We start from the raw sequence: 115,343 nt of genomic DNA, 5'->3' as shown, positions 1-115,343 counted from the left end.
ATGGTCGACCTCGCCATCGTCGGCACCGACCGCGTCGCCGCCAATGGCGATGTCTGCAACAAGATCGGCACATATTTGAAGGCGCTTGCCGCGCACGACAACGGCGTGCCGTTCTATGTCGCATTGCCGTCGCCGACGATCGATTTCGCCGTTGATGACGGCATCCGCGACATTCCGATCGAGCAGCGCAGCGGCACGGAGGTGACCGACATGACCGGCCGCACCGCCGACGGCCGGCTGGAGACGGTGCGCATCGTGCCGGAGGGCTCGCCGGTCGCGAATTACGCGTTCGACGTGACGCCGGCGCGGTTGGTCACTGGTCTCATCACGGAGCGCGGTGTGCTGAAGCCGGATAGAGCATCGCTGGCGGCCGCCTTTCCGGAGCGGATCGCCGCCGCGGCGGAGTAGTCAGTCTGCCAGGCGAGATGGCTCTACGCCGTCATTGCGAGCGCAGCGAAGCAATCCAGAATCCCTGCGCGGAAAGACTCTGGATTGCTTCGTCGCTTCGCTCCTCGCAATGACAGGCTAGACTAGCGCAGCTTCAGCCCCGTCGCCGCCTCGAGCTCGGCGATGGCCTGGGCCCCGCTGGCTACCTTGATCGTCGTCATGCCCATCTCGCGCGCGGGTTTTAGATTGACGCCGAGATCGTCGAGATAGACGCAATTCTTCGGATCGACCCTCAGCGTCTCGACCATCATCCTGTAGATGCGCGGGTCGGGCTTGCGCAGGCCGATCTTGGCGGATTCGATGACGTGGTCGAACAGAACCATCACCTCGGCGATGTAGAGTGAGCGCCCGGTCATGCTGCCGATCGCGTTGGCAGGCAGATTGTTGGTGATACAGCCGGTCTTGAATTGCGCCTTGATGCGCTTGAGAGCTTCGACCATCTCGGGACGCAGATCGCCCTGAAGCAGCGGCAGCACGTCGCGGCCGCGCACCTCCGCGCCGAGCGCGCGCGATTCTTCCGCGAAGAGCTTGTCGAAGGTGTCGATGTCGACCTCGGCTCGCTCGAACTTGGCCCAGGCGTTTTCCAGATGATTGGCGGCGTTGGTGCGCCGGATGATGTCGACGGGCAGACCGCGCTCGGTCTCGTACCGCGCGAACGCCTCGAACGGCGAGCTCGTCAGCACGCCGCCAAAATCAAAGATCACAGCCTCGATCGTCAAGATCCCGCCCTCGTCAATTCCTTCCCAAGAGCGCTAGCATGCGCTATCGGCAAGGGCCAGTCCGAAGCAATCCCGCCGTCACCGATGCTGACGCCAAAGCGTGTTCCCATGAAGAAGCTTGCAACCCTCATCGCAGCCGCGCTGCTGCTCGCTACGCCCGCACACGCCATCGTCGGCGGCGGCACGCCGCAGGCCGATGGTGTCGCGCGCGCGGTCGTCACCATCGTCGGCTCGCGTGGCAATTTCTGCACCGGCAGCCTGATCGCTCCGAAGGTCGTGCTGACGGTTGCCCACTGTGTGCAGCCCGGCGCGGACTACAAGATCGTCGATCGCGGCGCTGACGGTGCGCCGCAATTGCTGAATGTGCGTACCGTCGCGATCCATCCGAACTTCAACATGCAGGCAATGCAGGCGCATCGCGCCACCGCGGACGTGGCATTGTTGCAACTGGAAATTCCACTCAAGGGAAAATCGACGGTGTCGGTCGGTGCGCCGACCATTCCAATCCAGGTTGGCAGCCGCTTCGTCATCGCCGGTATCGGCGTCACCGTCCGTGGCGACGGCAAGAGCGGCGGCGCGACGCGCGTTGCCGGGCTCGTGGCCACGGGCCAGCCCGGCACGTTCCAGATCCGGCTGGTCGATCCCGTAACCAACGGTGTTCGCGACGGAATTGGCGCCTGCACCGGCGATTCCGGCGGTCCGGTGTTCGAGGACAAGCCGAACGGTCCGGTGCTTGTCGGCGTCATCAGCTGGTCCACGGGACCGAACGGCGCCGCCGGCTGCGGCGGATTGACCGGCGTCACGCCGCTCACCCTCTATCGCGACTGGATTTTGCAGACCGCGCGGAGCTGGGGTGCGGCGTTATAGTTTGACCGCGAATTGATCTGTGTCATTTTGAAGTGGAAGCGCGATGGGCGACCATGCCCGTCGCGGAGGAAACGCGCCGTCCGGTCAAGGGCGGCCACAAAAACAAGCAAGGCACAGAAGCAACAATGAATGTCGCTGTCCGCAGTCACGCCACAACCAAGCAGGCCTCTGAACATTTCGACGTGCTGATCGTCGGTGCCGGCATCTCCGGCATCGGCAGCGCCTATCACATCGAAAAGCAGCTTCCCGGCACGAGCTACGTCATCCTGGAAACGCAGGCGACGTTCGGCGGCACCTGGAGCACGCATCGCTATCCCGGCATTCGCTCGGACAGCGATCTCCATACCTTCGGTTATAGCTTCAAGCCCTGGGTCGGCCCGCCGATCGCGACCGCCGAGGAAATCCTCACCTACATGAACGAGGTGATCGAAGACAACGATATCGCCCCGCACATCCGCTACAAGCACCAGATCAATTCCGCGAGCTGGTCGAGCGAGCAAAATCTCTGGACCATCGAGGCGACGACGACCGACACCGGCGAGGCGAAAACGTTCACCGCCAACTTCCTCTGGATGTGCCAGGGCTATTATCGCCATTCCGAAGGCTACACGCCGGAATGGAAGGGCATGGACCGCTTCAAGGGCCGCATCGTCCATCCGCAGAGCTGGCCCGACGATATCGACCTCGCGAACAAGAAGGTCGTCGTGATCGGCTCGGGCGCGACCGCGGCGACGCTGGTGCCGAACATCGCCGACGCCTGCGCGCATGTCACCATGCTGCAGCGCTCGCCGACCTATTTCCGGCTCGGCCGCAACGCCATCGAGATCGCCGAGGAGCTGCGCCGGCTTCAGGTCGACGAGGAATGGATCCACGAGATCGTCCGCCGCAAAATATTGTTCGAGCAGGATGCTTTCACAAAGCTCTGCATTGCCAAGCCGGAGCAGGTGAAGAAGGATCTGATCGACCAGATCCGCGCGGTTCTCGGGCCGGACTACGACGTCGAAACGCATTTCACGCCGACCTACCGGCCGTGGCGGCAGCGTATCGCCTTTGTGCCCGATGCCGATCTGTTCAAGGGCATCGCCAGCGGCAAGGCCTCCGTCGTCACCGACGAGATCGAATGTTTCGTCGAGAACGGCATCCAGCTCAAGTCCGGCAAGCTGCTGGAAGCCGACGTCGTCGTCACCGCAACCGGCTTCAATCTTGCGGCGCTCGGTGACATCGCCTTCGAGATCGACGGCAAGCCGCTCGCCTTCGGCGACACCGTGACCTATCGCGGCATGATGTTCACGGGCGTGCCGAACATGGTCTGGGTGTTCGGCTATTTCCGTGCGAGCTGGACGCTGCGCGTCGACGTCGTCGCCGATTTCGTCTGCCGGCTGCTCGGCCACATGAAGGCCAAGGGCACGAAGAAGGTCGAAGTCAGGCTGCGCGCTGAAGACCACAACATGCCGATCCTGCCCTGGATCGATCCGGAAAACTTCAACCCCGGCTACATCATGCGCAACATGGACCTGCTCCCCAAGCGCGGCGACAAGCCGGAATGGCAGCACAGCCAGGATTACTGGATCGAGAAGGACGAGATCCCGAAGACGGATCTGGATGACGGGGCGTTTGTTTACGGGTGAGTGATTGTTCGTGTGAGGGGCGGTAGCGATTGCCACGCACACGGCTGTCGTCCCGGGGCGCGAAGCGAGCCCGGGACCCATACTCCCAGGCAGTGGTTCTAGGGCGAACCGCTCACTCCGAGTCTTCGCCAAACTTCTCCCTGTGGTTATGGGTCCCGGGCTCGCTTCGCGCCCCGGGACGACACTGTTGGTCGGGCGAACTGCGTCTCAACTCATTTGCAGTGCTGCTACGAATTCCTTCTCGTCGCATTCGTTGCAATCGCGGCCGCAGCCGTCCTATTCTCCACGCCGAGCTTCGCGTAGATCTGCTCCAGGTGCTTGTCGACGGTGCGCGGGCTCAAGCCCAGGATCTGCGCGATGTCGCGGTTGGTCTTGCCCTTGCTGAGCCAGGCCAGCACTTCGCCCTCGCGGGTGGTGAGGCCGAGCTCGCTGGTGAATTCGGGTGGCAGCGCAGTGCCGGACTCCTTGGACAGCCGCAGCAGGAACTCGTTCGGCGCGGTTTCGCCCATGTAGTAGAGCCGCAGTTGCGGATTATCGGGCAGGGGAGCCGCCTGCGACTTCGAGCTGCCCTTGTCCTTCGCCTGCTCCAGCCATTGCAGGAGTGATGGCGGCAGGACGAAGTCGTCGGCCTGCGCGCCATGATGATCGGCCAGCAGTTTTTGCGCCTGCGGGGTGGCCCAGAGCACGTGGCCCTGGCGGTTGACCGCGAACAGGAAGCGGCCGGAGACGTCGAGCGCGGCGCGCGCGCTCTGGGTCAAGCGGGCGTTGCCGAGATGGACACGGATGCGCGCCAGCATCTCCTCGATCACAATCGGTTTTGTCACGTAGTCGACACCGCCGGCCTCCAGCCCGCGCACGATGTGCTCGGTCTCCGCAAGGCCCGTCATGAAGATCACGGGCACGTTGGCAACGCCCGCATCGCGCTTGAGCCGGCGGCAGGTCTCGAATCCGTCCATGCCGGGCATCACGGCGTCCAGCAGCACGATGTCGGGGGTGATCTGGTCGACGATGCGCATCGCGGCCGCGCCGTCGAGCGCCACCATCACCGTCATCCCGGCGCCGTCGAGCGCGTCGGTCAGGAGCCGCAGCGTCTCCGGGGAGTCATCGACAACGAGCGCGACATCGCGCTTCCTCGACTCAATGCTCATGCGCATGCAACGTCTTCAATGTGGCCATGTACCGGTCGAGATCGAAGCGGTCGACCAGCGACCGCATTTCCGCGACGAAGTCGGCATGCTCGGGGTGCTCGCTGCCGATCTCGTCCAGCTTTAACTGGATGCCCTTGACGTAGCCGATCTGGCCCAGCCCCATCAGCGCCTCGATGTGCCGCACCGGTGGCCTTGATCCGCTCTCGAGCCGCCAGAACGGCACCGCGATCTGGTCCGAGCCGTACTGCCATTCGATCTTCAGGAGCTGGCGGATCGTCTCCAGCAGCCGCGGGATGTCGATCGGCTTCATCAGATAGCCGTCGTGGAAGGGCTGTGCCAGCGGCGTGCCGTGAGCCTCCAGCGCGCTCGCCGACACCATCAGGATGCGCGCCTGGTGATGGCCGCTCGTGCGCAAGGCCTCCGCGACGGCCCAACCGTCCATGGCGGGCATCGAGATGTCGAGCAGGAACAGGTCGGGCCGGCAATGCTGCGCCAGCGCGAGGCATCCTGGCCCATCGGGTGCGCTGAGCAGGATGAAGCCGAGCGGCGCCAGCACCTCGCGCAGGAGGTCGCGATGCACGGGGTCGTCGTCGGTGATGAGAATGGTCTTGCGTGCGCCCCGATAGCCGGAGACCGGCGCCTCCACCGGCGCGATGCGCAGCGGATTGGCGACTTCCGACAGCAGGAGCTTGACCTTGAAGGTGCTCCCGGCGCCAACCGTGCTCAAGACCTTGATGTCGCCGCCCATGACGCCGGCGAGCAGCCGGCTGATGGTCAGGCCCAGTCCGGTGCCGGTCTGCGGCTGCGAGACGCCGAGCGCGCCGCGCTCGAAGGGCGCAAAGATGCGTTCGAGATCGTCGCCCTGGATGCCGGGGCCGGTGTCGATCACTTCGAACTCGGCAACGGGGCTGCGATAGTGCACGACGAACTGCACGCTGCCGGTCTGGGTGAACTTGATCGCGTTGGAGAGCAGATTGATCAGCACCTGGCGCAGCCGCTTCTCGTCGGCGTAGACCACGACCGGCAAATGCGCGGGCCGCCTGAACACGAAGTCGATGCCCTTGGCGGCCGCCTGGAGACGGAACATGCCGACGAGCTGGTCGAGGAAATCGCTCAGCCGCACCTCGTCGCGCGACAGATACAGCCGCCCCGCCTCGATCTTGGAGATATCCAGGATGCCGTCGATCAGGCCGGAGAGGTGATCGGCGCTGCGACGGACGACGCGGACCTGGTCGCGCGGCTTGGTGTTGAGCGTTGCGTCCTGCTCGAGGAGCTGGGCATAGCCGCTGATCGCGTTCAGCGGCGAGCGCAGCTCATGGCTCAGGCCCACCACGTAGCGGCTCTTGGCGAGGTTGGCGGATTCGGCGACCTCCTTGGCGCGCTGAAGCTCGGCGTCGGTGCGCTTGTGCGCGTCGATCTCCTGGATCAGCAGCGTCGTCTGCCGCCGTGTCTCGGCCTCGGCGGCGCGGCGGCTCTGCTGCGCCAGCACGAACAGCCAGGCCACCACGCCGATGATGATGCTGAGCGAGAAGAACACCTTCCAGAGCACGTTCGAGACGAGCAAATTCTCGCCGGGCACGCTCGCCGAGGTCTGAAGATAGATCAGTCCCAGCACCAGCGCGACGAGGCCGGCGGAGACCACGAACACGCCGATATAGTGGCCGAACTGCGAGTTGATCCGCCGGTAGATCGGTTCGGGAAGAATCCTGCCGAGCGCTTCGGCGAACTGCACCTGCGCCCGCGCATGCGGCTTGCAGAGGTCGTGGCAGCGTGCATCGAGCGAGCAGCACAGCGAGCAGATCGGGCCGGCGTAAGCGGGGCAGGACGTCATGTCCTCCGGCTCGAAACTGTGCTCGCAGATACAGCACTGGATCGACTCGATGTTGGCCCAGCTCCTCTTCGGCTTGCGCGCGATGTAGTACTTTCCGTCGGTGAGCCAGGCGATGACCGGCGCGGTGACGAAGGCGACCGTCAGCGCGACGAAGGCTGCGAGCGACTTCATGGTCGGGCCGAACAGGCCGTAGAACGCCGCGATCGAGACGATGGTCGCGATCGTCATGGCGCCGACACCGACCGGATTGATGTCGTAGAGATGGGCGCGCTTGAACTCCATCTGCGGCGGACGCAAGCCGAGTGGCTTGTTGACGACGAGATCGGCGACGAGCGCGCCGACCCAGGCGATCGCGACGTTGGAATAGAGCGCCAGCGTCTGCTCCAGCGCCTTGTAGACGCCGATCTCCATCAACAGCAGCGCCACCATCACGTTGAACACCAGCCAGACCACCCGGCCGGGATGGCTGTGCGTCAGACGCGAGAAGAAGTTCGACCAGGCGATCGAGCCGGCATAGGCGTTGGTGACGTTGATCTTGAGCTGCGACAGGATCACGAACGTTCCGGTGAGCGCCAGCGCCAGATCCGGCTGCGACAGCACGTAGCGAAACGCTTCGAGATACATATGCGCGGGCTCGGCCGCCAGCTCGCCCGAGAGGCCGTGGCTCAGCGCAAAGAAGGCGAGAAAGGAGCCCAGCAACAATTTCAGTGCGCCGAAGATGATCCAGCCCGGGCCCGCGATCAGCAGCGCGATCCACCACGACGTTCGCGACGTGCGGCGGTCGCGCGGCAAAAACCTGAGGAAGTCGACCTGCTCGCCGATCTGCGCCACCAGCGAGAACACCACGGAGGATGCGACACCGAACAGCAGCAGATCGAAATGCCCGCTCGGGTCGCCATGCTCGCCGGCGAACTTGCGCCACTCCGTGAACGAGTAGGGGTTGGCCCAGGCGATCGCGGCAAAGGGCAGGATGTGCAGGATGATCCAGATCGGCTGCGTCCAGAGCTGGAAGCGGCTGATCAGCGTGATGCCGTAGGTCACGAGCGGAATGATCGCCACTGCGCTGATGAGGTAGCCGATCGGGCGTGGAATGCCGAAGCACATCTCCAGCGCCGTTGCCAGGATCACCGCCTCGATGGCGAAGAAGATGAAGGTGAAGGAGGCGTAGATCAGCGAGGTGACGGTCGAGCCGATATAGCCGAAGCCGGCGCCGCGGGTGAGGAGGTCAATGTCGATGCCGCATTTGGCTGCGTAATAGGCAATCGGCACGCCGCAGAAGAAGATGATGATGGAGACGACGAGGATCGCGGCGCTGGCGTTGGTGACGCCGTAGTTCAGCGTGATGGTGCCGCCGATCGCTTCCAGCGCCAGGAAGGAGATGGCGCCGAGTGCAGTGTTGGCGACACGGGCGGCAGACCAGCGGCGTGCGCTCTTGGCGGTGAAGCGCAGCGCGTAGTCTTCCAGCGTCTGGTTGGCGACCCACTGGTTGTACTGGCGCCTGACGCGGTCTATTCGCTGCCGCCCTGCCACTCGTTACCCCACTCCCGATACGTCCAGAGCCCTCGCAAATTCCGTACCAGAAGCCTACGTCGGTATTTTGCGGTGCAGTATACGCGATCTTGCGTATGCTTGCGCTGCACAAATTCGAGCCATCCTCACGGCACCAATCGCGTGTCCTCGAACAAAAGTGGGGTGCTCATGTCAGACGAAGCAAACAAGGGTCTGTTGTCGCCGCTCCGGCGTAAACTATTGATGGGAATGGCCGCCCTACCTGCCATCACGATGCTGCCGCGGGCGTCCTTTGCGCAGGCCCCCGCGACCTCGGCGGTCAACACCACGGGCCTGGCGGTCACTGACACCGAGGTCACGGTCGGCATCCTGCACTCGGCGACCGGCACCATGGCCATCTCCGAGACCGGCTCGATCGAGGCCGAAAAGCTCGCCATCGAGCAGATCAACGCCATGGGCGGCGTGCTCGGGCGCAAGATCAAGTTCATCCAGGAAGACGGCGCCAGCGACTGGCCGACCTTTGCGGAAAAGGCCAAGAAGCTGCTCGTCAACGACAAGGTCGCGGCGATCATGGGCTGCTGGACCTCCGCATCCCGCAAGGCCGTGCTGCCGGTTATGGAGCAGTACAACGGCATGCTCTACTACCCGACCTTCTACGAAGGCCTCGAGCAGTCCAAGAACGTGATCTACACCGGCCAGGAAGCGACCCAGCAGATTCTCGCCGGCCTGAACTGGATCGCCAAGGAAAAGGGCGCCAAGTCGTTCTTCTTCATCGGCTCCGACTACATCTGGCCGCGCACCTCGAACAAGATCGCGCGCAAGCACGTCGAGAACGTGCTGAAGGGCAAGGTTGTCGGCGAAGAGTACTATCCGCTCGGCAACACCCAGTTCAATTCGGTCATCAACAAGATCAAGCTGACCAAGCCCGACGTGATCTTCACCGACGTCGTCGGCGGCTCGAACGTCGCGTTCTACAAGCAGCTCAAGGCCGCCGGCATCGACCTTTCCAAGCAGGCGCTGCTGACGATCTCGGTGACCGAGGACGAAATCGACGGCATCGGCGGCGAGAACATCGCGGGCGCCTATGCCTGCATGAAGTACTTCCAGTCGCTCGATAATCCCAACAACAAGACGTTCGTGCCCGCGTTCAAGAAGATGTGGGGCGAGAAGACCGTGATCGGAGACGTCACCCAGGCTGCCTATCTCGGCCCGTGGCTGTGGAAGTTGACGGTGGAGAAGGCGGGCTCCTTCGACGTCGACAAGATCGCGGCGGCCTCGCCCGGCGTCGAGTTCAAGGGTGCGCCAGAAGGCTATGTGCGCATCCACGAAAACCATCACCTCTGGTCGAAGACCCGGGTGGGGCGCGCCAAGCTCGATGGTCAGTTCGAGCTGATCTACGAGACCGCCGATCTCGTCGAGCCGGAYCCGTTCCCCAAGGGTTACCAGTAAGTCGCGACGTCGCTCGCGCCTTTCCGCAACACCAAGCCTCTCCCTGGCGTGGACAGCAAATCCACGCCCAAGACCCCCGCGTCGCGAACCTGCTCGCGACGCGGGACCTTATCCCTGACGGAGGACATCGATGTTCGGCGACTATTCGCTTGGTGATCTTGGCTCCATCTTCGTCATGCAGGGGTTTGCAGGACTGATCCTGTTCTCAGTCTACGTCCTGATGGCGCTTGGGCTTGCGATCATCTTCGGCCAGATGGGCGTCATCAACATGGCCCATGGCGAGTTCATGATCCTCGGGGCCTACGTCACTTGGATGACCTCGAATTTCTTCCAGGCCTATTTGCCGAGCCTGTTCAGCGGCTACTTCTTCCTGGCGATGATCCTGGCCTTCGTCGCATCCGGCGCGCTGGGAATGCTGGTGGAGTGGGTGCTGATACGGCATCTCTACAAGCGCCCGCTCGATACGCTGCTTGCGACCTGGGGCCTCAGCCTGATGCTGCAGCAGGCCTATCGTTCCGTGTTCGGCGCGCGCGAGGTCGGCGTCGAGCTGCCGCAATGGATGCTCGGCTCGCTGCACGTCACCGACAGCATCGAGGTGCCGATCAACGGCGTCTTCGTGATGTGCCTCACTTTGCTGATCACCATCGGCGTCGCCTATGTCATGTACAAGTCGCGCTGGGGCCGCCAGGTCCGCGCCGTCGTGCAGAACCGCATCATGGCCGGAGCCGTCGGCATCAACACCGAAAAGGTCGATCGCTACACCTTTGGTCTCGGTTGCGGCATCGCCGGTGTCGCCGGCAGCGCCTTTACGATGATTGGCTCCACCGGGCCAACCTCCGGACAGCTCTACATCGTCGATACGTTCCTGGTGGTCGTGTTCGGCGGCGCCGCCAGTTTGATCGGCACCATCGCCTCGGCCTTCTCGATCTCGCAGACGCAATCGACCCTCGAGTTCTTCATGTCGGGCTCGATGGCGAAAGTGCTGACGCTGCTCGCGGTTGTCGGAATCCTGATGCTGCGGCCGCAAGGGCTGTTCGCCCTCAAGGTCCGCAAGTGAGAAACTGGGGCTGATGCAATGACCGACAATCGTTTCTTCAATCGATCGGAGTTCATCGGAATTCTGGTGCTCGCGGTCTTCCTGGTGGTGGTCCTGCCGCTCACGCTCGACGTCTTCAGGCTCAATCTGGTCGCGAAATACCTGACCTATGCCTTCGTCGCGCTGGGGCTGGTGATCTGCTGGGGCTATGGCGGCATTCTCAGCCTCGGTCAGGGCGTATTCTTCGGGCTCGGCGGCTACTGCATGGCGATGTTCCTCAAGCTCGAGGCGTCGAGCGTGGAGAACACCAAGATCCAGTCGACGCCCGGCATTCCCGATTTCATGGACTGGAATCAGATCACCGCGCTGCCGCTGTTCTGGAAGCCATTCAGCAGCCTCACCTTCACGATCGCCGCCATCATTCTGGTGCCTGGCATCTTCGCTCTCATCATCGGCACCGCGATGTTCAAGCGCCGGGTCGGCGGCACCTACTTCGCCATCATCACCCAGGCAGTCGCGGCCATCCTCACGATCCTGATCGTGGGACAGCAGGGCTACACCGGCGGCATCAACGGCATGACCGACCTGCGGACGCTCAAAGGCTGGGACATCCGGCCCGACCACGCCAAGATCGTGCTGTACTTCTTCGAAGTGGGGCTGCTGTTCGTCTGCATCATGATCGCGCAGTTCGTCCGGCACTCCAAGCTCGGGCGTATCCTGGTCGCGATGCGGGAGAAGGAGGACCGGGTCCGCTTCTCCGGCTACAGCGTCGCGAATTTCAAGATCTTCGCCTTCTGCATCGCCGCCGTGTTCGCCGCGATCGGCGGCGCCATGTTCGCGCTCAATGTCGGCTTCATGTCGCCGTCCTTCGTCGGCATCGTGCCGTCGATCGAAATGGTGATCTACACGGCGGTCGGCGGCCGGCTCTCGATCCTCGGCGCGGTCTACGGCACGCTGCTGGTCAACTTCGCCAAGACCAGCCTGTCGGAAACGTTCCCCGAATTGTGGCTGTTTGGCCTCGGCGGATTGTTCATCGCCGTGGTGCTGGCCTTCCCGAACGGTCTCGCCGGGATCTGGGGCGACTACGTGCAACCGCGCATCGATCGCCTGATCTCGTCGCGCAAACCGAAACCTGACGGCTGGACCGACAGCTCGGTCGCCGACGGCGCCCCGGCGGAGTGAGGAGATCATCATGCTCGTAGGTCACCACGATGCCGATGCCACGCTGGCAGTGAGGAGATAGATCATGCTCGTCGGTCATCAGCCCAAGGAATTCCTGCTCGCGGTCGAGGCGCTGACCGTGTCGTTCGACGGGTTCAAGGCGGTCAACGATCTCTCGTTCTACGTCGACGAGAACGAGATCCGCGTCATCATCGGTCCCAACGGCGCCGGCAAGACCACCGTGCTCGACCTGATCTGCGGCAAGACCAAAGCAACGTCGGGCTCGATTCAGTTCCGTGGCAAAGAGCTGACGCGGATGAAGGAAAACGAGATCGTCAAGACGGGCGTCGGCCGCAAATTCCAGAACCCGTCGATCTACGACGATCTCACGGTGTTCGAGAATCTGGAGATCTCCTATCCGCGCGGACGCTCGGTGTTCGGCGCGCTGACCTTCACCCGCGACGCCGCCGTGCGCGACCGGGTGCACGAAGTCGCCGAAATGATCTTCCTGAAGGACCGGCTCAACGTGAACGCCGATCTGCTCAGCCACGGCCAGAAGCAATGGCTCGAGATCGGCATGCTGCTGATCCAGGATCCAGATTTGCTGATGCTCGACGAGCCCGTCGCCGGCATGAGCGTGTCCGAGCGCGCCAAGACCGCCGAGCTGCTCAACCGCATCATCAAGAACCGCTCGGTGCTGGTGATCGAGCACGACATGAAATTCGTCGAGGACATCGCGCACAAGGTCACCGTGCTTCACCAGGGCCAGATCCTCTCGGAAGGCACCATGGAGAAGGTGAAGAACGACCCCAAGGTCGTCGAAGTCTATCTGGGCCATTAAGGAGACGCGACGATGCTGGCAATTTCCGATCTTCACGTCGCCTACGGCCAGAGCGAGGTGCTGCACGGGCTCAACGTCAAGGTCGCGCCCAACGAGATCGTTGCGATCATGGGCCGCAACGGCATGGGCAAGACCACGCTGATGAAGTCGCTGATGGGCATCCTCCCCGCCAAAAGCGGCTCGGTGACGATGGACGGCGCCGAGCTCGGCAGTCTGCCGAGCTACGAGCGCGTCGCCAAGGGCCTCGCCTATGTGCCGCAGGGCCGCATGATCTTCTCGACCATGACCGTGAAGGAGAATATCGAGACCGGCCTCGTCGTCTCCGGCGGGACCGAGGTGCCGGCCGACATCTACGAATTGTTTCCGGTGCTGCTGGAAATGAAGGGCCGCCGCGGCGGCAATCTCTCCGGCGGCCAGCAGCAACAGCTCGCGATTGCGCGTGCGCTCGCGACCAAGCCGAAAGTGTTGCTGCTGGACGAACCGACCGAAGGCATCCAGCCGTCGATCATCAAGGAGATGGCGCGCACCTTGAAGCGCATCCGCGACGAAAAGGGGCTCTCGATCGTGGTGTCGGAGCAGGTCCTGAGCTTCGCGCTCGATATCGCCGACCGCGTGCTGGTGATCGAGAACGGCGAGATCGTGCGCGACGATCCGCGCGACGCCGTCGATGCCGCGCAGGTCTCGAAATATCTGTCCGTCTAACCAACCGCAGTAAAAGGGGAGCTTCTCGATGCCAGAGACACTGATCAAGGTCGATCTCACCAAATCGGCCTACGATAATGACATGGTGCACAACCGCTGGCACCCCGACATCCCGATCGTGGCCTGGGTCAACCCCGGCGACGACTTCATCATCGAGACCTATGACTGGACCGGCGGCTTCATCAAGAACAACGATTCCGCCGACGACGTGCGCGACATCGATCTGTCGATCGTGCACTTCCTGTCCGGCCCGATCGGCGTCAAGGGCGCCGAGCCCGGCGACCTCCTCGTCGTCGACCTGCTCGATGTCGGCCCGATGAAGGAGAGCCTGTGGGGCTTCAACGGCTTCTTCTCCAAGCAGAACGGCGGCGGCTTCCTCACCGATCACTTCCCGCTGGCGCAGAAGTCGATCTGGGACATCAAGGGTCTCTACACCTCGTCGCGTCACGTTCCCGGCGTGAATTTCGCCGGTCTGATCCATCCCGGCCTGATCGGCTGTCTGCCCGATCCGAAGATGCTGGACATGTGGAACAAGCGCGAGGCCGAGCTGATCTCGACCAACCCGACCCGCGTGCCCGGCCTCGCCAATCCGCCATTCGCGCCGACCGCCCATGGCGGCCGCGCCAAGGGTGACGTCAAGGACAAGATCGGCGCGGAAGGCGCGCGCACGGTTCCGCCGCGCGAGCATGGCGGCAATTGCGACATCAAGGATCTCTCGCGCGGCTCGAAGATCTACTTCCCGGTCTACGTGCCCGGCGCCGGTCTCTCGATGGGCGATCTGCATTTCAGCCAGGGCGACGGCGAGATCACCTTCTGCGGTGCCATCGAGATGGCCGGCTGGCTGCATCTGAAGGTCGAGGTGATCAAGGACGGCATGGCGAAGTACGGCATCAAGAACCCGATCTTCAAGCCGTCGCCGATCACGCCGAACTACAAGGACTATCTGATCTTCGAGGGCATCTCGGTCGACGAGGCCGGCAAGCAGCACTATCTCGACGTCCACATTGCCTATCGCCAGGCCTGCCTCAACGCGATCGAGTATCTGAAGAAGTTCGGCTACTCCGGCGCCCAGGCTTATTCGATCCTCGGCACCGCGCCGTGCCAAGGCCACATCTCCGGCGTGGTCGACGTTCCCAATGCCTGCGCCACGCTATGGCTGCCGACCGAAATCTTCGACTTCGACGTGATGCCGTCGGCGGCAGGACCGATCAAGCACATCACCGGCGATATCCAGATGCCGATCTCGCCGGACAAATAGTCTCCCTGCGCGACGGGATGCGGGACGGCGCGACTTTGCCGCCCCGCATCCGCCGCGGGAATTCTCTCACAGGCAACAGCGTAGGGATGGTGCGATGCCGGTCTATGAATATCTCTGTGACGATTGCGGTCCGTTCAAGGACCTGCGCCCGATGGCGGAATGCGACGATCCGCAAAGCTGTCCGCACTGCGAGACCATGGCGCCGCGGGTGATCCTGACCGCGCCGAATTTCTTCTGCATGCCGGCGGAGAAGCGCAAGGCGCACGCCGTCAACGAGCGCAGCACGCATGCGCCGCAGACGCTCGCGCAATACAAGGCCTCGCACGGTCCCGGCTGCGGCTGCTGTTCGTCGGGCAAGACCGTGAAGGACAAGAGCTCGACCGACAAGAAAAAGCCCGCGCGGCTGATGACCAAGACCAGGAGCGGCGCCAAGGGCTTTCCGACCGCGCGCCCCTGGATGATCAGCCACTAACTCGGTCGCTCGATCGACGGCAACCTCAAACAAATAAAAGACAGGAGCGCTCAAAATGCTTCACGGCGACATTTCCAGCAGCAACGACACCGTCGGCGTCGCGGTGGTCAACTACAAGATGCCCCGCCTGCACACCAAGGCCGAGGTGCTCGACAACGCCCGCAAGATCGCCGACATGCTGGTGGGCATGAAGGCGGGCCTGCCCGGCATGGATCTCGTGATCTTCCCGGAATACTCGACCCAGGGCATCATGTACGACTCCAAGGAGATGTACGAGACGGCCTCGGCGGTGCCGGGTGAGGAGACCGCGATCTTCGCGGAGGCTTGCCGTAAGGCGAAGGTCTGGGGCGTGTTCTCGCTGACCGGCGAGCGCCACGAGGAGCATCCGCACAAGGCGCCCTACAACACCCTGATCCTGATGAACGACAAGGGTGAGATCGTCCAGAAGTACCGCAAGATCATGCCATGGGTGCCGATCGAGGGCTGGTATCCCGGCAATTGCACCTATGTCTCCGACGGCCCGAAAGGAATGAAGGTCAGCCTGATCATCTGCGACGACGGCAACTTTCCGGAGATCTGGCGCGACTGCGCCATGAAGGGCGCCGAGTTGATCGTGCGTTGCCAGGGCTACATGTATCCGGCCAAGGAGCAGCAGGTCATGATCTCCAAGGCGATGGCGTGGGCCAACAACGTCTATGTTGCCGTCGCCAACGCCGCCGGCTTCGACGGCGTCTATTCCTACTTCGGTCACTCCGCGATCATCGGCTTCGACGGCCGCACGCTCGGCGAGTGCGGCGAGGAGGACTACGGCATCCAGTATGCCCAGCTGTCGAAACATCTGATCCGCGATGCGCGCCGCAACGGCCAGTCGCAGAACCATCTCTACAAGCTGGTCCACCGCGGCTACACCGGCATGATCAATTCCGGCGAAAGCCCGCGCGGCGTCGCGGCCTGCCCCTATGATTTCTACAAGAACTGGATCGCCGACCCGGAAGGGACGCGGGACATGGTCGAGGCGATGACCCGCTCGACGCCGGGGACGGAGGAATGTCCGATCGACGGCATCCCGAATGGGTCGGCGGCGAGCAATTACTGAGCTATTGCGGACGGCGCGCTTGCCATTCATGCGAATGCACCGAGGAATGGGGGCACGGGGCGCGGCCCTGGATGATCAGCCAAGATGTGAACAGCTGTACATGGAACGGACATTCTGACGCATGGGCGCATGCGCGGGGTAGGAATTGAGCCCGGCAAAACCGTGGCTCGGTTGCAACATGAGTTGTTGAATCTGCCCAAGTTGCGGTCCCGTTGGCTGATTCTCGAGGAACCGTAGTTCTACCGGCCAGCCTCATGGCCTAAGTTCCTCGCGGCGCCGCTGGGGAGCGCCGCGGGTGAGGGGAAGAGCGTGGGGGCTTGGTTGCCATCGAGCGGGCGGGGTTGCTCGCGTCGTGCCACCGCTGTTCGCGCGGCATTCTGGATCGGCCTCGCCTTGAGCGCGGCGGCGGCGGCGAGCCCCGCAGCAGCGCAGCAAATCTTCAACGGGTCGCAGACCACGCCGAACGGCGCCGTCAACGGCGGAGGCGGCGTCTGGGACACCACCACCACGAATTGGACGGACGTCTTCGGTTCGACCAGCACTGCTTACGATCCCTCGTCAGTCGGCACGGTGTTCGGCTACTCGGGAGTCTCGACGCCGGCAAGCGGTGGCACGGTGACGGTTACGCCAGGCGGCGTGCAGCTCACCAGCCTCGTGGGCTTCGACCTCACCGGCGACGGTTCTGTCTACACCATTCAGGGCGGCGATCTCAGGCTAGCCTCCGGGGGGACGACGTTCTTCACCAACGATGTCACCGGCACGACAGACCCATCGGCCGTGATCGCCTCGCGCATCACCGGCAGTGGTGGCATCTCCGTGCAGGGACCCGGCATCCTGGCGCTGCTCGGCGCCAACACCTATACCGGCGACACTTTCATCTGTTCGTGCGCAGCGCTGCAACTCGGTGACGCCACCCACACCGCGAGCATCATTGGCGCCGTCAACAACGAGGGCCTCTTCAATATCGTCAATGCCGATACGTCGGGAATTACATCGCTCCTGAACGCTGTCTCCGGCACGACGATGTTCCTCAACGCGACCTCCGCCAGCTCTATGGTGATCACCAATAACGGCCAGCTGTACTTCGGTGATCCGCTCGGGGGCGGCACCGACACCGCCACGGCCGGCCGGGCGACCATCATCAATGACGGCGGCTTGACCGGCTTCTTTGGCCGGACCAATGCGGGCACGGCCAACATCACCAACCAGAATGGCGGCGGCACCGCATTCCTCGATCAATCCTCGGCGGGCTCCGCGACCATCGTGAACAAGGATTTCAGCGGGACCGTGTTTGGTACGCTGTCCGGGTCCGATACTGCGACCGCCGGCAATGCAACCATTATCAACGAGGCCGATGGCCTGACCAATTTCGGTGCGTTCACGACGGCCGGCAACGCCACGATCATCACCAAGGACGGTGGCAAGACCGAGTTCTTCGATAATTCCACCGGCGGCAATGCGCGCTTCATCACCACCGGCACAGGCGTCGTCGATTTCGGGATCAGCCTCGGCCCGAACGGCGACGGCCGCATCACGGCCGGTTCGATCGAAGGCAATGGCACCTACTATATCGGTGGCGGCAACACGCTCGTCGTCGGCAGCAATAACCGCTCCGCGCTGGTCGATGGCGTCATCGGCGACTACGATCCCTGCGGGTGTGGTTTCATCGGCTCCGGCTCGCTGGAAAAGGTCGGCAGCGGAACGCTGATCCTCTCCGGCACAAACACTTACACCGGTACGACGACGGTGAATGGCGGCATCCTGCGGGTTGATGGCGACATCTCGCAATCTAGCCTGACCACCGTGAACGCGGGTGGTGCGTTGTTCGGCGCCGGCATCGTCGGCAACACGTTTATCGCCAACGGCGGTATCTACGCGCCCGGCGACGGCGGCCCGGGCTCAAGCATGCAGGTCCAGGGTGATCTCACCTTGCAGCCCGGCTCGGTCTATGTTGTGCAGGCCGGTAGTGGATTCAGCACGAGCCATGCGCTCGTCAGCGGCAACGTCACGCTGGACGGGACCGTGGGTGTCGCGCTGTTTCCCGGCAGCAAGATAATGCAGCACTACTCGATCATGCAGTTTTTCGGCAGCGCCACCGGTAATTTCGCCGGCGTTGCCGCGCCGGGTGGCCTAGTCGGCACCACGACGGTCGGGTCAAACGAAGTGTTCCTCGATTTCACGCTGAACTATGGCGCGAAATACGCGCTCAACATCAACCAGCAGAACGTCGCCACGACGCTTCAGAATTTCTTCAACGCCAATGGCTTCCTTCAAGCCGAATTCGCGGGCCTCGGCCCCAACGGCCTGACCCAGGCCTCCGGCGAACCGGCAACGGGTTCGCAGCAGACGACCTTCAATGCGATGAACCTGTTCCTTGGCCTCTTGACCGATGTGTTCGGCTCGGGACGCAGCGGCACATCAGGTGCGACGCCCTATGCTGACGAGCCAAGCGCGAATGCCTATGCGGCGACCGGCAAGGGCGGGCGTGACAAGAACGCGCGTGACGCCTTCGCCTCGATCTACCGCAAGGCACCGGCCGCAACCTTCGAGCAGCGCTGGGATGTGTGGGCGGCCGGCTATGGTGGCTCGCAGACCACCGACGGCAATGTCGCGCTCGGTTCGAACACCACCACCAGCAGCGTCTATGGCACCGCCGTCGGCCTCGACTATCGCTTCTCGCCATCGACGATCGCCGGCTTTGCGCTCGCCGGCGGTGGGACCGGCTTCAACGTCAACGGGCTCGGCTGGGGCCGCTCCGACCTGTTCCAGGCCGGCGCCTTCGTTCGTCACACGGCAGGACCTGCCTACATCACCGCTGCGCTGGCCTATGGCTGGCAGGACGTCACGACCAACCGCATCGTCACGGCCGCCGGCGTCGATCAGCTGCGGGCGCAGTTCAACGCTAATGCGCTCTCGGGCCGTGTCGAGGGCGGTTACCGCTACGCTACGCAGTGGATCGGCCTCACGCCCTATGCGGCGGCCCAGGCCACCATGTTCAGCCTTCCGAACTATTCGGAGTTCGCGGTGGTCGGCAACAGCACCTTCGCACTCAACTATGCCGCCAAGGACGTCACCAGCACCCGCACCGAGCTCGGCCTGCGCGCCGACAAATCATTCGCCGCGGCCGGTGGCCTGATGACCCTGCGCGGCCGCGTCGCCTGGGCGCATGATTACAATCCGGATCGCAGCGTCGGCGCGGTATTCCAGACCCTGCCGGGATCGGCCTTCGTTGTGAACGGTGCAGCGCTGGCGCGCGATTCCGCGCTGACCACGGCGGCGGTGCAGATGAACTGGATGAACGGCTGGTCTGCGTCGGCGACCTTCGAGGGCGAGTTCTCGAACGTCACCCGCTCTTACGCCGGCAAGGGCGTCGTGCGCTACGCGTGGTAGAGCGTTGCCACCCTCCCCTGGAGGGGGAGGGTCGATCGCGCGAAGCGCGAGCGGGGTGGGGTGATCTCTCCACTCGGGCACTGCATGCTGGGAAGCACTTTCACCCCACCTCGGATCGCATTTCGCTTTGCTGCATGCGATCCGATCCTCCCCCTCCAGGGGAGGATAAGAAGACATCACTGCTTCTTCTGCGGAGGCTTGCGCGGCGGGCGCGGGGCGGCGGCAGGCGTGGGCGTGCCAGCCATCTTGTTGGCGGCGTCGCTGACGTCGAGCAGCGAGCGGCGGATGTCCTCGACGTAAGCAGCCGACTTCTTCTTCATGGCGTCGGCGAGCTCGTGCAGTCCCCTGATCTTCTCGAACAGCTCGTCCGCCTTGCCGTCGGCGAAGCCGGGGACCACGCCTTCGATCTTGGTGACCGCCTTGTCGAAGCCCGCGAAGGCGCTGTCGACCTTGGCCATGACGGAGTCGATTTCGCCGCCCTTGCTTCTGAGATCGGCGGTGTAGTTCTCGAACGTGCGCAGGCCGTCCTTGATCGCAGGGGCATTGCTGACGATCGTGCGATCGACGCTGTGCAGGGTGTCGACGATGGATTCGGCGTCGCTGAGATCGGCGATCAGCATGGGGACGCCGTCCGTATCCAGCGGCACCGGCGGCGCGGAGGGCGCGCCGCCGATCAACGAGATCGCGGCGACGCCGGTGAGACCCTGGAACTCGATGCCCGCAACCGTGTCCTTGCGGATCGGCGCGGTGTTGTCGAGCATCACCAGCGCCACGATCTTGCGCGGATTATCCAGCTTGATCGACAGGATCTGGCCCGCGGGAACACCGTCGAAATTGACCGGCCCGCCGCGGCGCAGTCCGCTGGCGGAGCCGCCCTCGAACACCACGCGTAACTGGCTCCGGCTCTGGGCGGTGCGCCATTTCTGCACGCCGAGCACGGCGCCGAACGCCACGGCGATGACCGCCAGCGTCGCCGTTCCGATTACGAGGTTGCTCGCGCGTGCCATGCAGGGGCGATTTTACGGCCAAAGCGGGATGGTTGGAAGGACGATGCTGCGGCCGCAATACTAGAGCGGGCGGGTTAACGACTTGTCCGCCGTAGCTCGAAGAGCGAAGGCGGAAGCGTAACCCGCCAATCCGCCTTACGCGACATCAATGCCCGGCCGCGCGTTTTGCAGCAGCATTATTCAATACGATCAGCGCGTCGACGGCGACGCCCGTTTTGGTGTTGATCAGGAACGGGTTGACGTCGATCGAGGCGATCCGGTCGCCGGCATCTGCGATCAAATTGGACAGGCCGACCAGCGCTTTCACCGCGGAGGCCTCGTGCAAGGCCGGCTTGCCGCGATAGCCGCGCATCTTGATGCCGGCCTTGGTGCGGCCGATCAGGAGCCGGGCCTCGGCCTCGTCGAGCGGTGCGCCGGCCAGTGCGACGTCCTTCATCAGCTCGATGTCGATGCCGCCGGTGCCGAACAGCACGACCGGACCCATCTCGGCATCGAGCGACGCGCCGACCACGAGCTCGAGATCGGCCTTGACCTGCTGCGCGATCAGGATGCCGTCGAGCTTCGGCTTGCCCTTCAGCTTCGCCACCCGCGCGGTGATGTCGGCGAATGCCTTCTTCACCTCCGCTGCGCTGGCGAGGTTCAGCACCACGCCGCCGATGTCGGATTTGTGCAGGATCTCGGCGCTGACGACTTTTGCAACGACCGGGAAACCGATCTGCTTCGCGATCTTCGCGGCGTCCGTCGCCGTCTGTGCGATCGCCTCCTTCGAGGTCGGGATGCCATAGGCCTTCAGCAGCTTCTTCGAGGCGACCTCGTCGAGCGCGGCACCGCTCGCCGATTTCAGCGCCTTCTCCAGCACGGCGCGGGCGGCAGGCTTCGAGCTCGAGGCGATGTCGGGCACTGCCTTGCGCAGCTTCGCATAGTCGAGCAGCGACTTGATCGCGGTCACCGCGCGGTCCATGCCCTGCATGACCGCGAGATGCGGCAGCGATTTGCGCAAGCCTTTGGTGAATTCGGTGAAGCCGACCGACATCGCGCTGATGTAGATCACCGGCTTGCCGGCCCGGCTCGCCATCCCATCGACGATGCGCAGATTGCGCTCGCGCAACTCGTGCGGCGCCTTGGGCAGTTCGGCATCGATGATGACGATGTCGATATCGGGGTCGTCGATCATCAGCTCGATCGACTTCATGTAGACGGAGGGATCGACCACCGCGGCAAAGCCGGCATCGAGCGGATTGCCCACGATCGAGCCCGGCCCAAGCATCTTCGCCAGTTCGGAGCCGACGTGCGGGCTCAGCGGCGCAAAGTTCAGGCCTTCGGCATAGAAGGCGTCAAGCAGCATGCCACGCTTGCCGCCTGATAGTGTGACCGCGGCGAGCCGGTCGCCCTTGGGCACGGCCGCGTGAACGAAGCATTCGGTGGTCTCGATCAGCTCGTCGAGTCCGCCAACCCGGATCACGCCTTCACGGGTCGCGATGGCGTCGAACGTCTCGATTGAGCCCGCGAGCGCACCGGTATGCGCCATCGCCGCCGCGCGGCCGCCCTCGGACGAACCGAGCTTGAGCGCGATCACCGGCTTGCTTGCGGCGCGCGCGGCCTTGCAGGCGTCGCGAAACGCCTTCGTGTTGCGCACGCCTTCGAGGTAGACCACGATCACCTTGATGCTCGGATCCTCGGCGAAATAGCGCATCAGGTCCGGCGTCTCGAGCCCGGCCTCGTTGCCGGTCGTCACCATGTAGCCGACCCCGACGCCGCGATCGTCCAGCGCCTGCCGGATCGCCATCACGATGGCGCCGGATTGCCCGGCGATCGCCACCGCACCCTGTTCCATGGTGACGACGCGGTCGTCGATATTGGTGAAGAGCTTTTCGCCCGCGCTCAGATTGCCGAGGCAGTTCGGGCCGGTGACGGCGAGCCCCGTTTCGCGTATCGCGGCTTGCAATTCGGCAGCGAGCTTCTGGCTCTCCTCATCCTGCAACTCGCTGAAGCCTGAGGTGACGATGGTGGCCGAGCGCGCGCCGGCCGCGGCGGCGTCGCGGATCACCTGCACGGCAAAGCGCGCGGGCACCAGCACCAGCACGTGATCGGGCTTTTCCGGGAGGCTCGCGAAATCCTTGTAGCAGGGCACGCCCCAGACGGTGTCGCGCTTGGCGTTGACCGGATAGAGCCCGCCCTCGTAGCCGTACTTGACGAGGTTGTTCCAGATGCGCTCGGCATAATTGCCGGGCTTGTCGGTCGCGCCCACCAGCACGATGTTGTGCGGGTGCAGCATGGCGTGGATGCCCTTGACGACATCGCTGGCATCGGGCGCTGGAGACCATGGACGCGGAGAAACAGACGCAGCAGGTACCTGGGCTTCCATGGCGCTTTACCTCTTGTTCTTGTTGCAGCGCCCTGTCTTGCGCCGGCGTCTGGTGGGGCTGATCGTGATGGCTCCATGCCGCGTGGCGGAATGGTGCGTGCTTCGCGATAAGGCTAGCATCACCAGACTTTTGGCGAAAGTGCGAACGATCGGACGACGTGCCACGACTGCGTGACGCGCATTCTTTCAAATGGTGATCACGCCTCTGCTATCGTTCAGTAACGCAGCAGGCGCAGCTTGTAGGCGTAGTGATAGGCCAATTGCTTCGCGAGATAGGAAGCGATGGCGCGCCGGATCTGCATCTGCGTCGGATCGAAGCCGAGAACGCGGCGCCGCAGGATGCCCATCTCCCTGACGCCGAGCGCGTAGGTCGAAGCCGTCTTCTGTGCATCGTGGATGCGGAAGCAGGCGAGAAATCGCGGCAGGCGCACGAATTTGAATTCCGCGGCTTGCGCCCGCAGGATGAAATCCCAATCCATCGCGTAGTGGAGGCTCTCGTCGATGGGCCCGATCCTGTCCCACACGCGCTTGCGCCAGAACATCGTCTCCTGCGGGATGTAGTCGGCATATTGCAAAGCCTTGCCGTCATGCGGCGGCAGCACAGCGCGTCCAACCTCGAGCCCCTCGCGGTCGACGAAGACGCGATGGCCGTAGACGACGTCGACATCGGGATGCGCCATGAAGTAGTCGGCGACATAGGCGAGCGCTCCGGGCAGCAGCATGTCATCGCTGTTGAGATAGGCCATGATCTCGCAATCGGCACCGGCGAAGCCGAGATTGATGGCGTTCGACTGCCCCTTGTCCGGCTCGCTCGCCCAGCTGATGCTCTCACCTCGGCTCTTCAGGAGATCGATCGTGCCGTCGATCGAGGCGCCGTCCTGCACGTGATAAGTCAGCTTCGGATAGTTCTGACTGACGATGCTCTCGATCGTGGCGCCGAGATATTGCGCGTGATTGTAGCTCGGCGTGACCATCGTGATCCGCGGCGCATTCGCCGGGATCGCGGGCGCAGGCGGGAAGGCAGTCAGGTTGAGCAGGCGCGGCGGATATTGCTCGAAGGTCCACATCGGCGGGCGTCGCCAGAGGCTCCGCAGCGAGGATCGTCTCTGTCCGGCAGCAATGAGGTCCTGATTCCGTTCAAGGAGCGCGACACGATTTTCGAGTTGCTCCAGCCGCCGTTCGAGGCGCTGCCTGAACTCGTCGTCCATTACAGGTTGTCCTGAAAATTACAGCGTCAAAAGATCAATCGGCTGTTCTTACAGGTCTATAGGAGACGACGCCAGTTCAGCGGCCCGATCAAGCGCGGTTCCCCGGCTGTTCGGCGCGGTCTCTATCGATCCCGGATGGCCGATTGCGAACCGCTATTCACCTGTTTCGATCAAGGTGGCATGCAGGACGTAGCGCTCGGGCCCGGGCGTGACGGCGTCGAAGGGCCAGCAGGTCGTGAGCACCAGTTCGACATCTTGCGCCGCGGGATCGATGCCGGACTCATCGAAGCGAACCACAGCGGAGGAATCCGCCCGATAGCGAAAGTGCTTTCCGTCACGGCGTGTGACATCGATTACGTCACCAATGGCGACATTCCGCAGGAAGCGGAAATGTGTATCGCGGTGCGCAGCATATACGGCAATGCCGCGCTCGCCGGCATCAGCCGTTTGGTGGATATGGCCGGGTCCGAAAGCGAGGGCCTGGCCGCTGGTGCTTTCCAGCACGATCGCGCTGGCCCCGATCCGCTTCACCTCGATCCGCGCGACCGGCCAGGTGTCGGCCCATGACCATGGCTTGACCACGCCGCCGGTCGTAACGCTCCTGTCGAACGCGCGCTCCAGCAGCACCTGGGCGAGCCAGGCCTTGGCATGAATGTAGGCGCCGTCGCCGAACAGGATGAGGCCGACAAGTGCAACAGCGAGGGGGGAGATGAGACGGGGCATAATGGTCCTTCCCCCGTCATTGCGAGCGAAGCGAAGCAATCCAGATTGTCTCCGTGGCGGCAGTCTGGATTGCTTCGTCGCTTCGCTCCTCGCAATGACGGCTGATAAAAAGGCGCGCGCGGCCGTTGGTATGGGACGGGCAGCCGCGCGCGCTAACAGAGGAGTTCGGGGGGCTCCTCTCTCAAACGGCGTCAGTGAGCAAGGGCTGACGCCGGTTGAACACGTACAGGATCAGGGCGAGCACGATCAGGATGAAACCTGCGATCATCTTGAGCTCGGCTGAGGTCGCGGTCTTCGGTAGGCGGATCGCATCCGGCGCGGCGGGCGTCGGCCGCCTCGTCGTCGGCTGGTTGCGCGCATCCGCATGGCGTTCGCGCAATTGTGTGGGCGTCAGATGCGATCGCTCGCCAAAGACCTTCTCGAAATCCCAGCCGGCCGGCAGGTTGAGCGGCAGCTCGCTGAGCTTGAGCGGCGCGCCCTCGGGGCGGCTCGGCGTCTTGTCGACCGCGACGAGGCTGGTGAGCCGCGTGACGATCTGGTGGTCGAGCGCCAGCGCGAGGATCGCCTTGTCGGAGTCGTCGGGCGTCATCTCGCGCATCGTACGCGCAACTTCGGCGTCGCCGATCTTGCGCTTGGCCCAGAGTTTTGACAGGCCCTTGCCTTCGGCGGCGTTTTGCAGCGGCAGCGTCACCGACCACGGGCGGTCGCCGACGCGTCCCTTGATCTCGAGCGAGCCGGCGAGCTTGTCGAGCTTCGCCGCCAGCACCAGCGGCTCGTCGCGATAGACGTCGGGAATGATCGCAGGCGTCACGTCCGCCTTGGCGTCGGAGAACTTTACGCTGAGGCCGGTCACGGCCGGGTTTTCCAGCTTGGCGAACAGGCCGCGCATGCGCTCCTCGACCTGCTCGACGGAGCCGATATGGGTGAAGGCGCCGCGGCCGAGCTCGGCGGCGCGCGTCATCAGATAGGTATTGGGTGCGGATCCGATGCCGACCATGAACACGCGCGAGCGGCCCCGCATCGCGGTGATCGTTTCGAACAATTGCTGCTCGTTGCCGATCGCGCCGTCGGTCAGGAACACCACCTGGCGGACCATGCTGGTGTCGCCAGCCTTGTCGGTCAGCGCCGCGCGCATCGCCGGCACCATCTCGGTGCCGCCGCGGGCCTGCAAGGCACTGACGAACGAAGTGGCTTCACCGACATGCGTGGCGTCGGCCGGCACGGAGGCCGGGAACAGCACGTCCATGGTGTCGTCGAAGCGGATGACGTTGAAGCGGTCGCTGGGTTGAAGGCGAGAGAGCGCGTAAGTCAGGCTGGCCTTGGCCTGAACGATCGACGTCCCGCCCATCGAGCCGGAATTGTCGATCACGAACACGACCTCGCGCGGCAGCGGCTTTTGCGTCGCCTGCTCGGCACTGGGCGGGGTGACGAAGGCGAGCAAATAGTCGGCATCGCCGACACGCTCGCGGAACAGGCCAACCGACGGAGCCTTCTCCGCGGCCGGCTTCCAGGTCAGCTCGAAATCGCGGTCGGCGGCCACCGCGCCCTCAGCGAGCGTGACGATTCGCGTCGCATTGTCCGGGCTCTCGACCTTGACGTTATGGTGGTGACTCCTGACCTCGCCGAGCGCGAAGCCTGCCTTCAGGCGCACCGTGATGCTGGTCGGATTGACCGGCGCGTTCCTGGCGGGATCCAGCACCGGCGGCGAGATGCGGTCGCGGTCCGGCACCGGCTCCGAATTGGTCGCGCCCCAGCCCGAGCCATCCTGGCGGAAGTCGACGCTCTGCACGATCGGCGCCGGATTGTAGCGCGGCCCGACCACCAGCGGCAGCCGCAGCGAATATTCATTGCCGGATTGATGCACCGGCTCCTGATATTCGATCTGCACCAGCACGGTTTCGCCGGGACCGATATTGGCGACCGAATTGGTGAAGATGTTCGGCCGCTCCTGCTCCGTGAGCGCGGCCTTCTGGCCGGCACGGCGCGCCTGCTCGTAGATTACGCGTGCCTGCTGCCGCTCCTTGATGTCGCCGATGATGACGCGGTCCCCGACCACCATCTTCAGCGTGTCGACGGCGCCACCAGCGGGAAGCGGATAAACGTAGGTCGCCTCGACCCAGTCCTTGGTCGGATTGCGGAAGGCCTGGGTGACGCGGGCGCGCAGCGTCGGGCCTGATACCGTGATGTCGACGTCGATGCCGAGGCGGATCGCCTCCGTGTAGGCGCCGTCCTCCTTCAGGAGAAGGGTGCCGGATTTGGCATCGCCGGGCTGGAGCAGGCTGGCCTGCTCCGTCGTCGCCGACCATCCGGGCTCAAGACTCACGAGCAGGGCCACGAAGGCGACCAGCATCACCGCGATGCCCTGCACCAGAAGAAACAATCCGAGCTTGATCAGCCGCCCCAACATGGGGTGCTCGTCGTTGTCGGCTGTGTCGTAGCTATCCATTTCGCCTGCTCCCGAAGGGTGTTCGCTGGCTCGGAGCATCCGTCGGGAGCGCCTGAATGCGCGAGCAGAATGATCGGCAATGTTCCGCCGCGGCCGGCCCGGGCGGGCCGCGGCCGGGATCGCCATGTACGGTTTTGTGCTGGTTTGTCCGCCCTGCTAGACTGGCGTCCGTGGAGCAGGGTTGACGATGCAGATGCAGGATAAAGTCACCGACAGGCAGCTTTCGGACGAGCAGAGCCGCGAGATCGCGGAGACAATTCGGGAGGAGCTCGCCCGGCGCCGGATTTCCCGGCAGGCGTTGGCCGAGCAGGCCAAGCTCAGCCTGTCGACGCTGGAGAAGGTGCTCGGTGGCCGGCGGCCGTTCACGCTGGCAACGACCGTGCGGCTGGAGCAGGCGCTGGGCGTCTCCTTGCGTAAAAGCGCGGCCGTGGTGTCGCCTCCAGCCGCAAATGATGTCGCGCCCGACAGCCTCGGCTCTTATGCGCATCGCGCGGTGACCTGGCTCGAGGACGTCTACATCACGCTGCGGCCGTCCTTCGGCGACAAGGATGCGATCTTCGCCTATCGCACCGAGATCGTCTGGGAGCCGAAGGTGTCCTCACTGGTGTTCCGCGAGGGCGAGCGGACCGATGCCGCCTATGAGCACACGGGCGAGGTTGCGGTGCCGCATCAGTCCGGCTTCATCTATCTCGTCATCATCAAGCACGGCCAGCACCGCGTGATCACGGTGTCGCGGCCGACGGTTGCCGGCGAGATGTATGGCATCATCTCGACGCTCCGCGCCGGACCCGGCTCGCAACTGACGCCGATCGCAGCGCCGATCGCCTATGTGCCGCTCCGCAATGTCGCGAAGCCGTCCCTGGGACGGGTCGGCCCCGACGATGCCAACCACGCATTGTATGGAAAGCATCTGCGCCGCACGGTGGAGGAATCGTTCGCGTTGTTTCTGTCGGTATAGTCCGCGAGAAAGAGTCCGGAATGGCGTCGCGTGCGTCTATAAGGGAACATGCAGGACGTGCCCGCACCATACGGCGGTGAATCTCCGCTGTTCTCCATCATCATCCCGCTGGAACATCACCGCGGGCAGTGGGAGCTGTCCTGGCTCGGCTGGACGTCGCAGACCGCCGACAAATCGCTTTACGAAATCATCCTGGTGGTGCCGCCTGATTTCGAGGCACTCGACGAGCTGAAGGCGCTGGCCGGCGGCAAAGCGCGCCTCGAATTCACCAATTCGGACCATGACATCGGGCTCTGCGCCTACGGCGCCGCCAAGGCCCGCGGCAAATATCTGTTCTTTACGGAGTCGCATTGCCGGCCCGAGCCTGACGTGATGGAGGCCTGCATCCGTGCGATCGACGCGCGTCCCGACTGGGCCGGGTTCTCCTGCCAATCGGTGCCGATCTGCCATAACCGGCTGTCCGTGGCGGAGGCCGCCATGTACCAGGCCGACATCGAGTTCGGCATGAAGCAGCATCCCTGGCGCAAGGTGCTGGACCAGTGCTTCGTGACGCGGCGCGACGTCTATTGGGAATGCGGCGGCCTGCGCGAGGAGCTCGGCCATTTCGCCGAATGGGTGCTCGCCGCCGCGTATCACGCGAGGGGCCATACGATCGGCTATCTCGAGGAGGCGCGCTTCCATCACTACTATATCGGCGAAATCGGCGAGCTGAAGACATTCACGCTCGATTTCGTGCAGGGCGAGATCCGCTATCTCAGCGAAGCGCGCAACGATCCCGGCAGCGAGCTGCTCGAAACTCCGGTCGAGTGGAGCAGCCGCGGCGATTTCAACGTCGCGCTGGCGCGTAGCGCCCTTGATGCACGGATGCGCGCCGGCCGTGTGACCGGCGAAGGCTTGCAGGCGATCGGGCGTTGGGGCGCGATCGCACTGGCCGGCGACCGCCTTGCGCTTGGTCTTGCACGTTTGTCGGCAGGCTATGCGCGCTGCAGCCTGACCCTGCTCACGATGGGCGGCTCTCGCGGCAGCATCGCGCGCTGGCTGAAGCGTTATATCGCCGCGCTGATCCACTATCAGCGCCTCCATTGTATCCGTGGCATTCGGGGGAGCCTTGGCGGAGCTGCGCAGAGTCTCGGCGATCAGATGGTCGCACAGGCCGGCTTCCATGCCTGGGAGGCCTGGCAGGGCCGCAGCTTCCGCTGGAGCGAGCCGGAAGCCGCCTTGCGGATCGAGGCGCCGCCTGGACGCGCCATCATTCGCATTGCGTCGCCGGAGATTCGCGGGCCGCTTGATCGGATCGGCGTGCAGTTCTATCTCGACGGCGTGCGCGTTGCGGATGCCGCGACCGCGATCGACGCGGGTGCCTTCGTTCTTCAGCTCGATCTGCCGCCATCGGGCGGGGCGATCCTGGCATGGGCATGTCCGCGTTTTGCGGCCATCGATGACCCGCGCCGGCTCGGCCTGCCGGTCGCGGGGATCGACGTCAGTGCAAGCGAAGACGTCAGCTGCACGTCTCCGCCCGTTGCTGCGATGCGTGGCTAGCCGCCCGTTTCGGCGCTGATGATGTCGCCGAACAGCTCCCACTGGCCCTTCTTGAACCGCCACATCTTGAGCTGCTCGATCGGCGCGAAGTCCGTGGCCGAGGTGTTGATCTTGATGCCGGGGATCAGCGTATCAGGGACGAAGTCCTTCAGGCTCGCGGCCTGCTTCATCACGTTCTCACGGGTCAGATTGTCACCCGACTGCTTCAGCACCTGCACCATCGTCTGGGCTGCGGCATAGGCGTACACCAGATTGGCGTCGGAGATGTTGGCGCCGGGCATGTACTTGTCGATGAAGGTCATGAACTTCTTCATGCCCTCGTCGTCCTTCCACTGCGGATCCGACGCATCCTTCAGATAACCGGCCGACAGCACGCCCTCGGATGCCTCGAGGCCGGCCGGCTTCATCACCGCGCCGATCGAGACCGAGACGTCGGTCATCAGGTGCATCGGCTTCCACTCCAGCTCCGCGATCTTCTTGATGGCCTGGGCCGCGAATTTCGGGGTCGCGATGTTCACGAAGACATCGGCGCCGGTGCCCTTGAGCTTGACGATATGGGCATCGATCGAAGGCTCCGACGTCTCGTAGCTCTCCTCCGCCACGATCAGCTTCGACGCCTTTTCGCCGAACACGTCCTTGATGCCGGCGAGGTAGTCTTTGCCGAAATCGTCGTTGGCATAGAAGATCGCAACCTTCGCGTCCGGCTTCTCCTTCAGAATGTATTTTGCGAAGATCTGTGCCTCGACCCGGTAGCTGGGCTGGAAGCCCATGGTCCAGGGAAAGTTCTTCGGGTCGTTCCACTTGCTGGCGCCGGTGGCGAGGAAGAGCTGCGGCACCTTCTTGGAATTGTGATACTTCTGCACGGCGGTCTGGGTCGGCGTGCCCAGCGCGTTGAAGACCAGGAAGACCTCGTCGCTCTCGATCAGCTTGCGGATCTGCTCCACGGTCTTCGGCGGCGAGTAGCCGTCGTCATAGGAGATCCAGTTGATCTTGCGGCCGTTGATGCCGCCCTGGTCGTTGATCATCTTGAAATAGGCTTCCTCGGTCTTGCCGATGATGCCGTAGGCGGACGCGGGACCGGAATAGGCCTCGACATTGCCGATCTTGATCTCGGTGTCGGTGACGCCGGTGTCGTACGCCTTCTGCGCATACGCGGACGGGGTCGCAAGCAGCGTCAACGCCGTTGCTGCGGCAAGCAGGGGGAGTTTCTTGTTCATGAAAATTCCTTGGGGTTTTCTTTGCGGTTTCTTCTGGGTTGGAGCAGGCACGTCAGAAACGAAGAAGCGCCCGCAAGGGGCGCTTTGATCAGGTGTTGGCGACTTTCTTGTCGACTTCGGACGCCACCGAAAATTCTTTCCGCAAGGTCGGCTTGTGGATCTTGCCGGTGGCGTTGCGCGGCAGCGCATCGACGAAGCGCACCTGTCGCGGGCATTTGAAGCGCGCGAGATTGGCCGCGCAGTGCGCAAAGACATCAGCCTCGGTCAGCCGCTGACCGGGCTTGGCTGCGACGATGGCGAGCCCTACTTCGCCCCATTGCGGATCGGGAATGCCGATCACGGCGGCTTCCGCGATCGCGGTGAGCTGATGCAGGACGTTCTCGACTTCGGCCGGATAGACGTTCTCGCCGCCCGAGATGTACATGTCCTTCCAGCGGTCGACGATATAGTAGAAGCCTTCCTCGTCGACGCGCGTCGCATCGCCCGTGTGCAGCCAGCCGTCGGTGAAGGATGTCTTGTTCGCCTCCGGCCGGTTCCAATAGCCCGGCGTGATGTTCGGGCCCTTGACCCAGAGCTCGCCGAGTTCGCCGACATCGGCATCGCTGCCGTCGGGACGCACGATCCGCACCTCGGTGTGCAGCACCGGCTTGCCGGCCGAACCCGCCTTGCGTGCCGCATCCTCGCGATCCAGCACCAGCACGGCCGGCGAGGTCTCGGTCATGCCGTAGCCCTGCTGCAGCGCGACGCCGCGCGCCTCCCACACCTTGAGCAGCGGCACCGGCATCGGCGCGCCGCCGACACCGCAGACGATCAACCGGGTCAGGTCGGTGGTCGCAAAGGCCGGATGCTGAGCCATGAACTGGTAGATCGCGGGCACGCCGAAGAACACGTTGATGCCCTGCGCGGGATCGTTGATCAGGCCGAGCGCCGTGCCGGGATCGAAGGCGCGCATGATCATCACGGTGCCGCCGGCATGCAGCACCGGGTTGGTGTAGCAATTGAGCCCGCCGGTGTGGAACAGCGGCAGCACGGTCAGCAGCACCGAGGCCGGCCCGATGCAGGCGGGGCCGCCGAGATTGACGCAATTCCAGAAGGTCATGCCATGGGTGATGGTCGCGCCCTTGGGATGGCCCGTGGTGCCCGACGTGTACATGATGGTCGAGACGTCATCGAGCGTGACCTCCTCGGCGCGGGCGAGCGGCTTGGCGGACGCGATGCCGGTCTCGTAAGCGCCGCCGGGGCCGAGCAGCAGGCTGGTCGCGACGTTGCAGAGCTTTGCGACGGCGAGCGCGGTCTCGGCGAGATCAGTGTCGTGAATCATCACCTTCGGCGCGCAATCGCCGGTGATGAACTGGAGCTCGGGAACGGTGAGGCGGGTGTTCAGCGGCACGAAGACCGCGCCGAGCCGTCCGCAGGCGAACTGCACCTCCAGCGTATCGGTCGTGTTCAGCGCCAGCACGGCGACGCGGTCGCCGCGCGACACCTTGAGCGCGTCACGGAGAAATCCGGCGAGGCGCGAGACGCGGGCATCGAGCTGCGAATAGGTGAAGCGGCGCTCGCTCGCGAGGTCGATGACCGCGACCTTGTCAGGCGTGCGGCGGCCGTGATGGACGATCCAGTCGTAATAACGAACGGCCAAAAATCCCTCCCTCGGCGGTCTTGTGCCGCCTGCGTCCCTATTTGCCGGGCACCATGCCCGGCGTGGCCCTGGGGCCAGCCGGAGTTTGTGCGCACGTCTTTTTTTGCCCCGGAGTTGGCCTGCGGGGGGTGAAAATCGTCTTGCGTTGAGTTGCTAGGCGATGGGCTGCCGTGGAGGGGTTCCCCCGGTCAGCCACTCTGCGCAAGTGAACGGCAGATGTTCCGGCCATGGTGGCCAACACGAATCCGCCAGCAGGGCGAGACCACGATGAAGAGCCCGTTCTATACCACCGAGCATGACGCCTTCCGCGAGGTGATGCGCCGCTTTGTCGAGAAGGAGATCACGCCCTTTGCCCATGAATGGGACGAGGCCGGCGAATTTCCCCGCGTGCTCTATCGCAAGGCGGCCGAGATTGGCCTGTTGGGGCTCGGATTCCCCGAGGAATATGGCGGGATCGCCGCCGACCAGTTCATGAAGATCGTGGCGAGCCAGGAATTGGCGCGCGCCGGCGCCGGCGGGGTTAGCGCCAGCCTGATGAGCCATACCATCGGCTCGCCGCCGATCGCGCGGGCGGCACGTCCGGAAGTAAAGGCGCGCGTGCTGCCGCAAGTGCTGTCGGGCGAGAAGATCTCCGCGTTGGCGATCACCGAGCCGGGCGGCGGCTCTGATGTCGCGAACCTCCGCACCAGGGCGCGGCGCGATGGCGATCACTACGTCGTGACCGGCGAGAAGACCTTCATCACCTCGGGCGTGCGCGCCGATTATCTGACCGTTGCGGTGCGTACAGGCGGCGAGGGCGCCGGTGGCGTCAGCCTGCTCCTGATCGAGGGTGACACGCCCGGCCTGTCGCGCACAAAACTGAAGAAGATGGGCTGGTGGGCCTCCGACACCGCGACGCTGCATTTCGAGGACTGCCGCGTGCCGGCCGAAAATCTGATCGGCGAGGAAGGCCAGGGCTTCAAGATCATCATGCGGAATTTCAACAGCGAGCGCATGGGCATGGCGGCCGGCTGCACCGCCTTCGCGCGGGTCTGCCTCGACGAGGCGATCGCCTATGCCAAGGAGCGCAAGACTTTTGGCAAGCCGCTCGCCCAGCACCAGGTCATCCGTCACAAGATCGTCGACATGGCGCAGAAGGTCGCGGCATCCCAGTCGATGCTGGAATTACTGGCCTGGCGGCTGGAGCAGGGCGAGAGCCCGGTCGCCGAGATCTGCATGATGAAGAACCAGGCCACGCAGACCATGGCGTTCTGCGCCTCGGAAGCCGTGCAGATCTTCGGCGGCGCCGGCTTCATGCGCGGCATCAAGGCCGAGCGCATCTACCGGGAGGTCAAGGTCAACGCCATCGGCGGCGGCACTGAGGAGATCATGAAGGATCTGGCGTCGCGGCAGATGGGATTATAACCGCTTTCTCCGTCATGCCCGGGCTCGTCCCGGGCATCCACGTTCTTGCTGCCGGGTGACGAAGACGTGGATGGCCGGGACAAGCCCGGCCATGACGAGCACATTAGAGATACCGAGAGCTGAGCTGACAAAAATGCTATTCACCGCCGACCACGACGACATCCGTCGTTCCCTGCAAAAGTTCATCGCGGGCGAGATCAACCCTCACGTCGATGAGTGGGAGAAGGCCGACATCTTCCCGGCGCATGAGCTGTTCAAGAAGATGGGCAGCCTCGGTTTCCTCGGCTTGAACAAGCCGGTCGCGTTCGGCGGCTCGGGCCTCGATTATTCCTATGTGCTGATGATGGCGGAGGAGCTTGGCGCCATCACCTGCGGCGGCGTGCCGATGGCGATCGGGGTGCAGACCGACATGGCAACGCCGGCGCTGGCGCGGTTTGGCTCGGACGAGGTGCGGCGCGAATTCCTCAGCCCCTCGATATCAGGCGATTACGTCGCCTGCATCGGCGTTTCCGAGCCCGGCGCGGGTTCGGACGTTGCCTCGATCAAGACCAATGCGCGCTCTGACGGCGATGACTACGTCATCGATGGCGGCAAGATGTGGATCACCAACGGCACCCAGGCCGACTGGATCTGCCTGCTCGCCAACACTGGCGATGGGCCGGTTCACCGCAACAAGTCGCTGATCTGCGTGCCCATGAAGAGCAAGGGCGTCACGGTGGCGCGAAAGCTCGACAAGATGGGCATGCGCTCGTCAGACACCGCGCAGATCTTCTTCGACAATGTCCGCGTGCCCAAGCGCAACCGAATCGGTGAGGAGGGCAAGGGCTTTACCTACCAGATGATCCAGTTCCAAGAGGAACGGCTCTGGGGCGCGGCGGCCTGCCTGAAGGCGCATGAATACATCATCAACGAGACCATCGAATACACCCGCAACCGCAAAGCCTTCGGGAAGTCGATCCTCGACAACCAGGTCGTGCACTTCAAGCTCGCGGAGATGCAGACCGAAGTCGAGCTGTTGCGCGCGCTGATCTATCGCGCCGCCGAGCAACTCGTGGCCGGCGAGGACGTGACCAAGCTTGCGACCATGGCCAAGCTGAAAGCCGGCCGGCTCGGGCGCGAGCTCACCGACGCCTGCTTGCAATATTGGGGCGGAATGGGCTTTACCAACGAGACGCCGGTCAGCCGTGCCTATCGCGACAGCCGCCTGACCTCGATCGGCGGCGGTGCCGACGAGGTCATGCTGATGGTCCTGTGCAAGATGATGGGCACGCTGCCCGGCAGTAAGGGTATTTCCTGATGATCACGCTCTATCATTGCGACGCCGCGCGCTCGTTCCGTCCGCTCTGGATGCTGGAGGAGATGGGGCTTCCTTACGAATTGAAGATGCTGCCTTTCCCGCCGCGGGTCTTCGCCAAGGACTATCTCGGCATCAATCCGCTCGGCACGATCCCCTTCCTGATCGACGGCGAGACGCGGATGACCGAGTCCTCCGGCATCTGCCACTATCTCGGCGTCAGGCACGGACCGACGCCGTTGATGGTCGGACCCGAAGATCCCGCCTATGGCGCGTTCCTGAACTGGATGTATTTCAGCGACGCCACGTTAACCTTCCCGCAGACGCTGGTGCTCCGGTACACCCAGCTCGAGCCGGAGGAGCGCCGCAATCCGCAGGTCGCCGGGGACTATGCAAAATGGTTCCTGGGGCGCCTGCGCGCGGTCGAGGCGGCGACGGCCAATGCCGAAACATTGTGCGCAGGCCGATTCACCGCCGCTGACATTGTCATCGGCTACGCGCTCCGCCTCGCCAACAACGTCGGGCTCGCCAAGGATTTCGGGCCAAATGTCGCAGCGTATTGGGCGCGTTTGCAGCAACGCGACGGATTCAAGCGCGCGGTTGCTGCGGAGCAGAAGGCCGGCGTCGAGCAGAATGTTGCGCCGCGCGTGAGGGCGTAAGCATTCCGTAGGATGGGACTGCGGTCTCATCGCGGTTCCGGGACGACTGATCATCGTCCCGGAATGGTAATCTTTTGCGCGCCATGACAGCGCTATCGCGCCGTGACAGCGCCCAAATTTCCGCTAAGGTGACCTCCGTCCGCAGCGGCCAAAGAGCCGCGCGAGGAGGATCCCAATGGAAGATAACGGTCGCGAATCCGACCATCTGATGCTGATCACGCCGGAGCGGGTATTCTATGCCGGCCTGCTCGGCCGCCCCCGCAAGCGCACCCCCGGCTGCTGCCACGTCTATGTCGCGGTGAAGGGCAGCCTGCATCTGACGATCGACGACGTTCTCGCCACCGGCGAGCTGTTCGTGACCCTGCCGAACCAGCGGCATTCCATCGCCAGCGACTACCGCACTGCAATCAGCGTGACGCTCGAGCCGGAAAGCATGCCGGACGGCGTAATCGAGGCCCTGGCCGAGCGGCTGACCGGACCTGACCGGGCCGTCTATGCCCGCAAGATCCTCGCCGCCTACACGCTGCTGCGCCAGCGCCGCTATGGCGACATCACCACCGCCGAATTCGACGAGATGTGCTTTGGCGAGGCGTTGCCGCGTCGCGTGCTCGATCCGCGCGTGATGCGCGCCGTCGCCCGCATCGGCCGCTTCTCCGGCGAGCCGGTGACGGCGGATACGTGCGCCGCCGAAGCGGGGCTCTCGGCCTCGCGCTTCCTGCATCTGTTCAAGGAGGAGACCGGCATCTCGTTCCGCTCCTTCCGCGCCTGGAAGCGCGCACGGCATTTGCTGCACTTCGCCAACCAGGACCTCAATCTCGCCCATCTCGCGCAGGACATCGGCTATCCCGACTCGACCCATTTCAGCCATTCGATCCGCCGCTTCTATGGCTTGAAGCCGCGCGCGATCTTCGTCGGCTCGCGCGACCTCGCGATCTACCGCAGCACCGAGACGGTGAGGCTCGCGGAGGCGAGCTAGTTCTTCGTAGGGTGGATTAGCCGAAGGCGTAATCCACCATTTCTGTCTCCGCGGAAGCTAAAGAGGTGGGTTACGCCTTCGGCTAACCCACCCTACGGCATCTCGCCTTCCAGCTTCTCCGCGCAAGAAGCCGCATGCCCGCGCGTCCCATGATCGCAAGCGTTGAATTCTCAACGTGCGAGACAATAGTGGCATGAGCGACAAGGCCGTCATCACCTGCGCGCTGAACGGCGTGCTCACCGACCCGAAGCAGCACAACGTGCCTGTGACGCCCGAGCAGATGGCACGCGAAGCCAAGGCTGCGTTCGATGCCGGCGCCAGCATCATGCACATCCATCTGCGCCAGCAGGCGCCGGACAAGGGACATCTGCCGTCCTGGGACGTGAGTGTCAGCAAGGAGATTCAGCAGGCCATCCGCGAGGCCTGCCCCGGCGTCATCATCAATCACACCTCGGGCGTCTCAGGGCCGAACTACAGCGGCGCGCTCGATTGCATCCGCGAGACCAGGCCCGAGATCGCGGCCTGCAACGCCGGCTCGCTGAACTATCTGAAGGTGAAAGCTGACAACACCTGGGCCTGGCCGCCGATGATGTTCGACAACGCGGTCGAGAAGGTGAAGGACTATCTCGACGTCATGAACGCGGTCGGCACCATCCCCGAGTTCGAATGTTTCGACGTCGGCATCGTCCGCTGCGTCGGCATGTACCATCAGGTCGGCATGTACAAAGGTCCGCTCGAATATAACTTCGTGATGGGCGTTGCCTCCGGCATGCCGTCCGATCCTGATCTGCTGCCGATCCTGATCAAGCTGAAACGGCCCGAGGCGCATTTCCAGGTCACCGCGATCGGTCGCGAAGAGATCTGGCCGCTGCACCAGCGCTGTGCCGAACTCGGCGGCCATCTCCGCACCGGTCTGGAGGACGCCTTCTATCTCGCCGACGGCAAGAAGGTGACGTCGAACGGCCAGTTGATCGAGGCCATCGCCGCCTGCGCCCGCCGTGTGGGCCGCGAGATCGCAAGCCCCGCCGAGGCGCGGAAGATCTTTGGGACGAATAGGTAAGGTATCGCCTCAACCGTCATTGCGAGCGAAGCGAAGCAATCCAGGGTCTTTCCGCGGTGACGGTCTGGATTGCTTCGTCGCTTCGCTCCTCGCAATGACGAGCAGGATAGAGTTATGTCCATTCTMGACAACACCATTTCCCCCGGCAGCGCCGCCTACCACGCCAACCGCGACGGCATGCTCGCGCTGATCGACCGCATGCGCGCGCTGGAAGAGCGCACGCGTGCGGCGTCGGCGGCGGCAAAGGATCGCTTCCACAAGCGCGGCCAGCTGCTGCCGCGCGAACGCGTCGCGCTGGTGCTCGATCCCGGCGCGCCCTTCATCGAGCTGTCGACGCTCGCCGGCTACATGTTCGACGTATCAGATGCGAACAAGAGCGTGCCCGGCGGCGGCGTCATCTCCGGCATCGGCTTCGTCTCCGGCGTCCGCTGCATGGTCAGCGCCAATGACGCCGGCATCGATGCGGGCGCGCTCCAGCCTTACGGTCTCGACAAGACGCTGCGGGTGCAGGAGCTTGCGCTGGAGAACAAGCTGCCTTACGTCCAGCTCGTCGAAAGCGCCGGGGCCAATCTGCTGCGCTACCGCGTCGAGGACTTTGTCCGTGGCGGCAACATCTTTCGCAATCTCGCGCGGCTTTCGGCGGCGGGGCTGCCGGTCGTCACCGTCACGCACGGTTCGTCGACCGCGGGCGGCGCCTACCAGACCGGCCTGTCCGACTACATCGTCATGGTGCGCGGCCGCACCCGCGCCTTCCTTGCCGGGCCGCCGCTGCTGAAGGCGGCGACAGGCGAGATCGCGACCGAGGAAGAACTCGGCGGCGCCGAGATGCACACGCAGGTCTCCGGCCTTGGCGATTACCTCGCGGAGGACGACCGCGATGCGTTGCGCATCGCGCGCGAGATCATGGCGGCGCTGGAATGGGAGCGGCCGGGCCGAGCGGATTCACAGTTCAAACCGCCACGCTACGACCAGGACGAGCTGCTCGGCATCATGCCAATGGACCACAAGCGCACCGTCGACATGAAGCAGGTGATCGCGCGCATCGTCGACGATTCCGACTTCACCGAGATGGCGCCCAATTACGGCCCCGCCACCGTCTGCGGTCACGCCCGCATCGAGGGCCAGGCGATCGGCATCATCACCAACAACGGTCCGCTTGATCCCGCCGGCGCCAACAAGGCGACGCATTTCATCCAGGCCTGCTGCCAGACCCGTACGCCGATTCTCTATCTCAACAACACCACCGGCTACATGGTCGGCAAGGCCTATGAAGAAGCCGGCATGATCAAGCACGGCTCAAAGATGATCCAGGCGGTGACGTCGGCGACGGTGCCGCAGATCACCATCTATTGCGGTGCCTCGTTCGGCGCTGGCAATTACGGCATGTGTGGACGCGGCTTCCATCCGCGCTTCTGCTTCTCCTGGCCCAACGCCAAGACCGCCGTGATGGGTGGCGAGCAGGCCGCCGAGACCATGGCGATCGTGACCGAGGCCGCCGCCGCGCGCCGCGGCAAGCCGGTCGAGAAAGAAAAGCTCGACGCGATGAAGGCGCAAATCATCGGCGTGTTCGACGGCCAGATGGACGTGTTCTCGACCAGCGCGCGCGTGCTCGACGACGGTGTGATCGATCCGCGCGACACCCGTGCGGTGCTGTCCGAGGTGCTCGCGATCTGCCGCGAGGGCGATGCGCGCACGCCCCAGCGCATGCAGTTTTCGGTGGCCCGCCCATGAGGAACGGATCAGTGCAGCACCGGCCGTTCTTCAAGGTTTTGGTTGCCAATCGCGGCGAGATCGCGCTGCGGGTGATGCGCAGCGCGCGGCAGCTCGGCCTCGGCGTCGTTGCGGTCTATTCGGATGCCGATCGCGATGCGCTCCATGTGCGGCAGGCGGACCAGGCCGTGCGCATCGGCGAAGCCCTGCCGGCGCAATCCTATCTCAACATTCCCGCGATCATCGCCGCGGCCAAGGTGAGCGGCGCGGATGCCGTCCATCCCGGCTACGGCTTCCTCGCCGAGAACGAGGACTTTGCGCAGGCCTGCAAGGAGGCCGGCCTCGTCTTCATTGGCCCCTCGCCGCAGGCGATCGAGGCCATGGGCAACAAGGCCGGCGCCAAGGAGATCATGAAGAAGGCCGGCGTGCCCTGCGTGCCCGGCTATCAAGGTGCCGACCAGGGCGACGAGGTCATGCTCACGGAAGCCAGGAAGATCGGCTTCCCCGTGATGATCAAGGCGGTTGCGGGCGGCGGCGGACGCGGCATGCGGCTCGTCACCGATGCCGCATCCTTCCCCGACGCGCTGCGCAGCGCGCGGTCGGAGGCGAACGCCGCGTTCGGAGATCCCACGGTCATCCTCGAACGCGCCATCCAGAATCCCCGCCACATCGAGATCCAGGTGTTCGGCGACAGCCACGGCAACGCCATCCATCTCGGCGAGCGCGACTGCTCGGTGCAGCGGCGACATCAAAAGCTGATCGAGGAGGCGCCATCGCCGGCGGTCACGCCGGAGCTGCGCGCGAAAATGGGCGAGGTCGCTGTCGCCGCGGTGAGGGCATTGCGTTACGAGGGCGCCGGCACGCTGGAATTCCTGCTCGACGCCAGCGGCGAGTTCTACTTCATGGAGATGAACACGCGCCTCCAGGTCGAGCATCCCGTCACCGAAGCCATCACCGGGCTCGATCTCGTCGAGCTGCAGCTGCGTGTCGCCCGTGGCGAGCCTCTGCCGGTGAAGCAGCAGGACATCAAATTCTCAGGCCACGCCATCGAGGTGCGGCTGTGCTCAGAAGATGCCGCGCAGGATTTCATGCCGCAGTCCGGCCGCATGGCGCGCTGGCAGGTACCTGACAGCATCCGCGTCGAGCACGCGCTGCGATCGGGTGCGGAGATTCCGCCGTTCTACGATTCCATGATCGCCAAGGTGATCAGCCATGGCGCGACACGGGAGGAGGCGAGGGGGCGGCTGATCGTCGGCCTGGAGCAACTCACTGCATTTGGCGTGACCACCAATCAGGCGTTCCTGATGTCCTGCCTGCGCCATCCCGGATTTGCCAGGGGCGAGGCGACGACAGCCTTCATCGGCGCACATCGCGACGAACTGTTGGCGCCTCCGGCGAATGCTGCATTCGATACGGCGCTGGCTGGCCTGCTGCTCTATGTCACCAATCCGCGCGCGCCGTCATGGCAAGGTGGCCGAAGCTTGGCGGCAACATTCCCGCTGCCGGCGAAAGTCGAGATCGCCGGCCACACCCACGAGCTCGAAGTCACGCGTGAGCGCGATGGCGGCTACATCGTCGCCGCAGACGGCCGTCAGGACAAGTTCGAGATCGACCAGCTCGATCCTGACGCCATCCGCTTCCGCCACGACGGCGTGATGGACAGCGCAAAATTCCTGCGCGATGGCGACCGGCTTTACCTCCAGCATCGCGGCATCCCGCTTGCTGTCACCGATCTCACCCTCGCCGCGCCAAAGGCGGCTGCGAGCAATGGCGGCGATGGCAAAGTCCGCGCCGCCATGAACGGCCGCATCGTCGCCGTGCTGGTCAAGCCCGGCGATCGCGTCACCGCCGGTCAACCAGTGATGACCTTGGAAGCAATGAAGATGGAGCACGTCCACAAGGCCGGCATCGACGGCGTGGTCGCCGCGATCGACGTCGCCGAAGGCGAGCAGGTCACGACGGGCAGGATCGTCGCGGAGATCGGGGCGGGGTAGCGCTCTCGCCATTATCGCGAGGAACGACTTGTCCGCCCTAGCTCGAAGAGCGAAGGTGGAGGCGACGAAGCAATCCCGTCTCACTACTCGGAGGGGCCCGGATTGCTTGGCTGCGCTCGCAATGACGATGGGGTGAGATGCTCCGTCGAGCCCTGCCGTGGCAGCTCTTCGTTTTCGCGCCGAAATTTGAATGATTTCAATCCGATAGTTACCAGTTCGTGCTCAAGCGCAGTTTTATTGAACAATATTCACTTTCGGCTTACTAATATTGAACGATGTTCAATTCACGAGGAGGCCTGTATGTTGCGCGCAACTGATCCCGGCCGAAACACAGCTGCCACGCTCCCTTCGCGGTCCAACCGACTGCCGTTCGCCGCACCTCAGATCCGCGAAAAATATTTGATTGGCGCGCTCTTCGTCCTGACGCTGGTGGCGCTCCTCGCGCCGGCGTTGCCCGCCTCCGCCTGGCACATCCCGCATTTCGTCGACACTCGCACCTGGCTGGGCGTGCCCAACGCCGGCGACGTGCTGAGCAATCTTGCCTTCCTGGCGATGGGCGCTTGGGGCTTGCTGCGCCTGCGTGCCCACCCTGATGCGCCCGCGGGTGCAGGTTGCCTCTTCGTGGGTCTGATCCTCACTTGCATAGGATCGTGCATCTATCATCTGGATCCCGACGCGCCGCAGCGGCTGGTGGCCGATCGTCTCGGTATGGCGGTGGCGTTCGCGGGCTTTCTGGGCATCGCGGCCAGCGAGCGCATCAGCGTGCGTGCCGGTCAGGCGGTGGTGGTGCTGGTGACGGTTGCGGGCCTGCTCGCGGCCTGGGTGGCACGCGAGAATCTCACGCCATGGGTGGTCGTGCAGTTCGGCGGCATGGCGTTGGCCGTGGGACTGGCGTTGACACGGCCCCGGCCCGGTGCGCTTGGCGTGTCTCTGGGCGGCGTGATCTTCTTTTACGCGCTGGCCAAGCTTTTCGAGCTGGGTGACGTGACCATATTTGAAGCGACAGGCCACATTGTCTCGGGCCACACGCTCAAGCATCTGGCCGCCGCGCTGGCGGCCTGGCCGGTGATCCGGGCGTTGCGGCCTGTTGCTACTGGCTCCGCCCCGTCCCCTCGTTGAGCAGGCACGCCACCTGATGTCCGCCGCCTGCGTCCACCAGCGCCGGCCGCTCCGTCTTGCACCGCTCGATCGCAAACCGGCAGCGGGTGTGAAATGCGCAGCCGGAGGGCGGATTGACCGGACTCGGCACGTCGCCGTCGACCAGCGGCGCGAGCTTCTTGGCAAACGGGTTCGCAACCGGCACGGAGGCGAGCAGGGCCTGCGTGTAGGGATGGCGCGGATTGCGGAACAGCTCGTCCTTGCCGGCGATCTCGACGATGCGGCCGAGATACATCACGGCGACGCGGTGGCTGATATGGGCGACCACGGCGAGGTCATGCGCGATGAAGAGATAGGAGAAGCCGTGCGCCTTCTGCAGGTCGATCAGGAGATTGATCACCTGCGCCTGGATCGAGACGTCGAGCGCGGAGACCGGCTCGTCGCAGACGATCAGGCGTGGACCCAGCGCAAGCGCCCGTGCGATGCAGATGCGCTGGCGCTGGCCGCCGGAGAATTGATGCGGGAAGTTGCGCATCTGATCGGGCCGCAGGCCCACCTGCTCGAACAGTTTTGCGGTACGCGCTTCCAGCTCCTTGCCGCTTGCGAGCCCATGCACGGTGAGCGGCTCGCCGACGATGTCGCCGGCGGTCATGCGCGGATTGAGCGAAGCGAACGGGTCCTGGAACACGATCTGCATCGAGCGGCGATGCGGCCGCAGCGCGGTCTTGGAGAGACGGGTGATGTCCTCTCCGTCAAGGCGGATCTGACCCGAAGTCGGCTCGACCAGCCGCAGCACGCTGCGCGCCACCGTCGACTTGCCGCAGCCGGATTCACCGACCAGGCCGAGCGTCTCGCCGGTATGAACCGAGAACGAGACGCCGTCGACCGCATGCACGGTGCCGACCTGCCGCCGCAACACGCCGGCGCGCACCGGATAGTGCTTCTTGAGATCGGTGACTTCGAGCAGCGCTTCGGTCATGCCACCTCCGCCACTTCGGCCGCGCGCCAGCACGCCGCGAGATGGCCGCCGCCCCAGTCCTCCAGCGGCGGATATTCGGCCTCGCAACGCTTGATCGCGAGCTTGCAGCGTGGCGCGAAGGCGCAGCCTTTCGGCAACCGCACCAGCGAGGGCACCGTGCCGGGAATTTCGTTCAGCCGCGCCTGCACCGGAACACCTGACGCCGGCACGGCCGGGATCGAGGCCATCAGCCCGCGCGTGTAGGGGTGCTTGGGATCGGCGAACAGCGCTTCCACCGTTGCCTCCTCCACCTTCTTCCCCGCATACATCACGATCACCCGCTGCGCGGTCTGCGCGACGACGCCGAGATCATGCGTGATCAGCACGAGGCCGGTGCCGAGCTCCTTCTGAAGGTCGAGGATCAGCGCCAGGATCTGCGCCTGGATGGTGACGTCGAGCGCGGTGGTCGGCTCGTCCGCGATCAGCAGCGCCGGCCGGCAGGCGAGCGCCATCGCGATCATCGCGCGCTGGCGCATGCCGCCGGAAAGCTGATGCGGATATTCCCGCGCGCGCCGTGCCGGTTCGGGAATGCGGACCAGCCGCAGCATCTCGACCGCGATGTCACGGGCTTCTCTGGCCGGCATCGCCCGGTGCAACCGCACCGCCTCGACGATCTGGTCACCGATCCGCATCACCGGATTGAGCGAGGTCATCGGCTCCTGGAAGATCATGGAGATGCGATTGCCCCTGACAGCACGCATCTCGGATTCATCCAGCGCCAGCAGCTCGGTGCCTTCGAGCGTGACCGACCCGCCGACGATGCGGCCGGGCGGATCGGGCACCAGCCGCATCAGGGACAGCGCGGTGACGCTCTTGCCGCAGCCGGATTCGCCGACGATCGCGAGCGTCTCGCCACGTTTCACGGTGAACGAGACGTCGTCGACGGCTTTGAACAGGCCGGAATTGGTGAAGAACACCGTCTTCAGGTTCTTCACATCGAGCACGAGATCGGATTTGTCTGCCATCAGCCGCGCTGCCGGGGATCGAGGATGTCGCGTAGGGCGTCGCCGAACAGGTTGGCGCCGAACACGGCGAGGCTGATCGCGATGCCGGGGAAGATCACCAGCCACGGCGCGGTGCGGACATATTCGGCGGCGGATTCCGAGAGCATGCGGCCCCAGGACGGATAGGGTTCGGGAATGCCGAGGCCGAGGAAGGACAGCGAGGCTTCGGTCAGGATGGTCGAGCCGAGCTGCGCGGTCGCGAGCACGATCAGCGGCGCCAGCGTGTTCGGCAGCACGTGGCGTAGCGCGATCCGCACCTCGCTCATGCCGATCGACTTGGCGGCTTCGATAAAGGGCAGCTCGCGCAGCGCCAGCGTGTTGGCGCGAATGACGCGCGACACGGTCGGGATCAGCGGAATGGCGATGGCGATGATGACGTTTGGCAGGGACGGACCGAGCGCGGCGGTCATGATCAACGCCAGGACCAGCAGTGGAAGCGCTTGAAGAATGTCGGAGACACGCTGGAACACCAGATCGACCCAGCCGGAGAGATAACCGGACGTCAGCCCGACAATGACCCCGATCGTGCCGCCAAGTGCCGTCGAGCCGATGCCGACCGCGAGCGAGATCCGCGCGCCGTAGATGATGCGGCTGAACACGTCACGGCCGAAGGAATCCGTGCCCATCCAGTGCGCCAGGCTCGGGCGCGCCAGCGCACGGGCGGCGTCGATGGTCAGGGGATCGTAGCGCGCGATGAAATCGGCAAAGATCGCTGTGAACACGAACAGCGTCATGATGATCAGCCCGGCCGCGCCCAGCACGTGCCGCTGCGCCAGGAACAGCACACGCCGCCAGCCACCGGTCGCATGCGCCCCGGCGCGTCTCAGTTCGAGATCATAGTCAATCGCGGCCAAGCTGATCTCCTAATCCGTATACCGGATGCGCGGATCGAACACCGCGTAGAGCATGTCGACGATGAAGTTCGCGCTCACCACCACGACCGCAATCAGCATCACGAGGTTCTGTACAATCGGATAGTCGCGCCAGCGGATCGCTTCGACCAGGAAGCGCGCGACGCCGGGGATGTTGAACACGGTCTCGGTCACGATCAGGCCGCCGATCAGGAACGCGGCCTCGATGCCGATCACGGTGATGACGGGCAAAATCGCGTTCTTCAGCGCATGCTTATAGTTGACGGCCGCGTCGGAGGCGCCCTTGGCGCGCGCGGTGCGGATATAGTCCTGCCGCAGCACCTCGAGCATCGAGGATCGCGTGATGCGCATGGTCAGCGCCGCGCTGCGGAAGCCGACGGCGGCCGCAGGCACGGCGTAGGTCGCGAACGCCTCGAGCCACGTCTGCGGATTGGGATTGAAGATCGGCATCTGGTTGAACATCGCCACCGACGCCGTGAGGATCAGCAGGCCGAGCCAGAACGAGGGCAGCGACAAGCCGCTGAGGCTGACGACGCGCAACGCGTAATCGAGTCGTGTGCCCTGCTTCACCGCGCTGATGACGCCGAGCGGAATGCCGATCGACGCCGAGAACAGCAGCGCCAGCCCGGCGAGCCGCGCGGTGATCGGGATCCGCGGCAGGATCTCCTGAAGCGCGGGCTTCTCCGAAACATAGGAGTAGCCGAAATCGCCGCGCAGAAAGCCGCTGATCCAGTGCCAGTACTGCACGACCAGCGGCTGGTCGATGCCGAGCTCCTTCTCCAGATTTGCCTTGTCGGCGGGATCGACGTAGCCCGCCGCGGCAAACAGGATGTCGACGATGTTGCCGGGCACGACGCGCAGCAGGAAGAAGATGACGACCGAGATCCCGAACAGGGTCACGAGCATCAGGAACAGGCGCCGCACCAGATAGGCAAACATGCATCGCCTCCTGTCGAAACCGTCAGCCGCCTGCGCTACTTGTCCATCCAGACGTCCTCGTAGCGATACCCATTATAGGAGCTGTTCGACATCACCGTTACGCCCTTGACATAGGGCTGCCAGCAGGAGCCGGTGCGCGCGTGGAAGATGATCGGGCGGGCGACGTCCTCCTGCAGCTTCTTGTCGATGTCCCACACCATTTTCTTGCGCTTGTTGACGTCGGTCTCCTGCGACTGCACGTCGAACAGCTTTTCGATCTCCTTGTTGCAGTAATTGGTGTAGTTGCGCTCGGAACCGCAGGAATAGTTCTCGTAGAACGACTGGTCGGGATCGTCGACGGCGTTGCCGGTCAGATTGAGCCCGAGCATGTAGTCCTTGCGTGCGATCTTCGGGAACCAGTTCGCGGTCTCGACCACGTCGAGCTCGCCGTCGATATAGATGCTCTTGAGCTGGTCGATCAGGATCACCGCGGGATCGCGATAGACCGGGATGTTGCGGGTCGAGACCTTGACGGCGAGATGCTTGTCCGGCCCGTAGCCGGCCTTCTGCATCAGCTTCCTGGCTTCCTCGCGGTTGGCGTTCACATCGGGGCCATAGCCGGGAATGCTCTCGAGCATCTCCTTCGGCATGCCCCACAGCCCGTTCGGTGGCGGCAGCATGGTGCCGCCGACATCGCCCTGGCCCTCGAACATGATCGAGATGAACGCCTTGCGGTCGAGCGACAGCGCCATGGCGCGGCGGATGTCGATATTGTCGAACGGTGGCGCGGAGGAATTGACGATGATGTTGGTGGCGACATTGTTGGGCTCGACCACGCAGACCGCTTTCGGCGCCTGCGATTTGACGTCCTTCAGCAGCGGAATGCTCACTTCGGTCGGGAACGCCATGTCGAACTTGCCGGCGACGAAGGCGAGGATCGCGGTCGAACGGTTCGGGATGATGGTGAACTCGATGCCGTCGAGATAGGGCCGCCCCTCGCGCCAATAGTCGGGATTGCGGGTCAGCTTGATCGATTCATTGGCCTTGAACTCGACGAATTTGAACGGGCCGGTGCCGATCGGGTGCGTGCGCATGTCGCCGGGCGAGACGTGACAGGGATAGACCGGCGTGTAGCCCGAGGCGAGCAGGGCCAGCAGCGACGGCTGCGGCCGCTTCAAGTTGAAGGAAACTTCGAGGTCGCCGTTGGTGGAGACGTCATTGACCTGTTCGTACCAGGTCTTGCGCGGATTCTGCCGGAACTTCTGCTGCGACTTGCCCATCAGCATATCGAAGGTGCATTTGACGTCCGCGGAGGTGAACGGCTTGCCGTCATGCCATTTCACGCCCGGGCGCAGCTTGAAGGTCAGCGTCTTGTTGTCGTTGACCCAGGCCCAGCTCTCGGCGAGTTCCGGAATGATGTTGTCCATCCTGTTCTGCGCCTCGTCCTGCTTGTAGATGACGAGGTTGTTGAACACAGGCATGAAGGGAACATTGAGCGAATAGGTCGCGCCTTCATGGATCGAGGCATTGCCGGGGCTGTCGCGGTGGTACATCCGCAGGATTCCGCCCTGCTTGGGCCCGCCGGCGAGCGCGGTGGTCGAGGCCGTCAGCACAGATAGCGCCGCCACTGCGGCGAGCGCCCACACGCTCCGCATGCTCATCCTCCCTGGACATTAGTCTTTTGGGCCTTTGCGGCCTGTTTGTCAGACGATAGCGACGCACGTGCAGCGAGGCAACCGGCAAGGCCGCTCGCCGCCTCGACAATTCGGATGACGGAAGGCCGCAGGCGTTCACACTCTCTTCATGTGAGAGTGCAGGTGCGAAGGGATGGTTCCTGTGCAGATGTTGCGGGCAGCTGCCTCAACAAACTCCGCCGTCGTCCCGGACAAGCGAAGCGCAGATCCGGGATCCATAACCACGGGAAGTCGTTTGACGAAGACTCGGAGTTACCTGCTCGCGTGACGACTCCCGCCGGTGGTTATGGGTCCCGGGTTCGCGACTTCGTCGCGCCCCGGGACGACCGTGGGGCTCACACGATCCGTGACGTCTTGTTCCCCCAATAGCGGTCCCGCAGCAGCCGCTTGTACAGTTTGCCCGTCGGCAGCCGCGGCAGTTCCTTTTCGAAATCGACCGAGCGCGGCACCTTCTGCCGCGACAGCGATTGACCGCAGAAGGCGATCAGTTCTTCGGCGAGCGCCTCGCCCGGCACGATGCCGGGCATCGGCTGGACCACCGCCTTCACCTCTTCGCCGAGATCGGGATTGGGCACGCCGAACACCGCGGCATCGGCGACCTTCGGATGGGTGATCAGCAGGTTCTCGCATTCCTGCGGATAGATGTTCACCCCGCCGGAGATGATCATGAAGGTCGCGCGGTCGGTCAAATAGAGGAAACGATCCTCGTCGACATAGCCGACGTCGCCGACCGTGCTCATGCTGCCGTCGGCCGAGCGCGCCTCCCTGGTCTTCTCGGGGTCGTTGAAATATTCGAACGACGATGCCGTCTTGAACCAGACCTGGCCCGGCGTGCCGGTCGGGCACGCCCTCATGTTCTCGTCGAGAATGTGGAGGTCGCCGAGCAGCACCTTGCCGACGGTGCCGCGGTGGCTAAGCCATTCCTCGCTGTTGCAGGCGGTGAAGCCGAGGCCTTCGGTCGCGCCGTAATATTCGTGGATGATCGGCCCCCACCATTTGATGATGTCGTCCTTGACCAATGCCGGGCAGGGCGCCGCGGCGTGGATCGCAATCTCCAGCGACGACAGGTCGTAGCGGTCGCGCACCTCCTCCGGCAGCTTCAGCATGCGCGAGAACATCGTCGGCACCAGCTGGGTGTGGGTGATACCCCATTGCTGGACGAGCTGGAGATAACGTTCGGGATCGAACGTCTCCTTGATGATCACGGTGCCGCCCATGCGGATCGTGAGGTTCACCGCGGCTTGCGGCGCGGAGTGATAGAGGGGGGCAGGCGAGAGATAGACCATGCCCTCGCGGTAGCGCCAAAGCTTTGTCAGGAAATCGAACAGCGGCAGATTGTGCTTCGGCGGCTCCTCCGGCAGCGGGCGCAGGATGCCTTTCGGCCGTCCGGTCGTGCCGGATGAATAGAGCATGGCGGTGCCGAGCCATTCATCGGCGATCGGAGCCTCGGGCAGGTCGGCGGTCACCTCGGCGAGGCCGACGATACGGTCGCTCTCGCCGGGGCCGTCGGCGACGATGCAGAGCTTGATGTCCGGACAGGCCTTGATCGCCTCGCGGGCGATGTCGAGTTTCGCAACGGACGTGATCAGGATTTTCGACTGGCTGTTGACGAGAAGATAGGCGAGCTCGCCCGGCGTCAGGAACGAGTTGATGCAGGTGTAGTACAGCCCGGAGCGCTCGCCCGCGCCACAGGCTTCGAGGTAGCGCGAATTGTTCTCCATGAAGATCGAATAATGGTCGAGCCGCTTCAAGCCGTGCTCGCGGAACAGATGCGCCAGGCGGTTGCTGCGCGCATCGAGCTCGCGATAGGTGACGGCCTCGCCGGTTGCAGCCATGATGAAGGCGGGCTGGAGCGGGCGTAGACGAGCATGCTGACCTGGATACATCAGTCCTCCGGCTTGAAATTATGCGGCGAGAAGCAGGATTTCGCGAATGTCGGCGGGGCCGCCGATCTTGCGCGGGTTGCGCGGGATCCAGTTGGTGCGCATCGCCTGTTCGGCGATGGCGTCGAAATGCTCAGGCGAGACGCGGACGTCGGCGAGGCTGCGCGGCATGCCGAGCGAGCGGATGAAGGCGTCGAGCACGTCGCCGGCGTTGTGGCCGGGAAAACCCATCGCGGCGGCGACGATCGTCTGGCGCTCGGAATTGTCGCGCGCATTCCAGCGCATCACCGCAGGGAGCATGATGCAGGAGGTGTAGCCGTGCGGCACGTCGAAGGCCGCACCCAGCACATAGCCGATGCCGTGGCTTGCGCCCATCGGCACGCCGGCGGCGAGCGCGCCCATCGACAGCCAGGTGCCGATCTGCGCGTCCATGCGGGCGTCGAGATCGGCAGGGTCGGCCTTCACCCGCGGCAGCGCGTCGGCGAGCATGGCGAGGCCCTTCACCGACTGCGCGTCGGCATAAGGATGCGTCTCGCGCGAGCAGATCGCCTCGACGCAATGGTCGACGGCGCGGATGCCGGTGGACAGAAACAGCCATTCCGGCGTGTGCACGGTGATGGCGGGATCGAGGATGGTCGCACGCGGCACCGTGAGCGGATGCCGCAGCATCTGCTTCACATGAGTGGCGCGGTCGGTGACGCCGGCGATCGCGCTGAACTCGCCGCCCGCGATCGTGGTCGGCACGCTGATCTGCCGCACGTCAGGGGCGGTCATCTCGGGCGCGACGCCCTTGTGGACGCGGATGCGCTCGATGCCCTCGACGTCGTCGATGCCGTTGGCAAGGCAGAGCTGCACCGCCTTGGCACCGTCGGTGATCGAGCCGCCGCCCACGGTGACGATCAGGTCGGCGTTCACTTCGCGTGCGGCATTGGTCGCCGCGATCACTGCCTCGCGCGGTGTGTGCGCCGGCATGGCGTCGAACAGGCCGGCGCAGCGCGCTCCGAGCGCGTCCTTGATCTTCGCGATTTCGTCGGTCTGACGGTTCAGCGTGCCCGAGACCATCAGGAAGGCGCGGCGCGTCCCCAGCCGGTCCATCTGCGCAACGACGGCCTCGGCCGCGGGATGGCCGAACACGACCTCCTCGATCGCGCCGTAAACGACACGTCCCTGGTGCACGCCTGTCCTCCTAGGACAATTCGGCTTTGTTTTTCTGGAAGTAATCTAGCCGAGCGGACGGTGTCCGTCATGTGCGAAGACGCTGGCGACTTTCTTACCCTCCGCCTCCAGGGGGGGGTGGCGAGCGCCGCGTCTTGATTGCTGACCTTACGCCGACGCGCATCAGCTACCGCTTGTCATCATCTCTCTCGCTGTCAACCCGTCATCCGGCTAGGGCATCCTCCCGAGCGTTGCGCGCGCTTTCGTCTTGAAGATTTCATCATTGAAACCCATCTTGTGTCGCCCGCGGGTAGGCGAGTACGCTGCTTTTGCTGCGGCAAATGTGCGAGGGACTTGGGATGAGCGGACCGGACCGAAACGAGCATTTTGTCAAAACGCACGATTTCGTCCTACCTCGACTTTGCGCAATTGCCGGGCTCCTCGCCGCGACGTTCGCTCTCACTGGTTGCGGACAACCGGCCTCGCAGGCCGCCGCCCCACCGCCGCCGCCGGTGACCGTTGCCCAGCCGGTCAAGCGCACCGTCACCGATTGGGACGAATTCACCGGCCGCTTCGAGGCGGTCGAGGAGGTGCAGGTGCGGCCCCGTGTCGGCGGCTTCGTCAACTCCGTCGAGTTCCAGGACGGCGCGATCGTGCATCAGGGCGACCTGCTCTACGTCATCGACCCGCGCCCGTTCGAGGCGGTGGCCGAGCAGGCGGACGGCCAGTTGTCCGACGCACGTGCCAAGGTGGAGCTCGCCAAGCGCGAGCTCGACCGTGGCCTGAACCTGGTCCAGACCAGCGCGGTCTCCGAGCAGGCCGTCGACCAGCGCCGCCAGGCCTTGCAGGCCGCGCATGCCGCGGAGACGCAGGCCGCAGGTGCGCTGAAGGCCGCCCGGCTCAATATCGAGTTCACCCATGTGACCGCGCCGCTCACCGGCCGCGTCAGTCGCCATCTCGTCAGCCCCGGCAATCTCGTGCAGGGCAGCGATACCGGCACCTCGACGCTGCTCACCTCGATCGTCGCGCTCGACCCGATCTACGTCTATTTCGACATGGATGAGGCGACCTTCATCAAATACAGCAAGCTGTGGTTCGAAGGCCGCCGCCCGAGCTCGCGCGACACCGCGAACCCGGTGCAGGTGACGCTCGCCGGCGAGACCAAGCCGTCGCATGAGGGCACCATCAACTTTCTCGACAACCGCCTCGATGTCTCAACCGGCACGCTGCGCAGCCGGGCCGTGATCAAGAACACCGATCTCTCGATCCTGCCGGGCCAGTTCGGCCGCGTCCGGCTGATCGGCAGCGCGCCCTATGAGGCGCTGCTGATTCCCGACGTCGCGGTCGCGACCGACCAGTCCCGCAAGATCGTGTTCGTCGTGAAGCCGGACGACACCGTCGAGGCCCGCCCTGTGGTGCTCGGTCCGCTCGATGAGGGCCTGCGCGTGATCCGCGAGGGGCTGAAGGCGGAGGACCGCGTCATCGTCAACGGCATCCAGCGCGCCCGCGTCGGCGCCAAGGTCGCTCCGTCTCCCGCGCCAGCGCCGGCCAAGTCCGGTGACAAGTCATGAACCTTGGCCGTCTCTCCATCAACCAGCCCATCCTGGCGATGGTGCTGTCGATCGTGCTGCTGATCGTCGGCGCGCTCGCCTATACCACGCTGCCGGTCTCCGAATATCCGCAAGTGGTGCCGCCGACGGTCGTCGTCACCACGCAATATCCGGGCGCCTCGGCGCAGACCGTGTCCGACACCGTCGCAGCTCCCATCGAGCAGCAGATCAACGGCGTCGAGGACATGCTGTATCTCTACAGCCAGGCGACCTCGAACGGGCAATTGACGATCACCGTCACCTTCAAGCTCGGGACCGACCTCGACAAGGCGCAGGTGCTGGTGCAGAACCGCGTCGCGATCGCACAGCCGCAGCTGCCGGACGAAGTGCAGCGCAACGGCGTCGTCACGCGCAAGAACTCGCCCGACATCCTGATGGTCGTGTTCATGCTGTCGCCGGACGATACGTTCGACCAGCTCTACATATCCAATTACGCGCTGCTCCAGGTCCGTGACCAGCTGCTGCGGATCGACGGCGTCGGCGACATCCAGATCTTCGGCGCACGCGACTATTCGATGCGGCTCTGGCTCGACCCTGATCGTATCGCCAATCTCGGCCTGACCTCGACCGAGGTGCTGGCCGCGATCCGTGCCCAGAACGTCCAGATCGCAGGCGGCCAGATCGCCGAACCGCCGATCGCCGACCGGGCCTTCCAGCCAAACCTCGTTTTCACCGGGCGCCTGAAGGACCAGAAGCAGTTCGAGGACATCCTGATCAAGGCCGGCTCCGACGGCCGCACGGTGCGGCTGCGCGACGTCGCCCGCATCGAGCTCGGTGCTCTCGCCTACTCCACCAACAGCTTCCTGTTGCGCAAGTCGGCGGTTGCCATGCTGGTGACGCAGCGGCCGGGATCGAACGCGCTTGCGACGGCAAAGAATATCTCCGACACCATGGTGAAGCTCAAGGAGAGCTTTCCGAAAGGCCTCGACTACAATATCGGCTACAATCCGACCGAGTTCATCGCGCAGTCTGTCCACGAGCTGATCAAGACCATCTACGAGGCCATGCTGCTGGTGGTCATCGTGGTGCTGGTGTTCCTGCAGGGCTGGCGGCCGGCGATCATTCCGATCATCGCGATCCCGGTCTCGCTGGTCGGCACCTTCGCGGTGATGGCGGCGCTCGGTTTCTCCATCAACAACCTCACTTTGTTCGGCCTCGTGCTTGCGGTTGGCATCGTGGTCGACGACGCCATCGTGGTGGTGGAGAATGTGGAGCGCCATCTCGAGCACGGCTTAAGTCGGCGCGATGCGGCGCTGAAGACCATGGAGGAGGTCGGCGGCGCGCTGGTCTCGATCGCGCTGGTGCTCTGCGCCGTGTTCGTGCCGACCGCATTCATTGGCGGCATCTCCGGGCAGTTCTTCCAGCAATTCGCCGTCACCATTGCGGTGGCGACCGCGATCTCCTGCTTCTGCTCGCTGACGCTGTCGCCGGCGCTGGCTTCGATGATCCTCACGCCGCACGCAGAGAAGCGACCGCCTGCCGCCTGGAATCTCCTCGCGCGTGGCTGGAATGCGTTCACCGGCGTGTTCAACCGCGTGTTCGACCGGCTCTCGCATGGTTATGCCGGCCTCGCCAATTTCGTGATCCGCCATTCGGTGGTGATGATCCTGATCTATGTCGTGCTGATCGGCAGCGCCGGCTGGCTGATCGCGACCACGCCGCAGGGCTTCATTCCCGCGCAGGATCGCGGCTATGTCATCATCTCCGTGCAATTGCCGGGCGCGGCGTCGCTGGCGCGCACCACCGAAGTCGTGCGCGAGATCGAGCGGATCTCGCTGGACACGCCCGGCATCGTCCGCGTCGCCGCCTTCGCCGGCTTCTCGGGCGCCACCCGCACGCAGGCGGGCAATGCTGCGGCGCTGTTCCCGGTTTTCGACGAGCCCGAGGCGCGGATGAAGAAGGGATTGTCTGCGAACGCCATCACGGTCGAACTGCGCAAGCGCCTGGCCGCAATCCAGGGCGCCTTCATCATCGTGATTCCGCCGCCGGCCGTGCCCGGCATCGGCACCGGCGGCGGCTTCACCATCCGCGTCCAGGATCGCCAGGGCCGAGGACCTGAGCTGCTCGCCGCGGCCACCGACGAGCTTGTCGCCGCGGCGCGCAAATCGCCGTTGCTGCTCGGCCCCACGGTTTTCTCCCCGTTCTCGGCCAACACGCCGCAGCTCTTCGTCGACATCGACCGCACCAAGGCGCAGAAGCTCGGCGTGCCCATCGCCAGCATCAACGACACGATCCAGACCTACTTCGGATCGACCTACGTCAACGACTTCAACCTGTTCGGCCGCACCTATCACGTCACCGCGCAGGCTGACTTCCCGTTCCGAAAAGAGCCCAGCGACCTCTCGCGCCTGCGCACGCGCAACGCCTCCGGCGACATGGTGATGCTCGGCAGCGTGGTCGAGTTCAAGGACGTCTCCGGCCCCGACCGCGTCGCGCGCTACAATCTCTATGCTGCGTCCGAGCTCCAAGGCGAGCCGGCGCCGGGCACCAGCTCGACCACGGCGCTCAACACCATCAAGAAGCTCGCGGATGACATCTTGCCCAGCGGCTTCACCTTCGAATGGACCGATCTGTCCTATCAGCAGGTCACCGGCGGCAATGCGGGCCTGCTCGTGTTCCCGATCTGCGTGCTGTTCGTCTATCTCGTGCTCGCCGCGCAATATGGCAGCTGGACGCTTCCATTCGCGGTGATCCTGATCGTGCCGATGTGCCTGTTGGCCGCCACGATCGGCGTGCGCATCATGGGGCAGGACGTCAACATCCTCACCCAGATCGGATTCGTCGTTCTGGTAGGGTTAGCTGCAAAGAACGCGATCCTGATCGTCGAATTCGCACGCGACATCGAGAAAGAGGGCAAGCCGCGGCTGGAGGCCGTGATCGATGCCTGCCGCCTGCGCCTGCGGCCGATCCTGATGACCTCCTTCGCCTTCATCCTCGGCGTGCTGCCGCTGGTGATATCGTCCGGCTCCGGCTCGGAGATGCGGCAGGCGGTCGGCGTTGCCGTGTTCTTCGGCATGATCGGCGTCACCCTGTTCGGCCTGCTGTTCACCCCGATCTTCTATGTGGTGGTGCGGAACCTGGCGGAAGGGCGGAACGAGGGGAAGAAGCCGGAGGTGGTGGCCCCTTAGTTGTCGGTGGCGGCCGCCAGCGTATCCACACCCCCCGCTGTCGTCCCCCGCGTAGGCGGAGACCCATAACCACAGGGAGGAGTTTGGCGAAGGCTGGCAACCACTAGCTCGCGCGCCAAACTCCTCCCTGTGGTTATGGGCCCCGGATCTGCGCTGCGCTTGTCCGGGGCGACACCAATTTTGTAGCTGGCGCCCATACTAACGACCAACATGAAATGGATGGGCAGGCGCGGGGTTCTTCACTAGTATCCGCGCGATTTCAAAACAGAAAACTGCTGGGAGCCAACATATGAAATCAGCACTTTTGGCCGCTGTCGCAACGTCTGCTCTGTTGCTGGCTGCGCCAGCCTTCGCGCAAGGCGTCAAGATCGGCATTCTCAACGATCAGTCCGGCGTCTATGCCGACTACGGCGGCAAATACTCGGTCGAAGCCGCCAAGATGGCGATCGAGGATTTCGGCGGCGAAGTGCTTGGCCAGAAGATCGAGATGGTCACCGCCGATCACCAGAACAAGCCGGATCTCGCCGCGTCGATCGCGCGGCGCTGGTACGACGTCGAGAACGTGGACATGATCACGGAGCTGACGACCTCCTCGGTCGCGCTCGCGATCCACGAGCTCTCCAAGGAAAAGAAGAAGATCGACATCGTCGTCGGCGCCGCGACCTCGCGCCTCACCGGCGATGCCTGCCAGCCCTACGGCTTCCACTGGGCCTATGACACCCGCGCGCTCGGCGTCGGCACCGGCGGCGCGCTGACGAAAGCGGGCGGCGACACCTGGTTCTTCCTCACGGCCGACTATGCCTTCGGCTATGCGCTGGAAAAGGACACCAGCGAGATCGTCACCGCCAATGGCGGCAAGGTGGCCGGCTCGGTGCGCGTGCCGCTCAACTCGTCGGATTTCTCCTCCTTCCTGCTCCAGGCGCAGAGCTCGAAGGCGAAGATCGTCGGCCTCGCCAATGCCGGCCTCGACACCACCAACTCGATCAAGCAGGCGGCCGAGTTCGGCATCGTCTCCGGCGGCCAGAAGCTCGCCGGCCTCCTGATGACGCTCGCCGAGGTGAACGGTCTCGGCCTGCAGGCCGCGCAAGGCCTGGTGCTGACCGAGGGCTATTACTGGGACCTCAACGACCGCACGCGCCATTTCGGCGAGCGCTTCTTCAAGCGCACCAGCCGGATGCCGAACATGATCCAGGCCGGCACCTATTCGGCGACGCTGAGCTATCTCAAGGCGGTCAAGGCCGCCGGCACCAAGGACCCCGACGCGGTCGCCAAGAAGCTGAAGGAGCTGCCGGTCGACGACGACTTTGCGCAGGGCGGCAAGGTGCTCGAGAACGGCCGCATGGTCCACGACATGTATCTGTTCGAGGTCAAGAAGCCGTCGGAATCGAAGAAGCCGTGGGACTATTACAAGCTGCTCGCAACCGTCCCCGGCGACAAGGCGTTCTTCGCCGCCAAGGACAGCGGCTGCCCGCTGACGAAGTGACGCTCTCGTGTCCCGGACGCGCTGCAGCGTGAAACGCTGCACCGCGCCCGGCATACGAGCGCGCGTGATGCCGCCCCTCACACCATCCGCAACACCACCGCCCCCAATGCGCCCGCCCACAGCGCAATCGCTGCGATGCCCTGGATCGCAAAGCCCGGGCCGCGCTTTGCCGCCGCCTGCGAATAGCCGATGAAGTAGACGATGCGGCCGATGATCCAAACCGCGCCGATTCCCGCTGCACTGGCATCGCCGATATAGATCGCGAACAGCCAGAGCGCCGGCAGGAAGACCGGCATCCATTCCAGCGTGTTCGCCTGAATGCGGAAGGCGCGCTCGAAGTCCGGATGGCCCGACATCGCCGGCACCTTGACTCCGGTCTTGGTGCGCGAGCGCGAGACGTTGATGCAGGTGAACATGTAGAATGCGATCGCCAGCAGCGTGACGAGGGCGGTGAGATGATACATCGCAGATCCTTTTGAGGAGGTCGCGCTTCAATAGCCGGTCAGCTCGAGATAGCCAACGCCGTCATGCGTGCCGGCAAAGCTGATCGGCCCTTCCCAATAGGAGAAGCCGGTCCCCATCCAGGCTTTTGGATTAAGCGGCTTGCAGGCAATCGAGAGCGATCGTGAGGGGATCGCGATCTGCCATTCCACCGGCAGCTTGCGTCCCGCGATCTCAGCGGTCGCTTTCGGACTCATCTGGATATCGCCACCCGCGATCATCTGCGTGTCACCAGTGGCGCTGATCCAGTTGCCGAACGGATACTCATTGCCGTCCTTCTGGCGCAGCCGGTACAGCATCAGCTTGTCGCCGGATGCGAGATGTAGCGACAGCCAGTCCCAGCCGGTCTGGTCGGCATCGAGCGGCTGGCTGCTCCACTCGCGATCCATCCAGGCCTGGCCCGAGACATCGACGGATTTGTCGTCGATCGTGAGGCTGCCGCGTGCGCGGTAGAACGGCTGGCTGTAATAGTAGGACGCCTGCCCGCGCTCGGACTTGCGGCTGTAGCCGTGATCGCCCTGCAGCACCACGGGACGATCGGCCTCTAACGTCAGCGCGTAGCTGAAGTCGGTGCCCGATGCTTTCAGCGCCAAGGGTGCCAGGGTGCGATCGTCGGTGCGCTCAAAACCCTTCATCTCCCAATCGTCGATCCATGCCGCAAATGGCTTTGCGGTGACGCCGGCCTGTCCAATGCCGCCGCGTGCAAACACCTCGCTGAAGCGGTGAGTATCAGCGCGCGTCACCGCCGCATGCGCCATCCAGATCTGCTGATTGGCCCAGCCCTCTCCTTGCGGGCCCGACTGCGCCGCCTGGCGGAACAGCGTCCATTGCAGGCCGCACGCCGCGCCGCTGCCATCGACAAGGTTCGCGGTGAGATACCACCATTCGATACGGAACTCCGGATGCGGGCCGTGATCGGCCGGGAAGCTGAACGTCTTTCCCGGTGTCACCTTCGCAAAGCCGTCGGCGGTCTCGCCGAGCCCGGCATAGCCTTGCGCGCCAGCGCGGCGGGCAGCCGCGAGTGCGGCGATGCCGCCGGCAAAGGCGCGCCGCGTGATTTTATCAGCGCTCATTGGCAAACACCTTGACGAGGCTCGCCGGCTGCATCCGCGCCAGTCGGATCATCGGCAACAGCGCGGCAAGCAGCGAAGCGATCAGCGCCACCGCGACCAGCTCCACCAGCTGCAGCGGAAACACGTGGAACGGCAGCCGCCAGCCGAACGCCTTCACATTGACGATCGCGATCAGGCACCACGCCACCAGCAATCCGAGCGGCACGGCCAGCAGCGAGGTGAACAATGCAACCGACAATGTCTTGGTCAGTTCGATCGCGGCAAGGCGCGGCCGCGTGATGCCGATCGCCCACAGCGGCGCGAGCTGCGGCAGGCGGGAATTCGCGAGCGTCAACAGGCTGGTCAAGAGCGCAATGCCGGCAACGCCTAGCGTGAAGGCATTCAGCGCCGACGTTACCGCAAAGGTGCGGTTGAAGATCCGGATCGATTCCGCCTTCACTGTTGCCTGATCCGCGACGCTGCGGTCGTCGAGCGCGAATTGCTTCTGCAATGCCGCGATAAGGCCGGGGATATTTTCCTTCGCGACGATCAGGCCGATGCGCGTCTGCGGCGTCTGCGGGAAGTGCCGGATCAACGCCGCGACGTTGACGGCGAGCTGCCCCTTGGGGTTGCCGTAATCGGCATAGATGCCGGCGATGTCGAGCTCCCAGGTGCCGCCGGGCGCCGGCACCTCGATGACATCGCCGACGCGGACGTTGAGGCGGCGGCTCAGCTGCTCGCTGATGAAGGCGGCATTGCCGGGCACGAGCTGGGTCCAGGCGCGCGGCGCGGTCTCCAGCAGTGGCCAACGTTCGCGATAGAGCGCATGATCGGGCAGGCCGAGCAGCTCGACCGGCTGCCCCTGAACCTGCGTATCGGCGCGTCCGCCCGACAGGATCGCCTGCACGTCGCTGCGCTCCTTCAGCCAGCTCCGGATCGCGACGCCTTGCGCATTGTCGGAGGCGCTGATGTAGACGTCGGCGGCAAGCCGCCCGTTGAGCCAGCCGACGAAGGTGCGGCTGAAGGTCTCCACCATGGTGGACACCCCGACATTGACGGCCAGCGCGAGCAGCAGCGCCATCAGGGCCAGCGACAAGCCGGAGAGCTGTTGCCGGCTGTCCGCCCAGAACCACAGGGCCAGCGGCCCCTTCGCCCAGCGCTGGCCCACGAGCAGGATGATCTCGAGGAATGCCGGCAGGATCAGCGCCGCGCCGAACATCAATGCGGCCAGCACGCCGAATCCCGCAATCAGCGATTGCCCGTAGTGCAGCAGCAACAGCGCGACCGCAAACACGGCGCAGGCCGCGCCGCTCTGCAGGATCAGCCAGCGGCGCTGCCGCTGCTGCCAGGCGTACGGCTGCGCAGTCGCCAGCACCGGCATCCTGACCGCCTTGATCAGGCTGGTCGCGGCGGCCACGAGTGCACCCGCGATGCTGATGCCGATACCGGCGAGCCACCATTCGGAGCGCAGTGTGAGCTGTCCCGGGATCTGCGCGCCATACAGCCCGCGCAGCGACGCCGCGACGTCGGGCAACAGCGCAGCCGCGATGAAATAGCCGCAGACGAGCCCGATCAATCCTGCGACCAGCGCCAGCGCCACCAGCTCGACCACCAGCACCGTGTTGACCAGCCGCGCCGAGGCACCGCAGGCCCGCAACGTGCGCAGCATCGGCAGCCGCTGCTCGAAGGCGAGGCCGACGGCGGAGTTGACGATGAAGAGGCCGACGAAGAACGACAGCAGGCCGAAGGCGGTCAGGTTGAGATGAAAGCTGTCGGTGAGGCGCTCCAGCTCCGTCTCCGCATTCGGCTCGACCCGCTGCAACTTCTCGCCGACGATACTGGCCAGCGGTGCCGGCTTGCCCCTCGGCTTGCCGATCAAAAGCCGCGACACCTGGCCCGGCTTGTTCAGGAGCCGCTGCGCGACGCCGATGTCGACGACGAGTACGCCGGACACGAGCTGCGGCAGCACGCGCAGCGGCGGCAATTTTGCGCCGTTGCTGATCGGCGGTGCCGCGCCTTCCTGTTCCTGCAGATCGCTCAGCGTCTCCCGCGCCACCAATGTCTGGCCGGGCGGCGCAACAAAACTGCTCAAATCCGAGGCGCCGAGGCGTGGCGCATTGCCGACGTCGGCCGGCATCGTGACCGGCTCGATGCCGAGCAGCCGCACCGAGCGCCCGTTGACCTGGACGCGGCCTTCCAGCACCGGCGAGACCGGCCAGCCCGCGCGGCGAAGTTTTATGAACAGCTCTTGCGAGAAGGTCGCGGCATCAGGCGCCACCAGCATCGCCGTGCGCACGCCGCCGAACGTCGCCGCCGCGCGGTCATAGGCATTGCGGGCCTGCTGGTTGATCGCCTGCACGCCGCTCCACAGTGCGGTCGCCGCGATCAGCCCGATCAGGAGCGTCGCGAACTGCATCTTGTGCCGTCGCCAGTGGCTCAGCAGCACCGCGAGGACCCACAGCGCGCGCCTCATGCGATCCGCCCCGCATGCAAGGTGACGTGGCGGTCAAGCGTGCCGGCGAGATGCAGGCTGTGTGTCACCATCAGGAAGCCGCAGCCGGTGCGGGTGACGAGATCGCGCGTCAGCGCCAGCACGTCGTCGGCGGTATCCTCGTCGAGATTGCCGGTCGGCTCGTCCGCGAGCAGCAGTGAGGGCTTTGTCGCCAGCGCCCGGCCGATCGCGACCCGCTGCTGCTGGCCGCCTGATAATTGCTCTGGATAACGCTTGAGCAGATTGCCGAGCCCGAGCCGCTCGATCAGCTCCTTTGACCATGCCGCATCGTGACGGCCGGCGATCCGCGCCTGGAAGGCGAGATTGTCGGCGACCGACAGGCTCGGGATCAGATTGTACTGCTGAAAAACCAGGCCGATCCGGTCGCGCCGCAGCTCGGCCCGGCCCGCGTCCGAGAGCTTGGTGACCTCGGTGTCCTCCAGGCGAATTGTGCCGTCGTCGGCGGCATCCAGACCCGCGATCAAGTGCAACAGCGTGCTCTTGCCGCTGCCGGACTCGCCGGTCAGCGCGACGCGCTCGCCGGCCTTGAGGTCGAGGTCGACACCGCGCAGCACATGGACCGGCTCGCCGGCCGAGGAGAAGGTCTTTGAGAGGTTTCGGATGCTCAGCAAGGTCAATGCGCCGGACGGAATTAACTCAATGCTGCGTAGCACACTTGCCGTGGAAATGCCGGGGTTGCGTTGGCCTTGAAGCCGTTGTTAGCTCCCAAAACGGCCAAATCAAAAACGTGCCGACAAAAAGACATACGGGGAGATTGATGAGCGCTCAGGGAACGCCCGACGTTGCGGGCAGGACGGCAGGGGAAACCAAGGCAACGCCGAAGGGCGCCTGGACCGTCACTTTTCTCCTCTTTCTCTTCATGGTGGTGAACTTCGCGGACAAGATCGTCGTCGGTCTCGCCGGCGTGCCGATCATGACCGACCTGAAGCTCGATGCCGAGCAATTCGGCCTGCTCGGCTCCTCGTTCTTCTTCCTGTTCTCGATCTCGGCCATCGTGGTCGGCTTCATCGTCAACAAGGTGCCGACGCGCTGGGTGCTGCTGACGCTGGCGGTGATCTGGGCGCTGGCGCAGTTCCCGATGGTGGGCACCGTCTCGTTCACCACGCTCCTGATCTGCCGCATCGTGCTGGGCGCTGGCGAAGGACCTGCCTTCTCGGTCGCAGCCCACGCCATCTACAAATGGTTCCCCGACGAGAAGCGCACGCTGCCGACCGCGATCCTGTCGCAAGGCTCGGCCTTCGGCGTCATCCTGGCCGTGCCGGCGTTGAACTGGGTCATCGTCAATCACTCCTGGCACTACGCCTTCGGCGCGCTTGGCGTCGTCGGCCTGCTCTGGGTCTGCGCCTGGCTGACGTTCGGCAAGGAAGGCCCGCTCGAGGATACGCAGGTTCTCGCCGTCACCGAGCCGAAAATCCCTTATGTGCAGCTGCTGACCTCGCGCACCTTCCTCGGCTGCGTGATCGCGACCTTCGGGGCCTATTGGGCGCTGTCGCTCGGCCTCACCTGGTTCACGCCGTTCATCGTCAAGGGCCTGGGCTTCTCGCAGAGCCAGGCCGGCTACGTCTCGATCCTGCCCTGGGTGTTCGGCGCGACCGTCGTCATCCTCACGGGGTGGGTCTCGCAGGTGATGATGGCGCGCGGCTACACGACGCGCATCTCGCGCGGCGTGCTCGGCTCGGTGCCGCTGATCATCGGCGGCCTGATCCTGGCGATGATGGCGCATGTGCAGGGTGCTGGCCTGCAGATCGCGCTGCTCGTCGTCGGCTCCGGCCTGTGCGGGGCGATCTACGTCGTCTGCCCGCCGATGCTCGGCGAGTTCACCCCGGCGTCGCAGCGCGGCGCGGTCATCGCGATCTACGGCGCGCTGTACACGCTGTCGGGCATCATCGCGCCGAACGTGATGGGCACCGTGATCCAGCGCGCCGGCAACATGGTCGACGGCTACCTGACCGGTTTCACGATCAACGCGGTGGTCATGGTCGGCTCCGGCGTCATCGGTCTGATGCTGCTCTGGCCGAACACGGAAAAGGCCAGGCTGACCCGTGGTGCGGCCCCGCAGGCCGCGGCGCTGAAGGGCGCGGTCTCGCCGACGTAAGGGGCGCGATTGCTCCAGGCACACTGTCGTCCCGGGGCGCGCGAAGCGCGAGCCCGGGACCCATAACCATAGGGAGTGGTTTGGGGTGAGTAGGTAACTCCGAGCCTTCGCAAAACGATTGCTGCGGCGTATGGGTCCCCGCCTTCGCGGGGACGACAGCGAGAGTGAGGCGCGGCCTTCGCGCCTCACTGCATCTCACAGCGCTAGTTCGCCATCCCCTGCGCGCCCCAATCAACTTGCCTGGCCGGCGTCCCGTGGCCTCGCCGTGCCGCCGCGTCACCACGCCCGACACGATCGTCGCGTCATAGCCGTCGACATCCTGCAACAGCCGCCGCCCGCCGACCGGCAGGTCGTAATGCACCTTCGGCGGATGCAGATGCAGCCGGTCGTAGTCGATCACGTTGACGTCGGCTTTGTAGCCGGGCGCAACGAGCCCGCGATCGGTGAGGCCGACCGAGAGCGCGGTCTTGCGCGACTGCGCGGCGACCACGAAGGGAATCGTGAGCTTCTCGCCGCGCGTGCGGTCGCGGGTCCAGTGCGTCAGTAGATAGGTCGGGAAGCTGGCATCGCAGATGATGCCGCAATGCGCGCCGCCGTCGGAGAGGCCCGGCACCGATTGCGGATCGATCAGCATCTCGCGCGTCGCGTCGAGATTGCCGTCGGCATAGTTGAGGAAGGGCACGTAGAGCATGCCCTTGCCATCATCCGACAGCATCGCATCGTAAGCGAGTTCTTCCGGCTGGCGGCCCTGCTTGCGCGCCTGCGGGCCCAGCGCGTTCTCCGGCGGCTGCTCGTAATCGGGGGGATCGCCGAGCAGGAACATCTTGTCGTAGTTGGGCCGGAAGAACAGCGGATCGTCGGTCGCGGTCGCCGTCTCGCTCAGGATCGCCTTGCGTACGTCCGGCTGATGCAGCCGCGCCAGCCGCTCCTTGAGCGGCAGATGCGCGATCGCCTTGTAGCTCGGATGGGTCTGGAACGGATTGCGCGACAGCTCCAGCCCGAGCAGCAGTCCGACCGGGCGCGCCGCGATCTGCGCGGTAATGGAAAGGCCGCACTTAGCCGCCGCGTTGATCTCGTCCAGCGTCTGGCGCCAGCGGTTTGGCGCCTTGTCGTTCTGCGTGATCGAGAACGAGATCGGGCACTTGGTGCTGTCGGCCACGCGCAGCATCATCGGCAGATCTTCGTGGAGGGTGGAGAGATCCAGCACGAATTGCAGCACGCTGCGGCCCTGGCTGTGCATCGCGCCGGCAATCGCGGTGAGTTCGTCCTCGCCCGCCTTCAGCGTCGGCGTGAAATCGCCGGTCGAAGTGCGGTGGTTGAGCGTGCGCGAGGTCGAGAAGCCCAGCGCGCCGGAGCGCACCGCTTCGCCCGCGAGCTTGGCCATTGCCGCATTGTCCTCGGCGGTCGAGGGATCGCGGCGCGCGCCGCGCTCGCCCATGACATAGACCCGCAGCGCCGCATGCGGGAGCTGCGCGCCGACGTCGATGTCGAAATCGCGCTTCGACAGCCAGTTCATGTAATCCGGAAAGCTTTCCCACGCCCAGGGAATGCCGGCGCTCAGCACGGGCTCGGGAATGTCCTCGACGCCTTCCATCAGCTGGATCAGGCGGGTGTGGTCGGCAGGCTTGCACGGCGCGAAGCCGACGCCGCAATTGCCCATGATCGCCGTGGTGACGCCGTTCTGCGACGACGGCGTGATGTCCTGACTCCAGGTGACCTGGCCGTCATAATGAGTGTGCACGTCGACGAAGCCTGGCGTGACGAGCTTGCCGCGCGCGTCGATCTCTTCCTGTCCCTTCGCGGAGATCTTCCCGACCTCGGTGATCTTGCCGGCGGTGATGGCGACATCCGCCTCGAACAATTCGCCGCCGCTTCCATCCGCGACGGTGCCGCCGCGGATCACGAGATCAGGGGTGCTCATGGTGTCTCTTCCCAGTTTGTTGTTTTGCTTGAACGCATTTTCGGGCGCGCAAGCGAAGTGTCAACCGCGGGGAAGTGCGCTCAGGGTTGCGTGGCAGCCTTGGCTTGCGGCTTCCGCTCCGTAAACGGCGACAGCACCACGGTCGCGACCATGAAGATCACGGACGCCCCGAACACCCAGTGCGGCGCGCTCTGGTCCATGATCCAGCCGAACAGCAGCGGGCTGACGATGCCGCCGAGATTGAAACCGGTGGAGACGATGCCGAAGGCGCGGCCCGCCGCACCCGGAGGCGCGGCGTTGCGCACCAGCATGTCCCGCGAGGGCGCGATCACGCCGGAGAGGAAGCCCGCCATCATCATCGCGGCGGTCAGCATCCCGCCGGGCAGCGTGACCAGCGCGATCAGCAGCACGATCGCTGCATTCGCGGCAAAGCAGGCGGCTGCGACATAGCCGTGGCGCGCGGTGCGGTCGGCGAGGAAGCCGCCGGCGAGCACGCCTGCGGCGCTGGAGCCGAGAAACGCCGTCAGCGCCACGTTGGCGGCGGAGTAGGACGCGCCGTAGCCGCTCATCAGCGCCACCACGCCGAAATTGTTGATGCCGGCGACCGACAGGCTGAGCAGCATGAACAGCACGGTGAGCGTGATCAGCGCCGGCGTGATGACGGCCTGCTTGGGCGCGTTTTCGTTGCCCGGCTTGGTCTTGTGCGCGCCGGCATCGGGAATGTTCATGACGACCAGCAGCAGGGCCACCAGCACGGCGATCGCGCCCGACGCGATCAGCGCACCCGTGCCGCCGGAGACGGTGACGAGCGCCGCGACGATCGCCGGCGCCACGGCGCCGCCGAGATAGCCGGCAAAGGTGTGGACCGAGAAGGCGCGGCCCATCCGCGCCTCATCCATATGCTCGGCCAGGATGGCGTAGTCAGCGGGGTGGTAGACGCTATTGGCAAGACCCAGCAGCACCGCGCACGCAATCAGCGAGGCATAGCTGAGGTGCAGGCCGAGCAGGATCAGCGCGAAGCCGCCGAGCGCGAGCCCGCCCAGCAGGATCTTGCGCGCGCCAAAATGGTCGACGAGATAGCCGGTCGGCGCCTGCGTCAGGCCGGATACGACCGCAGAGACGGTGAGCGCGAAGCCGAGCTCGATATAGCCGACGCCGAGCTGGCTCTTCAGGAACGGAAACAGCATCGGCAGGACCAGCAGATGGAAATGGCTGACCCAATGCGCGATCGAAATCCCGGTCAGCGTGCGCAGCGCGCTGTCCGCCTTGCCTTGTTGCGGTGCGGCGAGAACGTCGACCATTGCAGTTCCGTTTCACGTCCTTAAGCGGACGCGCAAACTATCGGGGAGAGCCGTTATTTGTCCATGAACGCGGGCGCATGGCAGGTAGCGCGGTGGGGCTTCCATCCCTGCGTTCGCAGGGACGACATGGGAGGGTGTCGCGTCAGTGCGCGTCAAAGCCGAGCTTCACCCCTCACAACGGCTCGTCATCCGAACCGTAGCGGTCGCGTTTCGGCGTCGCGATGTCGCCGTCGTCGTAATCGTCGTCGTCGAGCGGAGGCGAGGGCTTCTTCGCCTTGTCGTCCGCTTGCTTGTTATCAGCGACTTTGGGCGGCTTGCGCGGCTTGGCGGTCTTGGCCATGGGTGATCCCGGATGGTGATGCGTCATCCGCTTCTACCCCAAAAATATGTGCGGTTCCTGACTTACCGCAAGAAGGGGGCGTCAGTGCACCACAGGCCCGCCCGCCTTCTTCCAGGCATCGATGCCGCCGGCGATGTGGGCAGTGTTGGAAAGGCCGGCTTCCTTGGCGGCGGCGACAGCCATCGCCGAGCGTTCGCCGAAGGCGCAGAAGAACACGACGCGGCGGCCGGTGGCGGCCGCGACCTCGCGCAGCATGCCGCCGGGCTTCAGGCTGTCTTCAACGGACGGGTAGGGCGTATGCAGCGCGCCTTCGAGCATGCCGTGCTTCATCCGCTCATTGGTCTCGCGCAGATCGACCAGCAGGATATCGGGACGGCCAAGGATGCGGATCGCCTCGACGGCGCTGACTGCGCGGCCCTCTTTCTCCAGCTCCTCCTGATGCAGGCCGACATGCATGTTGGCGGGCACCGCGACGTCCATCATCTTCGGATTGGGCAGCTTCAGGTTCGCCATCAACTCGATATATTCGTCGACCGAACGCACCTGGAGCCGCGGATTGTAGCGCTTCTCCTCGCCGATGGTGGAGACGGTGTCGCCCTTGTAGTCATGCGCCGGGAACACCATCGTCTCGTCCGGCAGCTTGAGCAGGCGATTGAAGATCGAATCGTATTGCGCGCGCGACGAGCCGTTCTGAAAATCGGTGCGGCCGGTGCCGCGGATCAGAAGCGTGTCGCCGGTGAAGACGCGGTCGCCCATCAGATAGGAGTAGGAATCGTCGGTGTGGCCGGGCGTATACATCACGTCGAGCGACAGGCCCTCGATCGTCACCTTGTCGCCGTCGGCGACCCGCATCGCCACAACGTCGGCCTTGGTCTGGTCGCCCATCACGGTCATGCAATGGGTGCGGTCGCGCAGTTCGCCGAGGCCGGTGACGTGATCGGCATGCAGATGGGTGTCGACGGCTTTCACCAGCTTGAGGTCGAGCTCGCGCAGCAGCTGGCAGTAGCGATCGACCTTCTCAAGCACGGGATCGAGGATCAACGCCTCGCCGCCGGGGCGGCTGGCGAGGACATAGCTATAGGTGCCCGAAACGCTGTCGAAGAGCTGGCGAAAGATCATGGCAAGACCCGGCGTGGAACTGGTTTCGAGGATTCTACTACGCCAGAGGCTGGAAAGAGAAGCAATTCACTGTATAGAGAGTGAAATTTAGAAAATTATTATTCTGCGTGATGGGGTGGGGGGCGGTTTTGCCGTAGGTCCTTGCCCCACCACCGCTGTCATCGCCCGCGAAGGCGGGCGATCCAGTATTCCAGAGGCCGTGGTGGGATACGGAGGGCCCGCGGCGTACTGGATTCCCCGCTTTCGCGGGGAATGACACCGAGGGTGGCGCGGCGCCRTGCCCCGACAAAAAGGTCAGGGCCGCACCACCGTGTACCCATTCTCCGCCAGGAACAGGATCTGCCCGACGCCCACCTGCACCGGCGTCGCAGTCGGAATGAACTCCGGCCGTCTTCCGGTCTCCCGCTCGATCGTGTCGACCGTGTTGAGGCAGATATCGAAGCGCACGCCCTGCACGATCAGGCTTTCGACCTGCTTGCGGCGCTCGCTGCCGGTGAACAGGAGATCAATGCCGGGACCGAACGCCACCACCTCGATCGCGACCTTGTCCGGATCGTAGGCCTTCAGGAGATTGTTGGCGACGCTCAGCACCAGCGCGTGCTTCTTCGCATCGCCGTCGGAGAGCTGAAGCACGATCTTGTGCTCGGCGAACGGCTTGTCCTGGAGCGGCACCTGCTGTGCCGAGGCCCATGGCGTGGCGAAGGCGAGCGCCGCCAGCAGCATCGCGCAGCAGATTTGCGATCGCATCATCCCTGTCCTGCAATGCCTGGATTGCCCTCGACGCCCTTCAGCGTCACGCCGGAGCCGAGCCGCTCCTGAAACATCCGGCCCGAGCGCAGATATTTGGCGACGACATCCCACACCGGTGCGCCCTGCTGGCCGTTGACCGAGGCCCAGCCCGCGACCTTGTAGCGGTTGCTCGCGCTGAGCGCCTTGCCGCCATTGAGCTTCAGTTCGGAGATGCGGCTGCCGATCGCAGCTGTCGGCGTGCAGGTGTAGCTGAGCCCGCCGGCGCGCACCATGTCGCCGCCCTGCTGGTAATAGGGATCGGGGTTGAAGAGGTTGTCGCAGATGTCTTCCAGCACTTCCTTGATCTGGGCGCCGGTCATCTCCTGCACATAGGTCTCGGGATAGGTGATCGCGGTTTCCGCGAGCACATCCTCCATGGTCAGCGGCTGGCCGGACAGTGCGGTGACGCCCCAGCGGAAGCCCGGCGACAGCGCGATCTCGGCATCGAGTTCGCTGCGCAGCGCGGTGCAGATCAGCTCGTCGACGGGGCCGGCGAAATTGTCGCGGCGATAGAGCAGGCGGTCGGGCGTTGCGATCTTCTCCGACCAGTCGGTCACATGCGGCGCACGCACCCGGCCGATCAGCTCGGCCATGCCGGGGTCGGGCTTCAGCAGCTCGGAATAGACCGGCAGCAGATGGTACCTGACATCGCCGACCTTGCCCTTGTCGAGCGCGAGATCGAGGACGCCCAGAAATTTTCCGTTGGAGCCGGCATTGGTGACGAGCGTCGTGCCGCTCGCGTTCTTCACCGCGATGGGCTGCGGGATCGCATCATGGGTATGGCCGCCGAGGATGACGTCGATGCCGGTGACGCGGCTCGCGAGCTTGAGATCGACGTCCATGCCGTTGTGCGACAGCAGGACGACCGCATCGACCTTCTCGGTGCCGCGCAAGGCATCGACATGCTTCTGCAACTCCTCCTCGCGGATGCCAAAAGTCCAGTCCGGCGTGAACCGCTTGGGATGCGCGATCGGCACATAGGGGAAGGCCTGGCCGATGATCGCAACACGATGGCCGCCGAGCTCCTTGATCATCGAAGGCTTGAACACGCGCCCGCTCGCCTTGTCGAAGGCGGGGGCGTCGTTGAACGCGGCCTCCTCGGTCAGGAAGACGTTCTGCGCCAGAAACTCGCCCTTGAAGCGCTCGAGATTGTCGCGCAGCGCCTGCTCGCCATAGGTGAATTCCCAGTGCCCGGTCATCGCCTCGATGCCGAGCAGATTGGCGACCTCGACCATGTCGCGGCCCTGCATGATGTTGGCAAGACCCGTGCCCTGCCAGAGGTCGCCGCCGTCGACGAGCACGGAGTGCTTTTCGCCGGCATCGCCGCGCAAGCGATCGATCAGTGTCTTCAGATGGGCGAAGCCGCCGAGCTTGCCGAAGCGGCCCGCGGACTTCTCGAACTCGAAGCAGCTGAAAGCATAGGCATCGGCGCTGTCGGAGCGGATCCCGAACCGTTCGAGGAAAGCGCGGCCAACCAGATGCGGCGGCCGTCCTGCCATCTCCCCGATGCCGATATTGACACTGGGCTCGCGGACATAGACCGGGTTGAGCTGCGCATGCGTGTCGGTGGTGTGCAGGATGCGCGCATTGCCGAACCGTTCGAGGTCGTAAATGCTCGCGGTCTCGGCGCCGCGCGCGAGCCGCGGCAGGCTGAGCGATGTGGCGACAGCAGCGGTGCTCTTCAGGAAATCGCGGCGGCGGATGGCCATCCAGAAATTCTCCGCGCCTCTCAACGGCAATTCGACGGTTCCACGAGATTTTTAGTCTAGCGGATTTCCATCGCCTTCCACGCCTCTTTTTCTGACGTCGCCTGGAAGATCGAGGCCTTCGCCAGCGCCTCGGCCTCCTTCGAAGCGGCAACCGCGCGGTCGAAATCGCCGCCGTCGGCCGCCTTCTTGGCTGCCGCCAGCGCAGATACGGTCACGGTCCACTGGTTGCGCATGCCGGCTGCCTCCTTGGAGGCGGCCTCCGCAGCGGCATAGGCCGCCTTGTAGTCCGCCTCGTTTGCCGCGCGCGCTGCTGGCGCGAGGCTCAATGCGAGCAACATGGCGAGAGGAAGTGACAGCTTCATGGCCGCGCTCCCGGCCCTGAAATCGGCAGGCCGTTGGCGACGTAGGACAGGAAATATTCGACGTCGCGATATTCATCGGCCTGCGGCTCCAGCGGAACCGCGCGGGTCTGGCTGTTGCAGGTGACGAAGCGGCGGCTGGTCGTGCCCATCCCGCTCCATTCGGAGCGGTAGATCGGCATCGCGTTCAGAATGCCGAGCGCCGGTGCCAGGATCTCGGCGCGGATGCGCTCGCCGGGGCTCTGCACATGGCAGCTCGCGCAGGAGAAATTCATCTGGCCGCGGCGCGTGTAGAAGTAGCGCTTGCCGTTCTCGTACGCGGCGAGCGCGCGGGGATCATCGGGGATCTTGATATCCATCGGCTTGCCGCGCGAGGTGAACGCCATGTAGGCGGTGAGCGAAGCCATCTCGTCCTTGACGTAGGAATAGAGCGCCTCGCCATTGGCCTCGCGGCAGCGGTTGAGCGCGAGCTCCAGCGTGACGACCTTGCCTTCCCCAGTGTCGAAGTAAGGATAGTTCTGGCGGATGCCGATGCCGCCGTTCGGGAAGCAGTCGGCATAGGTCTTGCCGTTCTTGAACGGGGTCGCGAACATCTCCTTGCCGGCGTCGAGCGCGAACTCGTAGGGCGGGAATTCCTCCTTCTCCTGCCACTGCCGCTTCATGTCCTCGTTCATCGAATAAGGACCGTTGACGAAATCGTCGTGCTTTACGGTCGGAAACTTCTGGAAGAAGAAGTTCTGGAACGCTTTCGCATCGGCAACGGGATCGACCTTGTCGGCCGCGATCACGCGCGGAGAGGTGAGGGCGAACGCGACCAGCGCGGCGCTCAACGAACCAAGGAGAAAGAAGCGGGCATTCATCACGAAATCTTCGCGTTGATCGTGTCCGACCCGCCCTTGTTGTCGGTCCAGGAGACCTTGAGGTCGTCGCCCTTCTTGGCGCCCTTGAAGCTGAACTTGACGTAGGGGTCCTTCGAGACCGCGGTGCCCCAATCGGCGACGAAGACGTCCTTGCCGTTACATTCGAACTTCAATTGCTGGATGAAGTGCGCCGGAATCACCTCGCCCTTGGCGTCCTTGACCAGGCCGGTGTCCATGGGGTGCTGGATCAGCACCTGCACCTCGGTGATGTCGCCGTTGGCCGTGGCGCGGACGCGAATGCTGGATGCCATCTAACTTCTCCTAACCGCCGCAGCCGCCGACTGTGACTTTGACTTCCTTGGTCGCGCTGTAGAGCTTGCCGTCGGCTTCCACGATCGCGGTCACGTTGGTGGTCTTGGCCATCTTCAGGCGGTTGGCGACAGCAGGGATCGTGCCATCGGGAATCTTGTAGCTCGCCGCGAGCGCGCTCGGATTCTCGGCCACGAAGAACGAGATCGAGGTGACCTTGTCGAGCGTCGTCGTCACCGAGATCGGCACCACGCCGCCGTTCTCGGCGATCTCGGGTGCGTCGAGCTTGACCTTGTCGGACGGCTCGGCGGTCTTGCCGTAGAGCGCCTTGATCGCGTCCGCCTCGCTCTTCTGCTTGAACGCTTCTTCCGGGTATTTGTCGTTGGCCGCTGCATGCGCGGGCGCGAATGGCAGGTTGCCGAGGCCGAGCAGCGCGACGCCGGCTGCGCCCTGAAGAATCAGGCGCCGCGTCGCATGAGGGCCGGTGGTGATGGTCATCTCAAATCTCCTGGACATTCTCTTGGCGTGCCGGCGGTCACAGGGTCTGGAGGAAATCAACGATCGCGCTGATCTCCTGCTCGGTCAAAATCCGGTTCCGGCCGAACGGCGGCATCATGGTCTGCGGATTGCGCTTGGTCTCGTCGAAGATGATCGCGACCAGCTCGTTGCGATCAGGGTATTTTGACTTGATGTCCTTGAGCTCCGGTCCGATCGTGCCCGGCAGGTCGCCGCCCTTGATGACGTGGCAGGTCAGGCAATTGCCCTTGCCGCGGTCGAAGGCGAGCTTCTGGCCGTCAGCCACGGCGGATTGCGCACGCGCGGGGCCTGCGGCAAGCCCGGCGGCGATCGCCAGCAGGACGTAAAGGACGGGCGTCCGTGGAAAGGCGGTCAAGGCGTCATTCCGAGGCGTTATGTCGATGATCTCGTTCGCGGAAATATAGTGTTCCAAAGCACAAAGGGCATCGGCTGACAATCAAGACTATGCGCGCGGCAAAATGGAGTTAATATCTTCCGCATTGCAACTAAAGAGCTTATTTGTCCGGCGGATTCGGGCCAGGGGTGCTGGCCGGCTGTTTTCGGGGCGTTTGGGCGCCCATCGTGTTTTTTTCCCGTTCTCGTTTTTTCAAGGGGACCTCAATTGGCTGAATATGTCGTCGAATTTGGCAGGGACGGCGGACGGGTGGAGTCGGATGGGCGGCTCGATGCACCGGCATTTCATCGCAATCACGAGCCGCTCTGGGCGGCGCTGGAAAAGCATCTCGCAGGCCTGACCGGCAATGTCGTCGAGCTCGGCAGCGGAACCGGCCAGCACGTGGTCCATTTCGCGCAGCACACGCCCGGCCTGATCTGGTGGCCGAGCGACCTCAACCAGCGCCACCTCAAGAGCATCGAGGCCTGGCGCGTTCATTCGGGCCTGCAAAACATCCGCTCGCCGCTGCGGATYGATCTCACCGACCCCGACTGGTGTCCGGAGATGCGAAGCGGGCAGGGCCCGACGAGCCTGGCCGCATTGTTCTGCGCCAACGTGATCCACATCGCACCATGGAGCGTGGCCGAGGGCCTGTTCGCCGGTGCCGGCCGTTACTTGCGGGCCGACSGCAAGCTGTTCCTCTACGGTCCGTTCAAGCGCGACGGCAAGCACACCGCGCTCAGCAACGCCGTGTTCGACACCTCCTTGCGCGAAGGCAATCCCGAATGGGGCGTGCGTGATATCAGCGACGTCGAGACGCTCGCCCGCGGAGCGGGGCTGAGCCTCGTCGATACGATCGAGATGCCGGCGAACAATCTGACGCTGGTGTTTTCGCGCTAAGCCACGAAGGCGGTGCGCTCCCTCCCCCGCAAGGGGGGAGGGAATGAGAGAGCAGTGGCCGCCTCACGTCGTGATGCGATCAAAGTCCACGAGGGGCTGCGCGCCTACGCCTCCCCGTCCTTCCACCCGATCCTGTCCTTCAAGAACCGGAAGCCGATCACCTCGAAGCCGGCGCGCTCCTTGTTGTCCTTGCCGTAGCCGTGGCCGCCGGCTTCCGGCTCGTAGAACCAGGCCTCGTAGCCCATCGCCTGCAGCTTTGCGGCCATCTTGCGCGCGTGGCCGGGATGAACGCGGTCGTCGCGGCGTGTCGTGGCGATCAGGATCGGCGGATAGGACTGGCCGGCCTTCACGTTGTGATAGGCCGAGTAAGTCTGCAGCCACTCCCACTCTTCGGGTTTATCAGGGTCGCCATATTCCGCGATCCAGCTCGCGCCCGCGAGCAGTTTTGTGTAGCGGCGCATGTCGATCAGCGGAATGGTGCAGAACAGCGCACCAAAACGCTCGGGGTAGCGCACCAGCATGTTGGTGATGAGGATGCCGCCGTTCGATCCGCCTTGCGCCGCGATCCGTTTTGGCTTCGTCACGCCGCGTCGCACGAGATCGGCGGCAACGGCCGCGAAATCGTCATGCGAGAGCTTCTTGCCGGCGAGGCGCCCGGCGTCGTGCCAGCGGGTGCCGAACTCGCCGCCGCCGCGCAAATTCGCCTGCACGATGGTGCCGCCGCGCTCGAGCCACAGCTTGCCGAGCGAGGGGTTGTAGTACGGCTTCACCGCATGGGCGAAGCCGCCATAGGCGCTCATATAGACCGGCGCATCGCCGGTCTCCCCAGTGGGGCCCGTCTGCACATAGGGAATGCGCTCGCCGTCGATCGAGATCGCCTCGTGCTGTGTGACCACGAGGCCGTCGGCGGTGAACGTCTTCGGCGCCTGCTTCAGCACGGTCGGGCTTGCGACGCCGCGTTCGATCAACAGCAGCGAGGGCGGCGTGAGCGGATCCTGGACATTGGCGAGCAGATCGCCATTGCTCTCGGACGGATGGCGATCGAGCGGCCAGATGTCGACGACGCCGATTTGCGGGAGTCCGGGAAGCGTCTCGCGGCTCCAGCCGCCGGCGGATGGTGTGAAGATCTCGAAGCGCGGCTGCAGCTCGTCGAGGATCGACAGCACCAACTTTCCCGCCGCCCAGAACAGACCTTGCAGGGCCTGCCGCGGCCCGGGTTCGAACAGGACGATGAAATCGCGGCTGCCGGCGAGGAATGCCGAGAGCGAGATGCCGAGCACGGTGTCGGTGGCGTAGGTCCGCCCCTCGACCGTCCAGTCCTTGCGCAGCTTCATCGCGAACCAGTCGCCATGCGCCTGCATCCAGATGCCGGTCGGCAGATCGAGCTTCGTCGTCGTGCCGGCCGCATCGCGCAGCCAGATCGCATGGTTGAAGAAATCGATCTGGTCGACGATCCAGACCCGAGGCGCCGGTCCCGTGTCGTCGGCCATGCCTGACATCGCCATGTGATCGGCCGTGGTCTCGAGGATCGTTTGCGCCTGATCGACAGGCTGGCCGCGCCGCCACACGCGAACGGTCCGCGAATATCCGGAAGTAGTCGCCATGCCCTCGCCATGGGCGCTCGACAGCAGCAGCGTATCGGCATCGATCCAGTCCACGCCGCCCTTGGCTTCCGGCAGCACAAAACCGTCCGCGACGAAGCTTTTCGTGTCGAGGTCGAATTCCCGCAGGGTGACGGCGTCGCTGCCGCCGCGGGACAGGCTCAGAATCGCCCGCGAGCGTCCGGGCATCGTGGCGATCCCGCTCAGCAGCCAGTCCTCGCCTTCGCTCGCCGCGAGCTGGTCGATGTCCAGCATGATCTCCCACGCCGGATGCGCTTTACGAAATTCCGCTAGCGTGGTTCGCCGCCACAGGCCGCGCGGGTTGGTGGCGTCCTTCCAGAGATTGTGAAGATCGCTGCCGCGCCGGCTGACATAGGGGATGTTGTCGGGACGATCGTAGATCGCCGCGAGGACATCGCGGTCGCGCTCGAAGGCCGCGCCCCCGAACGCGGCGAGCGTCAGTTGATTCTGCCGCGCGACGAAATCGAGCGCCTGCTTGCCTTCGATCTCCTCCAGCCAGAGCCAGGGATCGTCGTCGGGAGCGCTGAGCGTGGGTCGGTCGTCGACAGACATGAACGAAACTCCCAAGGATCGCGGCGGATAGGATTTGATCGAGCGCAAGCCGTCAAGCGCGCAGGCCCGGTATCATCCGCCCGATTGCGTCAGAGGCATGGCCTGCGCCCGTTTGCGCCGGTTGCCCGCCCTTCCGCGCCCCTCCATAGTGCCGGGAATCAACAAGTCCTCTCGGGCGGAAATGCCGATGTTAGACGTGACTACAGCCCACGAAATCGCTGCCGACGCCCGCGTGCGTGCCAAAGTGGTGCGCCTTGCGGCGGCGCAAGCGCTGACCGGCGCCAACTCGGCGGTGATCTTCGCCACCGGCTCGATCGTCGGCGCGACGCTCGCGCCCGACATGTCGTTCGCGACCGTGCCGATCTCGATGTATGTGCTGGGGCTCGCCGCCGGCACGCTGCCGACCGGTGCGATCTCGCGCCGCTTCGGCCGCCGCGCGGCCTTTATCGTCGGCACGGGTCTGGGCACGCTCACCGGCTTGTGCGGCTCGTTCGCGATCTTGCATGCGTCGTTCGCGCTGTTTTGCGTCGCGACCTTCCTCGGCGGCCTCTACGGCGCGGTGGCGCAATCCTATCGCTTCGCCGCCGCCGACGGCGCGAGCGCGGCCTACCGGCCGAAAGCGGTGTCCTGGGTGATGGCGGGCGGCGTGTTCGCCGGCGTGCTCGGTCCGCAGCTCGTGCAATGGACCATGGACGTCTGGTCGCCCTATCTGTTCGCCTTCAGCTTCCTGGTGCAGGCCGCGGTGGCGCTGGTCGCGATGGGCATCGTCGCCGGCGTCGACATGCCGAAGCCGGCACCGGCAGATCTGCACGGGGGCCGGCCGCTGCTCGACATCGTGACCCAGCCGCGCTTCATCGCGGCCGCTTTGTGCGGCGTCATCTCCTATCCCATGATGAACCTGGTGATGACCTCGGCGCCGCTCGCCATGAAGATGTGCGGCCTCAGTGTCAGCGATTCCAATTTCGGCATTCAATGGCACATCGTCGCCATGTACGGCCCGAGCTTCTTCACCGGCGCGCTCATTGCGCGTTTCGGCGCGCCCAAGATCGTCGCCGCCGGCCTGCTGCTGGAGGCCGTGGCTGCCGGCATCGGTCTCTCCGGCCTCACCGCGATGCATTTCTGGGCCACGCTGATCGTGCTCGGTGTTGGCTGGAATTTCTCCTTCATCGGCGCCTCCGCGCTGGTGCTGGAAACGCACCGTCCGCAGGAGCGCAACAAGGTGCAGGCCTTCAACGATTTTCTGGTGTTCGGCATGATGGCCATCGGCTCGTTCTCCTCCGGCCAGCTGCTTGCGAATTACGGCTGGTCGGCGGTGAACATGGTGGTGTTCCCGCCGGTGGTGCTCGGCCTCGCCGTGCTCTCGCTGGCGTCCTGGGCCCGCCGCCGCAAGGCGCAGCTGGACGCGGCCATGGGCGAGTTCCCGGATGCGATCTGAGTTGGCAGGAGGCTGTCAGCAGCGTCGATACTTCGATCTGCGCCGAAGTGATTTTCGAGTGAGAGTTAATTAGATGTCGTCATGGCCGGGCTTGTCCCGGCCATCCACGTCTTGGGACGTCGAAGAAAGAACGTGGATGCCCGGGCATAGGCGAGCGGAAGCGACGCCGTCCTTCAGACGGCTATGCCCGGGCATGACGGAGTAGGCGGCAAATGCTCGACAATCCTCAACAGCCCCGAATCGACGAATCCGCGCTCCGCTACGAAGGCTGGCGCATCGTCGCGGTCTGCTTCCTGCTCGCGACCTTCGGCTGGGGGCTCGGTTTCTACGGCCAGAGCGTCTATGTCGCCGAGCTCCAGCGCGCGCGGGGCTGGCCGGCCTCGCTGATCTCCTCGGGCACGACGTTCTTCTATCTGTTCGGTGCGCTGCTCGTCGTCTTTGTAGGCGAGGCCGTCAGAAAATATGGCCCGCGACTCTGCCTGATCGCCGGCACGCTGGCGATGGCGGCGGCCGCGGTCGCGATCGGCGCGGTGCGCGAACCCTGGCAGCTCTATCTCGCCGACGCCGTGCTCGCCTTCGGCTGGGCCGGCACCAGTCTCGCCATGATCACCAACACGATCAGCCTGTGGTTCGACCAGAAGCGCGGCATGGCGATCAGCCTTGCGCTGAACGGCGCCAGTTTTGGCGGCATCGTCGGCGTGCCGCTGCTGGTGACCCTGATCGGCCATGTCGGCTTCGCCAGCGCGATGTACGCCGCCGCCGGCGCCATGCTGGTGTTGCTGCTGCCGGTGATCCTCCTTCTCGTCGGCCGGCCGCCCGATCTTCACGGCTGGCATGCGACGGCGAAGGCCAGGCCGCAATCGTCGACGGAGATCCGCGCATGGGCGCTGCGCGATATCGGCTTCCTCACGGTGACAATTGCGTTCGCGCTGGTGCTGTTCGCGCAGGTCGGCTTTATCGTGCACCTGATCTCGTTCCTCGATCCCGTGATCGGCCGCGAGCGCGCGGCGGTGGCGGTCGCGGTGCTGACCGCGATGGCGGTGATCGGCCGCGTGCTGTTCTCGATGGTGATCGACCGCCTCAACCAGCGGCTGGCGTCAGCGCTGTCGTTCCTCAGCCAGGCGGCGGCGCTTTGCGTCGTCATCAATTTGCACAACGACTATGTGCTGATCGCGGCCTGCGCGGTGTTCGGCTTCTCGGTCGGCAATCTCATCACGTTGCCGTCGCTGATCGTGCAGCAGGAATTCGACTCCGCCTCGTTCGGCGTGCTGATCAGCCTGAATACGGCGATCAACCAGGTGACCTATGCGTTCGGCCCGGGCGTCGTCGGCTTCCTGCGAGATTTCTCCGGCGGCTACGCGCTGCCGTTCTATCTCTGCATCGCGCTGGAGGTGGCGGCGGCGGCGCTGATCATGGTGCGGGGGAAGCCGCGAGCGAAAACGGCATAGAGGCGCGACGGCGCCTCAACACACTCCGTCATTGCGAGCGCAGCGAAGCAATCCAGGCTGCCACTGCGGAAAGATTCTGGATTGCTTCGTCGCTTCGCTCCTCGCAATGACGAGGAGAGAGCGGTATTTAAGCCTCGCGCTGCTTCAACAACGCCTCGACATCCAGCCGCTTCGTGAACATCGCAAGCTTGCCATCCGGCCCGAGCGGCCATTGCTCTTTCGGCTTGTCCCAATACAGCTCCACGCCGTTCTCGTCGGGATCGCGCAGATACAACGCCTCGCTGACGCCGTGGTCGCTGGCGCCGTCAAGCGCAATGCCGGCCGTGAGCACGCGGTGCAGCGCATCCGCCAGCGCCGGCCGCGTCGGATAGAGGATCGCGGTGTGGAACAGGCCCGTCGTGCCCGGCGGCGGCGGCGAGCCGCCCTTGCTCTCCCAGGTGTTGAGCCCGATGTGGTGATGATAGCCGCCGGCCGAGATGAACGCCGCACCGGAGCCCATGCGCTGCATCAGCTCGAAGCCGAGCACGCCGCAATAGAAGCCGAGCGCACGATCGAGATCGGCGACCTTGAGATGAACGTGGCCGATCCTTGTGCCGGCATGGACGGCTGGGCTTTGCGACATGGTGCTGCTCCGTTGACCAACTCCAGATAAGGCCGGCTCCGGGACAGTGCTACCTGCCTATCCCGAAACCCATCGTTTCCGGATACGAAACTATGAGAGCTCCGGCACCTCGCCCTCCGGCAGCTCGAACTCGAACGTGTTCAGCGTCATGGATACCATTGTGTAATAGCCGCACAGCCCGATCACCTCGACCACGCCGCGCTCGCTGAGGACCTTCACCGCTGCATCGTAGAGGCCCTTCTCGACGCCATGGCCTTCATGCAGCGACTTCGCGACGTCGTAGATCATCTGGCCCTTGGGATCGTCGAAGACAGGCGTGCGGCGATCGCGGATCGCGTCGATGATTTCAGGGTCCATGCCGCCCTGGAGCGCCAGGCGCTTATGCGCATACCATTCGTAATGCGCAGTCCAGTGCCGCGCCGTCACCAGGATCGCGATCTCCGAAAGCTTGGCGGGGAATATCGTGTCGTAGCGCAGCACTTCGCCGAGCCGCGTGGCGTGACGGGCCATGTCGGGGCTGTTGAGCCAGGCCATCATCGGCGCCGGCGGCTTGCCGCGCTTGCCGGCAATCGACTCGTCATAGGTCTGCCGCTGGCTCTCGTTCATTTCGCCAGGCGAAAGTAGTTTCAGGCGCATTCTCGTTTCCTCTTTGTTTTCAAGCGGCCATGCCATCGACTATAGCCGAATGCGGCGCGGCATGCGCGGTACGGAAGTGGTTGAATTCCACGGTGCGATGGCCCAGAGTCGCGCCCAACAAGTCGATTTTGATTGATGGAAACGACCAATGACTGACTCCAAAGCCAGCGACACAGAGACGGCCGATCTCGAACAATTCCGCGAGCAAACGCGCGCCTGGCTGGAAGCCAACTGCCCGCCGGAGATGCGCAAGCCCGTGACCTCTGATACCGACGTGTTCTGGGGCGGGCGCAATACGAAATTCGCGTCCGAGCCGCAGCGCCTCTGGTTCGAGCGCATGCGCGACAAGGGTTGGACCGTGCCGGATTGGCCGAAGGAGTATGGCGGTGGTGGCTTAAGCGCTGCCGAGCACAAGGTGCTGCGCGCCGAGATGGCCAGGATGGGCGCGCGTCCGCCGCTGTCGAGCTTCGGCATCTGGATGCTGGGGCCGGCGCTGCTCAAATACGGCAACGAGGCGCAGAAGAAGGAGCACCTGCCTGACATCGCGGCGGGCCTGATCCGCTGGTGCCAGGGTTATTCCGAGCCGAACGCCGGCTCCGATCTCGCCTCGCTCCAGACCCGCGCCGAGAGCGACGGCGATGATTTCGTCATCACGGGCTCGAAGATCTGGACGTCCTACGCCAACTACGCCGACTGGATCTTCTGCCTGGTGCGCACCGATCCCACGGCGAAGAAGCACGACGGCATCAGCTTCATCCTGTTCGACATGGCCTCGAAGGGCGTGACGACCAAGCCGATCCTGCTGATCTCCGGCTATTCGCCGTTCTGCGAAACCTTCTTCGACGGTGTCCGCGTGCCGAAGTCCCACGTGGTCGGCACTGTCAATCGCGGTTGGGACGTGGCAAAATATCTGCTCCAGCATGAGCGCGCGATGATATCAGGCATGGGCGAGCGCGGCGTCGGCCGGCCGCTCGGCCAGATCGCGGCGGATTCCGTCGGCACCGATGCACAAGGCAAGCTCGACGATTCCATGCTGCGCGGCCGGATCGCGAGCTTCGACGTCGATGAGGCCGCGCTCGCCGCTTGCGCCGAACGTGCGGTCGATCTCGCCAAGGCCGGCCAGGCGCATCCGGCGTTCTCGTCCGCGATGAAGTACTACGGCACCGAGCTCAACAAGCGCCGCCACGAGATCCTGATGTCGGCCGGTGGCGTCAACGCGCTGGAATGGGAGAGCGAGCGCTCCAGGCAGGGTGCCCGCCCGCGCGCCTGGCTGCGCACCAAGGCCAACTCGATCGAGGGCGGCACGACGGAGGTGATGCTCGGCATCGTCGCCAAGCGCATCCTGGATTTGCCGGGGGCGTGAGCACGCTCTCACGACCCGCCCGTCATTCCGGGGCGCGCGACTTGTCCGCCGAAGCTCGAAGAGCGAAGGCGGAAGCGCGAGCTAAGATGCGCAATTGCGCATCTGAGAATCCATAACCACCAATCGGGAGTATGGATTCCGGGCCTGCGCCTACGGCGCATCCCGGAATGACGAAGACAAAATAGATTTCGCATCGGAAACACGCACATGGCCCTCGTCCTCACCGAAGAACAATCGATGCTCCGCGACTCAGCGCGCGGGCTGATCAGCGACAAGGCGCCGGTGTCGCACCTGCGATCCCTGCGCGACGCCAAGGATCCCACCGGCTTCTCCAAGGAGCTGTGGCATTCCTTCGCCGAGATGGGCTTTGCCGGCCTCCTGGTGCCGGAAGAGTTCGGCGGCAGCGGTCTCGGCTTCATGGAGGCCGGCATCGTGATGGAGGAGATCGGCCGCACCTTGATGCCGTCGCCGTTCCTCGCCACCAGCGTGGTGGCAGCCTCGGCGCTGAATCGTGGCGGCAATGCTGCGCAGAAGTCGGAATTCTTGCCGAAAATTTCCAACGGCTCGTTACTCGCGACGCTCGCGATCGACGAAGGCGCCAAGCATCGCCCGCTTCAGACCAGCCTGCAGGCGGTGCGCGCCGGCAACGGCTTCAAGCTCTCCGGCGCCAAGGCGCTGGTCGTCGACGGCCACGTTGCGGACCTCTTCATCGTCGCGGCGCGCACCGCTGGCGCCGCCGGCGAGCGTGAAGGGCTGACGCTGTTCCTGGTCAATCCCAAGGCCAAGGGCGTTGCGATCGAGCGCACCATCATGGTCGACGCGCACAACGCGGCGCGGATCGAGCTTGCCAATGTCGAGGTCAACGCCGATAGCGTGCTCGGCGAGGTCGATCAGGGTGCAACGCTGCTCGACGGCGTGCTCGACATCGGCCGCGGCGCGGTCGCCGCCGAAATGGTGGGCCTGAGCGAAGAGGTCTTCAACCGCACCGTCGAGTATCTCAAGAACAGAAAGCAGTTCGGCAAGCTGATCGGCGAATTCCAGGCGCTGCAGCACCGCGCCGCCGAGCTCTATGTCGACATCGAGATTACCCGCGCCGCCACGATGAAGGCGCTCCAGGCACTCGATGCCGACGTCGCCAAGGCCGCATCAAGCGTCGCCGTGGCCAAGGCCCGCGCCGGCGCCACCGCCACCCGCGCGGTGCAGGAAGGCGTGCAGATGCATGGCGGCATGGGCATGACCGACCAGTTCGACATCGGCTTCTTCATGAAGCGCGCCAGGGTGTGCGAGGAGCTGTTCGGCGACGCGAACTACCACACCGAGCAGCTGGCAAGGGCGCGGGGTTATTGAGCTGCGTTGAGGAGAGGCGCGAGGGGCGCGCCTCACACGCGGTGTCGTCGCCCGGCTTGACCGGGCGACCCAGTACGCCGCGGCCTGTCCGCATACGATTGACGTCTCGGAATACTGGATCGCCCGGTCAAGCCGGGCGATGACAGTTGAGAGTGTGGAGAGCGCCTGCCCCAAGCTCCGTCATGGCCGGCCTAGTCCCGGCCATCCACGTTCTTGCGGTGCCTCAAAAACGTAGATGCCCGGGACTAGCCCGGGCATGACAATTGAGAGCGTGGCTGCAACCGAAGTCTATTACCGCATCGGCGGCGCGTACTGCACGCCACCGGCATTCCACAGCTGGTTCATCCCTCGCGGGATCTTCAGCTTGGACTTCTCGCCGATGTTGCGCTCGTACATCTCGCCGTAATTGCCGACGTTGCGGATGATGCGGACGACCCAGTCCTTGGTGAGGCCGAGCTGCTCGCCGTAATTGCCCTCGGTGCCGACCAGGCGCATCACTTCCGGCTTCTTCGACTTCAGCGCCTCGTCGATGTTCTCCGAGCTCACGCCGAGCTCCTCGGCGTTGATCATCGCGTAGAGCGTCCACTTCACGATCATCATCCAGTCGTCGTCGCGCTGGCGCACCACGGGTGCGAGCGGCTCCTTGGAGATCATGTCCGGCAGGATCATATGGTCGCCGGGCTTGGAGAGATTGAGCCGCAGCGCGTAGAGCTGCGAGACGTCGGCGCTCAGCGTGTCGCACTTGCCGGAGTCGTAGGCCTTCACCACGTCATCTAGCTTGTCGAACTTCACCTCTTCATACTTCATGTTGTTGGCACGGAAGTAGTCGGCGACGTTGAGCAGCGTTGTCGTGCCAGCCTGCACGCAGACCTTGCTGCCGGTCAGGTCCAGCGAAGTCTCCTTGTTGCGTGAACGCGGCAGCATGAAGCCGGCGCCGTCGTAATAGGCCACCGCCGGGAAATAGAGGTCATAGTCGAGCTCGCGCGCCATGCTCCAGGTCGAGTTGCGCGAGAGGATGTCCACCTTGCGGCTCTGCAATTCCTTGAAGCGCTCGCTGGCGTCGAGTGGAACGAACTTGGCCTTGCCGGGATCGTTGAAGATGGCGGCTGCCACCGCGCGACAGAAATCGACGTCGAATCCGGTCCAGTTGCCCTTGTCATCGGGGATCGAGAAGCCCGGCAGGCCCTTGTTGACGCCGCACAGCACCTCGCCGCGGCGAACGGTGCGCTTCAGGGTGCGGGTATCGTAGAACTCATAGATCACCGCCAGGGCGCCGACCAGTACGGCAACGGCGAGCCCGATCAGCAGGCCGCCTCGAAAAGTGCGCATCATGTTGCTCTCTCGAAATAATCGGGAAAAGGACTATTCGCTAAGGCGAGGAAGATCAGAGTTCGGGCTTCTGTCGGATGACCACCTTGGTGCCAACCGGGACGCGATCGTAGAGATCGGCGACGTCATGGTTGACGAGACGGAAGCAGCCCGAGGATACCTTKGTGCCGATCGTATCAGGACGGTTGGTGCCGTGGATGCGGTAGACGGTGGTGCCGAGATACATGGCGCGGGCACCGAGCGGATTGCCGGGGCCGCCGGCCATGAAGCGCGGCAGATAGGGCTGTCGCTGGATCATCTCCGGCGGCGGCGTCCAGTCCGGCCACTCCTTCTTGTTGGTGATGTTCACCAGCCCCTGCCACTGGAAGCCGTCGCGGCCGACGCCGATGCCGTAACGGATCGCGCGCCCGCCCGGCTGCACCAGGTAGAGGTGGCGCTCGGCGGTCGAGATGATGATGGTGCCCGGCGTTTCGGTGGTGCGGAAGTACACGACCTGCTTCTGCCATTCCGGCTCGAGCTGATAGGCGTCGTCGGCGACCAGCCCCGGCTCGTCGCCGCGGTCGAGCTGCTGGGCGGAGGCGTATGAGGTGGTCAGGACCAGGCCCAGCGCCGCGATGAACGCCCCGGTCAGGCGACGATAATCCGTCATTTCAAGCTCTCCCCGCTGCCACAGCGTAAATCATTCGGACCATCTGAACTCAGGGGCAGCTTCGTGGCAAGTTCATGGCGCGCCCGGCTGGTATGTCACGAGAATGCTTTGGTTTTTTGACGAGGCCGGGCAATGCCACAAACAGGGGATGGCGCGAAAAGCCTAGATTGTCGCGGCAATGGTGGTGCGCTCCCTCCCCCGCTTGCGGGGGAGGACGATCGCACAGGAGTTCCTAGCGGCGGTCTGAGCGCGCGCCTCGTCCTTCGAGACGACCGCTTCGCGGTCTCCTCAGGATGAGGCTAAGACGCATCGGAGCCCGTCGAAATTGTCGCCGCGCACTCCGTCCTCATCCTGAGGGCCCGCCGTAGGCGGGCGTCTCGAAGGATGGCCGCAGGCGACTCTGTCAGATCGCCTTCAAATGCGATCGCGACGCCGCAAGCGGGGGAGAGCTAAATCTTGTTATTCTCCGCCGCGATCCCGAGCCGCCGGACGATTTCGGTCCCCACCGCGCGGGCCTCGATCCGCGACCCGATTCGTGGGCTGCGAAAGCGTCGCCCCGAGCGCAACCGGATCGTGACGATGCAGTGCTCGTCCTCGGACCGGCCGCGGCGGTCGACGGTGATCGTCTTCACGTCGTGCCCCTCGATATGGTCGGCGCGCGGCGTGCCGTCGCCCCACAGGCGTTCGACGCGGATATCGCTCTCGCGGATGATCCAGAACGCGCCGGTCACGAGATTGGCGTATCTGTAAACCGCGAATGCGGCGATCGCGCCGAGCGGCAGCAGCAGGATGTCGACATGGCTGGGCGGCCATCCACGCCAGAGCTTGTAGGCGTAGGGAACGGCGGACAAGGCGACGGCAATCAGCGCGACTATCCTTATGTCCCGGGCGGAAAACGCCTCGAGCGGCTCGCCGAGACGCATTTCGGGATTGCTGGCATCGAGCGGATTGACGGGTGACTCGACGTCGGGGACATCGAACTGCGCGGCGATCCGCGCCACGGTGTCGCGTACATGCGTGACGTCCGAGATTGGCGGGGACGTCAGGCGCTCCCCCGAGGCCAGTGTGAAGGCCAGCTGGAAACGGGCTTTCGCCCGCTTGCTGCCGGGAACCTGTAATCCCCTGATGTCGTCTTTCGCGACGATCCTGGTCCGGAGTTTTCCGAACGGTCGCTGTTGCCCGATCAGGATCTCGTTCGGCGTGATGATCCACACCACCGCAGGCGCCAGCATGATGCCGGCCACGAACGCTGCTCCGACGAGCAGCGCGGCCACCGAGACGATCACCTCCAAAGTGTCGTGGGTGAACAGGCCCGGCGTGAAGCACAGCGCCACGGCGGCCGCAAAGCCGGACATGACCAGCCGCTGCGCGATCGAGGCGCCTTCGCGAAGGCGAATGTCGGGGCTGGTGGTCGCGTCGTCCATTGCGGGCGCTGATTCCGTCGCTCGGGAAACTCCACGGACGGGTCCGTGGAGTCAAGCAACAACGGCGGCAGCGGCGAGCCGGCCTCAGCTGCTGGCGTTCAGCAGCTTTGCCACGGTGCGGTCGATCTCGTCGTAGCGGCCCTCGCCCTCGTGCTGGAACACGATCTTGCCGTTCTGGTCGATGATGTATTGCGCCGGCCAATACTGGTTCTGGTAGGCGTTCCAGGTCTTGGAATCATTGTCCTGCGCCACCGGATAGGTGATGCCGTGGCGCTTGAGCGCGGCCTGCACATTGGCGGCGGAGCGCTCGAACGGGAATTCCGGCGTGTGCACGCCGACCACGACGAGGCCCTTGTCCTTGTACTTGGCATAGAGGTCGGTGACGTGCGGCAGCGTGTTGACGCAGTTGACGCAGCCATAGGTCCAGAAGTCGACCAGCACGACCTTGCCGCGGAGGTCGGCGATGCCAAGCGGTTTCGAGTTGAACCAGGTGTTGATGCCGGTGAAGTCGGGCGCAGCCTGCTGGCTTACGGCAGCGGTGACGACAGGGGTGGCGCGCGCGGCCTCGTCGCAGATGCCGGGGATGACGGCGCCTGTCACAGCCATGCCGATCAGTGAGGCGGAGACGGCGAGCAGTTTGAAAGTCATGGAAGCGTCCTCCGGTGAAGATGAGGGATGATCACAGGCCGATCTGGCCGGTGGGATAGAATCCTGTGAGCCACGCCACGATCAGCGTGTCGTATTGGAAGTAGGCGGCGACCGCGAAAGCGATCACGACGACACCAAAGCCCTGCTGCAGCCGCGGCGAGATCCGCGCGAGGCTGCGCACGCGCGTGGTCGCAGCCTGTCCGCCATAGGCGATCGCGAGCATCGGGATCGCTGCGCCGATGGCATAGGCAATCAACAGCACGCCGGCCCAGCTGGCGTTCTTCGACGTCGCGACCAGCGTCAGGATGGAGCCGAGCACGGGACCGGCGCAGGGCGTCCAGACCAGGCCGAGCGTGGTGCCGAGCACGAGGCCGCCGAGCGCACCCTCGCGCTGCACGGCGCCGGAATTGCCGAGATCGAGCCAGCCGTTGAGCCGGATCGAGAGCCATTCGAACGGCGCCGGCCACAGCATCAACAGGCCGAAGCCGAGCAGCAGGATCGACGCGGCCTCGCGCAGCACGTTCGGATCGAAATCGAACAGGCGCGTGATCGCACCCAACAGCAGCGCGGTCGCCGAGAACGAGACGACGAAGCCGAGCGCGATCATCGCGGGCCGCAAGTGCCCCGCCCGCCCGATCGAGGCGCCAAGCAGGATCGGCAGCATCGGCAGCGTGCAGGGCGCGGCGATGGTCAGGATGCCGGCAAGGACGGCGAAGACAAGTTCGAGCATCGGGCACTCGTGAAGGAGGTCACGAGGGCAGTTCGGGATGGATGCGCGGGTTGTTACGTGGCGTCACGCCTTCGTGAGGGGCGGGTGCCTGGTGTGGGGCGTGCCGGGCGGCACTGCGAGGCAGCCCTGTTGGCCACGGCGCCGGCGCGCTCCCTCCCCCCTTGCGGGGGAGGGTTGGGGAGAGGGGTAGCCCCGGGATAAGGTCTATCGAGCTTCGATCGTGCCGCGCACGACAAATCGAGGGAGTCCCCGTGCGGTACCCCTCTCCCTGCCCCTCCCCCGCAAGGGGGGAGGGAATGAAAGAGCGGTGCCTACCTCACTCCAGCAGGAAGCGGGCCCTCAACCACCCGCCAAACACAAAACGACCCGGAGGGGGGCATCCCGTCCGGGTCGCTGGAAGTCTTGGGAGGTTTAACGAAACCGTATGTGAGCTTTATAGGAGGGAAGTTTTTCCGCGCGATGTTGTGCTTTGTTTCAATTGTTTCGTCGGCGGTAACACTTCCGTGTCCGGGGGCAGGGCCGAAAGTGCGGTCCTATCCCATTGAAATCCTTGGCCTTAGGCGGCGAAACGGTCGACGCCGGCGCCCTTAAGCAAATCGGCCAGTTGTTTGCGGGCATAGAACATCCGGGTCTTCACCGTGCTCTGCGGGATGCCGATGATCTGACCGACCTCCTCCACCGACTTCTCATGGTAGTAGACGAGGTTGATGATCTCGCGATGCGCGGGCGACAGTTTTTGCACGCAGGCGCGCAGGATGGCGCTGGTGTCGTTGCGGTCGAGCGAGGTCTCGGGCGTCTCGGCATCGTCAGGAATCTGGCGCACGTCGTCCTGGTCGATGTCCTCGAAGCGGCGCTGGCGCATCGCGGTCAGCGCTTTGAAGCGTGCGATCGAGAGCAGCCAGGTCGAGACCTGCGAGCGGCCCTGGAACTGGCCTGCGGTGCGCCACACGTCGAGGAACACCTGGCTGACGAGGTCTTCCGCCGTGGTCGCGTCACGCACGATGCGCAGGATGAAGCGATAAACCCGCACATTGTGCCGGCAATAGAGGATGTGCATGGACGTCCGGTTGCCGTCCGCAATGCTTTCAAGAAGCATGTCGTCCGAGGTCGCCTGAGCGGCAATGATGCTCTGGCTGGCTTGGGCGTTGATGGCGATGACGTTCGGCATTGACTTGCTCCCCGTAGCGCCGCAACCGAGCGGCGTTTCCTTGGACCAAAGTGTTAATCAGCGAACGTTTCGGGACGTCTGCACGAAAAGCGAAAAATGGTTTCGTGCGCCGCCAAATTGTTTCGTCGGACAGGCCGCGACGAAACATTCGGGGCGAAAAGCCGTGGAATTTCAATGTACGGAAAATACGGGGGTGGGGATTGGGGAGCGCCCGGGGCCGCCGGGAACGAAATTCCGGGCTTTGCGTTCGGTCGCGCCACCCATGCCGTCATTCCGGGGCGCGAAGCGAGCCCGGGACGACAGCGGTAGGTGCCGCGCGCCCTACGCCTTCTCGCCCGCGGGCGAGAACAGATAGCCGCCGCCGCGGATGGTGCGGATCACGGCCGGCTTGGTCGGGTCGGGCTCGATCTTGCGGCGGATGCGCATGATGCGCAGATCCACAGCGCGGTCGAAGGCTTCGGCGTCGCGCGCATTGGCCAGTTCGAGCAGGCGCTCGCGCGACAGCACGCGCTTCGGATTGGCCGCGAACACTTTCAGCAGCCCGAACTCGGAGGCGGTGAGCGGATGCTCGTTGCCTTCGTCGTCGCGCAAGGCCTGCGCTTCGAGGTCGAGCCATTTGGTGCCGAAGCGCACCAATTGATCCTTGTCCGATTTGGCGGGCGCGGTCTCGGCCGCCTTCACCGGCGTGCTTCGCCGCAACACCGAGCGGATGCGCGCCATCAGCTCGCGCAGCTCGCAGGGCTTTGCCACGTAATCGTCGGCGCCGAGCTCGAGGCCGACGACGCGGTCGATCGGGCTCGCGGTCGCCGTCAGCATGATCACGGGCACGTTGATGCGGCTCTTGAGGTCGCGAATGATCGAGAGGCCGTCTTCCTCGGGCATGTTGAGGTCGAGCACGACGAGGTCGGGCATGCTGCCGTCGATCGCGGTGCGCAAGCTCTTGCCGCCGTCGCACAGCGTCACGGTGAAGCCGTGCATCTTGAGGTAATCGCCGACCATCTCCCTGGCCGGGGCCTCGTCGTCGACGATCATGATGTGCTGGCTTTGGGTCATATCACTCAGATCTCGGTACTCGAATCACGGCAACTCGGTCGCGGGCAGGGTGATGGTGAAGGTCGATCCCTTGCCGGGACCGTCGCTCTCGGCCGTCACCTCGCCGCCATGCATGTCGATAATACGCTTGACGATGGAAAGCCCAAGCCCCGTCGAGCTCTCGCCCGCGGTCGGTTTGGCCGACAGCCGCTGGAACCGGCCGAACAGGCGGCCGAGATCCTCCGGCGACAGGCCGGCGCCCTCGTCGCTGACGCGGACGACGGTATCGCTAGCCTCATGGGTGACGGCGACGATGATCTTGCCGCCGATCGGGCTGTATTTGATGGCGTTGCTGATCAGATTGTCGATCGCCTCGCGGATGCGGTCGGTGTCGCACATGGTGACGATGTTGGGGGGCGCCGTGACGCTGATCGCCTGCTGCTTGTTGACCGCGAGCGGGTGGTTGGCATCGGCGACCTCTTTCACCAGCGCCGCGACGTCGACCGGCTCGCGGCGGATGGTGATGTCGAAGGCATCGGCCATCGCGTCCGAGATCAGATGATCGACCATCGTGGTCAGGCGCTTCGTCGCATCGCGGATGTGATCGACCTGGGCGACCACGCCGTCGGACGAGGCGCCGGTCGAGATCAGCTCCTTCAGCATCTCGGTGCGGCCGAGGATCACGCCGAGCGGGTTCTTGAGGTCATGGGCGACGGTGCCCAAAATCTCGTTCTTGAAGCCGTTGGCGCGCTGCAGCCGCAGCCATTGCGCCGAGAGGCGGCGGTTGGCCTGCATCAGCGCGCGGGTACGCTGGGCGACGCGGTCCTCGAGCTGCGTGTTGGCGTCCTGGAGCTGCTGGTAGAGGATGACGTTGTCGAAGGCGATCGAGAGCCGGCTGGAGAAGATCTCGACCAGCGAGCGGTCGGTCTCGGACAGCTCGCGCTCGGCCTGCAGCAGCACCACCACCTCGCGGCCGGAGCCGGTCCGCAGATAGATCACGCTGCGGTGGTCGGCGAATTCGTTCTTGCGGCCCTGGAACGCGGCTTCCACCATCGTCCGCAGATCGGGGTCGAGCGCCTTCGACGACGTCGTGCCGATGAAGCGGCTGTAGCAGCCGCTGCCGGCGAGCACGGAGAGCTCGGGGTCCACGCCGCCATTGTCGCGCAGCACCAATATGCCGGCGCAATCGACATTGAGCAGCGAGGCGAGCTGGGTCAGCACGCCCTCGGCGAGCCGCTGCATCGACTTGAAGTCGTACAGCGTCGAGGCCGCGTCGATGATGATCTCGAGCCCGCGCCGCGTCTGCACCATGCGCTCGAGCTGCTGATAGGAGCGCAGCGCCGCGGTCAGCGAGGTGAACAGCTTGTCGGCGGTGAGCTCGGTCTTGGCCTTGTAGTCGTTGATGTCGTACTGGACGATCACGCGCCGCTCCGGCGCCTGGCCGGGCTGTCCCGTGCGCAGGATGATACGCACGGTCTCGTTCTTGAGCTCGTTGCGGATGAACTCGACCAGCTCGAGGCCGGCGACATCGGTCTCCATGATGACGTCGAGCAGCACGGCGGCGATATCGCCATGCGCGGCCATCAGCTTGCGACCTTCCGCCGCGGAATGGGCGGAGAGGATCTCCAGCCCCTGGCCGTTGAGGCTGTAGTCGGACAGCGCGAAGCGGGTGCCGTCGTGCACGGCCGGATCGTCGTCGATGACGGCGATCTTCCACTTCCGTGCGTTCTGGTCCTCCGGTGCGGTACCGGTATCGTCGATCAGGTGGAGGACATCGTCCTGTTCGGCCATTGAGAAGTCCCGTCAGTCTCTGTGCTTTGCGCGCCGCCCTTGGCGACCCGGGGCATGATAATGCGAAAAGTAGTGCCTTGTCCCAGCTTGGATTCCAGCATCATGCGCCCGCCGAGCTGCTGGGTGACAAGGTTATAGACGATATGCAAGCCGAGTCCCGTACCACCTTCATTGCGCCGGGTGGTAAAGAATGGGTCAAAGGCCTGGCGCTGCACGTCAGGGGTCATGCCGGCCCCGTCATCGGCGAAGATGATCTCGATGTCGTCGGTCCCGCGCGGCCGCGCCGAGATCGTGATCGTGCCGGCGCGGCCGTCGGCAAAGGCGTGGTTGGCGGCGTTGAGGAAGAGGTTGGTCAGGATCTGGCCGTAGGAGCCGGGATAGCCGTCGAGCAGGAGTCCCTCGGGCACGTCGGCCTGGAGCGTGATCGGCGAGCGCTTCAGGACCGGACGCAGGCTGGCGATGATCTGGTCGGTAGCTTCGCTGAGTGAGAACTGCCGCCGCTCGGCATGCGAGCGGTCGACCGCGACCTGCTTGAACGACTGGATCAGCTCGCCGGCGCGGGTGAGGTTGGCGACGAGCTGCTGCGAGGCGTCGCGCGAGGACTGCACGAACTCCTCAAGCTGCGAGCGGCGCAGGCCGCCGTCGCCCTTGAGCTGGGCCTCGAAGATCTCGGTGCGCCGGGCGAAGCTGGAGGCGACGGTCAGGCTGATGCCGATCGGGTTGTTGACCTCGTGCGCGACACCGGCGACGAGGCCGCCGAGCGCCGCCAGCCGTTCGGCGTCGATCAAATTCTGCTGCGCGGTGTTGAGCTCGAGCAGCGCGCTCTCGGCCTTCTCCTTGGACGCGCGCAGCTCGTCCTCGGTCTCGCGCTTCGCGATCGCGTTCTCGCGGAACACCTCGACCGCGCGCGCCATGGCGCCGACCTCGTCGCGTGCCTTGGTGCCCTGCACCTCGCGGTCGAGGTCGCCGAGCGTGATCGCGCGCATCGCGGTCATGATCTGCTGCAGCGGCAGGCGGATCGACAGCGCGATCAGCACGCCGGCGGTGAGGATGATGCCGAGGAAGATCACCGCGATCGACAGCACCCGCCGCGAGATATCGGCGAGGGTACGATCAAACGTCTCCTGCGCCTTCTGCTCGCGCTGGCGCATCTTGGTGGAGAGGTCGTCGATGGCGCCGATCGCCTCGGCCTGGCTGGCGTCGATGGTGTTGCGCAGCAATTCCGTGCGGCTCGTCAGCTGCTCGGAGAGTTTCGCAAAACCCTCGCGCAGCGCCATGGTGCGGGTCCCGAGCCGTTGCAGGGCCATGCGCTGCAGGTCGTTGTCGGCGAGATCGATCATGACCGGAATGGTCTTCTCGATCGTCTCGGTGTTGCGGCGCGCATCATCAGCGGCACCGGGCGACAGCGAGAGATAGTAGGAGTTGGCGGCCACCAGCATCGCGGTGAAGGCCTCGCGTGACTTGCCGAGCGAGGGCCAGATCAGGGCGTCGCGATGACCGGTGGCACCTTCGATGATGGAATAGAGACCGGCCATGTCCCTGGCCGGGCCCTGCACCTGCTCCTCATAGGTCTTGGCGATGGTCGCCTGCACGCTGCGCAGCTCGCCGAAGCCGTTGAGGAAGCGGTCGGTGGTGCGCTCCAGCTCCTCGACGGAGCCCGACAGCATCGGGTCCTTGGCGGCACGGTCGGTCAGCGTGCCCAGCACCGCCTCGCGCAGCAGCAGGATCTCGGCGAACAGGTCCGGGCTCGGCTGGTTGATGTAGCGGTGGATCAGATTGTGCAGGCGCCCGGTCTCGCTCTCGAGCAGCGCCAGGATGCGGTCGGACTCGCGCACCTGCCGGACGTCGCCCCAGGCCGAGCCCAGCACCTGCGTGCCGTTCCAGATCAGCCCCACCAGCACCACGACCACGGCCGAGTTCAGCGCCGCGATCGACAGGATGCGCCAGCGGATCGGCACCGCGCGGAGCATCCCGACCAGGCGTGCGCGCAGCCGCCCGAGCGGGCCGGGCGGCCTGTCTGCGTGCTCGCTGTGTCCAAGTGCAGCCAAGCGGCTCACTCCACCTTGCGAATGCGTTCGATCAGCGCGGCCGCGGCGGGATCGCGCCCCGCCTTGGCATAGATCGCAGCCATCGCCTCCTCGAACGGCTTGCGGTCGATATCCCTGGCGACGGTGATGCCGGCGGCTTCAGCCTTGTGCTGCGACTGCTCCTCGAGGTCGTGCCACTTCTCGCGCATGAACCGGCTGGAGCGAGCCGCGGCCTCACGGAAGATCTGCTGGTCGTCCGCCGACAGGCTTTTCCAGGCCTTCAGCGAGATCACCAGCACTTCCGGGCTCATCGTGTGCTCGGTGAGCGCGAGGTGGCCGGCATGTTTGTAATGGTCTGTCGTCACGAAAGATGGCCAGTTGTTTTCGGCGCCGTCGATCAGATGGTTGGCAAGCCCGGTGAGCACCTGCCCGTAGGGCATCTCCACCGGCTCGGCGCCGAGCGAGCGAATCATCTCGCTCATCAACTCCGACTGCTGCACCCGGATCCGCAATCCCCTGAGGTCGGCGACAGTCCGTGTCGGACGGACGCCGTTGTAGATCGACCGCGCGCCGGAATCGTAGAAGGCGAGCCCGACGAAGCCGTAGGGCTCGAAACTGCCGAGGATCTCGCTGCCGATCGGCCCGTCCAGCACCTTCTGCATGTGCTCGATGGACCGGAACAGGAACGGCATGGCGAGCACGTTCATCGCCGGGACGAAGTTGCCGATCAGCGCCACATTGGTCCGGTTGAGGTCGATCGCGCCGACCCTGGTCTGCTCGATGGTCTCCTTCTCTTCGCCGAGCTGACGGGAGTGGAACACCTTGATCTCGTGCCGGCCGCCGGTGCGCTCGGCAATCAGCGCGCCCATGTAGCGCAGCGCCTGGACGGTCGGGTAATCCTCGGCCTGGGTGTCGGCGGCGCGGAATTCGCGCGCAGCTGCGCTCGTCGCGCAGACCGCGAGCAGAAGCGCGACGAAGATCAACCCGGTCCGCGAGAGTTCGGCACGGTTCAACACTGGCACACTCAACCCCTCAGTGGTGGAGTCTATGGCGAAGCCAAAAGGTTCAACGCAATCTAGCAGATGGTTGAGGGAAGGCCATCCCGCCGCACCCGGCGGCGCGATTGTGCGGCGCGGCCGCCGTTCATTCCCGGTTGAAACAGGAAATGCCGCGCCTTAAGCAGGTATGGTCGCCTTTTGCCGCGCGACACGGGAAGAGCCATCGTGATTTCAGCATCGAGTCTTTTGCGGATCGTCGCCGCTTTCATCGTCCTCGCAATGCCTCTTCAGGCGCGCGCCGCCACCGACATCGCGCTGTGGCACGCCATGTCCGGCGAGCTCGGCCGGCAGCTCGAGAAGCTCGCCGCCGACTTCAACGCCTCGCAATCCGATTACCGCATCGTGCCTGCTTACAAGGGCAGCTACACCGAGACGGTGACGGCGGCGATCTTCGCCTTCCGCTCGCGCAGCCAGCCGGCGATCGTCCAGGTCAACGAGGTCGCGACCGCCACCATGACCGCGGCCAAGGGCGCGATCTATCCCGTGTTCACCATGATGCGGGACATGAACGAGCCGTTCTCGCTGGGCGATTACCTTCCTGCAGTCTCCGGCTATTACACCGATGCGGCCGGCAATCTGTTGTCCTTCCCGTTCAATTCCTCGACGCCGATCCTCTATTACAACAAGACCATGTTCCGCGACGCGGGCCTCGATCCGGAGACGCCGCCGAAGACATGGCCCGAGCTTGGGCTTGCCGCAAAACGCCTGCGCGAGCGCGGCGCTGTGTGCGGCTTCACCACCTCCTGGCCGTCCTGGATCCACATCGAGAATTTCTCCGCCTTCCACAATCTGCCGCTCGCGACGCGGACCAATGGCTTTGCGGGGCTGGATGCCGAGCTGACCATCAACAACCCGGTCGTCGTGCAACACATCGCCCAGCTCGCCGAGTGGCAGAAGGACAAGGTGTTCGACTACGGCGGCCGCGGGCAGTCGGCCGAGCCGCGCTTCCAGAAGGGCGAATGCGGCATCTTCATCGGCTCCTCGGCGACGCGGGCCGACATCAAGGCGAATTCGAAGTTCGACATCGGCTACGGCATGATGCCGTATTGGCCCGATGTGAAGAACGCGCCGCAGAACTCGATCATCGGCGGCGCCACGCTGTGGGTGCTGCGCGACCGCCCGCGCGCGGAATACAAGGGCGTGGCGCGGTTCTTCGCCTATCTGTCGCAGCCCGGCGTGCAGGCGGCCTGGCACCAGAACACCGGCTATCTGCCGATCACCCGCGCCGCCTTCGAGCTGACGCGCGCGCAGGGTTTTTACGAGCGCAATCCGGGCTCCGCGATCTCGTTCGAGGAGATCACGCTGCATCAGCCGACGGAGAACTCGAAGGGCATCCGGCTCGGCTCCTTCGTGCTGATCCGCGGCGCCATCGAGGACGAGCTGGAGCAGGCCTTTACCGGTCAGAAGGGCGCGCAGGCTGCGCTCGATGCCGCGGTCGAGCGCGGCAACAAGCTGCTGCGCCAGTTCGAGCGCGCCAGCCCGGACCGCTAGCGCATGCGGGAGTGCGCGCCTCGTCCTTCGAGACGACCGCTGCTCGCGGTCTCCTCAGGATGAGGCTAAGCGGCATCGATGCCCGCCAAACTTGCTGCCACGCACTCCGCCCTCATCCTGAGGAGCCCGCCAAAGCGGGCGTCTCGAAGGATGGGCCGCGGGGGAAACTGCTCTTGAAATGCATAAGGTCGCGATGTCGATGAAACTACCTCACTTCACCGACGCGGAAAGCTTTCGTGCCTTTCGCTCCGATCCACGGCAATGGCTGGGAAATGCGCTCGACATCGCCCGCAGCCACGGTCTCGATACCAGCGCGCCGCACGTGTTTGTAACAGGCACCAATCTCGTCGTCGGCCTCGGCGAGAAGCTGATCCTGAAAATCTTCCCGCCGCTTCTGCGCGCGCAATTCGTCTCCGAACGCGGGTCGCTGGCGCAGCTTGCCGGCCGCCTTCATCTGCCGATCCCGGAGATCGTCGCGGAGGGGGAGCGCGACGGCTGGCCTTACCTCGTCATCACGCGCCTTGCCGGCACGCTCGGCTCGGAGGTGTGGCCGCAGCTGGCGGAAGACCAGAAAGAGCGCCTGCTGCGCCAGATCGGTGAGACCATCGCCGCCGTGCAGCACGCGCCGCTTGGTCCGCTCGCAAAGATCGAACCGCGCTGGGACGACTTCATGCGCGCCCAGATGGAGGGATGCAAGGCGCGGCACACGCGCCTTGGCCTTGCGCCGAAATTCCTCGAAGGCTTCGACGATCTCCTGCGCGACGCCGCAAAACTGATCCCGATGGATGCGCCGCCGGTGATTCTGGTGGGCGAATATATCCCCCAGAACTTCCTGCTCGCCTGCGACGACGGCAACTGGTCGCTCGCCGGCCTGTTCGACTTCGGCGACGTGCTCGCGGGATGGCGCGATTACGATTTGCTCGGCCCCAGCGCCTTCATGGCGGCCGGCCGGCCGGGGAGGGTGCGCAGCCTGCTCGAAGGCTTTGGCTATGCGACGCTGGATTTCGCACTGAAGCGCCGGCTGATGGCGCTGATGCTGCTCCACCGCGCCAGCGACCTCAACAGCCACGTCTGTATCGAGGGCTGGCAGGACAGGGCGAACGATCTCGTCGAACTCCAGGATCTGATCTGGCCGGGCTGAACCGTCCGGGGAATGACGTCCTGCTCAATCCGGCAGCGCTCAATCTTTCAGCCCATTTTTGGAGCAGAATCGCATCTTTGTATGCAATTTACCGGGTTGCCCAAAGAGCGATCAACCACCGAAATATCGAAAAAGTTATGTGAAATCAACGCATTATCTGGAAATTAAGGCCTCGTTAAGCGCTGGCACGAACCTTGCGAATCCCTGTTCCAACCAGAAACTTTTGCGTTGGAGCATTTTCCATGAAGCGCCGCGATTTCCTCAAGTCMGTGTCCGGATTGGCCGCAGGCGCGGCGCTTCCGGCGATGCCACAGGTCATCTCCACCGCCTATGCCGATGCGCGCTCAGAGACGCTGCTGATCGTCTCGGAAGGCGGCCCGAACAATCTCGACATCCACGGCGTCGGCACCAACGTGCCCGGCTACGAAGTGTCCTGGAATTGCTACGACCGCCTGATCAGCCACGAGATGAAGACCGGCCCCGGCGGCGTGCCCTATTACGACCGCGACAAGTTCAAGGGCGAGCTCGCCGAGGACATGAAGATCGACGACATGTCGGTCACCTTCAAGCTGCGCAAGAACGCCAAATTCCACGACGGCACGCCCGTCACCGCCAAGGATGTGAAGTGGTCGCTCGACCGCGCCGTCAGCGTCGGCGGCTTCCCGACCTTCCAGATGAGCGCTGGCTCTCTCACCAAGCCAGAGCAGTTCGTCGTGATCGACGACTACACCGTGCGCGTCGATTTCTTGAAGAAGGACAAGCTCACGATCCCTGATCTCGCGGTCATCGTGCCCTGCATCGTCAACTCCGAGCTGGTGAAGAAGAACGCCAGTGAGAAGGACCCCTGGGGTCTCGAATTCACCAAGCAGCAGACCGCGGGCTCCGGCGCCTACAAGGTGACGAAGTGGACCGCCGGTACCGAAGTCATCATGGAGCGCAACGAGGATTGGGTCTGCGGTCCGTTGCCGAAGATCAAGCGCGTGATCTGGCGCATGGTGCCGCAGGCCGGCAACCGCCGCGCGCTGCTGGAGCGGGGCGACGCCGACATCTCCTACGAGCTGCCCAACAAGGATTTTCAGGAGATGAAGGCGAACGGCAAGCTCAACGTCGTGTCGCTGCCGTTCTCCAACGGCATCCAGTATATCGGCATGAACGTTACCAAGCCGCCCTTCGATAATCCGAAGGTGCGCCAGGCGGTTGCCTATGCGCTGCCCTATCAGAAGATCATGGACGCCGTGATGTTCGGCCTCGCCAACCCGATGTTCGGCGCGCCGAAGGACAAGCCGACCGAAGTCGCCTGGCCGCAGCCGCACAAATACAACACCGACATCGAGAAGGCGAAAGCGCTGATGGCGGAGGCAGGCCTCGCCAACGGCTTCGAGACCACGATCTCGTTCGATCTCAACTTCGCGGGCGTCAACGAGCCGCTCTGCGTGCTGGTGCAGGAATCTCTCGCGCAGATCGGCATCAAGACGACCATCAACAAGGTGCCCGGCGCCAACTGGCGCACCGAGCTGAACAAGAAGGAGATGCCGCTCTTCACCAACGTGTTCTCGGGTTGGCTCGATTACCCCGAATACTTCTTCTACTGGTGCTACCACGGCAACAATTCCGTCTTCAACACCATGAGCTACAAGTCGGCGGAGATGGACAAGCTCATCGACGGTGCCCGCACGGCAGCGGCGACCGGCGACACCGCGACCTACGATGCCGACGTGAAGGGCTTTGTCGATCTCGCTTTCACCGACATCCCGCGCATCCCGCTGTACCAGCCTTTCGTCAACGTCGCGATGCAGAAGAACATCAGCGGCTACCAATACTGGTTCCACCGGAGGCTGGATTACCGCGCGCTGGCGAAGGGGTGAGCCGTCATGCTGATCGTCGGCGACGCATCGGCATGTGTTTGTCTCTCTGATCCTCGCGGTGCAAGTTCTTCATCGCGTGAGGCGGCCACCGCTCTCTCGCTCCCTCCCCCCTTGCGGGGGAGGGTCGGGGAGAGGGGTAGCCGCGAACTCAGACCTCTCCCGGGGCCACCCCTCTCCCTAGCCCTCCCCCGCAAGGGGGGAGGGAACGCAGCGGAGCGCGGGGCAACGCTCTTGTCCGCTAGCGAGATTCGTCCGTCATCCAGGAGCGTCTTTCCATGCTGACCATGATCGGCAAGCGCCTGATGTTCGCGATTCCCTCGCTGATCGGGGTCGTCATCGTCACCTTCCTGCTGACGCGCGCGTTGCCCGGTGATCCCGCCGCCTACTTCGCCGGTCCCGCAGCGACCAAGGAAGCCGTCGAGCAGATCCGCAAGAAGCTCGGCCTCGACCGGCCGCTGATCGAGCAGTTTTTCCGCTACACCAACGATCTCGCCCACGGCGATTTCGGTAACTCGCTCACCACGGGACAGCCGGTGGCGGCCGAGATCCGCAATCGCCTGCCGGCTTCCGCCGAGCTCACGCTGCTCGGCCTCATCGTTTCGGTCGTGATCGCCATTCCGCTCGGCGTGCTGGCGGCGACGCGACCGGGATCATGGGTCGACCATCTCTGCCGTGTCACGACGACGGCGGGCGTGTCGTTACCCGTGTTCTTCACCGGCCTCGTGCTGGTCTACGTCTTCTATTTCCGGCTCGGCTGGTCGCCGGCGCCGCTCGGCCGTCTCGACGTGTTCTACAGCGCGCCGCCGACCATCACCGGCTTCTATCTGATCGACACGCTGATCGCGCGCGACTTCGAGGCGTTCCGCTCGGCGCTGAGCCAGCTCATCCTGCCGGCGACGACGCTGGCGATCTTCTCGCTGGCGCCGATCGCGCGCATGACGCGCGCCTCGATGCTGGCGGTGTTGTCGTCGGAGTTCGTGCGTACGGCKCGCGCCAGCGGCCTGTCGCCGTCGACCGTCATCATCACCTACGCGTTCCGCAATGCGATGCTCCCCGTGATCACCACGCTCAGCATGGTGTTCTCGTTCCTGCTCGGGGCCAACGTGCTGGTGGAAAAAGTGTTCGCCTGGCCCGGCATCGGCTCCTATGCGGTGGAAGCGCTGATCTCGTCCGACTTCGCGCCGGTGCAGGGCTTTGTGCTGACCATGGCGGTCATGTACGTGCTGCTCAATCTCGTGATCGACATCCTCTACGGCGTGATCGATCCGCGTGTCAGGTTGGAGGGCTAAATCATGAGCTCCGTTGCGCCTGCTGTTGAACCCGTCGGTCCCGCGCGGACATCAGGGCTCGTCGCGATCCTCGAACAGACCCGCTACGTTATCGGCGAGAACAAGGTCACGGGTTTCGCCTTCGCGCTGCTGATCGTGATCCTTATTGCCGCGATCTTCGGTCCCTATGTGGTGCCGTATGATCCACTCGCTTCCGATACGGCGGCGGCGCTGAAGCCGCCGTCGATGGCGCATTGGTTCGGCACCGACCAGCTCGGCCGCGACATCTTCAGCCGCGTCATCGTGGCGACGCGGCTTGATACCTTCATCGCGGTCGCCTCCGTCGTGCTGGTGTTCCTGATGGGCGGCCTCGCCGGTATCGCGGCGGGCTATTTCGGCGGCTGGACCGACCGCATCGTCGGCCGCATCGCCGATACCATCATGGCGTTCCCGCTGTTCGTGCTCGCGATGGGCATCGTCGCAGCGCTCGGCAACACCGTGCAGAACATCATCCTGGCCACGGCCATCGTGAACTTCCCGCTCTATGCCCGCGTCGCGCGCGCCGAGGCCAATGTCCGCCGCAATGCCGGCTTCGTGCAGGCCGCGCGGCTCTCCGGCAACGGCGAATTCCGCATCCTGCTGGTGCACATTTTGCCGAACATCATGCCGATCATGATCGTGCAGATGTCGCTGACCATGGGCTACGCTATCCTCAATGCCGCAGGCCTCTCCTTCATCGGCCTCGGCGTCCGCCCGCCGACCGCCGAATGGGGCATCATGGTCGCGGAAGGCGCGGGCTTCATGGTGTCGGGCGAATGGTGGATCGCGCTATTCCCCGGCCTTGCTCTGATGATCGCCGTGTTCTGCTTCAACCTCCTCGGCGACGGCCTCCGCGACATCGTCGACCCGCAGCGGAGGACGTGATGATTGTCGAGTGCGGGACGAGAAGCGCAACGCTTGGAAGTGAAGAGAGCACCGCTCTCTCATTCCCTCCCCCCTTGCGGGGTCCGAAGCTCGCTCTCGAGGGCAGGGAGAGGGGTAGCCACAAACTCCGAGCTCTCCCGTGGCCACCCCTCTCCCCAACCCTCCCCCGCAAGGGGGGAGGGAGCGATGCCTCACCCTCAAATTCAGAGCTGAAATTCCCCAATGATTCCAACCCCGTTCTACTGTGCATGGGGTTGATTTCGACATTTTTGATCGGGAGGCCCTCATGACCGCCCAGCCCCTGCTCGACGTCCAGGACCTCACGGTCGAATTCACCACCCGCCGCGGCATCGTCAAAGCGGTGCAGCACGTCAACATTTCCGTCGCCAAGGGCGAGACGCTCGCCATCGTCGGCGAGTCCGGCTCCGGCAAGTCGGTGACGTCCTATGCAGTGATGCGCATCCTCGATCGCGCCGGGCGGATCGCCGAAGGCTCGGTGATGTTCTCCGGCATCGACGTGAAGGCGGCCAGCGAAGACCAGATGCGCGATCTGCGCGGCCGCGAAGTCTCGATGATCTTCCAGAACCCGCGCGCGGCACTCAACCCGATCCGCAAAGTGGGCGACCAGATCGAGGACGTCTTGCGCACCCATGTGCAGCAGGCTCAGGTCGCCGATCACGGCGAGAAAGCGATCGAGGCGCTGGAGCAGGTCAAGATCGCGCGCCCGCGCGAGCGCTACCACGCCTATCCGTTCGAGCTGTCAGGCGGCATGTGCCAGCGCGTCGTCATCGCGCTTGCGCTCGCCTGCAATCCGCAGCTCCTGATCGCGGACGAGCCGACGACGGGTCTCGACGTCACCACCCAGAAGGCGGTGATGGACCTGATCGTCGAGCTGACCAAGCGCAAGGCGATGTCGACGATTCTGATCACGCACGATCTCGGCCTTGCGGCTGCCTATTGTGACCGCGTCGTCGTGATGGAGAAGGGCCGGGTCGTCGAGACCGCCAATGCCGCCGACATTTTTGCGAACCCGCAGCACCCCTACACCAAGAAGCTAATGCGTGCGACGCCGCGGCTCGGGGTGAGCTTGCGGGATCTGTTGCCGGAGGAGGAGGGCGCGGCCGCCGCGGCCGCGAGCCCAGCATCCGCCCCGACCGCCGCAGCAGGCACGGAGAGCCAAAAGCCCCTCCTCCTCATCGAAAAGCTCGTCAAGGAATATCCCCGCCAGGGTGCCACGGCCACGCTCGGAAAACTGTTCGGCCGCAAACCGCCCGTGGAGCCCGACGTGTTCCGCGCCGTCGACGGCATCAGCCTCTCCATCGGCCATGGTGAGAGCGTCGGCCTCGTCGGCGAATCCGGTTGCGGCAAATCGACCACGTCGATGATGGTGATGCGTCTCCTCGACCAGACCTCGGGCCTGATCCAGTTCGACGGCGAGGACATCGGCGCCATCGCGCCTGCCTCCTTCGCCCGGCTGCCGCAGCGCAGCCGCATCCAGATGGTGTTCCAGGACCCGACCGACAGCCTCAACCCGCGTTTCACCGCCGCCCGCGCCATCGCCGACCCCATCATGCAGCTCGGCGACATCAGGGGCCGCGATGCGCTGCGAACGCGCTGCGAGGAGCTGGCCACCATGGTCGGGCTGCCGCACAATCTGCTGGATCGGTTTCCGCACCAGCTGTCCGGCGGCCAGAAGGCCCGCGTCGGCATCGCGCGCGCCATCGCGCTTCATCCAAAACTCGTCATCCTGGACGAGCCGACCGCGGCGCTCGACGTCTCGGTCCAGGCCGTGGTCCTCAATCTGCTTCAGGACCTGAAGGCGCGGCTAGGTATGAGTTATCTGTTCGTCTCGCATGATTTGAACGTAGTGCGCTTGTTGTGCGATCGTGTCATTGTCATGCGGACAGGTCGAATCGTCGAAGAGGGCTCTTCCGAAAAAGTCCTCAGCGATCCGCAGGACGACTATACCAAGGAGCTGTTGACGGCGATCCCGCATCCGCCGTTGCAGGTCCACTAAGAGTGCACTGAGAGATTGTTTGGGAGCGTGATGGCCGAGCCGCTGGACGACTATATCGACGCCGTATCGAAAGCGCTGGCGCTGCCGGTCGAGGAGGCCTGGAGGCCGGCGGTGCGCGCCAATCTCGAAGTCTCGCTCCGGCTTGGCCGACTGGTCGACGAATTCGCGCTGCCGGACGAGACCGAGCCGGCGCCGATCTTCACGGTCTGATCCCGCCATGACCACCAAGCCAGAGATGACGGCTGCGGACATCGCCAAGGCTGTGGCCGGCGGCAAGATGTCGGCACTCGATGCCACCGAAGCTGCGCTTGCGCGCATCAAGCAGCACGATGGTGTCCTCAATTCCTTCACCGACGTCACCGCCGATCGCGCCCGTGCGAAGGCGCGTGCTGTTGATGCCGACATTGCTGCCGGCAAGGAGGTCGGCCCGCTCGCCGGTGTTCCCTTCGCGGTGAAGAACCTGTTCGACGTTGCCGGCCTCTCGACACGCGCGGGCTCGAAGATCAACCGCGATCTTGCGCCGGCGAAACGCGATGCCACGCTGATCGAGCGGATGGAAGCCGCCGGTGCCGTGCTCGTCGGCGCGCTCAACATGGGCGAATATGCCTATGACTTCACCGGCGAGAACGTCCATGACGGTCCCTCGCGCAATCCGCATGACACGACCCGGATGACCGGCGGCTCCTCCGGTGGTTCGGGCAGCGCCGTTGGCGGCGCGCTGGTGCCGATCGCGCTCGGCTCGGACACCAATGGTTCGATCCGCGTGCCGTCCTCCTTCTGCGGCATCTTTGGTTTGAAGCCGACCTATGGCCGGCTGTCGCGGGCGCGCTCGTTCCCGTTCGTCGCGAGCCTCGATCATCTCGGCCCGTTCGCGCGCTCGGCGACCGATCTCGCGCTCGCCTATGACGCGATGCAGGGGGTGGATGCAGATGATGCCGCCTGCATCACGCGCGGTCTGGAGCCGACGCTGCCGCTGCTCGCCAATCCGGTGTCGGACCTGCGCATCGCGATTGCCGGCGGACACTTTCAGAACAACGTGTTTCCCGAGGCCGTCGAAGCCGTCAGCCGCGTCGCCAAGGCGCTCGGCGCGACGAAGATCGTTGACGTGCCCGAAGCCTCGCGCGCCCGCGCGGCGGCCTATGTCATCACCACCACCGAAGGCGCCTCGCTGCATCTCGATCGCCTGCGCAAGCGCCCGAACGATTTCGATCCCGCCGTGCGCGATCGGCTGATCGCCGGCGCGATGGTGCCGGCGCCGCTGGTCGACCGCGCGCAAAAATTCCGCCGCTGGTATCGCGCGCAGCTCGCCGAGATCTTCAAATCCGTCGACGTGCTGATTGCACCGGCCACGCCCTGCACCGCGCCGAAGCTCGGCCAGGTGAATTTCACGCTCGACGGCGTCGAGTTGCCGGTTCGCGCCAATATCGGCATCCACACCCAGCCGATCTCGTTCATCGGATTGCCGGTGGTCGCCGTGCCGGTGCCGCTCGAGCCGTTGCCGATCGGCGTGCAGATCATCGCCGCGCCCTGGCGCGAGGACATCGCGCTGCGCGTGGCGCACGCATTGGAGAAGATGGGCGTGGTCTCCGCGCCGTCGCCAAGGGGACTTTGAGAGGGATTTAAAATGGAGATTGATCTCCCCGAGGTGATCGCGGAAGTGAAGGCCGCGTTCGAGCGCTATGAGCAGGCCCTGATCACCAACGACGTCGCCGTGCTCGGCGAGCTCTTCCGCAACGATCCCCGCACGCTGCGCTACGGCATCGGCGAGAACCTCTACGGCTATGAGGCGATCTCTGGCTTCCGCGCCGGGCGCTCGCCGGTCGGCCTCAACCGCCGTACCGCGAAGACCGTGATCACCAGCTATGGCCGCGACACGGCCGTGGCCTCCACCCTGTTCTATCGCGACACGGCTCCCGGCAAGGTCGGCCGGCAGATGCAGACCTGGATTCGCTTCCCGGAGGGCTGGCGCGTCGTCGCCGCCCATGTCAGCATCATCGACGAGTCGAAAGAGACCTGACCGTATGACGCTTGACGATCTTCCGCCCGAAACATTGCCGGCCGAGCCGGTGGTGCCGCGCGTCGACCGGGCGCAGCCCAGCGTGCACAAGATCACGCGCGCCGAGGAGCTGCGGCTTCAACTCGCCGACGAGATCGTACGCGGAACCCTGGCCCCGGGCGCGCCGCTTGATGAAACCGACATCGCGCGGCGCTTCAGCGTCTCGCGCACGCCGGTCCGCGAGGCGTTGCGCCAGCTGGTGGCGAGCGGCCTCGTCGAATCGCGCGCCCATCGTGGCGCGGTGGTGGCGCAGCCTTCGGTCGAGCGGCTGAAAAGCATGTTCGAGGCGATGGCGGAGCTCGAGGCGCTGTGCGCGGGCCTTGCCGCCGAGCGCATGTCCGCTGCCGAGCGCCACGGTCTCGAAGCCATCCACGAAGAGCTGCGCGTGCTCAGCTACGCCGGCAATCCCGATCGCTTCCACGAGGTCAACGAGCGCTTCCACAATGCGATCTATGCGGGATCGCAGAACGGCTACATCGCCGAGATCACGCTGGCGACGCGCGTCCGCGTGCAACCGTTCCGCCGCGCCCAGTTCCGCAACCTCGGCCGATTGGCAAAGTCGCAAGCCGAGCACGACCGCGTCGTCGTCGCGATCATGCGCGGCGACAAGCAGGGCGCCGCCGCCGCCATGCGCGCGCATATCGAGCTGGTGCGCGGAGAGTATGAGATTTACGCGGTGTCGGTGTAGGGCGGCAAACGCGGTACCGTAGGGTGGGCAAAGGCGCAAAGCGCCGTGCCCACCATCTTTCCTAACTAATGCTGTTGGTGGGCACGCTACGCTTTGCCCACCCTACGGCAGCTACGCCTTCGCAGCTTCCGCCATAAACTTCCGCCAGCCGCCATACGCCGTGATGTCTCGCGCCCCGCCCAGCACCTCCGGCTCGACGAGAAACCCTTTCACGCTGCGGCCGTCCGCAAGCCTGATTGTGCCGATTGCCATCGGTGCTGGAATCGCATTCACGAACTTGCCGAATGCCGACGACGACAACGACCAGATCTCCAGCTCGATCGCCGCGCCCGTGCCAGCCTCGACGCGCAACATGCCCGGCTTCGGGGGCGTCGTCTTGAGTGCGTAGAGCTTGTAGTCCGGCGCTGTCCTGGTCGCCTCGACCAGCTTTCCGTTGAGCGCCGTCAATTCGCCGTTCAGCGCCATACCGGAGAGATGCGCGCCGACCACTGCGATCGGAATCTCGTCGCTGCTGCTTGCGGCAAGCGGCGCCAACGGGGCCTGCGCCACACCCTTCGCGCCGACGGTCAGCTTCGTATCCGCATGGAATGCACGGCCGATGCTCGCAAGCAGCGCATCGCGCCCCGGGGGCGCGAGCAGCGTGATGCCGAACGGAATGCCATCCGCGCGCATCGACGCGGGCACCGCAAGACCACAGAGATCGAGCAGATTGACGAAATTGGTGTAGGTGCCGAGCCGGCTGTTGAGCTCGATCGGATTGGCCAGCACCTGCGCCGTCGTGTACGCCGTCGGCGCCGTCGGCAGCACCAGCGCGTCGATGCTCGCAAAGGTGCGCTCGGCGATCTTGCGCAGGCCCTGCAAACGGTAGAGCGCAGAGAAGGTTTCCGCAGCGGTCAGCCGCGCGCCGGCGACGGTGATCTCGCGCGTCACCGGATGAATCGAATCAGGCGCGGATGCCAGTAGATCTTTGATCACGAGATAGCGCTCGGCGACCCACGGCCCCTCATAGAGCAGCCGCGCCGTCTCGTAGAACGGCTCGAGGTCGAACTCGACCAGCTTAGCGCCGAGCGCAGTCCAGCGCTTCAGCGCATCGCCGTAAGCGGCTTCCGCCTTCCTGTCGCCGAAGAAGATCAGCTGCCCGTTGCGGGGCACGCCAAGGCGCAAATTCGCGGGGAACGGCGTGATCGCGCCCAGCGGCCGGTCACGCGAGAACGGATCGGCTTGGTCTGGACCCGCCATCACGGCGAGCGCCAGCGCGGCGTCGTCGACGGTCAGAGCGAATACCGAGATGCAGTCGAGCGTGCGGCAGGCCGGCACTAGGCCCGCATTCGAGATCATGCCGAGGCTCGGCTTCAGGCCGACGATGTTGTTGAGCATCGCCGGCACCCGGCCGCTGCCGGCGGTGTCCGTGCCCAGCGAGAGCGGCACGAGTCCGGCACCGACCGCGACCGCCGAGCCCGAGCTCGATCCGCCGGGAATGAGATCCTCGCGGATCGAATTTTTGGGGATGCCATAAGGCGAGCGCACGCCGACGAGGCCGGTTGCGAACTGGTCGAGATTGGTCTTGCCGATGATGATCGCGCCGGCCGCGCGCAGGCGTTCCACCGCGGTCGAATCATGCGTCGGCGTATACGAGAAGGCCGGGCAGGCTGCGGTGGTCGGAAATCCCAGCGCGTCGATATTGTCCTTGACCGCGACCGGCACGCCGTAGAGCGGCAGGCTGGTGGCATCTCTTGCGGCAAGCTTCTCGGCTTCCGCGATCGCGTCCTTCTCGTCGCGCAGGCTGATGAAGATTGCGGGATCGTTGTGATCGCGGTTGCGCTGATAGGTTCGTGCGACGGTCTGCGCAGGCGTGATCGTGCCCGCGCGATGCGCGGCCACAATCGCGGCGATCGTTTCAGGCTGCTCAGCCCCCATGGTGACAAAACTCCGGCAACAGGTCTTACCCGGATTGAAGCAAGCGATGTGCCATTGTGTACACAATCCGGGCAGGCGCAATGTCTCGGATATTATCGAGGGATCAGTGGCTTGTCGGATATTTCGAGGACTGATGGGCCGTCGTTCCAGCGCCCTGATACGGGCATTTGCGTAAATGTTGGGCAGTCTCGATCAGGTGAAGCCGGCCAGGATCTGGAGCAGCCGCTCCCGGTTCTCCCTGCCGATCTTCTCCACGACATGCCGCTCGTGTTCGGCAGCGAGGCGCTTGAATTTGGCAAGCGCCGTCTCCCCCGTTGCGGTGAGGTGCAGCGCATGGGAGCGGCGGTCCGCCTTCGACTTGACCCGCTTCACCAGCCTGCGCTGTTCGAGGCTGTCGAGCAGATGCACCAGCCGGGCGCGCTCGATGCCAAGACGCTTCGCCACCGCCATCTGGGAGAGGCCCGGATTGGCGCCGATGACCGTCAGCACGGAATACTGCGTCGGCTTGATGTCGACCGCGCCGAGCGTCTTGATGAAGTCCTGAAAGATCCAGATCTGGAAGCGACGCACCGCATAACCGGCGTGCCCGACCAGCGCGTCGAGGCCGATCTCGTCCGCGTCGTTCGGCCGCGCCGCGCCGTTGCCGGCACGTTTGCGTGGGGAGGGGCGGGGCTCAGTTCGGGCTGCGCTGGCTGTCACGTGATCTCTCCTGCCGTGCAACCTTAGCGCCTCGAACGCCCCTACGGAAGATTGTTGTTGACGACAACAATTGTCGTACCCAACAATATGGCCAAAGCGGCCCGGAACGAGGCTGTAGCCGATCCCTGATACGGGCGAGGAGGAAACCATGACAACCGCCGCACGCGGTGACGCTTCGAGCCTGTTCGCAACACCCAAGACCGTCGCCGAGCATCGCCCCGACGGCAGCATCGTGCTGCGCTCGCCAGAACCCTTGCGCGACAGCGCCCGCTGCATCGGCGACTGGCTGGAGCATTTTGCGCGGCAGACGCCTGACACGATCTTCCTCGCCGAGCGTGACAGCGCCGACACGCCCTGGGCCACCATGACCTACGCGGGCGCCCTGCGGCGGGTACGCGCAGCGGCGAGCTGGATTTTGGCGCAAGAGCTCAGCGCCGAGCGTCCCGTCGTCATCCTCTCCGACAACAGCATCGACCACGCGCTGCTCGCGCTTGCGGCCCAGCATGTCGGCGTGCCCTCGGCCGCGATCTCGCCGGCCTATTCGCTGATGTCGAAAGATTTCGACAAGCTTAAGAGCATGATCGCGCTGCTCGAGCCGGGCGCGATCTATGTCTCTGCAACCAAGCCATTCGCTGCCGCGCTCGCGGCGATCGAGCCGCTGCACAAGGCGCAGATCATCAGTGGCAATGCTGGCGATGCCGATGCGCTGGCCTTCCGTGACATCGCGGCGACGCCCGAAACGGGCGACGTCGCAAAAGCCTTCGCCGCGGTGACACCGGACACGATCGCAAAATTCCTGTTCACCTCGGGCTCGACCGGCACGCCGAAAGCCGTCATCAATACGCAGCGCATGCTGACCTCGAGCCAGCAGGCCAAGGCGCAGACCTGGACGTTTCTCGAACCGGGCCGCGGCGATCTCGTGATCCTCGATTGGCTGCCCTGGAGCCACACGTTCGGCGCCAACCACAATTTCAATCTCGTGCTGCGCAACGGCGGCTCGCTCTATATCGACGGCGGCAAGCCCGCGCCTGGTCTCTTTGCGACGTCGCTCGCCAATCTGAAAAGCGTGATGCCGACGGTCTATTTCAACGTGCCGCGCGGCTTCGACATGCTGATCGCAGCGCTGCGCGGCGACGAGGAGCTGCGCCGCCGCTTCTTCGGCGAGGTGAAATTCGCCTTCTATGCCGGCGCCGCGCTGCCGCAGAACCTCTGGGACGCGCTCGAACAGCTTTCGGTGGAGACTGTTGGTCGTCCGCTGCCGATGGTGTCGGCCTGGGGCTCGACCGAGACGTCACCGCTCGCGACCGACTGTCATTTTCTCGCGGAGCGCTCGGGCAATATCGGCGTGCCCATTCCCGGGACGGAACTGAAGCTCGTCACGTCCGGCGACAAGCTCGAGGTGCGGGTGCGCGGCCCCAACGTCACGCCGGGCTACTGGAAGGCGCCGGAGCTGACGAAGCAGGCTTTCGACGACGAGGGCTTTTATCTCATTGGCGATGCCGTGAAGCTTGCCGATGCGGAACGGCCTGAGCGCGGGTTGTTCTTCGATGGTCGTGTTGCGGAAGACTTCAAGCTCAACTCCGGCACCTGGGTCAGTGTCGGCACGCTGCGCGTCGCCGGCATCGCGGCACTCGCGCCGCTGGCGCAGGACATCGTCGTTACCGGCCATGGCGGCGACGAGGTGCGCTTCCTGGTCTTCCCGAACATGGCTGCTTGCCGTGCCCATGCCGGCTTGCCCGAGACGGCAGGCGTGAACGATGTGCTCGCGCATGACAAGGTCAGGACTTCGATCGCGCAGGGCCTGGCGAAGCTGAAGCAGCAGGGCACCAACTCCTCCGGCCACGCGACGCGCGCGCTGCTGCTCGCCGAGCCGCCGTCGGTTGACGGCGGCGAGATCACCGACAAGGGTTACATCAACCAGCGCGCCGTGCTGACGCGGCGGGCCGATGCGGTGGCGCGGGTGCATGATGATGCGTCGGGTGAGTGGATCGGTCTGTAGCCACTGGCAGATCAAGTCAGAGTGAGGCCACGCTCTCTCCACATCGTCATTGCGAGCGCAGCGAAGCAATCCAGAATCTTTCCCCGGAGGGGCTCTGGATTGCGTCGCTGCGCTCGCAATGACGGGGATAGAGCTGCCGCCAACTAAGCCAGCCATTCTGCCGCAATATCCTGCATGATTATTTTGTTGCTTAAGCAACTAATTTGTGCGAACCGTTCCAGACAAGGATGACGGCGGGGGAACCGCTGCGCCCGATCCTGGAGGAAACGATGCTCGGCAGAGAGGGTGCCGCGGGCAAATGCCGGCGTATGCCTGAAGTCGGCGATGCCGCGCGCTTCGCGCGCGCGTCAACTGGTGGTGCTGCCGGTCACTGCGTCGAGATTTTCGTGCAGCCGGCGCAGCAGATCGATCAGCACCTCGCGCTCGTCTTTGTTCAGGCAGGACAACAGCCGCCGCTCGCGCTCGAACGCCGCGACGATCACCTTGTCATGGGTGGCGCGGCCCTTCGCCGTCAGCGAGATCGAATGGGTGCGGCCGTCGTTCGGGTCGGTTCGAATCGAGACCAGTCCGCGCTTCTCGAGGCCGGCAAGCGTCCGGCTCACCGGCCCCTTGTCGAAGCCAATGACGTGGCAGATCCGCGAGGCCGGAATGCCGGGCTCGATCGCCAGCAGCGACATGATCCGCCATTCCGTGACGTTGACGCCAAACTCTCGCTGGTAGAACGCGGTAGCGCTGTTCGAGAGCTTGTTGGCGATGAAGGTGATGAAAGCCGGGACGTAACGGTCGAGATCGAGCGTCGGCCCGGTTTCGGCGGGTGCGGGCCTTTGGCGGGCTCTGGTCGAAGACGGCGGCATATCGATCTTTTGTCTCGCGGCGTGTCCGAAGACCTAAGGGCAAGCGCGGCCCTTTCACAAGATCAAAATGAGGGAGGACTTCAATGAGCGCACCTGGCTCCGCCGTATCAGGCGTCCCGCATCTCGACGTCGATCCCTTCGACATGAATTTTTTCGCCGACCCCTATCCCACGCACGAGCTGCTGCGGGAGGCAGGTCCGGTCGTCTATCTCGACAAGTGGAACGTCTACGGCGTGGCACGCTATGCCGAGGTCCACGCCGTGCTGAACGATCCCGCGACGTTCTGCTCCAGCCGCGGCGTCGGCCTCTCCGATTTCAAGAAGGAGACGCCGTGGCGGCCGCCGAGCCTGATCCTCGAGACCGATCCGCCCGCGCATACGCGGACCCGCGCCGTGCTCTCAAAGGTGCTGTCGCCGACCGTGATGAAGCAGGTGCGCGACCGCTTTGCCGCGGCGGCCGATGAGCGGGTGGACGCGCTGATAGAAAGGCGCAGCTTCGACGCGATCGCCGACCTCGCCGAGGCCTATCCGCTCTCGATCTTCCCGGATGCGCTCGGGCTGAAATCCGAGGGGCGCGAGCATCTGATTCCCTACGCGAGCGTCGTGTTCAACGCATTCGGGCCGCCCAACGAGCTGCGCCGGGAGGCGATTGCGCGTTCGACGCCCCATCAAGCCTATGTTGCCGAGCAGTGCCAGCGCGAGAACCTTGCGCCCGGCGGCTTCGGCGCCTGCATTCATGCCCAGGTCGACGAKGGCGCGATCACGGCCACCGAAGCGCCACTGCTGGTGCGCTCGCTGCTGTCGGCCGGTCTCGACACCACTGTCAACGGCATCGGCGCGGCCGTCTATTGCCTCGCGCGCTTCCCCGAACAATGGCAGCGCCTGCGCGGCGATCTCACGCTCGCGCGTAGCGCCTTCGAGGAAGCGGTTCGTTTCGAAAGCCCGGTGCAGACCTTCTTCCGCACCACCACACGTGAGGTCGAGCTGTCAGGCGCGACGATCGGCGAAGGTGAGAAGGTGCTGATGTTCCTTGCCGCCGCCAATCGCGATCCGCGCCGCTGGGACAAGCCCGACAGCTACGACATCACGCGCCGCTCGTCCGGCCATGTCGGCTTCGGCTCCGGCATCCACATGTGCGTCGGCCAGCTCGTCGCGCGCCTCGAAGGCGAAGTGATGCTGACGGCGCTGGCGCGGCGTATCGCGAAGATCGAGATCACGGGCGAGCCGAAACGCCGCTTCAACAACACGCTGCGCGGGCTCGACAGCCTGCCGGTCACCATCATCCCGGCCTGACGAGGAGCCTTGATGCCCGCCATCACTTTCATCCATGCCGACGGCAAGTCCGATCGTGTCGAAACTTCAGGCGACGAAAGCGCCATGCAGGCCGCGACCCGCCATGGTCTCGACGGCATCCTGGCCGAGTGCGGTGGCAATGCCATGTGTGCGACCTGCCACGTCTATATCGACGCAGCCTGGCTCGCGAGCCTACCCGCGATGGCTGATGACGAAGACGCGCTGCTCGACGGCACCGCCGCCGAGCGGCTGCCAAACAGCCGGCTGGCCTGCCAGATCATGATTACGCCCGCGCTCGACGGGCTGGTGCTGAGATTGCCGGAACGGCAGGTCTGATTCCAGAACGTGCCGGCGGTGACCGGCGCGACACACAAAGGGGAGGGAACGATGAAACACCTGAAATGGACGCTTGCGCTGGCGGCGAGCCTGGTAAGCGGCGCGGCAAGCGCCGAGATCTCCGACAATGTCGTGCGCGTCGGCGTGCTCAACGACATCTCGGGCATCTTCCAAGACACCAACGGCATGGGCTCGGTCGAGGCCGCGCGCATGGCCGCGGAGGATTTCAACGGCGGCGGCAAGGGCATCAAGGTCGAGATCGTCTATGCCGACCACCAGAACAAGGCGGATGTGGGCAACGCCATCGCGCGCAAATGGCTCGATGTCGAGGGCGTCGATGCCATCGTCGACGTGCCGAATTCGGCCGTCGGCCTCTCCATCAACACGCTGCTGCGCGACAGCCGCATGACTTTCCTGGCGTCGTCGACCGCAAGCTCGGATCTCACCGGCAAGGCCTGCTCGCCCAATACGATCCAATGGGTCAACGATGCCTGGGCGACCGGCAACACCACCGCGGCTGCGATGATGGCGCGCGGCGGCAAGGACTGGTATTTCCTCACGGTCGACTATGCGCTCGGCAAGGGCATCGAGGCGGAGGCGCAGAAATACATCGAGGCGCACGGCGGCAAGGTGCTCGGCTCCTCGAAACATCCGCTCGGCACCTCCGATTTCGCCTCCTTCCTGTTGCAGGCGCAGGGCTCGAAAGCGCAGGTGATCGGCCTCGCCAATGCCGGCGGCGACACCATCAACGCGGTGAAGCAGGCTGCCGAGTTCGGCATCCAGCAAGGCGGGCAGAAGCTCGTCGCGTTCCTGCTCTTCATCAACGACGTCCATGGCATGGGCATCAAGGTCGCCCAGGGCCTCCAGCTCATGGAAGCCTTTTATTGGGACATGAACGACGATACCCGCGCCTTCGCCAAGCGATTTGCGGCGCGGCCCGGCATGAACGGCAAGATGCCGAGCGGCAACCAGGCCGGCGTCTATGCCTCGACGCTCGCTTATCTGAACGCAGTCGCCGCGACCGGCAGCGACAATGCGAAGGACGCCGTGCCCGAGATGAAGAAGTTTAGGGGTAAGGACAAGCTGTTCGGCGACACCACGATCCGCCAGGACGGCCGCGTCGTGCATCCCATGTATCTGTTCGAGGTCAAAAAACCGGAGGAGTCGAAATATCCGTACGACTATTACAAGCTGGTCTCGACGATCCCCGCGGACCAGGCGTTTAGGCCACTCGCGGAGGGCGGGTGCGAGTTGGTGAAGTAAAAGATGGCTACGAGCGCTGCTGCACCCTCGCCCCTTGTGGGAGAGGGTAGCTTCGCGAAGCGAAGCCGGGTGAGGGGTCTCTCTCCTCACGAATGGTCGTGCGAGTGGAGAGAACCCCTTGTAAGTCGAAGCGCCGCAGGTCTGCTATTGTAGACGTTGCGGTGACGGACGGGAGCCCGCAAACCCCCAGGTCGTTGCAGGCCGTGGGTGAGAGAGGTGCCCCGTCCGTTAGTCCATTGAACCCGAACAGTCGCCTGGGCCGCAAAGTGCGAAGCCCGATTAGGCAAGGAAGGGTGACCATGGATATCATCGCGGTTGGTATCGACGTATCGAAGGACCGTCTTGACGTTGCAGTTCAT

At 64.6% G+C, this 115,343-nt stretch carries 92 protein-coding genes and 1 pseudogene (1 of these 93 running past the window's edge); 45 read left to right on the top strand and 48 right to left on the bottom strand.

From position 1 onward, the window contains the following. Positions 1-408: the end of an S-methyl-5-thioribose-1-phosphate isomerase gene (gene mtnA, locus AC1DW2_RS19255; RefSeq protein ID WP_063980007.1), read on the top strand. The gene continues 702 nt to the left of window position 1, outside the view; only the last 408 of its 1,110 coding nucleotides appear in the window; its start codon lies off the left edge, out of view; the stop codon is at positions 406-408. Between the two features lie 122 nt (positions 409-530). Here mtnA and AC1DW2_RS19250 read toward each other — a convergent pair whose 3' ends face one another. Further along, positions 531-1,166, bottom strand: a complete 636-nt coding sequence (locus tag AC1DW2_RS19250) for an HAD-IA family hydrolase (RefSeq protein WP_063980006.1) — start codon at positions 1,164-1,166, stop codon at positions 531-533. A gap of 108 nt (positions 1,167-1,274) precedes the next feature. Here AC1DW2_RS19250 and AC1DW2_RS19245 point away from each other — a divergent pair, with 108 nt between their 5' ends. Beyond that, positions 1,275-2,033, top strand: a complete 759-nt coding sequence (locus AC1DW2_RS19245; RefSeq protein ID WP_063980005.1) for a S1 family peptidase — start codon at positions 1,275-1,277, stop codon at positions 2,031-2,033. A gap of 125 nt (positions 2,034-2,158) precedes the next feature. Beyond that, positions 2,159-3,661 (top strand): flavin-containing monooxygenase, encoded by a 1,503-nt coding sequence (locus tag AC1DW2_RS19240; RefSeq protein ID WP_477006951.1) that lies wholly within the window; start codon positions 2,159-2,161, stop codon positions 3,659-3,661. A gap of 227 nt (positions 3,662-3,888) precedes the next feature. On the opposite strand, the gene AC1DW2_RS19235 is transcribed toward AC1DW2_RS19240, so the two are convergent. Both AC1DW2_RS19235 and AC1DW2_RS19230 read right to left on the bottom strand, forming a co-directional pair. Continuing rightward, complete coding sequence (locus AC1DW2_RS19235; protein WP_014491159.1) at positions 3,889-4,815, bottom strand: response regulator; 927 nt, start codon at positions 4,813-4,815, stop codon at positions 3,889-3,891. After that, positions 4,799-8,170: a hybrid sensor histidine kinase/response regulator gene (locus tag AC1DW2_RS19230; protein ID WP_477006950.1), complete on the bottom strand. Its 3,372-nt coding sequence runs from the start codon at positions 8,168-8,170 to the stop codon at positions 4,799-4,801. Before AC1DW2_RS19230 ends, AC1DW2_RS19235 begins: the two co-directional genes overlap by 17 nt. A 168-nt stretch (positions 8,171-8,338) precedes the next feature. Here AC1DW2_RS19230 and urtA point away from each other — a divergent pair, with 168 nt between their 5' ends. From urtA to AC1DW2_RS19185, 9 genes are all read left to right on the top strand, one after another. After that, on the top strand, positions 8,339-9,598 hold the full coding sequence (gene urtA / locus AC1DW2_RS19225; protein WP_166347864.1) for an urea ABC transporter substrate-binding protein: 1,260 nt from the start codon (positions 8,339-8,341) through the stop codon (positions 9,596-9,598). 130 nt (positions 9,599-9,728) lie between these two features. Beyond that, entirely contained in the window at positions 9,729-10,655 is a 927-nt protein-coding gene (urtB, locus tag AC1DW2_RS19220) for an urea ABC transporter permease subunit UrtB (RefSeq protein WP_085404025.1), read from the top strand. A gap of 18 nt (positions 10,656-10,673) precedes the next feature. Next, positions 10,674-11,816, top strand: coding sequence for an urea ABC transporter permease subunit UrtC (gene urtC / locus AC1DW2_RS19215; RefSeq protein ID WP_477006949.1), 1,143 nt, complete (start codon positions 10,674-10,676; stop codon positions 11,814-11,816). A gap of 64 nt (positions 11,817-11,880) precedes the next feature. Next, positions 11,881-12,636 carry an urea ABC transporter ATP-binding protein UrtD gene (gene urtD, locus AC1DW2_RS19210; protein WP_011083791.1) on the top strand — a complete coding sequence of 252 codons (756 nt, stop codon included), beginning with the start codon at positions 11,881-11,883 and terminating at the stop codon, positions 12,634-12,636. Between the two features lie 12 nt (positions 12,637-12,648). Next, complete coding sequence (gene urtE, locus AC1DW2_RS19205; protein ID WP_085404022.1) at positions 12,649-13,338, top strand: urea ABC transporter ATP-binding subunit UrtE; 690 nt, start codon at positions 12,649-12,651, stop codon at positions 13,336-13,338. Positions 13,339-13,366: 28 nt separating this feature from the next. Further along, entirely contained in the window at positions 13,367-14,596 is a 1,230-nt protein-coding gene (gene fmdA, locus AC1DW2_RS19200) for a formamidase (protein WP_477006948.1), read from the top strand. A 94-nt stretch (positions 14,597-14,690) separates the two neighbouring features. Next, positions 14,691-15,068, top strand: coding sequence for an FmdB family zinc ribbon protein (locus tag AC1DW2_RS19195; protein WP_477006947.1), 378 nt, complete (start codon positions 14,691-14,693; stop codon positions 15,066-15,068). A gap of 55 nt (positions 15,069-15,123) precedes the next feature. After that, positions 15,124-16,164: an aliphatic amidase gene (locus tag AC1DW2_RS19190; protein ID WP_063979998.1), complete on the top strand. Its 1,041-nt coding sequence runs from the start codon at positions 15,124-15,126 to the stop codon at positions 16,162-16,164. A 393-nt stretch (positions 16,165-16,557) separates the two neighbouring features. Beyond that, positions 16,558-19,554, top strand: a complete 2,997-nt coding sequence (locus tag AC1DW2_RS19185) for an autotransporter outer membrane beta-barrel domain-containing protein (RefSeq protein ID WP_477006946.1) — start codon at positions 16,558-16,560, stop codon at positions 19,552-19,554. Positions 19,555-19,730: 176 nt separating this feature from the next. Here AC1DW2_RS19185 and AC1DW2_RS19180 read toward each other — a convergent pair whose 3' ends face one another. From AC1DW2_RS19180 to AC1DW2_RS19160, 5 genes are all read right to left on the bottom strand, one after another. Next, positions 19,731-20,561 carry an MlaD family protein gene (locus AC1DW2_RS19180; protein ID WP_354180547.1) on the bottom strand — a complete coding sequence of 277 codons (831 nt, stop codon included), beginning with the start codon at positions 20,559-20,561 and terminating at the stop codon, positions 19,731-19,733. A 145-nt stretch (positions 20,562-20,706) separates the two neighbouring features. Beyond that, complete coding sequence (locus AC1DW2_RS19175) at positions 20,707-22,926, bottom strand: acetate--CoA ligase family protein (protein ID WP_477006945.1); 2,220 nt, start codon at positions 22,924-22,926, stop codon at positions 20,707-20,709. A gap of 215 nt (positions 22,927-23,141) precedes the next feature. Continuing rightward, positions 23,142-24,134: a glycosyltransferase family 2 protein gene (locus AC1DW2_RS19170; RefSeq protein ID WP_477006944.1), complete on the bottom strand. Its 993-nt coding sequence runs from the start codon at positions 24,132-24,134 to the stop codon at positions 23,142-23,144. A 153-nt stretch (positions 24,135-24,287) separates the two neighbouring features. Continuing rightward, a complete protein-coding gene (locus tag AC1DW2_RS19165) occupies positions 24,288-24,857 on the bottom strand; it encodes a class GN sortase (protein WP_477006977.1) in 570 nt (189 codons plus the stop codon). A gap of 181 nt (positions 24,858-25,038) precedes the next feature. Beyond that, positions 25,039-27,303 (bottom strand): marine proteobacterial sortase target protein, encoded by a 2,265-nt coding sequence (locus AC1DW2_RS19160; RefSeq protein WP_477006943.1) that lies wholly within the window; start codon positions 27,301-27,303, stop codon positions 25,039-25,041. A gap of 187 nt (positions 27,304-27,490) precedes the next feature. Between AC1DW2_RS19160 and AC1DW2_RS19155 the strand changes: the two genes are divergently transcribed. Beyond that, positions 27,491-28,261 carry a helix-turn-helix transcriptional regulator gene (locus AC1DW2_RS19155; RefSeq protein WP_477006942.1) on the top strand — a complete coding sequence of 257 codons (771 nt, stop codon included), beginning with the start codon at positions 27,491-27,493 and terminating at the stop codon, positions 28,259-28,261. Between the two features lie 48 nt (positions 28,262-28,309). Further along, a complete protein-coding gene (locus AC1DW2_RS19150; protein ID WP_477006941.1) occupies positions 28,310-29,800 on the top strand; it encodes a glycosyltransferase family 2 protein in 1,491 nt (496 codons plus the stop codon). Here AC1DW2_RS19150 and AC1DW2_RS19145 read toward each other — a convergent pair. Continuing rightward, positions 29,797-31,017, bottom strand: coding sequence for an ABC transporter substrate-binding protein (locus AC1DW2_RS19145; RefSeq protein ID WP_477006940.1), 1,221 nt, complete (start codon positions 31,015-31,017; stop codon positions 29,797-29,799). The genes AC1DW2_RS19150 and AC1DW2_RS19145 overlap by 4 nt on opposite strands. An 88-nt stretch (positions 31,018-31,105) precedes the next feature. Continuing rightward, complete coding sequence (locus AC1DW2_RS19140; protein ID WP_477006939.1) at positions 31,106-32,656, bottom strand: acyl-CoA synthetase; 1,551 nt, start codon at positions 32,654-32,656, stop codon at positions 31,106-31,108. 267 nt (positions 32,657-32,923) lie between these two features. Between AC1DW2_RS19140 and AC1DW2_RS19135 the strand changes: the two genes are divergently transcribed. The 8 genes from AC1DW2_RS19135 to AC1DW2_RS19100 all read left to right on the top strand — a co-directional run bounded on the left by AC1DW2_RS19135 (position 32,924) and on the right by AC1DW2_RS19100 (position 42,872). Continuing rightward, the gene (locus AC1DW2_RS19135) at positions 32,924-34,060 is read left to right on the top strand and encodes an acyl-CoA dehydrogenase family protein (RefSeq protein WP_477006938.1); all 1,137 of its coding nucleotides are present in this window, start codon (positions 32,924-32,926) and stop codon (positions 34,058-34,060) included. 133 nt (positions 34,061-34,193) lie between these two features. Continuing rightward, positions 34,194-35,357, top strand: a complete 1,164-nt coding sequence (locus AC1DW2_RS19130) for an acyl-CoA dehydrogenase family protein (protein WP_477006937.1) — start codon at positions 34,194-34,196, stop codon at positions 35,355-35,357. Next, positions 35,357-36,013 (top strand): glutathione S-transferase family protein, encoded by a 657-nt coding sequence (locus AC1DW2_RS19125; RefSeq protein ID WP_477006936.1) that lies wholly within the window; start codon positions 35,357-35,359, stop codon positions 36,011-36,013. Before AC1DW2_RS19130 ends, AC1DW2_RS19125 begins: the two co-directional genes overlap by 1 nt. Before the next feature lie 175 nt (positions 36,014-36,188). Next, on the top strand, positions 36,189-36,989 hold the full coding sequence (locus tag AC1DW2_RS19120; RefSeq protein ID WP_071909063.1) for a helix-turn-helix domain-containing protein: 801 nt from the start codon (positions 36,189-36,191) through the stop codon (positions 36,987-36,989). 193 nt (positions 36,990-37,182) lie between these two features. Further along, a complete protein-coding gene (locus tag AC1DW2_RS19115; RefSeq protein WP_166071472.1) occupies positions 37,183-38,049 on the top strand; it encodes a beta-keto acid cleavage family enzyme in 867 nt (288 codons plus the stop codon). A gap of 114 nt (positions 38,050-38,163) precedes the next feature. Then, on the top strand, positions 38,164-39,780 hold the full coding sequence (locus AC1DW2_RS19110; protein ID WP_166071465.1) for an acyl-CoA carboxylase subunit beta: 1,617 nt from the start codon (positions 38,164-38,166) through the stop codon (positions 39,778-39,780). After that, complete coding sequence (locus AC1DW2_RS19105) at positions 39,777-41,753, top strand: acetyl/propionyl/methylcrotonyl-CoA carboxylase subunit alpha (RefSeq protein WP_477006935.1); 1,977 nt, start codon at positions 39,777-39,779, stop codon at positions 41,751-41,753. The genes AC1DW2_RS19110 and AC1DW2_RS19105 overlap by 4 nt, the downstream gene beginning before the upstream one ends. Positions 41,754-42,053: 300 nt before the next feature. Then, positions 42,054-42,872: a hypothetical protein gene (locus AC1DW2_RS19100; protein ID WP_063979982.1), complete on the top strand. Its 819-nt coding sequence runs from the start codon at positions 42,054-42,056 to the stop codon at positions 42,870-42,872. Here the strand turns inward: AC1DW2_RS19100 and AC1DW2_RS19095 are convergent. From AC1DW2_RS19095 to AC1DW2_RS19065, 7 genes are all read right to left on the bottom strand, one after another. Continuing rightward, positions 42,844-43,830 carry an ABC transporter ATP-binding protein gene (locus AC1DW2_RS19095; protein ID WP_477006934.1) on the bottom strand — a complete coding sequence of 329 codons (987 nt, stop codon included), beginning with the start codon at positions 43,828-43,830 and terminating at the stop codon, positions 42,844-42,846. The genes AC1DW2_RS19100 and AC1DW2_RS19095 overlap by 29 nt on opposite strands. Further along, positions 43,827-44,834, bottom strand: coding sequence for an ABC transporter ATP-binding protein (locus AC1DW2_RS19090; RefSeq protein ID WP_063979981.1), 1,008 nt, complete (start codon positions 44,832-44,834; stop codon positions 43,827-43,829). Before AC1DW2_RS19090 ends, AC1DW2_RS19095 begins: the two co-directional genes overlap by 4 nt. Beyond that, a complete protein-coding gene (locus tag AC1DW2_RS19085; protein WP_477006933.1) occupies positions 44,834-45,727 on the bottom strand; it encodes an ABC transporter permease in 894 nt (297 codons plus the stop codon). The genes AC1DW2_RS19090 and AC1DW2_RS19085 overlap by 1 nt, the downstream gene beginning before the upstream one ends. Before the next feature lie 9 nt (positions 45,728-45,736). Next, on the bottom strand, positions 45,737-46,684 hold the full coding sequence (locus AC1DW2_RS19080) for an ABC transporter permease (RefSeq protein WP_477006932.1): 948 nt from the start codon (positions 46,682-46,684) through the stop codon (positions 45,737-45,739). A 35-nt stretch (positions 46,685-46,719) separates the two neighbouring features. Further along, positions 46,720-48,318: an ABC transporter substrate-binding protein gene (locus AC1DW2_RS19075; protein WP_477006931.1), complete on the bottom strand. Its 1,599-nt coding sequence runs from the start codon at positions 48,316-48,318 to the stop codon at positions 46,720-46,722. Between the two features lie 374 nt (positions 48,319-48,692). Then, a complete protein-coding gene (locus AC1DW2_RS19070; protein WP_071909070.1) occupies positions 48,693-50,243 on the bottom strand; it encodes an AMP-binding protein in 1,551 nt (516 codons plus the stop codon). Positions 50,244-50,261: 18 nt separating this feature from the next. Then, entirely contained in the window at positions 50,262-51,416 is a 1,155-nt protein-coding gene (locus tag AC1DW2_RS19065) for an iron-containing alcohol dehydrogenase (protein WP_477006930.1), read from the bottom strand. Positions 51,417-51,754: 338 nt separating this feature from the next. On the opposite strand from AC1DW2_RS19065, the gene AC1DW2_RS19060 reads away from it, so the two are divergent. From AC1DW2_RS19060 to AC1DW2_RS19050, 3 genes are all read left to right on the top strand, one after another. Further along, positions 51,755-52,966, top strand: a complete 1,212-nt coding sequence (locus tag AC1DW2_RS19060; protein WP_063979975.1) for an efflux RND transporter periplasmic adaptor subunit — start codon at positions 51,755-51,757, stop codon at positions 52,964-52,966. Continuing rightward, positions 52,963-56,133: an efflux RND transporter permease subunit gene (locus AC1DW2_RS19055; RefSeq protein ID WP_166347937.1), complete on the top strand. Its 3,171-nt coding sequence runs from the start codon at positions 52,963-52,965 to the stop codon at positions 56,131-56,133. Before AC1DW2_RS19060 ends, AC1DW2_RS19055 begins: the two co-directional genes overlap by 4 nt. Before the next feature lie 289 nt (positions 56,134-56,422). Further along, positions 56,423-57,616: an ABC transporter substrate-binding protein gene (locus AC1DW2_RS19050; protein ID WP_166347942.1), complete on the top strand. Its 1,194-nt coding sequence runs from the start codon at positions 56,423-56,425 to the stop codon at positions 57,614-57,616. Between the two features lie 77 nt (positions 57,617-57,693). On the opposite strand, the gene AC1DW2_RS19045 is transcribed toward AC1DW2_RS19050, so the two are convergent. The 4 genes from AC1DW2_RS19045 to AC1DW2_RS19030 are packed head-to-tail and all read right to left on the bottom strand — an operon-like array spanning position 57,694 to position 62,292. Next, positions 57,694-58,080: an MAPEG family protein gene (locus tag AC1DW2_RS19045; RefSeq protein ID WP_477006929.1), complete on the bottom strand. Its 387-nt coding sequence runs from the start codon at positions 58,078-58,080 to the stop codon at positions 57,694-57,696. A 27-nt stretch (positions 58,081-58,107) separates the two neighbouring features. After that, positions 58,108-59,190 carry a lipocalin-like domain-containing protein gene (locus AC1DW2_RS19040; RefSeq protein ID WP_477006928.1) on the bottom strand — a complete coding sequence of 361 codons (1,083 nt, stop codon included), beginning with the start codon at positions 59,188-59,190 and terminating at the stop codon, positions 58,108-58,110. Continuing rightward, entirely contained in the window at positions 59,180-61,642 is a 2,463-nt protein-coding gene (locus AC1DW2_RS19035) for an FtsX-like permease family protein (RefSeq protein ID WP_477006927.1), read from the bottom strand. The genes AC1DW2_RS19040 and AC1DW2_RS19035 overlap by 11 nt, the downstream gene beginning before the upstream one ends. Further along, positions 61,639-62,292, bottom strand: a complete 654-nt coding sequence (locus AC1DW2_RS19030) for an ABC transporter ATP-binding protein (RefSeq protein WP_231143709.1) — start codon at positions 62,290-62,292, stop codon at positions 61,639-61,641. Before AC1DW2_RS19030 ends, AC1DW2_RS19035 begins: the two co-directional genes overlap by 4 nt. Positions 62,293-62,438: 146 nt before the next feature. Here AC1DW2_RS19030 and AC1DW2_RS19025 point away from each other — a divergent pair, with 146 nt between their 5' ends. Then, on the top strand, positions 62,439-63,776 hold the full coding sequence (locus AC1DW2_RS19025) for an MFS transporter (protein ID WP_063979969.1): 1,338 nt from the start codon (positions 62,439-62,441) through the stop codon (positions 63,774-63,776). Between the two features lie 214 nt (positions 63,777-63,990). On the opposite strand, the pseudogene AC1DW2_RS19020 reads toward AC1DW2_RS19025, so the two are convergent. From AC1DW2_RS19020 to soxX, 11 genes and pseudogenes are all read right to left on the bottom strand, one after another. After that, positions 63,991-65,697 (bottom strand): annotated as a pseudogene (locus AC1DW2_RS19020) (N-acyl-D-amino-acid deacylase family protein); the annotation flags it as partial. Between the two features lie 80 nt (positions 65,698-65,777). Next, positions 65,778-66,998: an MFS transporter gene (locus tag AC1DW2_RS19015; RefSeq protein WP_071909080.1), complete on the bottom strand. Its 1,221-nt coding sequence runs from the start codon at positions 66,996-66,998 to the stop codon at positions 65,778-65,780. Between the two features lie 172 nt (positions 66,999-67,170). Continuing rightward, a complete protein-coding gene (locus AC1DW2_RS19010) occupies positions 67,171-67,338 on the bottom strand; it encodes a hypothetical protein (protein ID WP_166071036.1) in 168 nt (55 codons plus the stop codon). An 81-nt stretch (positions 67,339-67,419) separates the two neighbouring features. Next, entirely contained in the window at positions 67,420-68,457 is a 1,038-nt protein-coding gene (locus tag AC1DW2_RS19005) for an MBL fold metallo-hydrolase (protein ID WP_477006926.1), read from the bottom strand. Positions 68,458-68,751: 294 nt separating this feature from the next. Then, positions 68,752-69,207 (bottom strand): DsrE family protein, encoded by a 456-nt coding sequence (locus tag AC1DW2_RS19000; protein WP_063979966.1) that lies wholly within the window; start codon positions 69,205-69,207, stop codon positions 68,752-68,754. Continuing rightward, on the bottom strand, positions 69,204-70,955 hold the full coding sequence (gene soxB / locus AC1DW2_RS18995; RefSeq protein ID WP_354239929.1) for a thiosulfohydrolase SoxB: 1,752 nt from the start codon (positions 70,953-70,955) through the stop codon (positions 69,204-69,206). The genes AC1DW2_RS19000 and soxB overlap by 4 nt, the downstream gene beginning before the upstream one ends. A gap of 56 nt (positions 70,956-71,011) precedes the next feature. Beyond that, positions 71,012-71,317 carry a hypothetical protein gene (locus tag AC1DW2_RS18990; protein ID WP_028151965.1) on the bottom strand — a complete coding sequence of 102 codons (306 nt, stop codon included), beginning with the start codon at positions 71,315-71,317 and terminating at the stop codon, positions 71,012-71,014. Next, positions 71,314-72,174, bottom strand: a complete 861-nt coding sequence (gene soxA, locus AC1DW2_RS18985; protein WP_477006925.1) for a sulfur oxidation c-type cytochrome SoxA — start codon at positions 72,172-72,174, stop codon at positions 71,314-71,316. The genes AC1DW2_RS18990 and soxA overlap by 4 nt, the downstream gene beginning before the upstream one ends. Beyond that, the gene (gene soxZ / locus AC1DW2_RS18980) at positions 72,174-72,485 is read right to left on the bottom strand and encodes a thiosulfate oxidation carrier complex protein SoxZ (protein ID WP_477006924.1); all 312 of its coding nucleotides are present in this window, start codon (positions 72,483-72,485) and stop codon (positions 72,174-72,176) included. Before soxZ ends, soxA begins: the two co-directional genes overlap by 1 nt. A gap of 10 nt (positions 72,486-72,495) precedes the next feature. After that, the gene (soxY, locus tag AC1DW2_RS18975) at positions 72,496-72,981 is read right to left on the bottom strand and encodes a thiosulfate oxidation carrier protein SoxY (RefSeq protein WP_354118974.1); all 486 of its coding nucleotides are present in this window, start codon (positions 72,979-72,981) and stop codon (positions 72,496-72,498) included. A gap of 37 nt (positions 72,982-73,018) precedes the next feature. Then, positions 73,019-73,375 (bottom strand): sulfur oxidation c-type cytochrome SoxX, encoded by a 357-nt coding sequence (soxX, locus tag AC1DW2_RS18970; protein WP_028151969.1) that lies wholly within the window; start codon positions 73,373-73,375, stop codon positions 73,019-73,021. Positions 73,376-73,621: 246 nt separating this feature from the next. Between soxX and AC1DW2_RS18965 the strand changes: the two genes are divergently transcribed. Further along, on the top strand, positions 73,622-74,293 hold the full coding sequence (locus AC1DW2_RS18965; RefSeq protein ID WP_477006923.1) for a DUF938 domain-containing protein: 672 nt from the start codon (positions 73,622-73,624) through the stop codon (positions 74,291-74,293). Between the two features lie 104 nt (positions 74,294-74,397). On the opposite strand, the gene AC1DW2_RS18960 is transcribed toward AC1DW2_RS18965, so the two are convergent. Further along, positions 74,398-76,467, bottom strand: coding sequence for a prolyl oligopeptidase family serine peptidase (locus AC1DW2_RS18960; protein WP_354180490.1), 2,070 nt, complete (start codon positions 76,465-76,467; stop codon positions 74,398-74,400). A gap of 187 nt (positions 76,468-76,654) precedes the next feature. On the opposite strand from AC1DW2_RS18960, the gene AC1DW2_RS18955 reads away from it, so the two are divergent. Both AC1DW2_RS18955 and AC1DW2_RS18950 read left to right on the top strand, forming a co-directional pair. Next, positions 76,655-77,902: an MFS transporter gene (locus AC1DW2_RS18955; protein WP_477006922.1), complete on the top strand. Its 1,248-nt coding sequence runs from the start codon at positions 76,655-76,657 to the stop codon at positions 77,900-77,902. A gap of 212 nt (positions 77,903-78,114) precedes the next feature. Next, the gene (locus AC1DW2_RS18950) at positions 78,115-79,350 is read left to right on the top strand and encodes an MFS transporter (RefSeq protein ID WP_477006921.1); all 1,236 of its coding nucleotides are present in this window, start codon (positions 78,115-78,117) and stop codon (positions 79,348-79,350) included. A 127-nt stretch (positions 79,351-79,477) separates the two neighbouring features. Here AC1DW2_RS18950 and AC1DW2_RS18945 read toward each other — a convergent pair whose 3' ends face one another. Both AC1DW2_RS18945 and AC1DW2_RS18940 read right to left on the bottom strand, forming a co-directional pair. Beyond that, complete coding sequence (locus tag AC1DW2_RS18945; RefSeq protein ID WP_028155211.1) at positions 79,478-79,972, bottom strand: VOC family protein; 495 nt, start codon at positions 79,970-79,972, stop codon at positions 79,478-79,480. Between the two features lie 90 nt (positions 79,973-80,062). Next, positions 80,063-80,608 carry a carboxymuconolactone decarboxylase family protein gene (locus tag AC1DW2_RS18940; protein ID WP_014491220.1) on the bottom strand — a complete coding sequence of 182 codons (546 nt, stop codon included), beginning with the start codon at positions 80,606-80,608 and terminating at the stop codon, positions 80,063-80,065. A gap of 148 nt (positions 80,609-80,756) precedes the next feature. Between AC1DW2_RS18940 and AC1DW2_RS18935 the strand changes: the two genes are divergently transcribed. Both AC1DW2_RS18935 and AC1DW2_RS18930 read left to right on the top strand, forming a co-directional pair. After that, complete coding sequence (locus AC1DW2_RS18935) at positions 80,757-81,971, top strand: acyl-CoA dehydrogenase family protein (protein WP_477006920.1); 1,215 nt, start codon at positions 80,757-80,759, stop codon at positions 81,969-81,971. 207 nt (positions 81,972-82,178) lie between these two features. Continuing rightward, a complete protein-coding gene (locus AC1DW2_RS18930) occupies positions 82,179-83,318 on the top strand; it encodes an acyl-CoA dehydrogenase family protein (RefSeq protein ID WP_477006919.1) in 1,140 nt (379 codons plus the stop codon). A gap of 291 nt (positions 83,319-83,609) precedes the next feature. On the opposite strand, the gene AC1DW2_RS18925 is transcribed toward AC1DW2_RS18930, so the two are convergent. The 10 genes from AC1DW2_RS18925 to AC1DW2_RS18880 form a co-directional block, all read right to left on the bottom strand. Next, positions 83,610-84,647 (bottom strand): amino acid ABC transporter substrate-binding protein, encoded by a 1,038-nt coding sequence (locus tag AC1DW2_RS18925; RefSeq protein ID WP_063985936.1) that lies wholly within the window; start codon positions 84,645-84,647, stop codon positions 83,610-83,612. 55 nt (positions 84,648-84,702) lie between these two features. Further along, on the bottom strand, positions 84,703-85,296 hold the full coding sequence (locus AC1DW2_RS18920; protein ID WP_477006918.1) for a L,D-transpeptidase: 594 nt from the start codon (positions 85,294-85,296) through the stop codon (positions 84,703-84,705). 449 nt (positions 85,297-85,745) lie between these two features. Continuing rightward, complete coding sequence (locus tag AC1DW2_RS18915; RefSeq protein WP_477006917.1) at positions 85,746-86,720, bottom strand: hypothetical protein; 975 nt, start codon at positions 86,718-86,720, stop codon at positions 85,746-85,748. Between the two features lie 84 nt (positions 86,721-86,804). Next, positions 86,805-87,368 carry a thioredoxin family protein gene (locus AC1DW2_RS18910; RefSeq protein ID WP_477006916.1) on the bottom strand — a complete coding sequence of 188 codons (564 nt, stop codon included), beginning with the start codon at positions 87,366-87,368 and terminating at the stop codon, positions 86,805-86,807. Positions 87,369-87,399: 31 nt separating this feature from the next. After that, a complete protein-coding gene (locus tag AC1DW2_RS18905) occupies positions 87,400-88,098 on the bottom strand; it encodes a cytochrome c biogenesis CcdA family protein (RefSeq protein ID WP_085403979.1) in 699 nt (232 codons plus the stop codon). A gap of 556 nt (positions 88,099-88,654) precedes the next feature. Further along, the gene (locus AC1DW2_RS18900; protein WP_028151983.1) at positions 88,655-89,266 is read right to left on the bottom strand and encodes a sigma-70 family RNA polymerase sigma factor; all 612 of its coding nucleotides are present in this window, start codon (positions 89,264-89,266) and stop codon (positions 88,655-88,657) included. A gap of 321 nt (positions 89,267-89,587) precedes the next feature. Then, positions 89,588-90,319 carry a response regulator gene (locus AC1DW2_RS18895; RefSeq protein ID WP_028151984.1) on the bottom strand — a complete coding sequence of 244 codons (732 nt, stop codon included), beginning with the start codon at positions 90,317-90,319 and terminating at the stop codon, positions 89,588-89,590. Positions 90,320-90,343: 24 nt separating this feature from the next. Beyond that, the gene (locus AC1DW2_RS18890; RefSeq protein ID WP_063979952.1) at positions 90,344-92,089 is read right to left on the bottom strand and encodes an ATP-binding response regulator; all 1,746 of its coding nucleotides are present in this window, start codon (positions 92,087-92,089) and stop codon (positions 90,344-90,346) included. Then, positions 92,059-94,059 carry a sensor histidine kinase gene (locus tag AC1DW2_RS18885; protein ID WP_223154137.1) on the bottom strand — a complete coding sequence of 667 codons (2,001 nt, stop codon included), beginning with the start codon at positions 94,057-94,059 and terminating at the stop codon, positions 92,059-92,061. Before AC1DW2_RS18885 ends, AC1DW2_RS18890 begins: the two co-directional genes overlap by 31 nt. Positions 94,060-94,142: 83 nt before the next feature. After that, positions 94,143-95,138, bottom strand: a complete 996-nt coding sequence (locus AC1DW2_RS18880) for a TRAP transporter substrate-binding protein (protein ID WP_477006915.1) — start codon at positions 95,136-95,138, stop codon at positions 94,143-94,145. A 201-nt stretch (positions 95,139-95,339) separates the two neighbouring features. Here AC1DW2_RS18880 and ugpB point away from each other — a divergent pair, with 201 nt between their 5' ends. The 10 genes from ugpB to AC1DW2_RS18830 all read left to right on the top strand — a co-directional run bounded on the left by ugpB (position 95,340) and on the right by AC1DW2_RS18830 (position 106,624). Continuing rightward, complete coding sequence (ugpB, locus tag AC1DW2_RS18875) at positions 95,340-96,665, top strand: sn-glycerol-3-phosphate ABC transporter substrate-binding protein UgpB (protein ID WP_477006914.1); 1,326 nt, start codon at positions 95,340-95,342, stop codon at positions 96,663-96,665. A gap of 193 nt (positions 96,666-96,858) precedes the next feature. Next, on the top strand, positions 96,859-97,806 hold the full coding sequence (locus AC1DW2_RS18870; RefSeq protein ID WP_477006913.1) for an aminoglycoside phosphotransferase family protein: 948 nt from the start codon (positions 96,859-96,861) through the stop codon (positions 97,804-97,806). A 242-nt stretch (positions 97,807-98,048) separates the two neighbouring features. After that, complete coding sequence (locus AC1DW2_RS18865) at positions 98,049-99,671, top strand: ABC transporter substrate-binding protein (RefSeq protein WP_477006912.1); 1,623 nt, start codon at positions 98,049-98,051, stop codon at positions 99,669-99,671. A 275-nt stretch (positions 99,672-99,946) separates the two neighbouring features. Then, entirely contained in the window at positions 99,947-100,960 is a 1,014-nt protein-coding gene (locus AC1DW2_RS18860; RefSeq protein WP_354118959.1) for an ABC transporter permease, read from the top strand. A gap of 3 nt (positions 100,961-100,963) precedes the next feature. Next, a complete protein-coding gene (locus tag AC1DW2_RS18855) occupies positions 100,964-101,863 on the top strand; it encodes an ABC transporter permease (protein ID WP_477006911.1) in 900 nt (299 codons plus the stop codon). 286 nt (positions 101,864-102,149) lie between these two features. Further along, a complete protein-coding gene (locus AC1DW2_RS18850; RefSeq protein WP_477006910.1) occupies positions 102,150-103,880 on the top strand; it encodes a dipeptide ABC transporter ATP-binding protein in 1,731 nt (576 codons plus the stop codon). A gap of 30 nt (positions 103,881-103,910) precedes the next feature. Further along, positions 103,911-104,090 carry a DUF4089 domain-containing protein gene (locus AC1DW2_RS18845; protein ID WP_028148078.1) on the top strand — a complete coding sequence of 60 codons (180 nt, stop codon included), beginning with the start codon at positions 103,911-103,913 and terminating at the stop codon, positions 104,088-104,090. A gap of 7 nt (positions 104,091-104,097) precedes the next feature. Further along, complete coding sequence (locus AC1DW2_RS18840) at positions 104,098-105,492, top strand: AtzE family amidohydrolase (protein ID WP_477006909.1); 1,395 nt, start codon at positions 104,098-104,100, stop codon at positions 105,490-105,492. Positions 105,493-105,504: 12 nt separating this feature from the next. Further along, positions 105,505-105,897: an oxalurate catabolism protein HpxZ gene (hpxZ, locus tag AC1DW2_RS18835; protein ID WP_014491241.1), complete on the top strand. Its 393-nt coding sequence runs from the start codon at positions 105,505-105,507 to the stop codon at positions 105,895-105,897. Between the two features lie 4 nt (positions 105,898-105,901). Beyond that, positions 105,902-106,624: a GntR family transcriptional regulator gene (locus tag AC1DW2_RS18830; RefSeq protein WP_477006908.1), complete on the top strand. Its 723-nt coding sequence runs from the start codon at positions 105,902-105,904 to the stop codon at positions 106,622-106,624. Positions 106,625-106,735: 111 nt separating this feature from the next. Here AC1DW2_RS18830 and atzF read toward each other — a convergent pair whose 3' ends face one another. Beyond that, entirely contained in the window at positions 106,736-108,541 is a 1,806-nt protein-coding gene (gene atzF, locus AC1DW2_RS18825; RefSeq protein WP_477006907.1) for an allophanate hydrolase, read from the bottom strand. A gap of 192 nt (positions 108,542-108,733) precedes the next feature. Continuing rightward, positions 108,734-109,240 (bottom strand): MarR family winged helix-turn-helix transcriptional regulator, encoded by a 507-nt coding sequence (locus AC1DW2_RS18820; RefSeq protein WP_477006906.1) that lies wholly within the window; start codon positions 109,238-109,240, stop codon positions 108,734-108,736. A 148-nt stretch (positions 109,241-109,388) separates the two neighbouring features. Between AC1DW2_RS18820 and AC1DW2_RS18815 the strand changes: the two genes are divergently transcribed. Further along, positions 109,389-111,239 (top strand): feruloyl-CoA synthase, encoded by a 1,851-nt coding sequence (locus AC1DW2_RS18815; protein WP_477006905.1) that lies wholly within the window; start codon positions 109,389-109,391, stop codon positions 111,237-111,239. 347 nt (positions 111,240-111,586) lie between these two features. Here the strand turns inward: AC1DW2_RS18815 and AC1DW2_RS18810 are convergent, their stop codons facing one another. After that, positions 111,587-112,093 carry a MarR family winged helix-turn-helix transcriptional regulator gene (locus tag AC1DW2_RS18810; RefSeq protein WP_477006904.1) on the bottom strand — a complete coding sequence of 169 codons (507 nt, stop codon included), beginning with the start codon at positions 112,091-112,093 and terminating at the stop codon, positions 111,587-111,589. Between the two features lie 83 nt (positions 112,094-112,176). Between AC1DW2_RS18810 and AC1DW2_RS18805 the strand changes: the two genes are divergently transcribed. From AC1DW2_RS18805 to AC1DW2_RS18795, 3 genes are read left to right on the top strand one after another with little or no spacing between them, the layout of a single operon-like run. Then, positions 112,177-113,385, top strand: a complete 1,209-nt coding sequence (locus tag AC1DW2_RS18805) for a cytochrome P450 (RefSeq protein ID WP_477006903.1) — start codon at positions 112,177-112,179, stop codon at positions 113,383-113,385. Positions 113,386-113,397: 12 nt separating this feature from the next. Then, positions 113,398-113,721: a 2Fe-2S iron-sulfur cluster-binding protein gene (locus AC1DW2_RS18800; RefSeq protein ID WP_477006902.1), complete on the top strand. Its 324-nt coding sequence runs from the start codon at positions 113,398-113,400 to the stop codon at positions 113,719-113,721. Between the two features lie 51 nt (positions 113,722-113,772). Next, positions 113,773-114,984 carry an ABC transporter substrate-binding protein gene (locus AC1DW2_RS18795; protein ID WP_477006901.1) on the top strand — a complete coding sequence of 404 codons (1,212 nt, stop codon included), beginning with the start codon at positions 113,773-113,775 and terminating at the stop codon, positions 114,982-114,984. Positions 114,985-115,343: the final 359 nt, after the last annotated feature.

The organism is Bradyrhizobium sp. P3_C3 (assembly GCF_056402655.1).
The sequence above is the reverse complement of the archived record's forward strand: the minus strand, read 5'-3'. Positions and strand labels throughout refer to the sequence as shown.

Bases quoted from the DNA above. Each gene is read 5' to 3' on its own strand.
- AC1DW2_RS18890 (WP_063979952.1), bottom strand. From the start codon at position 92,089: ATGGCCGAACAGGACGATGTCCTCCACCTGATCGACGATACCGGTACC.
- AC1DW2_RS19010 (WP_166071036.1), bottom strand. From the start codon at position 67,338: ATGGCCAAGACCGCCAAGCCGCGCAAGCCGCCCAAAGTCGCTGATAAC.
- soxY (WP_354118974.1), bottom strand. From the start codon at position 72,981: ATGACCATCACCACCGGCCCTCATGCGACGCGGCGCCTGATTCTTCAG.
- AC1DW2_RS19070 (WP_071909070.1), bottom strand. From the start codon at position 50,243: ATGTATCCAGGTCAGCATGCTCGTCTACGCCCGCTCCAGCCCGCCTTC.
- AC1DW2_RS19000 (WP_063979966.1), bottom strand. From the start codon at position 69,207: ATGATGCGATCGCAAATCTGCTGCGCGATGCTGCTGGCGGCGCTCGCC.
- AC1DW2_RS19005 (WP_477006926.1), bottom strand. From the start codon at position 68,457: ATGATCTTTCGCCAGCTCTTCGACAGCGTTTCGGGCACCTATAGCTAT.
- soxZ (WP_477006924.1), bottom strand. From the start codon at position 72,485: ATGGCATCCAGCATTCGCGTCCGCGCCACGGCCAACGGCGACATCACC.
- AC1DW2_RS19075 (WP_477006931.1), bottom strand. From the start codon at position 48,318: ATGCGGAGCGTGTGGGCGCTCGCCGCAGTGGCGGCGCTATCTGTGCTG.
- AC1DW2_RS19180 (WP_354180547.1), bottom strand. From the start codon at position 20,561: ATGGCACGCGCGAGCAACCTCGTAATCGGAACGGCGACGCTGGCGGTC.
- AC1DW2_RS19025 (WP_063979969.1), top strand. From the start codon at position 62,439: ATGAGCGCTCAGGGAACGCCCGACGTTGCGGGCAGGACGGCAGGGGAA.
- AC1DW2_RS18815 (WP_477006905.1), top strand. From the start codon at position 109,389: ATGACAACCGCCGCACGCGGTGACGCTTCGAGCCTGTTCGCAACACCC.
- AC1DW2_RS19115 (WP_166071472.1), top strand. From the start codon at position 37,183: ATGAGCGACAAGGCCGTCATCACCTGCGCGCTGAACGGCGTGCTCACC.
- urtC (WP_477006949.1), top strand. From the start codon at position 10,674: ATGACCGACAATCGTTTCTTCAATCGATCGGAGTTCATCGGAATTCTG.
- AC1DW2_RS19035 (WP_477006927.1), bottom strand. From the start codon at position 61,642: ATGAGGCGCGCGCTGTGGGTCCTCGCGGTGCTGCTGAGCCACTGGCGA.
- fmdA (WP_477006948.1), top strand. From the start codon at position 13,367: ATGCCAGAGACACTGATCAAGGTCGATCTCACCAAATCGGCCTACGAT.
- AC1DW2_RS19175 (WP_477006945.1), bottom strand. From the start codon at position 22,926: ATGGAAGCCCAGGTACCTGCTGCGTCTGTTTCTCCGCGTCCATGGTCT.
- AC1DW2_RS18960 (WP_354180490.1), bottom strand. From the start codon at position 76,467: ATGTCTGTCGACGACCGACCCACGCTCAGCGCTCCCGACGACGATCCC.
- AC1DW2_RS19095 (WP_477006934.1), bottom strand. From the start codon at position 43,830: ATGACCGAAGCGCTGCTCGAAGTCACCGATCTCAAGAAGCACTATCCG.
- AC1DW2_RS18950 (WP_477006921.1), top strand. From the start codon at position 78,115: ATGCTCGACAATCCTCAACAGCCCCGAATCGACGAATCCGCGCTCCGC.
- AC1DW2_RS19145 (WP_477006940.1), bottom strand. From the start codon at position 31,017: ATGAACAAGAAACTCCCCCTGCTTGCCGCAGCAACGGCGTTGACGCTG.
- AC1DW2_RS19195 (WP_477006947.1), top strand. From the start codon at position 14,691: ATGCCGGTCTATGAATATCTCTGTGACGATTGCGGTCCGTTCAAGGAC.
- urtD (WP_011083791.1), top strand. From the start codon at position 11,881: ATGCTCGTCGGTCATCAGCCCAAGGAATTCCTGCTCGCGGTCGAGGCG.
- AC1DW2_RS19135 (WP_477006938.1), top strand. From the start codon at position 32,924: ATGAAGAGCCCGTTCTATACCACCGAGCATGACGCCTTCCGCGAGGTG.
- AC1DW2_RS19055 (WP_166347937.1), top strand. From the start codon at position 52,963: ATGAACCTTGGCCGTCTCTCCATCAACCAGCCCATCCTGGCGATGGTG.
- AC1DW2_RS19130 (WP_477006937.1), top strand. From the start codon at position 34,194: ATGCTATTCACCGCCGACCACGACGACATCCGTCGTTCCCTGCAAAAG.
- urtB (WP_085404025.1), top strand. From the start codon at position 9,729: ATGTTCGGCGACTATTCGCTTGGTGATCTTGGCTCCATCTTCGTCATG.
- AC1DW2_RS19190 (WP_063979998.1), top strand. From the start codon at position 15,124: ATGCTTCACGGCGACATTTCCAGCAGCAACGACACCGTCGGCGTCGCG.
- AC1DW2_RS19120 (WP_071909063.1), top strand. From the start codon at position 36,189: ATGGAAGATAACGGTCGCGAATCCGACCATCTGATGCTGATCACGCCG.
- AC1DW2_RS18845 (WP_028148078.1), top strand. From the start codon at position 103,911: ATGGCCGAGCCGCTGGACGACTATATCGACGCCGTATCGAAAGCGCTG.
- AC1DW2_RS19080 (WP_477006932.1), bottom strand. From the start codon at position 46,684: ATGTTTGCCTATCTGGTGCGGCGCCTGTTCCTGATGCTCGTGACCCTG.
- soxA (WP_477006925.1), bottom strand. From the start codon at position 72,174: ATGAATGCCCGCTTCTTTCTCCTTGGTTCGTTGAGCGCCGCGCTGGTC.
- AC1DW2_RS19170 (WP_477006944.1), bottom strand. From the start codon at position 24,134: ATGGACGACGAGTTCAGGCAGCGCCTCGAACGGCGGCTGGAGCAACTC.
- AC1DW2_RS19050 (WP_166347942.1), top strand. From the start codon at position 56,423: ATGAAATCAGCACTTTTGGCCGCTGTCGCAACGTCTGCTCTGTTGCTG.
- AC1DW2_RS18940 (WP_014491220.1), bottom strand. From the start codon at position 80,608: ATGCGCCTGAAACTACTTTCGCCTGGCGAAATGAACGAGAGCCAGCGG.
- AC1DW2_RS19015 (WP_071909080.1), bottom strand. From the start codon at position 66,998: ATGGTCGACGTTCTCGCCGCACCGCAACAAGGCAAGGCGGACAGCGCG.
- AC1DW2_RS19105 (WP_477006935.1), top strand. From the start codon at position 39,777: ATGAGGAACGGATCAGTGCAGCACCGGCCGTTCTTCAAGGTTTTGGTT.
- AC1DW2_RS19040 (WP_477006928.1), bottom strand. From the start codon at position 59,190: ATGAGCGCTGATAAAATCACGCGGCGCGCCTTTGCCGGCGGCATCGCC.
- AC1DW2_RS18870 (WP_477006913.1), top strand. From the start codon at position 96,859: ATGTCGATGAAACTACCTCACTTCACCGACGCGGAAAGCTTTCGTGCC.
- AC1DW2_RS19045 (WP_477006929.1), bottom strand. From the start codon at position 58,080: ATGTATCATCTCACCGCCCTCGTCACGCTGCTGGCGATCGCATTCTAC.
- soxB (WP_354239929.1), bottom strand. From the start codon at position 70,955: ATGGCCATCCGCCGCCGCGATTTCCTGAAGAGCACCGCTGCTGTCGCC.
- AC1DW2_RS19125 (WP_477006936.1), top strand. From the start codon at position 35,357: ATGATCACGCTCTATCATTGCGACGCCGCGCGCTCGTTCCGTCCGCTC.
- AC1DW2_RS18910 (WP_477006916.1), bottom strand. From the start codon at position 87,368: ATGACTTTCAAACTGCTCGCCGTCTCCGCCTCACTGATCGGCATGGCT.
- AC1DW2_RS19150 (WP_477006941.1), top strand. From the start codon at position 28,310: ATGCAGGACGTGCCCGCACCATACGGCGGTGAATCTCCGCTGTTCTCC.
- AC1DW2_RS18855 (WP_477006911.1), top strand. From the start codon at position 100,964: ATGAGCTCCGTTGCGCCTGCTGTTGAACCCGTCGGTCCCGCGCGGACA.
- AC1DW2_RS19155 (WP_477006942.1), top strand. From the start codon at position 27,491: ATGCAGATGCAGGATAAAGTCACCGACAGGCAGCTTTCGGACGAGCAG.
- AC1DW2_RS18905 (WP_085403979.1), bottom strand. From the start codon at position 88,098: ATGCTCGAACTTGTCTTCGCCGTCCTTGCCGGCATCCTGACCATCGCC.
- hpxZ (WP_014491241.1), top strand. From the start codon at position 105,505: ATGGAGATTGATCTCCCCGAGGTGATCGCGGAAGTGAAGGCCGCGTTC.
- AC1DW2_RS19165 (WP_477006977.1), bottom strand. From the start codon at position 24,857: ATGCCCCGTCTCATCTCCCCCCTCGCTGTTGCACTTGTCGGCCTCATC.
- AC1DW2_RS18885 (WP_223154137.1), bottom strand. From the start codon at position 94,059: ATGCTCCGCGCGGTGCCGATCCGCTGGCGCATCCTGTCGATCGCGGCG.
- AC1DW2_RS18795 (WP_477006901.1), top strand. From the start codon at position 113,773: ATGAAACACCTGAAATGGACGCTTGCGCTGGCGGCGAGCCTGGTAAGC.
- AC1DW2_RS18850 (WP_477006910.1), top strand. From the start codon at position 102,150: ATGACCGCCCAGCCCCTGCTCGACGTCCAGGACCTCACGGTCGAATTC.
- AC1DW2_RS18930 (WP_477006919.1), top strand. From the start codon at position 82,179: ATGGCCCTCGTCCTCACCGAAGAACAATCGATGCTCCGCGACTCAGCG.
- AC1DW2_RS19160 (WP_477006943.1), bottom strand. From the start codon at position 27,303: ATGGATAGCTACGACACAGCCGACAACGACGAGCACCCCATGTTGGGG.
- AC1DW2_RS19240 (WP_477006951.1), top strand. From the start codon at position 2,159: ATGAATGTCGCTGTCCGCAGTCACGCCACAACCAAGCAGGCCTCTGAA.
- AC1DW2_RS18925 (WP_063985936.1), bottom strand. From the start codon at position 84,647: ATGCGCACTTTTCGAGGCGGCCTGCTGATCGGGCTCGCCGTTGCCGTA.
- AC1DW2_RS18810 (WP_477006904.1), bottom strand. From the start codon at position 112,093: ATGCCGCCGTCTTCGACCAGAGCCCGCCAAAGGCCCGCACCCGCCGAA.
- AC1DW2_RS18800 (WP_477006902.1), top strand. From the start codon at position 113,398: ATGCCCGCCATCACTTTCATCCATGCCGACGGCAAGTCCGATCGTGTC.
- AC1DW2_RS18840 (WP_477006909.1), top strand. From the start codon at position 104,098: ATGACCACCAAGCCAGAGATGACGGCTGCGGACATCGCCAAGGCTGTG.
- AC1DW2_RS19235 (WP_014491159.1), bottom strand. From the start codon at position 4,815: ATGCGCATGAGCATTGAGTCGAGGAAGCGCGATGTCGCGCTCGTTGTC.
- AC1DW2_RS18935 (WP_477006920.1), top strand. From the start codon at position 80,757: ATGACTGACTCCAAAGCCAGCGACACAGAGACGGCCGATCTCGAACAA.
- AC1DW2_RS18830 (WP_477006908.1), top strand. From the start codon at position 105,902: ATGACGCTTGACGATCTTCCGCCCGAAACATTGCCGGCCGAGCCGGTG.
- AC1DW2_RS18955 (WP_477006922.1), top strand. From the start codon at position 76,655: ATGTTAGACGTGACTACAGCCCACGAAATCGCTGCCGACGCCCGCGTG.
- AC1DW2_RS18900 (WP_028151983.1), bottom strand. From the start codon at position 89,266: ATGCCGAACGTCATCGCCATCAACGCCCAAGCCAGCCAGAGCATCATT.
- urtE (WP_085404022.1), top strand. From the start codon at position 12,649: ATGCTGGCAATTTCCGATCTTCACGTCGCCTACGGCCAGAGCGAGGTG.
- atzF (WP_477006907.1), bottom strand. From the start codon at position 108,541: ATGGGGGCTGAGCAGCCTGAAACGATCGCCGCGATTGTGGCCGCGCAT.
- AC1DW2_RS18915 (WP_477006917.1), bottom strand. From the start codon at position 86,720: ATGGACGACGCGACCACCAGCCCCGACATTCGCCTTCGCGAAGGCGCC.
- AC1DW2_RS18945 (WP_028155211.1), bottom strand. From the start codon at position 79,972: ATGTCGCAAAGCCCAGCCGTCCATGCCGGCACAAGGATCGGCCACGTT.
- AC1DW2_RS19060 (WP_063979975.1), top strand. From the start codon at position 51,755: ATGAGCGGACCGGACCGAAACGAGCATTTTGTCAAAACGCACGATTTC.
- AC1DW2_RS19090 (WP_063979981.1), bottom strand. From the start codon at position 44,834: ATGGCAGACAAATCCGATCTCGTGCTCGATGTGAAGAACCTGAAGACG.
- AC1DW2_RS18895 (WP_028151984.1), bottom strand. From the start codon at position 90,319: ATGACCCAAAGCCAGCACATCATGATCGTCGACGACGAGGCCCCGGCC.
- AC1DW2_RS19100 (WP_063979982.1), top strand. From the start codon at position 42,054: ATGTTGCGCGCAACTGATCCCGGCCGAAACACAGCTGCCACGCTCCCT.
- AC1DW2_RS18990 (WP_028151965.1), bottom strand. From the start codon at position 71,317: ATGAAGCTGTCACTTCCTCTCGCCATGTTGCTCGCATTGAGCCTCGCG.
- AC1DW2_RS19245 (WP_063980005.1), top strand. From the start codon at position 1,275: ATGAAGAAGCTTGCAACCCTCATCGCAGCCGCGCTGCTGCTCGCTACG.